95 protein-coding genes and 1 riboswitch (2 of these 96 only partly in view) are annotated in these 115,343 nt (G+C 71.0%); of the genes, 56 read left to right on the forward strand and 39 right to left on the reverse strand.

The annotated features are described in order from the left end of the window. The 3 genes from ACPXB1_RS13685 to pdxY all read left to right on the forward strand — a co-directional run. Positions 1-1,136, forward strand: partial view of an ABC transporter ATP-binding protein gene (locus tag ACPXB1_RS13685; protein ID WP_355630092.1) — the 3' portion only. The gene continues 571 nt to the left of window position 1, outside the view; 1,136 of the gene's 1,707 nt are visible here — the last part of the coding sequence; its start codon lies beyond the left edge, outside the window; the stop codon is at positions 1,134-1,136. Further along, positions 1,133-2,962 carry an ABC transporter ATP-binding protein gene (locus ACPXB1_RS13690; protein ID WP_355630095.1) on the forward strand — a complete coding sequence of 610 codons (1,830 nt, stop codon included), beginning with the start codon at positions 1,133-1,135 and terminating at the stop codon, positions 2,960-2,962. The genes ACPXB1_RS13685 and ACPXB1_RS13690 overlap by 4 nt, the downstream gene beginning before the upstream one ends. A gap of 130 nt (positions 2,963-3,092) precedes the next feature. Next, positions 3,093-3,944, forward strand: a complete 852-nt coding sequence (gene pdxY, locus ACPXB1_RS13695) for a pyridoxal kinase PdxY (RefSeq protein ID WP_355591630.1) — start codon at positions 3,093-3,095, stop codon at positions 3,942-3,944. A 103-nt stretch (positions 3,945-4,047) separates the two neighbouring features. On the opposite strand, the gene ACPXB1_RS13700 is transcribed toward pdxY, so the two are convergent. Then, on the reverse strand, positions 4,048-4,974 hold the full coding sequence (locus ACPXB1_RS13700) for an acetamidase/formamidase family protein (RefSeq protein WP_355591627.1): 927 nt from the start codon (positions 4,972-4,974) through the stop codon (positions 4,048-4,050). 346 nt (positions 4,975-5,320) lie between these two features. Here ACPXB1_RS13700 and ACPXB1_RS13705 point away from each other — a divergent pair, with 346 nt between their 5' ends. Beyond that, positions 5,321-6,073, forward strand: a complete 753-nt coding sequence (locus tag ACPXB1_RS13705) for a cellulose binding domain-containing protein (RefSeq protein ID WP_355591624.1) — start codon at positions 5,321-5,323, stop codon at positions 6,071-6,073. A gap of 61 nt (positions 6,074-6,134) precedes the next feature. On the opposite strand, the gene ACPXB1_RS13710 is transcribed toward ACPXB1_RS13705, so the two are convergent. The 8 genes from ACPXB1_RS13710 to ACPXB1_RS13745 form a co-directional block, all read right to left on the reverse strand. Then, complete coding sequence (locus tag ACPXB1_RS13710; RefSeq protein WP_425735362.1) at positions 6,135-6,932, reverse strand: SAM-dependent methyltransferase; 798 nt, start codon at positions 6,930-6,932, stop codon at positions 6,135-6,137. Between the two features lie 148 nt (positions 6,933-7,080). After that, positions 7,081-7,461, reverse strand: a complete 381-nt coding sequence (locus tag ACPXB1_RS13715; RefSeq protein WP_355591618.1) for a YccF domain-containing protein — start codon at positions 7,459-7,461, stop codon at positions 7,081-7,083. 119 nt (positions 7,462-7,580) lie between these two features. Beyond that, complete coding sequence (locus tag ACPXB1_RS13720; RefSeq protein ID WP_425735363.1) at positions 7,581-8,312, reverse strand: cellulose binding domain-containing protein; 732 nt, start codon at positions 8,310-8,312, stop codon at positions 7,581-7,583. Between the two features lie 68 nt (positions 8,313-8,380). Continuing rightward, positions 8,381-8,761, reverse strand: coding sequence for a DUF742 domain-containing protein (locus ACPXB1_RS13725; protein WP_355591612.1), 381 nt, complete (start codon positions 8,759-8,761; stop codon positions 8,381-8,383). Continuing rightward, on the reverse strand, positions 8,739-9,188 hold the full coding sequence (locus ACPXB1_RS13730; protein WP_355591609.1) for a roadblock/LC7 domain-containing protein: 450 nt from the start codon (positions 9,186-9,188) through the stop codon (positions 8,739-8,741). Before ACPXB1_RS13730 ends, ACPXB1_RS13725 begins: the two co-directional genes overlap by 23 nt. Next, the gene (locus ACPXB1_RS13735) at positions 9,185-11,251 is read right to left on the reverse strand and encodes a sensor histidine kinase (RefSeq protein WP_355591606.1); all 2,067 of its coding nucleotides are present in this window, start codon (positions 11,249-11,251) and stop codon (positions 9,185-9,187) included. Before ACPXB1_RS13735 ends, ACPXB1_RS13730 begins: the two co-directional genes overlap by 4 nt. Positions 11,252-11,295: 44 nt before the next feature. Next, on the reverse strand, positions 11,296-13,866 hold the full coding sequence (locus ACPXB1_RS13740; RefSeq protein WP_355591603.1) for a helix-turn-helix transcriptional regulator: 2,571 nt from the start codon (positions 13,864-13,866) through the stop codon (positions 11,296-11,298). 5 nt (positions 13,867-13,871) lie between these two features. After that, entirely contained in the window at positions 13,872-15,137 is a 1,266-nt protein-coding gene (locus ACPXB1_RS13745) for an Hsp70 family protein (protein ID WP_355591600.1), read from the reverse strand. Positions 15,138-15,436: 299 nt separating this feature from the next. Here ACPXB1_RS13745 and ACPXB1_RS13750 point away from each other — a divergent pair, with 299 nt between their 5' ends. From ACPXB1_RS13750 to ACPXB1_RS13770, 5 genes are all read left to right on the forward strand, one after another. Next, positions 15,437-16,321 carry an IniB N-terminal domain-containing protein gene (locus ACPXB1_RS13750; RefSeq protein WP_355591597.1) on the forward strand — a complete coding sequence of 295 codons (885 nt, stop codon included), beginning with the start codon at positions 15,437-15,439 and terminating at the stop codon, positions 16,319-16,321. Between the two features lie 115 nt (positions 16,322-16,436). Then, positions 16,437-18,290, forward strand: coding sequence for a dynamin family protein (locus tag ACPXB1_RS13755; RefSeq protein ID WP_355591594.1), 1,854 nt, complete (start codon positions 16,437-16,439; stop codon positions 18,288-18,290). Further along, positions 18,287-19,747: a hypothetical protein gene (locus tag ACPXB1_RS13760; RefSeq protein WP_425735364.1), complete on the forward strand. Its 1,461-nt coding sequence runs from the start codon at positions 18,287-18,289 to the stop codon at positions 19,745-19,747. Before ACPXB1_RS13755 ends, ACPXB1_RS13760 begins: the two co-directional genes overlap by 4 nt. 230 nt (positions 19,748-19,977) lie before the next feature. Continuing rightward, positions 19,978-25,602, forward strand: a complete 5,625-nt coding sequence (locus ACPXB1_RS13765) for a GH92 family glycosyl hydrolase (RefSeq protein WP_425735365.1) — start codon at positions 19,978-19,980, stop codon at positions 25,600-25,602. A 95-nt stretch (positions 25,603-25,697) separates the two neighbouring features. Beyond that, on the forward strand, positions 25,698-26,357 hold the full coding sequence (locus tag ACPXB1_RS13770) for a phosphotransferase (RefSeq protein WP_355591585.1): 660 nt from the start codon (positions 25,698-25,700) through the stop codon (positions 26,355-26,357). 29 nt (positions 26,358-26,386) lie between these two features. Here ACPXB1_RS13770 and ACPXB1_RS13775 read toward each other — a convergent pair whose 3' ends face one another. Then, positions 26,387-27,481 (reverse strand): ROK family transcriptional regulator, encoded by a 1,095-nt coding sequence (locus tag ACPXB1_RS13775; RefSeq protein WP_355630106.1) that lies wholly within the window; start codon positions 27,479-27,481, stop codon positions 26,387-26,389. Between the two features lie 41 nt (positions 27,482-27,522). On the opposite strand from ACPXB1_RS13775, the gene ACPXB1_RS13780 reads away from it, so the two are divergent. The 3 genes from ACPXB1_RS13780 (at position 27,523) to ACPXB1_RS13790 (ending at position 32,601) form a co-directional block, all read left to right on the forward strand. Then, positions 27,523-28,749, forward strand: a complete 1,227-nt coding sequence (locus ACPXB1_RS13780) for an MFS transporter (protein ID WP_355630109.1) — start codon at positions 27,523-27,525, stop codon at positions 28,747-28,749. Between the two features lie 86 nt (positions 28,750-28,835). Next, positions 28,836-29,044: riboswitch (cobalamin riboswitch) on the forward strand. Between the two features lie 195 nt (positions 29,045-29,239). Continuing rightward, positions 29,240-31,558: a ribonucleoside-diphosphate reductase subunit alpha gene (locus ACPXB1_RS13785; RefSeq protein WP_355630123.1), complete on the forward strand. Its 2,319-nt coding sequence runs from the start codon at positions 29,240-29,242 to the stop codon at positions 31,556-31,558. A gap of 47 nt (positions 31,559-31,605) precedes the next feature. Further along, positions 31,606-32,601, forward strand: coding sequence for a ribonucleotide-diphosphate reductase subunit beta (locus ACPXB1_RS13790; RefSeq protein WP_355630112.1), 996 nt, complete (start codon positions 31,606-31,608; stop codon positions 32,599-32,601). Positions 32,602-32,684: 83 nt separating this feature from the next. Here ACPXB1_RS13790 and ACPXB1_RS13795 read toward each other — a convergent pair whose 3' ends face one another. The 3 genes from ACPXB1_RS13795 to ACPXB1_RS13805 form a co-directional block, all read right to left on the reverse strand. Further along, entirely contained in the window at positions 32,685-35,504 is a 2,820-nt protein-coding gene (locus ACPXB1_RS13795; protein WP_355632142.1) for a glycosyl hydrolase family 95 catalytic domain-containing protein, read from the reverse strand. Positions 35,505-35,715: 211 nt separating this feature from the next. Then, entirely contained in the window at positions 35,716-37,530 is a 1,815-nt protein-coding gene (locus ACPXB1_RS13800) for a family 43 glycosylhydrolase (protein WP_355632140.1), read from the reverse strand. 425 nt (positions 37,531-37,955) lie between these two features. Continuing rightward, entirely contained in the window at positions 37,956-38,726 is a 771-nt protein-coding gene (locus tag ACPXB1_RS13805; protein WP_355632137.1) for a FadR/GntR family transcriptional regulator, read from the reverse strand. Between the two features lie 148 nt (positions 38,727-38,874). Between ACPXB1_RS13805 and ACPXB1_RS13810 the strand changes: the two genes are divergently transcribed. The 8 genes from ACPXB1_RS13810 (at position 38,875) to ACPXB1_RS13845 (ending at position 47,105) form a co-directional block, all read left to right on the forward strand. Then, on the forward strand, positions 38,875-40,143 hold the full coding sequence (locus ACPXB1_RS13810; protein WP_355591564.1) for an ABC transporter substrate-binding protein: 1,269 nt from the start codon (positions 38,875-38,877) through the stop codon (positions 40,141-40,143). Positions 40,144-40,147: 4 nt separating this feature from the next. Continuing rightward, complete coding sequence (locus ACPXB1_RS13815) at positions 40,148-41,131, forward strand: carbohydrate ABC transporter permease (protein ID WP_355591561.1); 984 nt, start codon at positions 40,148-40,150, stop codon at positions 41,129-41,131. Further along, positions 41,131-41,958 carry a carbohydrate ABC transporter permease gene (locus ACPXB1_RS13820; RefSeq protein ID WP_355591558.1) on the forward strand — a complete coding sequence of 276 codons (828 nt, stop codon included), beginning with the start codon at positions 41,131-41,133 and terminating at the stop codon, positions 41,956-41,958. The genes ACPXB1_RS13815 and ACPXB1_RS13820 overlap by 1 nt, the downstream gene beginning before the upstream one ends. Position 41,959: 1 nt before the next feature. After that, positions 41,960-43,195 (forward strand): mandelate racemase/muconate lactonizing enzyme family protein, encoded by a 1,236-nt coding sequence (locus ACPXB1_RS13825; protein WP_355591555.1) that lies wholly within the window; start codon positions 41,960-41,962, stop codon positions 43,193-43,195. 277 nt (positions 43,196-43,472) lie between these two features. Beyond that, complete coding sequence (locus tag ACPXB1_RS13830) at positions 43,473-44,501, forward strand: zinc-dependent alcohol dehydrogenase (RefSeq protein ID WP_355591552.1); 1,029 nt, start codon at positions 43,473-43,475, stop codon at positions 44,499-44,501. Then, positions 44,498-45,259, forward strand: coding sequence for an SDR family oxidoreductase (locus tag ACPXB1_RS13835; protein ID WP_355591549.1), 762 nt, complete (start codon positions 44,498-44,500; stop codon positions 45,257-45,259). Before ACPXB1_RS13830 ends, ACPXB1_RS13835 begins: the two co-directional genes overlap by 4 nt. Next, positions 45,256-46,134 (forward strand): amidohydrolase family protein, encoded by an 879-nt coding sequence (locus ACPXB1_RS13840; protein WP_355591546.1) that lies wholly within the window; start codon positions 45,256-45,258, stop codon positions 46,132-46,134. The genes ACPXB1_RS13835 and ACPXB1_RS13840 overlap by 4 nt, the downstream gene beginning before the upstream one ends. Then, positions 46,131-47,105, forward strand: coding sequence for an aldo/keto reductase (locus ACPXB1_RS13845; protein WP_355591543.1), 975 nt, complete (start codon positions 46,131-46,133; stop codon positions 47,103-47,105). The genes ACPXB1_RS13840 and ACPXB1_RS13845 overlap by 4 nt, the downstream gene beginning before the upstream one ends. A gap of 60 nt (positions 47,106-47,165) precedes the next feature. Here ACPXB1_RS13845 and ACPXB1_RS13850 read toward each other — a convergent pair whose 3' ends face one another. Next, positions 47,166-50,720: a ThuA domain-containing protein gene (locus ACPXB1_RS13850; RefSeq protein ID WP_355591540.1), complete on the reverse strand. Its 3,555-nt coding sequence runs from the start codon at positions 50,718-50,720 to the stop codon at positions 47,166-47,168. Between the two features lie 509 nt (positions 50,721-51,229). Here ACPXB1_RS13850 and ACPXB1_RS13855 point away from each other — a divergent pair. The 8 genes from ACPXB1_RS13855 to ACPXB1_RS13890 all read left to right on the forward strand — a co-directional run bounded on the left by ACPXB1_RS13855 (position 51,230) and on the right by ACPXB1_RS13890 (position 62,645). Continuing rightward, positions 51,230-52,741 carry a sugar ABC transporter ATP-binding protein gene (locus ACPXB1_RS13855; protein WP_425735366.1) on the forward strand — a complete coding sequence of 504 codons (1,512 nt, stop codon included), beginning with the start codon at positions 51,230-51,232 and terminating at the stop codon, positions 52,739-52,741. A 55-nt stretch (positions 52,742-52,796) separates the two neighbouring features. Beyond that, positions 52,797-53,771, forward strand: a complete 975-nt coding sequence (locus tag ACPXB1_RS13860; protein ID WP_053656771.1) for an ABC transporter permease — start codon at positions 52,797-52,799, stop codon at positions 53,769-53,771. A gap of 2 nt (positions 53,772-53,773) precedes the next feature. After that, positions 53,774-54,748, forward strand: coding sequence for an ABC transporter permease (locus tag ACPXB1_RS13865; RefSeq protein WP_355591531.1), 975 nt, complete (start codon positions 53,774-53,776; stop codon positions 54,746-54,748). A gap of 11 nt (positions 54,749-54,759) precedes the next feature. Continuing rightward, positions 54,760-55,944 (forward strand): substrate-binding domain-containing protein, encoded by a 1,185-nt coding sequence (locus ACPXB1_RS13870; RefSeq protein WP_355591528.1) that lies wholly within the window; start codon positions 54,760-54,762, stop codon positions 55,942-55,944. Between the two features lie 6 nt (positions 55,945-55,950). Continuing rightward, positions 55,951-56,832, forward strand: a complete 882-nt coding sequence (locus ACPXB1_RS13875) for a sugar phosphate isomerase/epimerase family protein (protein WP_355591525.1) — start codon at positions 55,951-55,953, stop codon at positions 56,830-56,832. A gap of 44 nt (positions 56,833-56,876) precedes the next feature. Beyond that, positions 56,877-59,270 (forward strand): RICIN domain-containing protein, encoded by a 2,394-nt coding sequence (locus ACPXB1_RS13880; protein WP_355591522.1) that lies wholly within the window; start codon positions 56,877-56,879, stop codon positions 59,268-59,270. A gap of 132 nt (positions 59,271-59,402) precedes the next feature. Beyond that, on the forward strand, positions 59,403-60,863 hold the full coding sequence (locus ACPXB1_RS13885) for an RICIN domain-containing protein (RefSeq protein WP_425735367.1): 1,461 nt from the start codon (positions 59,403-59,405) through the stop codon (positions 60,861-60,863). A 120-nt stretch (positions 60,864-60,983) separates the two neighbouring features. Beyond that, positions 60,984-62,645 carry a glycoside hydrolase family 27 protein gene (locus ACPXB1_RS13890; RefSeq protein WP_355591516.1) on the forward strand — a complete coding sequence of 554 codons (1,662 nt, stop codon included), beginning with the start codon at positions 60,984-60,986 and terminating at the stop codon, positions 62,643-62,645. Between the two features lie 254 nt (positions 62,646-62,899). Here the strand turns inward: ACPXB1_RS13890 and ACPXB1_RS13895 are convergent, their stop codons facing one another. After that, positions 62,900-63,892, reverse strand: a complete 993-nt coding sequence (locus ACPXB1_RS13895) for a family 43 glycosylhydrolase (protein WP_355592092.1) — start codon at positions 63,890-63,892, stop codon at positions 62,900-62,902. A gap of 33 nt (positions 63,893-63,925) precedes the next feature. Continuing rightward, entirely contained in the window at positions 63,926-64,951 is a 1,026-nt protein-coding gene (locus ACPXB1_RS13900) for a LacI family DNA-binding transcriptional regulator (protein WP_355591513.1), read from the reverse strand. Positions 64,952-65,309: 358 nt separating this feature from the next. Here ACPXB1_RS13900 and ACPXB1_RS13905 point away from each other — a divergent pair, with 358 nt between their 5' ends. From ACPXB1_RS13905 to ACPXB1_RS13920, 4 genes are read left to right on the forward strand one after another with little or no spacing between them, the layout of a single operon-like run. Then, positions 65,310-66,665 carry an ABC transporter substrate-binding protein gene (locus ACPXB1_RS13905; RefSeq protein ID WP_355591511.1) on the forward strand — a complete coding sequence of 452 codons (1,356 nt, stop codon included), beginning with the start codon at positions 65,310-65,312 and terminating at the stop codon, positions 66,663-66,665. Continuing rightward, complete coding sequence (locus ACPXB1_RS13910; protein WP_053656783.1) at positions 66,662-67,633, forward strand: carbohydrate ABC transporter permease; 972 nt, start codon at positions 66,662-66,664, stop codon at positions 67,631-67,633. Before ACPXB1_RS13905 ends, ACPXB1_RS13910 begins: the two co-directional genes overlap by 4 nt. Beyond that, positions 67,630-68,454: a carbohydrate ABC transporter permease gene (locus tag ACPXB1_RS13915; RefSeq protein WP_053656785.1), complete on the forward strand. Its 825-nt coding sequence runs from the start codon at positions 67,630-67,632 to the stop codon at positions 68,452-68,454. Before ACPXB1_RS13910 ends, ACPXB1_RS13915 begins: the two co-directional genes overlap by 4 nt. Positions 68,455-68,457: 3 nt before the next feature. After that, entirely contained in the window at positions 68,458-69,612 is a 1,155-nt protein-coding gene (locus ACPXB1_RS13920; RefSeq protein WP_355591508.1) for a serine hydrolase domain-containing protein, read from the forward strand. Positions 69,613-69,687: 75 nt separating this feature from the next. Here the strand turns inward: ACPXB1_RS13920 and ACPXB1_RS13925 are convergent, their stop codons facing one another. Continuing rightward, positions 69,688-70,572, reverse strand: a complete 885-nt coding sequence (locus ACPXB1_RS13925; protein ID WP_355591506.1) for an SGNH/GDSL hydrolase family protein — start codon at positions 70,570-70,572, stop codon at positions 69,688-69,690. A gap of 291 nt (positions 70,573-70,863) precedes the next feature. On the opposite strand from ACPXB1_RS13925, the gene ACPXB1_RS13930 reads away from it, so the two are divergent. After that, positions 70,864-72,450: a glycoside hydrolase family 43 protein gene (locus ACPXB1_RS13930; protein ID WP_355591504.1), complete on the forward strand. Its 1,587-nt coding sequence runs from the start codon at positions 70,864-70,866 to the stop codon at positions 72,448-72,450. Between the two features lie 72 nt (positions 72,451-72,522). Here the strand turns inward: ACPXB1_RS13930 and ACPXB1_RS13935 are convergent, their stop codons facing one another. Continuing rightward, positions 72,523-73,863 (reverse strand): hypothetical protein, encoded by a 1,341-nt coding sequence (locus ACPXB1_RS13935; protein WP_425735368.1) that lies wholly within the window; start codon positions 73,861-73,863, stop codon positions 72,523-72,525. Between the two features lie 647 nt (positions 73,864-74,510). Here ACPXB1_RS13935 and ACPXB1_RS13940 point away from each other — a divergent pair. The 3 genes from ACPXB1_RS13940 to ACPXB1_RS13950 are packed head-to-tail and all read left to right on the forward strand — an operon-like array spanning position 74,511 to position 77,429. Continuing rightward, on the forward strand, positions 74,511-75,518 hold the full coding sequence (locus tag ACPXB1_RS13940; protein WP_355591500.1) for an ABC transporter permease: 1,008 nt from the start codon (positions 74,511-74,513) through the stop codon (positions 75,516-75,518). Positions 75,519-75,558: 40 nt separating this feature from the next. Then, positions 75,559-76,611 carry an ABC transporter substrate-binding protein gene (locus ACPXB1_RS13945; RefSeq protein ID WP_355591498.1) on the forward strand — a complete coding sequence of 351 codons (1,053 nt, stop codon included), beginning with the start codon at positions 75,559-75,561 and terminating at the stop codon, positions 76,609-76,611. Further along, positions 76,611-77,429, forward strand: a complete 819-nt coding sequence (locus tag ACPXB1_RS13950; RefSeq protein ID WP_355591496.1) for an ATP-binding cassette domain-containing protein — start codon at positions 76,611-76,613, stop codon at positions 77,427-77,429. Before ACPXB1_RS13945 ends, ACPXB1_RS13950 begins: the two co-directional genes overlap by 1 nt. Positions 77,430-77,477: 48 nt before the next feature. Here the strand turns inward: ACPXB1_RS13950 and ACPXB1_RS13955 are convergent, their stop codons facing one another. The 3 genes from ACPXB1_RS13955 to ACPXB1_RS13965 form a co-directional block, all read right to left on the reverse strand. Next, on the reverse strand, positions 77,478-78,170 hold the full coding sequence (locus ACPXB1_RS13955; RefSeq protein ID WP_355591493.1) for a FadR/GntR family transcriptional regulator: 693 nt from the start codon (positions 78,168-78,170) through the stop codon (positions 77,478-77,480). A gap of 8 nt (positions 78,171-78,178) precedes the next feature. After that, on the reverse strand, positions 78,179-79,573 hold the full coding sequence (locus tag ACPXB1_RS13960; RefSeq protein ID WP_355591490.1) for an enolase C-terminal domain-like protein: 1,395 nt from the start codon (positions 79,571-79,573) through the stop codon (positions 78,179-78,181). A gap of 300 nt (positions 79,574-79,873) precedes the next feature. After that, on the reverse strand, positions 79,874-80,248 hold the full coding sequence (locus ACPXB1_RS13965) for an ArsR/SmtB family transcription factor (RefSeq protein ID WP_355591487.1): 375 nt from the start codon (positions 80,246-80,248) through the stop codon (positions 79,874-79,876). Positions 80,249-80,348: 100 nt separating this feature from the next. Here ACPXB1_RS13965 and ACPXB1_RS13970 point away from each other — a divergent pair, with 100 nt between their 5' ends. Together ACPXB1_RS13970 and ACPXB1_RS13975 are read left to right on the forward strand one after the other, a co-directional pair. Next, the gene (locus tag ACPXB1_RS13970) at positions 80,349-80,846 is read left to right on the forward strand and encodes a GNAT family N-acetyltransferase (protein ID WP_355591484.1); all 498 of its coding nucleotides are present in this window, start codon (positions 80,349-80,351) and stop codon (positions 80,844-80,846) included. A 40-nt stretch (positions 80,847-80,886) separates the two neighbouring features. Continuing rightward, complete coding sequence (locus ACPXB1_RS13975; protein WP_355591482.1) at positions 80,887-82,305, forward strand: NAD(P)-binding domain-containing protein; 1,419 nt, start codon at positions 80,887-80,889, stop codon at positions 82,303-82,305. 56 nt (positions 82,306-82,361) lie between these two features. On the opposite strand, the gene ACPXB1_RS13980 is transcribed toward ACPXB1_RS13975, so the two are convergent. Continuing rightward, positions 82,362-82,715, reverse strand: a complete 354-nt coding sequence (locus ACPXB1_RS13980) for a TraR/DksA family transcriptional regulator (RefSeq protein ID WP_053656814.1) — start codon at positions 82,713-82,715, stop codon at positions 82,362-82,364. Between the two features lie 66 nt (positions 82,716-82,781). Next, positions 82,782-83,729, reverse strand: a complete 948-nt coding sequence (locus tag ACPXB1_RS13985) for an ion transporter (protein ID WP_355591478.1) — start codon at positions 83,727-83,729, stop codon at positions 82,782-82,784. Positions 83,730-84,051: 322 nt separating this feature from the next. Here ACPXB1_RS13985 and ACPXB1_RS13990 point away from each other — a divergent pair, with 322 nt between their 5' ends. Beyond that, positions 84,052-85,245: an epoxide hydrolase family protein gene (locus tag ACPXB1_RS13990; RefSeq protein WP_355591476.1), complete on the forward strand. Its 1,194-nt coding sequence runs from the start codon at positions 84,052-84,054 to the stop codon at positions 85,243-85,245. Here ACPXB1_RS13990 and ACPXB1_RS13995 read toward each other — a convergent pair. After that, positions 85,216-85,605: a VOC family protein gene (locus ACPXB1_RS13995; protein ID WP_355591473.1), complete on the reverse strand. Its 390-nt coding sequence runs from the start codon at positions 85,603-85,605 to the stop codon at positions 85,216-85,218. The genes ACPXB1_RS13990 and ACPXB1_RS13995 overlap by 30 nt on opposite strands. 34 nt (positions 85,606-85,639) lie before the next feature. After that, positions 85,640-86,590: a helix-turn-helix transcriptional regulator gene (locus ACPXB1_RS14000; RefSeq protein ID WP_425735369.1), complete on the reverse strand. Its 951-nt coding sequence runs from the start codon at positions 86,588-86,590 to the stop codon at positions 85,640-85,642. A 437-nt stretch (positions 86,591-87,027) separates the two neighbouring features. On the opposite strand from ACPXB1_RS14000, the gene ACPXB1_RS14005 reads away from it, so the two are divergent. Then, positions 87,028-87,690 carry a hypothetical protein gene (locus ACPXB1_RS14005; RefSeq protein ID WP_425735370.1) on the forward strand — a complete coding sequence of 221 codons (663 nt, stop codon included), beginning with the start codon at positions 87,028-87,030 and terminating at the stop codon, positions 87,688-87,690. A gap of 82 nt (positions 87,691-87,772) precedes the next feature. Here the strand turns inward: ACPXB1_RS14005 and ACPXB1_RS14010 are convergent, their stop codons facing one another. After that, the gene (locus ACPXB1_RS14010; RefSeq protein WP_355591464.1) at positions 87,773-88,366 is read right to left on the reverse strand and encodes a MarR family winged helix-turn-helix transcriptional regulator; all 594 of its coding nucleotides are present in this window, start codon (positions 88,364-88,366) and stop codon (positions 87,773-87,775) included. 117 nt (positions 88,367-88,483) lie between these two features. Here ACPXB1_RS14010 and ACPXB1_RS14015 point away from each other — a divergent pair, with 117 nt between their 5' ends. The 3 genes from ACPXB1_RS14015 to ACPXB1_RS14025 are packed head-to-tail and all read left to right on the forward strand — an operon-like array spanning position 88,484 to position 92,013. Continuing rightward, positions 88,484-90,052 carry an LLM class flavin-dependent oxidoreductase gene (locus tag ACPXB1_RS14015; protein ID WP_425735371.1) on the forward strand — a complete coding sequence of 523 codons (1,569 nt, stop codon included), beginning with the start codon at positions 88,484-88,486 and terminating at the stop codon, positions 90,050-90,052. Between the two features lie 54 nt (positions 90,053-90,106). Beyond that, a complete protein-coding gene (locus ACPXB1_RS14020; RefSeq protein WP_053656827.1) occupies positions 90,107-90,760 on the forward strand; it encodes an ArsR/SmtB family transcription factor in 654 nt (217 codons plus the stop codon). Further along, positions 90,757-92,013: an MFS transporter gene (locus ACPXB1_RS14025; protein ID WP_053656829.1), complete on the forward strand. Its 1,257-nt coding sequence runs from the start codon at positions 90,757-90,759 to the stop codon at positions 92,011-92,013. Before ACPXB1_RS14020 ends, ACPXB1_RS14025 begins: the two co-directional genes overlap by 4 nt. Before the next feature lie 37 nt (positions 92,014-92,050). Here the strand turns inward: ACPXB1_RS14025 and ACPXB1_RS14030 are convergent, their stop codons facing one another. From ACPXB1_RS14030 to ACPXB1_RS14040, 3 genes are all read right to left on the reverse strand, one after another. Next, on the reverse strand, positions 92,051-92,746 hold the full coding sequence (locus ACPXB1_RS14030; RefSeq protein ID WP_053656831.1) for an alpha/beta fold hydrolase: 696 nt from the start codon (positions 92,744-92,746) through the stop codon (positions 92,051-92,053). Positions 92,747-92,883: 137 nt separating this feature from the next. After that, entirely contained in the window at positions 92,884-93,264 is a 381-nt protein-coding gene (locus ACPXB1_RS14035) for a VOC family protein (protein WP_053656833.1), read from the reverse strand. A gap of 100 nt (positions 93,265-93,364) precedes the next feature. Then, a complete protein-coding gene (locus tag ACPXB1_RS14040; protein WP_053656836.1) occupies positions 93,365-93,787 on the reverse strand; it encodes an MmcQ/YjbR family DNA-binding protein in 423 nt (140 codons plus the stop codon). 153 nt (positions 93,788-93,940) lie between these two features. Between ACPXB1_RS14040 and ACPXB1_RS14045 the strand changes: the two genes are divergently transcribed. Beyond that, positions 93,941-95,743 (forward strand): acyl-CoA dehydrogenase, encoded by a 1,803-nt coding sequence (locus ACPXB1_RS14045; RefSeq protein ID WP_425735372.1) that lies wholly within the window; start codon positions 93,941-93,943, stop codon positions 95,741-95,743. 12 nt (positions 95,744-95,755) lie between these two features. Here ACPXB1_RS14045 and ACPXB1_RS14050 read toward each other — a convergent pair whose 3' ends face one another. Together ACPXB1_RS14050 and ACPXB1_RS14055 are read right to left on the reverse strand one after the other, a co-directional pair. Continuing rightward, entirely contained in the window at positions 95,756-95,932 is a 177-nt protein-coding gene (locus ACPXB1_RS14050) for a hypothetical protein (RefSeq protein WP_197281562.1), read from the reverse strand. 94 nt (positions 95,933-96,026) lie between these two features. Then, a complete protein-coding gene (locus ACPXB1_RS14055; RefSeq protein ID WP_053656840.1) occupies positions 96,027-96,743 on the reverse strand; it encodes a spermidine synthase in 717 nt (238 codons plus the stop codon). 127 nt (positions 96,744-96,870) lie between these two features. Between ACPXB1_RS14055 and eccB the strand changes: the two genes are divergently transcribed. Then, positions 96,871-98,247: a type VII secretion protein EccB gene (gene eccB, locus ACPXB1_RS14060; protein ID WP_053656842.1), complete on the forward strand. Its 1,377-nt coding sequence runs from the start codon at positions 96,871-96,873 to the stop codon at positions 98,245-98,247. 18 nt (positions 98,248-98,265) lie between these two features. Here eccB and ACPXB1_RS14065 read toward each other — a convergent pair whose 3' ends face one another. From ACPXB1_RS14065 to ACPXB1_RS14080, 4 genes are all read right to left on the reverse strand, one after another. Further along, entirely contained in the window at positions 98,266-98,871 is a 606-nt protein-coding gene (locus ACPXB1_RS14065; RefSeq protein WP_053656972.1) for a class I SAM-dependent methyltransferase, read from the reverse strand. A gap of 73 nt (positions 98,872-98,944) precedes the next feature. Beyond that, the gene (locus ACPXB1_RS14070; protein WP_053656844.1) at positions 98,945-99,811 is read right to left on the reverse strand and encodes a carbohydrate ABC transporter permease; all 867 of its coding nucleotides are present in this window, start codon (positions 99,809-99,811) and stop codon (positions 98,945-98,947) included. Next, complete coding sequence (locus tag ACPXB1_RS14075; protein ID WP_053656846.1) at positions 99,811-100,767, reverse strand: carbohydrate ABC transporter permease; 957 nt, start codon at positions 100,765-100,767, stop codon at positions 99,811-99,813. Before ACPXB1_RS14075 ends, ACPXB1_RS14070 begins: the two co-directional genes overlap by 1 nt. Further along, complete coding sequence (locus ACPXB1_RS14080) at positions 100,764-102,158, reverse strand: ABC transporter substrate-binding protein (RefSeq protein ID WP_425735373.1); 1,395 nt, start codon at positions 102,156-102,158, stop codon at positions 100,764-100,766. The genes ACPXB1_RS14075 and ACPXB1_RS14080 overlap by 4 nt, the downstream gene beginning before the upstream one ends. A 115-nt stretch (positions 102,159-102,273) precedes the next feature. Here ACPXB1_RS14080 and ACPXB1_RS14085 point away from each other — a divergent pair, with 115 nt between their 5' ends. From ACPXB1_RS14085 to ACPXB1_RS14100, 4 genes are all read left to right on the forward strand, one after another. Next, on the forward strand, positions 102,274-103,311 hold the full coding sequence (locus ACPXB1_RS14085; protein WP_425735374.1) for a zinc-dependent alcohol dehydrogenase: 1,038 nt from the start codon (positions 102,274-102,276) through the stop codon (positions 103,309-103,311). Next, on the forward strand, positions 103,312-104,133 hold the full coding sequence (locus ACPXB1_RS14090; protein WP_053656851.1) for a sugar phosphate isomerase/epimerase family protein: 822 nt from the start codon (positions 103,312-103,314) through the stop codon (positions 104,131-104,133). It abuts the gene before it with no gap. Then, entirely contained in the window at positions 104,130-105,467 is a 1,338-nt protein-coding gene (locus ACPXB1_RS14095; RefSeq protein WP_425735375.1) for an MGH1-like glycoside hydrolase domain-containing protein, read from the forward strand. The genes ACPXB1_RS14090 and ACPXB1_RS14095 overlap by 4 nt, the downstream gene beginning before the upstream one ends. Before the next feature lie 142 nt (positions 105,468-105,609). Then, on the forward strand, positions 105,610-106,230 hold the full coding sequence (locus tag ACPXB1_RS14100; protein WP_053656855.1) for a DUF2267 domain-containing protein: 621 nt from the start codon (positions 105,610-105,612) through the stop codon (positions 106,228-106,230). A 113-nt stretch (positions 106,231-106,343) separates the two neighbouring features. On the opposite strand, the gene ACPXB1_RS14105 is transcribed toward ACPXB1_RS14100, so the two are convergent. After that, a complete protein-coding gene (locus tag ACPXB1_RS14105) occupies positions 106,344-107,660 on the reverse strand; it encodes a hypothetical protein (RefSeq protein WP_355628662.1) in 1,317 nt (438 codons plus the stop codon). Positions 107,661-107,712: 52 nt separating this feature from the next. Beyond that, complete coding sequence (locus ACPXB1_RS14110) at positions 107,713-108,228, reverse strand: NUDIX hydrolase (protein WP_425735376.1); 516 nt, start codon at positions 108,226-108,228, stop codon at positions 107,713-107,715. A 62-nt stretch (positions 108,229-108,290) separates the two neighbouring features. On the opposite strand from ACPXB1_RS14110, the gene ACPXB1_RS14115 reads away from it, so the two are divergent. Beyond that, on the forward strand, positions 108,291-108,782 hold the full coding sequence (locus ACPXB1_RS14115; protein ID WP_053656860.1) for a type II toxin-antitoxin system PemK/MazF family toxin: 492 nt from the start codon (positions 108,291-108,293) through the stop codon (positions 108,780-108,782). Between the two features lie 96 nt (positions 108,783-108,878). Here the strand turns inward: ACPXB1_RS14115 and ACPXB1_RS14120 are convergent, their stop codons facing one another. Next, a complete protein-coding gene (locus ACPXB1_RS14120) occupies positions 108,879-109,532 on the reverse strand; it encodes a GGDEF domain-containing protein (RefSeq protein ID WP_053656974.1) in 654 nt (217 codons plus the stop codon). Between the two features lie 264 nt (positions 109,533-109,796). On the opposite strand from ACPXB1_RS14120, the gene ACPXB1_RS14125 reads away from it, so the two are divergent. Both ACPXB1_RS14125 and ACPXB1_RS14130 read left to right on the forward strand, forming a co-directional pair. Beyond that, positions 109,797-110,036, forward strand: a complete 240-nt coding sequence (locus ACPXB1_RS14125; RefSeq protein ID WP_053656862.1) for a DUF397 domain-containing protein — start codon at positions 109,797-109,799, stop codon at positions 110,034-110,036. Between the two features lie 139 nt (positions 110,037-110,175). Continuing rightward, the gene (locus ACPXB1_RS14130; RefSeq protein ID WP_157552628.1) at positions 110,176-111,063 is read left to right on the forward strand and encodes a helix-turn-helix domain-containing protein; all 888 of its coding nucleotides are present in this window, start codon (positions 110,176-110,178) and stop codon (positions 111,061-111,063) included. Here the strand turns inward: ACPXB1_RS14130 and ACPXB1_RS14135 are convergent. Continuing rightward, the gene (locus ACPXB1_RS14135) at positions 111,051-111,464 is read right to left on the reverse strand and encodes a winged helix-turn-helix transcriptional regulator (protein ID WP_425735377.1); all 414 of its coding nucleotides are present in this window, start codon (positions 111,462-111,464) and stop codon (positions 111,051-111,053) included. The genes ACPXB1_RS14130 and ACPXB1_RS14135 overlap by 13 nt on opposite strands. 76 nt (positions 111,465-111,540) lie before the next feature. Here ACPXB1_RS14135 and ACPXB1_RS14140 point away from each other — a divergent pair, with 76 nt between their 5' ends. The 4 genes from ACPXB1_RS14140 to ACPXB1_RS14155 all read left to right on the forward strand — a co-directional run. Beyond that, positions 111,541-112,473 carry an NADP-dependent oxidoreductase gene (locus ACPXB1_RS14140; RefSeq protein ID WP_053656868.1) on the forward strand — a complete coding sequence of 311 codons (933 nt, stop codon included), beginning with the start codon at positions 111,541-111,543 and terminating at the stop codon, positions 112,471-112,473. Positions 112,474-112,554: 81 nt separating this feature from the next. Next, complete coding sequence (locus ACPXB1_RS14145; protein ID WP_425735378.1) at positions 112,555-113,619, forward strand: LacI family DNA-binding transcriptional regulator; 1,065 nt, start codon at positions 112,555-112,557, stop codon at positions 113,617-113,619. Between the two features lie 2 nt (positions 113,620-113,621). Beyond that, the gene (locus ACPXB1_RS14150) at positions 113,622-113,825 is read left to right on the forward strand and encodes a hypothetical protein (RefSeq protein ID WP_355597260.1); all 204 of its coding nucleotides are present in this window, start codon (positions 113,622-113,624) and stop codon (positions 113,823-113,825) included. A 122-nt stretch (positions 113,826-113,947) separates the two neighbouring features. Next, positions 113,948-115,343: the 5' portion of a protein kinase domain-containing protein gene (locus tag ACPXB1_RS14155; protein ID WP_425735379.1), read on the forward strand. It continues 179 nt past the right edge of the window; the window shows 1,396 of its 1,575 coding nt (coding positions 1-1,396); it begins with the start codon at positions 113,948-113,950; its stop codon lies beyond the right edge, outside the window.

Raw genomic sequence — 115,343 nt, forward strand, 5'->3', positions numbered from 1 at the left:
AGGAGGCGCTTGCCGCCACCACCGCCCTCGCCGTCGACCTCGTCACCGGCCTACGGGTGCTGCGCGGCATCGGCGCACAGCACCACGCCGCGCGCCAGTACGCGGCGGCAAGCGGCCACGCCCTCGACGTCACACTGCGGGCCGCCACCACCAAGGGCCTGCACCTCGGCCTCACCACAACTGTCAACGGCCTCTTCCTCGCGGCGGTCGCCGGCGTCGCCGGCTGGCTCGCGCTCCAGGGCCGGCTCACCATCGGTGAGCTGGTCGCCGTCGTCGGGCTCGCCCAGTTCGTCGCCGAACCGGTGCAGACACTCGGGTACTCCGTGCAGCTGTTCGCGATGGCACGCGCGTCGGCGGGACGGGTCGCCCGGATCCTCGGCGCCGCCCCGCTGATCCGGCCGGGCACCGGCGGGCAGCCCGCACCCAGCCCGGCGCGGCTCGCCCTCGACAATGTCGGGTACGCCGGGCTCGACGACGTCTGCGTGCGGGTCGACGCCGGTGAGGTGGTAGGCGTGCTCGCGTACGACCCGGGCGAGGCCGAGGCGCTCGTCGCGCTGCTGGCCGGGCAGGTGCCCCGCGAGGACTACCGCGGCACCGTGTACGTCGACGGCGTACCCGCCGAGGACCTGGACATCGACGCCGTACGCGGCACGGTCCTCGTCGAGCAGCACGACGTGGCGTTGTTCGAGGGGACGCTGCGCGCCAACCTCGCCGCCGGCGGCAGCGTCGACGAGAGTGTCCTGCACGCCGCCGTACGGGCCGCCGCCGCGCAGGACGTGCTGGAGGCGCACCCGCACGGCATCGACCGCGTGCTCACCGAGCGGGGGGCGAACCTGTCCGGCGGGCAGCGACAGCGCATCGGGCTCGCCCGGGCACTCGCCGCCGACCCGCCCGTCCTGGTGCTGCACAACCCGACCACTGCCGTCGACGCGGTCACCGAGGCGCTGATCGCCGAAGGGCTCGCCGGTGCCCGTGCGGCGGCCGGTCGGGGCACGGTGCTCGTCACGAACAGCCCGGCCCTGCTGCGGGTCACCCACCGGGTGGCGGTGCTCGACCATGGACGGGTCATCGCCGAGGGCCCGCACGAGGAGCTGCTCGCCAGCGACGCCCGCTACCGGGAGGAGGTCCTGCGATGACCGACGAGCCGACCACTACCGATGCCGAGCCCCGGCGGCTGCTGCCGACGGCCACCGCCGCACAGACCTGGGCCGCCCTGCGCGCCGAGTTCGCCCGCCTGCCCGGCCTCAGCGCCGCCGCCGTCACGCTGCTTGTCGCCGCGTCCGCGACCGGGCTCGTCGCCCCCTGGGTGCTCGGCCTGCTCGTCGACGACGTCATCGCCGGCTCCGGCACGGAACGGATCCTCACCTGGGCAGGCGTGATCGCCGGCGCTGCCGTGCTCGCCGGCCTGCTCACCGCCGCCGGGGCGGCGATCGCCGCACGCCTCGGCGAGACTGTGCTCGCGCGCCTGCGGGAGCGGGTCCTCGACCGCGCCCTGCACCTACCGTCGGCCACCCTGGAAAGGGCCGGGACCGGGGACCTGATCGCCCGGGCCGGCGACGACGTGGCGGTCGTGACGAACGTGATCACCACGAGTGGCCCCGCCTTCATCGGCGCGCTGCTGTCCACGGTCCTGACCGCGGCGGGGCTCTTCGCCCTGGACTGGCGGCTGGGCCTTGCCGGGCTGACCGCCGCCCCGATGTACGCGCTGGCGCTGCGGTGGTACCTCAAGTGGTCGGTTCCGTACTACGCCCGCGAGCGGGTGGCGACCGGCGAACGGTCACAGGCGATGGCCGGGGCGCTTCGCGGCGCCGCGACGGTGCGCGCGTACCGGATGGAGGACGCCCACGTCGCCCGCATCGCCGACCGCTCCGCCACCGCCCGCGACCTGTCGCTGGACATCTTCGGTCTGCACACCCGGTTCGGGCTGCGGATCAACCGGTCGGAGTTCGTGGGACTCGCCGCCGTGCTGCTCGCCGGGTTCCTGCTGGTCCGCAACGGCATGTCCACAGTGGGTGCCGCCACCAGCGCGGCGCTCTACTTCCACCGGCTGTTCAACCCGATCGGCCTGCTGCTGCTCCAGTCCGACGCCGTGCTCCAGGCCGGTGCGAGCCTCGCCCGGCTCGTCGGCGTCACGTCACTGCCCGCAGCAGACGGGCCGGCACCCGTACCGTCGCAGCCGTCGGTCACGAGGCGCGAGGCGGAGCCACCGGCGCTTGAGGTGGTCGTCGCCCAGCACCGCTACGACGACGGGCCCGTCGTCCTGCGGGACGTGCGGCTGCGACTCGCACCCGGCGAGCGGGTCGCCCTCGTCGGGGCCAGCGGAGCCGGCAAGAGCACCCTCGCCAGCATCGCCGCCGGCATCATCGCGCCCGCCGACGGGTCGGTACGCCTGCGCGGCGTACCCCTGTCGCACCTTGGGGAGCAGCGGGTCCGCCGGGAGATCGCCCTGATCAGCCAGGAGGTGCACGTCTTCGCCGGGCCGCTGCGCGACGACCTGCGCCTCGCCGACCCGGACGCCACCGACGCCGAGATGACCGCCGCGCTGGACCTCGTCGGCGCCACCTCCTGGCTGCGGACGTTGCCGGACGGCCTCGACACCGGCGTGGGGGAGGGCGGGCGGCAGCTCACCGCCGGCCAGGCCCAACAGCTCGCCCTCGCCCGCCTCGTCCTCGCCGACCCCGCCGTGGCGATCCTCGACGAGGCCACGGCGGAGGCGGGCAGCGCTGGCGCGCGGGACCTCGACCGGGCCGCAGTGGCGGCCACCGAGGGCCGTACCACGCTTGTCGTCGCCCATCGACTCACCCAGGCCGCCACCGCCGACCGGGTCGTCGTGCTGGAGCACGGCCGCGTCACCGAAGAGGGCACCCACGACGAGTTGCTGGAGGCCGGCGGAGGGTACAGCCAGCTGTGGCGGTCCTGGAGCAGCGCCGATCTCGTGGCGCCGTCGAAACCGCTCGCCTGACCGGGACCCACTCTGGCTGGTCCGGCGCGGGCGCGCTCCTCTTCAGGCGCGGCCAGCACCGGGAGTGGGTCAGCCGACAGAAACGGCGGGCCGGACGCGCCGCGCCGGCCGCAGCAGCAATGATGGGGCGGTGCAGATCCTCTCCATCCAGTCGTCGGTCGCCTACGGCCACGTCGGCAACTCCGCGGCCGTCTTCCCCCTCCAGCGGCTCGGGCACGAGGTCTGGCCGGTCCTGACGGTCCACTTCTCCAACCACACCGGGTACGGCGCGTGGCGTGGGCCGACCCTCGCGGCGGCGGACGTCGCCGAGGTGATCGACGGTATCGCCGACCGGGGTGTCCTCGGCACCGCCGACGCCGTGCTGTCGGGCTACCAGGGCGACCCGGCGGTAGGTGGGGTGATCCTGGCGACGGTGGACCGGGTCAAGGCGGCGAACCCGGCCGCTGTCTACTGCTGCGACCCGGTGATGGGCGACGCCGGGCGCGGGATGTTCGTCCGGCCGGGCATCCCCGAGTACCTGCGCGACACAGTCGTGCCGCGCGCGGACATCATCACGCCGAACCACTTCGAGCTGGACTTCCTCGCCGGCCGGACGACGAACTCGCTGGCGGAGGTGCTGGCGGCGGTCGACGACGTCCGCGCGACCGGGCCACGGCACGTGCTTGTCACAAGTGTCCTGCACGGCGAACTGCCGGAGGGTTGTCTGGAGGTGGTGGCCGTCTCGGACGAGGGCGCGTGGGCGGTGACCACCCCGCTGCTGCCGATCAACCCGAACGGCGGGGGCGACGTCACAGCGGCGCTCTACCTCGCGCACCTGTGGACCACCGGCTCACCCGCGACGGCGCTGGAGCGCACGATCGCCTCCGTCTTCACGGTCCTCGAAGCGACCCTCGCGGCGGGCACCCGGGAGATCCAGTTGATCGCCTCGCAGGATGCCATCGCCGTCCCGCCGGCCCGGTTCGCCGCCCGCCAACTCCGCTGACCGCCGCGGGTTCCTGGCGCTGATCCCGGCGTGCGGCCCCGCCGCGCTGATTCAGCGCCAAGCGTCGTCGCGCTGATTCAGCGCCAAGCGTCGTCGCGCTGGTTCAGCGCCAGGCGTCGTCGCGCAGCACAGCGTGCGCGCCGACGGTCTCGTTGACGATCTGCGTCACCCGTACGTCGACCAGGACACTTGCCAGCGCCACCGCGTCCGGACGGCTCAGCCCGTGCAGCCGTTGCATGAGGGTCAGCATCGACTCCAGGGCCATGAACGTGGCGTCGTCCAGGGACGCGCCGACACCCAGGGCCAGCCAGGCGTCCGCGACGCGGGCCACCGGGCCGGTCACCGGGAAGTCGTCGCGGACGTCGAGAGTCACTGTCACCTCGTCCATCGGGCACTCGATCGCGGTGCCGCCGACCTCCCCGTCGCCCTGCGCGGCGTGCCCGTCCCCGACCGAGAACAACGCCCCGTCGACCGGGATGGGCAGCAGCAGCGTGCTGCCGGCGGTCAGATCCTTGCAGTCCAGGTTTCCGCCGCAGGCCCGGGGCGGGATGGTCGAGTGGAGTCCCGGCTCGGCGGGCGGCATGCCGAGCACCCCCATGAACGGGCGCAGCGTCACAGTGTGGCCGTGCTGGTTACGCCCGGTCATCGTCGCCGGGTCCAGCTCCCAGGCGTGCACCACTCCCTCGTCGGCGACGCCGTAGCGCTCGTTGAACCTGCTCGGCCAGCCGCCGGCCACAGTCGTTCCCCAGACGCCGGGGACGATGGCGTCGAGGCGTACCGCGAGGGTCTGACCGGCGCGAGCGCCGCGGACCGCGACCGGACCGATCAGCGCGTGCCCGTGGTCGGGCCGGTGCTGCGGGACGCGGGGCCGGTCCCGGTTGCGCCCGCCGGGGTACGGGCCGGCGGACCACCAGCAGTCCAGGGTGCGGTAGGTGACGGTGTCGCCGGGGTCGACGGTGAGCACCGGCGGGGCGTCCGCGCGGAAGTGACCGTGCAGAGTTTCGTCGCGGGGGGTGAGGGTGTGCCGCATTCCAGCAGGCTATGTGCCGTGGCTCCGAAGGGACAGCGCCCGGCGGGGCCTCGTGGTGCGCGATGGACAGTCACCGCGCTACTGCTCCGCGTCGGGCGCGACCAAGCGGTTGTTGTATTGATGCACGTCGAATGGGATGCTGTGGTCCGGTCGCGCTCGGGAGCCAGCGCGCCCCTCTTTCGACGGACCAGAGGACGCACGGGGTGGTCACGCCATCCCGCGCCGGGCACGTCCTCGCCAGCGGCCGCATGCTGATCGCCGTCGGGTGGCCGTCGCGCGCGTCCGGACCCGTACGGCCGGGTCACCTGATCCGCCGCGACGGCGACGTGTCTTTCCGGAGGTACCGATGCTGCGCAAGCTCCTGACGGTGACGACAGTCGTCCTGGCCGGCTGGGCCGCGACCGCCGGCGTCGCCGCGGCGACGCCCACACCGTCGCCGCCCACCGCCGTGGTCACGGCGACACCCGCGCCGACGCTCACGCCGGCGTGCCCACCGGCGCTGCCGATCAGCGGCCGGGTGACAGGCGCGACAGCCACCAGCCTGACCATCACCTACGCGATAGTGCTCGGCCCGCCCTGCGGCTTCGACCCGCCGGTAACCGTCACCCTCTTCGCCAACCGTGACGACGCAGTGAGGTGGCAGAACCCGGTGGCGGAGGCCACCTCCGGGCCGGAGCGCAACGGCACCGTCACCATCGAACGGCTGACACCCGACACCGAATACTGGTTCCGGTTCAGCGACGACAACGACGTACCCGACCCGTACGTGATCGGTGGGGCGGCCCGGACCCTGCCGCTGGCGGTGTGCGGGGCCACGGCGACCGTCGACTCCCGCTGGGGCAGCGGCTATGTCGCCACCATCACCATCCGCAACACAGGGGTGGAGCCGCTGGACGGGTGGCACGTCTCGTGGCGGTGGGCTGGTGACGAGCGCATCCAGGCGATCTGGGGCGGGCTGGCCGACACGGCAGGCGCCGACGTCACGGTCGGAAACGCCTCCTACAACGGGACGCTCGCGCCGGACGGTGTCGCGACGTTCGGCATGCTCGTGGCGACGACCACCGCACCGACGGAGTTGACGCTGACCTGCGGTCGGTGAGCACCCGGCCCGGGGGCCGGCGCCGGTCCCCGGGCCTGCTGGCGCAAATCGCCGCAGATGGTCAGGGCTTGCGGCCCACCGCGCCGTAGGCGTCGATGCCCTCGGCGTCGGCGTCGTCCGGCCGCCACAGCGGGATCGGCACCAGGCCGGGCTCCACAAGCGTCAGCCCCGCGAAGCAGCTGGCGAGCTCCTCCGGACTGCGCAGGATGTACGGCACACCGCCGTTGTCGGCAAGCCGCTGCGCGCCGTCGACCACCGCCGGGCTGGTGTTCGTGCCGTCCCAGAAGACCAGGTGGCTGCCGGACGCGGTCGCGTCCATCGTCCGCCCGATGATCGAGCGCACCACGTCCAGGTCCGGTTCGTAGCCGAGCACGCCCATGTACATCACGGCGATCGGCTTGTCGAAGTCCAGCGTCTGCGCGGCCTCGGCGAGGATCTTCTCAGGATCGTGGTAGTCGGCGGGAACGTACGTGGTGACGCCCTGCGTCGTCGTGCTGGACAGCAGCGCCCGGGCGTGCACGAGAACCATCGGATCGTTGTCGACGTAGACGATCCGCGAATCGGGCGCGATGCCCTGGGCGACCGCGTGGGTGTTCTGCATGGTGGGCAGGCCGGTGCCGATGTCCAGGAACTGCCGGATGCCCGCCTCGGCGGCCAGGTAGCGCACCGTGCGCACCAGGAACCCACGGGACTGCTGAGCCATCAGGACGATCTCCGGATAGACCTCGGCCACGGCGTCGCCGGCCGCCCGGTCGGACTGGAAGTTGTCCTTGCCGCCCATCCAGTAGTTCCAGATCCGCGCCGCGTGCGGCACGTCGGGCTGAAGCTTCGCGGTGAGTTCGGCATCCGGGCCGGCCATGCCAGGCTCCTATCGAGGGGTCGTCGGTGGCGGTCACCACCACGGCGGTGGATCGCCTGTCGCTTCCGGCGATTGTCCACTATGAACGGGGCGGGGGAGGGCCGGGTCGCCCCGGACATCGGGTGCCCGCCGAGGGGCTACCGCCCGGTTACGGCGCGTCGACGACCTCCCGACCCAGCGGCCAGAACGCGGCCGGAACCAGCTTGAAGTTGGCGATGCCGAACGGGATTCCGATGATCGTGACGCAGAGGGCGATGCCGGCGGCGATGTGGGTCAGGGCGAGCCACCAGCCCGCCAGCACCACCCACAGGACGTTCGCCAGCCCGGAGCCGACACCTGCGCCCGGCTTGGGCACCAGGGTGCGGCCGAACGGCCACAGCGAGTAGACGGCCAGACGCAGCGACGCGACGCCGAACGGGATGGTGACGACAAGGACGAAGCAGATCAGCGCGGCGAGGCCGTAACCGAACGCCAGCACGATGCCGCCACCGAAGATGAGCCACAGTACGTTGAGCACGAAGCGAATCACCCCCCAATCATGAGCGATGCTCGCAACCGGCAGTGGGAGGTTCCCGCCGTCCGGGCGCTTCCGAACCACTGATCAATCGAGTGTGGCTGCCGTCGGAACGTCCGGTGTACCGCTACGGATCAGCCCAGCCCGCCACACGCGACGCCGTCGATCGTGCACGCCGTGGGGGTGGCGCCGACAGTCGAGCCGTTGACACGGAACGTCACGCGGACCGACGCGCTGCCGGGCACCTGGCCCGTGCCGGCGTCCGGGACGAACGTCCACACCGCGCCGTCGTGGCTGACCTGCGCACCCTGCACCGAACTCACCCGCAGCGACTCCCGTGGCAGCGTGACGGTAAGTGTCCACCGCGCCGACGGCACCGAACCGGGATTGCTTATCGTCACTGCGGCGCCGTAGCTGAGCAGCGCGTTGTCCTCGACGGCGAACTCGGCGGCGAGGGCCGCAGGCGTCGGCGGGGCCGTCGACGCGTTCGGCGGGGGAGCGGTGGACGGCGACCCGGCCGACGGTGGAGCCGCCGTGACAGTGGACGGGGCGGACGCCGCCGGGCTGGTCTGGGCCGGCTGCGCCTGTCCCCGGGGCGTACCGGCCGCGGGTGTGCCCACCTGGCCGACCGACGGGGGCGGGTCGAGGGTCACCGGCGCCAACTCCTCAGGCGTCCGCAGCACGCCGACGACGGAGACCGCCGTCGCGACCAGCACCCCCACCGCCGCGATCACGGCGACCCAGGTCGCCCGCGAGACGTCGCCACCACCGGTGAACACCCGCCGTACGGCAGCGGCGGCGGCCACGATCCGGTCCAGCAGGATGATCGCCACAGTTCGCCGTGGCCGAGGCGGTGGTGCCGGCACTGCCTGCCTCCCCTTCACTTCGTCACCGGGCGTTCGCCCACGACCGCTCGCGGGTGGCACCCGACCGGTCACAGGGCGCGCAGCCCGACGAGTATCGACTCCAGCAACTCCTGCGACGGCAGCTCCGACAGCGTCGGCGGCTCGTGCGTCTCGACAAGCCCCGCCGTGAGCAGGTCACCGAGGAGGACCCGGACCGTCCCGAGGGGCAGATCCAACTCGGCCGCGACCTCGGCCACCGACACTGGATGGTGACACAGCTCGACGATCCGCGCCTGCTCGGGAAAGAGCGGCGCACGCGGTGTGCCTACCCGCCGGGCGACGACAAGCGAGATCAGGTCGAACCGGCCGCGCTCCGGTGCCGTACGCCCGCCGGTCATCGTGTACGGGCGCGCCACCGGGCCTGCGTCGTCGTCGTACCACGCCTCGTCAGCCGAGCCGGCGGTGTGCACCCGTGTCCCCGCTCATCGCCGAGGAGGCCGGTGCGAGCCTGACCGGCAGGTGCCGTTCGGCCTGCCCCACGAAGAGCGCCACCTCGTACGCCATGTCGCCCACCTCAACCTCGTCGCCGGCGATCCGGACGGTGAGGATCGTCCCGTTTCCGATGGTCGCGACGAACAGGAACGCCCGCGACATCTGCACCACGATCTGGCGCAACCCACCCGCGTCGCACGTCCGGGTGGCGGCCGATCCCAACGCCAGCAGACCGGCGACCACTCCCGAGATCTGTTCGGCCAGCTTCGCCCCCACGAGGGTGGAGCCGCCGAGCGGAAGCCCGTCTGGTGAGAGCACCACGGCGAACTCCGCGCCGCGTACCCGGTCGACAAGCCGATCCAGGGCGCCGGTCAGGCTGTCTCCGGTCACCACTGCATGCGTCATCGATGTCTCCTCGTTGCTCTGGCGACCGGCAGCTCGACGGTGTCGGGGCCGGCGCTGCCGGGTTCGGGCCCGGTCGGCCCAGGTTGGCGGATCCGCGTCGGCAACCCACAGTTGTCGCCCGCCTCGGACGCCGCGGCCCTGTCCACCTCGGTGCTGTCCATCTCGGACTGTCCGGATTCGCGCCAGGTGGGGGAGGCGGCGATGGTGGTCCGCGTGCCCGGCCGTCCGTCGCCGGTCACCGTGACCAGGTCCGGCGGTAGGAGCACGATCGCCGCCGTCCCGCCGCGCTGGCTGGGGCGCAGCGCGACCCGGGCGCCGCAGCGGGCGGCCAGCACTGCGACCGTGTACAGCCCGGCCGCTCCGGGCGGCGGTACGTCCGGCGGCGGATCGCCGAGCAGGCGGTTCGCCTCGGCAAGCGCCGCCGCGTCAAGGCCCGACCCATCGTCGACGACCACCACCGCGCACCCCTGCGGTCGGTGTTCACCGGCGATCCGGACGGTGGTGTCCGCCGCCGAGAAGGCCAGGGCGTTCTCGACCAGTTCGGCAAGCAGGTGTACGACGTCGGTGACGGCCGTGCCGGCCAGTGACCACGGCCAGTGCGGCGCCACCAGGACCCGGTGGTAGTCAGGCACCTCGGCGACCGCGCCGCGCGCGACGTCGAGCAGGGGCACCGGTCGCCGCCAGCGGCGAGCCGGAGCCGCACCGGCCAGCGTGATCACCTTCTCCACGTTGCGGCGGATCCGGGTGGCGAGGTGGTCGAGTTGGAACAGCTCGTCGGTCTCCTCGGCGGCCCGCTCCCGCCGCTGCATGCCGTCCAGCAGGTCGAGCTGATCGCGCAGCAGGACCTGGCTGCGTCGGGTGACCCGCAGGAGCAGTTCGCGGTCGGAGCGGTAGTGGACGGGCTCCCCGGCCGCCGGGGCGGCGGCCGGGGGAGCCGCCACGGCGTCGGCCGGCACCTGCGGCCGAACCTCCCCACCCGGGGAAACCGGCCGATCAGCACCCGGGCCGGCTGGCCAGTCAGCACCCGGGCCGTCCGGCCGGTCGGCACCGACGGGCTGGCCGGCCAGCCGGCGTACGGCGCCGACCCAGCCGAGCAGCACCACGAGGACGGCGATAAGCCCGAGCCCCACCACGGTGCCGGTACGCGCGACGAGCACCGCCGCCCCCGGCGTGGCCCGCTCGACGCTGGCGCGGGCGGTCGAGGTGACCACTGCGTGCAACGCGTCGAGGGCGGCGTCTGCGGCCGCCCGCCAGTCCGCCCCGCTCACGTCGCCGGCAGTGTCGGACCGGCCCGCCCCGAGCAGCGCGTCCTCCATGGTCCGCAGCCCCGCCAGCTCGGGGCCGGCCAGCAGGTCCCGCCGCGCGGCCCGGCCGTCGACCGGTAACGCGGCAAGCGCCTCGGCCCGCGCGTACCGCCCGATGGTGACCTGTTCGGTGAGCTGTCGCCGCTGCTCGGCGGTGACCCGTTCGCCGGCCAGCGCGGCGGTGACGAGCGTGTCCTCCCGGGCGAGCAGTTCGCGGGCGCGGGCCAGCGCGATCACCGCGCGGCTGTCGGTGGCGAGCCTGCTCTCGTACGCGCCCCACTCCGGGCCGTACACGTCGAAGGCGGCGTCGACGAGCTGGTCGTACCCGTCGACGGTTCCGGCGGTGTCGAGCCGCCCGGCGTCCACCCGGGACCGGACGGCGCCGAGACTGTTCAGTCGCCGAACCAGTTCCTCGGCCCGGTCGCGGACCGCTCCCGCGGTGAGCAGGCGCAGGTCGCCGCCGGAGGTGAACGCACGGATCTCGGAGGCCGCCCGGTCGGTCACCTCGCGTGCCGCGCCCAGCGGGGCACCCGTCGGCACCTCCCCGGCGATCGCGTCGACGGTCAGCCGGCGTTCGGTCTGCAGGCTGAGGATCAGCCGGTCGATGGGCTGACCGAGGGTGTCGGCCAGAGCCCGCACCCGCAGCAGGTCGGCCGCGTCCTGGCAGGTCAGGTAGGCCGCGTACGCCCAGAGGGTGACAAGTACGGCCGCCAGTGCGACGAGCTTCGCGCGGAGGTGCCGCGCATCGGACCGGGTCACGGCCTGCTCCGCGCGCTCAGCCGCCCTCGGCTGCGGTGGCCGGCTCACCGGGCCTGCCGCTGCGGCCACGGCTGCCCGGCCGCGTTGCTGGCCCGGTCGGCGACCACTGTCCGTAGCAGGGCGAGCAGCTCCGTGCGGTTGGCGCAGTTGAGCCGACTGCGCATGCGGGCCACGTGATGCTCGACGGTCTTCGCCGAGATGAAGAGCCGGTCACCGATCTCCCGGTAGGTCAGCCCGGCCAGCACCAGCTCGGCCACCTCGTACTCGCGGTCGCTGAGCCCCTGCTGGGCGGGCCGGGCGATGGCGTCGGCGACCTGCGCGGTCGGCTCGCCGGCTGTCGTCCGCTGCCCGCTGACGGCGCCACCCGGCCGGCCCTGGAGGACCCGTGCGCATTCCAGCAGTGTGGTCATCGCCCGGCGGTCGGCGGTGCGGATCGCTGCCTGCCCGGCGAGGCGGGCGCCGTCCCAGCACAGCCCGGTGTCGTGCAGTCCCCGGGCGGCGGCCTCCACCCGGACGGGGTCGACGACGCCCCGCAGCACCTCCACCCAACTCTCGGCGGCGGCCGCGACGACGGCGGCGTAGCGGCTGTGGCCGGCGGCGGCCAGCAGGGCGGCCACGTGCTCGTCGGCGACCGCCGGCTCGTCGGTCAGGATCGCGGCGTGCAGCCCACTCCAGTGCAGCGGGACGCTCCACAGTGCCGGGGCGCCGAGCCGGTCGAGCAGTGACCACCCCTCCCGCAGGTACGGCGTCAACCGGGCCAGGTCACCGAGGCGTGCGCCGGCGATGGCAAGCTCGCCCAGCGGCAGCAGCGTGAACAGGTCCACGGGATGCCGGACCACCGCCTCCAACGCCTGCCCCCACCCCGACTTGAGCGCGCCGAGGTCGCTGTTGCGCCGGCCGATGCCCATGCGCAGCGCGGCGGCGAAGAGCAGATCCCGCGATTCCAGCGGTCGCCCGTCGCCGGTGACAGTGGCGAGACGTTCGGCGGCCGCGAGGGTCTGGCCACGAACCATCAGGATCCACGCCTGCGCCAACCGGTGCCGGCGTGCCATCAGCGGGCCACCGACACCTGCCGCCTGTGCCCGGTGCAGCACCCGTTCGGCGATGTCCAACTCGCCGCAGTGCACAGCGGTCAGGGCGGCCAACGCCGCCGGGCTGTCCGGTAACAGTGCGGCCCGCCCGTCCGGCTCCAGCAGGGCTGCGGCCTGCACGAGCGCGGAGAGCGCGGCGGCCGGTGTGCCGGTGACGCTGGCGCGTACGCCCTTTGCCATCAGTCGGGCGGCGCTTGCGTGCAGGGTCGGTGGTTCGCCGCCCGGGTCGTCCTCCGGGGGCGCGGCGGCGGTCAGGTCGCCGGTGGCGAGGCCGCCGACGGTGGCGAACGCCGCCGCGGAGGCGGTGCCCGACCACGTGAACAGCTCCACGCTGCGGCCGACGTGGCCGCGGTGCGCCAGGGCTGTCGCCGCCACCATGGCGGCCCCGGTGCGGTCGACCGGATCGGTGGTGGCCAGCAGCCGGTCCGCGAGGCGCAGCGCGTCGTCGAGGTTGCCGGCGAGCGCTGTGGCGAGGGCCTGCCGGGCGCTCGCCGGGTGCCCGGCCGCGGTGGCGGCGGCGAACAGGTCGGCGGCGAGGGCCGGGTCGTCGGCGAGCGCCTCCTGTGCGGCGGCGGCGAGTGTCGATGGTGGACAGTCGCCGATCACGCCGAGCCGGCGCAGCGAACGGACCAGTGGCAGCACCGCGCCACCCCGGGCGAGCTGCAACTCGCCGATGTGGCGCCAGACCGCGCTGCGGTCAGTGGTCGGGCTGAGGGCGGTGACGGCCCCGCGGACGATCGGCGCGAGCCGGCCGTCGGCGCCGACCAGCCCGGCCGCCCGGGTCGCGGCGATCAGCTCGTCGACGCCCTCCGGCTCCCGGCCCAGCAGCGCGCCGAGCATGCCCACCGGCAGCGGTACGCCCACCGCGGCAGCGAGCAGCAGGCGTCGGATGTCGGCGGGCTGGGCCTCCAGGTCCGGCGCGAATTCGAGGAGCACGGATCGGGGTGCCTCAGACGGCGCGTCGGCGGAGGTCGGGGTCGCCAGCAGGCCGCGAGTCAACCGCTCGACGTCGCGGGGCACGCCACCGGTCTGCGTGTGCACGAAGTCGACAAGGTCTCGCCGGCCCAGTTCGGGCGTCGCGGCGAGGTAGTCGGCGGTCTGCTCCCAGGTGAACGGGCTGAGCAGCACCGCCTGACCGTCGCGCCGCAGCGTGTCGGCGAGGTCCGTGAGAGCCGCCGACCGGGGCCACGGGCGGTGGGCGACCACCAGCCGGTGCCGGCGGGTCGCGGCCAACCGCAGCAGCACCGCGAGCCGCTCGTCGTCGAGCAGGTGCGCGTCGTCCACGAGCAGAAGCGCGTCCTCGTCGACCGGCTCGCCCGGCTCCGGAACTGTTGTCCGTACGGCCACCCCAGCCTGCTTGTGGATCCGCGCCAGTTCCGTGAGCAGCATTGTCTTGCCGTGGCCGGCGGGGCCGCTCAGGCCGACGGTGAGCGGGCCGGTCGGATCCTCGGTGGCCCGGTCCAGCAGGGCCTGCGGCCCCCGGCCCAGCACCAACGTGGATTCGGCGACGTCATTCATGATCATTGTGGTCATCCTTCGCGTCCCCGGCTGAGCATCGGTGCCAGGCGGGACGCCTTCGGCAGGTCCAGGGGGAGGATCCGGACCGGTGGGCGGGGTGGCGGGTCGCCCGGGACGGCGGTGTCGTGTCGGGGGCGGCGCGGTGCTGGGAGGGTGGCGCGGCCGGTGCCGGCGACCGGTGCCGGATTGCGGACCGCCGCCGGTGGGCGGGGTCGCGGTGAGACCACCTGGCAGGCGGCCAGCGCCGCCCCGGTGGCGTCGGTGAGCTGGGCGTCGGGTTCGACCTCGACGGGCACCGGCAGCGCAGCGGTGATCAGCTCGGTGACCAGTGGGATGCGGGCCGAGCCGGCGGTCAGCAGGACGCCGTCGAGCCGCGTCGGCGTCAGGCCGGCCGCGTGTACGGCGCGCAGCAGCAGGTCGACGGTGGCCTGCACCGTAGGCCTGATCATGGCCTCGAATTCGGCCCGGGTGACGGGGACGCGCGCCGGGCCGGTCGGCAGAGTCAGCACCACGTCGGCGGCGAGGTCGACGGTAAGCGTCCGCTTGACCCGTTCACACTCGGCGAGCAGCCCGCGTGGAACGGCCTGCTGGTCGCGGCGCGCGGCGGCGGGCAGGTCGCGGGACAGCACGGTCCGCACGTGGCCGGCCAGCAGATCGTCGAAGTCCGCTCCGCCGACCGGGTCGAGGCCCTGCGGCCTGCCGAAGCTCTCGTAGGTGCCGCGCGGGGTGCGCCGCACCAGGGCCGCCTCGAAGCTGGCGCCGCCGAGGGCGTAGACGGCGGCGGTGGTGCCGGCGAACCCGCGCGCCGCGTGGCTCTCGGCGACAGTGACGGTACGCGGCAGCAGTGTCACGGGGGGAAGGCCGAGATCGACGAGCGCCCGGCGCAGCAACTCCCGTCGGTACGGGCGCCAGCCCGCCGGATGGCTGAGCACTATCGCCTCGGCGGGACCACCTTCCAGGGCGTGCGCCTGTTCCACCACCCAGGCGGCCAGCTCCGCCGTGAGCGTCTGTGGCGCGCACGCCTCGCCGCCGAGCAGCAGGGGCACGTCATCGCCGATGCGGCGGACGAAGTCCCTGCTGGTGCGGCTGCCGTCGTCGGTGGCCGGCCCGCCGATGTGCAGCGTGCCGTCCGGGGCCAGGTGCAGCACCGACGGTACGAGGGCGGCGCCGGCGTTCAGCGGGACGGGCTCCGGGCGTGCCCATCCGGTGCCGTCGCGGCGTACGACGACGGCTGCCGTGGTGGTGTTTCCGATGTCTAACCCCAGGACGTACGGCATCGGTTTCGTCTCTCCCCGTGAAGTTGGCCGGCCGGTGGCGATGGCGTCGGCGCTGCCCGGCGCCCCACCCCCGGCGAACCCCGCGGGCTCCTACGTTCGTACCAGAGATCGCTCCCTGGTCGGGACCCTAATCTGGCCGGGACGGTTTCCCCCATTCCCCCTAACGGACGATGCGGCGAAGACCCTAACGCGGCGGGATCCGATGCGGGGTGCAGCCCCGATGTCCGGCGGCTGTCGCCGTCCTAGCGTTTCTGTCGACGAACGACGGTCGCCGATGCCAACCCGAGGAGAACCGGCACATGGACTCGCACCAGACCCTCCACGACTTCGTGCTCGACCTGCTGACGAACCCGGACGCGCGGTCGGCCTTCGACCTCGACCCGGAGGGGGCACTGCACGCCGCGGGGCTCACCGACATCACCGCCGCCGACGTGCAGGACGTGGTTCCGCTCGTTGTCGACTACGCCCCGGGGCCGGGCCTCGCGCCGCTGGCGTCGCCCGTCGGGCAGCTCGGCTTCGACCCGCTGGTGACCGACACCGCCGACGTGGTGGGTCAGTTGCAGAGCGTGGCGCAGCAGATCAGCCTGACCAGTTCACCGTCGGGGGTGGACGTGAAGGCCGGCGTGCTGGGCGCGCTCGCCGTCGACCCGAACACCGTGGCCGCCGGCGTGACAGTGCTGCCGGGGATCGGTCTGGGTGTCGGCCCGAACGGCCTGGACACCGATCTGACCGGTGCGGCCGACGTGGCTCACACGCTGGACGCCGATGTGGTGCAGCCGGTGGACGGCATCGTGGATCCGCTCGTCGGTGACGTCACGGGCGCGGCGGGCGACCCGACCGGTCTGCTCGGTGGCACCGACCCGGGGCTGCTCGGTGGCGGCCTGACCGGTGGTGCCCTCTCCGGTGCGCACGGTCAGGTCGATGGCATCGTCGGCTCCCTCGGTGTCGACGACACCCTGGGCGGGTTGGGCCTGGGGCACGGCAGCGGAGTGGTCCCACCGCTGGACGTGCCGTCGGTGGTCGGCGGTGTCACGCACCAGGTGGACGGTGTCCTTCCTGGTGTCACCGGCACGGTCGGCGACGTGACAGGCGGGCTCACCCGCGGTGTGACCGGCGACGTGCACGACGAGGGTCCCGCCTCGTCGGACCACGGGCTGCTGGGCATCACCGGAGGTCTGCTCTGACGGGGATGCCCGGTGGGAGCGGAAGGCCGGATCGCCTCAGGCGGTCCGGCCGCCTCCGGTTGCCCACCCGGTACCTCTTGATAATTGACCCGAAATCAGCACACTTGGTGCGGTGATGGCGGGGATCTGGCTCGACGTGCTTGACGAGATCGCCCGGACGTGCAGCGCCCACGGTCGCGGTGACCTGCTCCAGACGGTGCGGCAGAGGCGGACGCAACTGCTGGATCCGACGCTGCGTGTCCTCGTCCTCGGCGAGCCCAACCAGGGCAAGAGCCAGCTCGTCAACGCGATCATCAACGCGCCCGCCTGCCCGGTCGGCGACGGTCGCACCACAGTCCTGCCCACAGTGGTGCGGCACGCCGAGGCGGCGACCGCCGCTGTCGTCCAGGCGCCACCGCCGTCGGGCCGGTCCGCAGGCGCCGCGGCGACGTCCCTTGTGGAGCGCACCCCCTTGGCGCTCGACCAGGTCGCGGCCGGCGTGTCCGGCACTGTCGGCCGTCGCCCGGGAGGCGGGCCGGCGTACGTCGAGGTCGGTGTGCCCCGCGCCCTGCTCGGTGCCGGGCTGGTGCTCGTGGACACGCCCGGCGCCGACGAGGTGGCGACTGTCGGCGGCGGCGTGGAGGTGGCAGCCGCGGCCCGCGCGGACACCGTGCTGCTGGTGTCCGACTCGACCCGGGAACTCTCGGTCGCGGAGCTGAACATGCTGCTGCACGTCATGCGGTCGCAACCGAACGTGGTCGTGGTGCAGAGCAAGACCGATCTCGTGGCGGACTGGCGTGCGGTGGCCGAGCGCAATCGGCGGCACCTCGCCGACGCGGGCGTTCCGGCGCCGCTGATCCCGGTCTCGGCTTCACTGCGGCTGCGCGCGGCCACTGCCGACGACCGGGGCCTCAACGACGAGTCCGGCTTTCCGGCGCTGATCGCCAGGCTTCGGCGGGATCTGACCGGCAAGGCAGACCATCTGGCGCGGGCGTCGGTGCAGGCGGTGGCCCGGACGGTGGTGGAGCAGCTGGCCGCGCCGCTGCGCGCTGAGCTGGCGACGCAGGAGGCCGAGGAGCAGTCCGGGCCGATCTCGCGGCTGCACGCGGCTCAGCGTGAGGTCGACGAGCTGCGCCGCTGCTCGACCCGCTGGCAGAACTCCCTGACCGACGAGATGGCCGACCTGCTCTCGGACATCGAGTACGACCTGCGCGACCGTACCCGGCAGATACTGCGCGCTGTCGACGAGGCGTTCGACACCGCCGATCCGCTGGTGGCCTGGGAGACGTTCCAGGACTGGCTGGAGCGCAGCCTCACCGACGCGGCGGAGGCGAACCACGAGTGGCTGATCCAGCGTTGCGACTGGGTCGCCCGCCGGGTGGCCGCCAACTTCGCCAGGTACGGCTACGACGTCCTGCCGCCCTGGTCGATGACGATGCCCGACGACCTCGGCGAGCGGCTGCCGGAGCTGGAACGTCCGAGGATCGACAGGTTCACCACAGGGCAGAAGCTGTTGACAGGCATGAAGGGCTCGTACGGCGGCATGTTGATGTTCGGGCTGGCCACGACGCTTGCCGGGATGCCGATGATCAACCCGGTGTCGGTCGGTATCGGCGCGCTGTTCGGCGGCAAGAGTATCCGCGACGAGAGCAGGCAGTTGCTCCGTCGTCGCCAGGCGACAGTCAAGACGGCCATCCAGCGGCATGTCGACGACTTCTTCGTCCGGATGGTCCGCGACTGCCGGGACGCCGCCCGGCAGGTGCAGCGGATGCTGCGGGACCACTTCACGGGGCTGACCGAGGAGTTGCAGGAGGCCATCGTCCAGTCGTTCCGCAGCGCGAAGCAGGAGGCCGACACGGACGCGGCGGTACGGGAGCAGCGACAGCGGGAGATCCGGCTGAAGATGACCCGGCTGGCCGCGCTGCACGAGCAGGCGCAACAGTTGACCGGCGCCCGGTCCACACCGGTGCTGCTGGAGCCCGGCGCGTGACGGTCGGGCAGCGGCTGGACGAGGCGGCGTGGGGTCTGCTGCACCAGGCCATCGACCTGTATCAGCACAATGGTCGCGTGGTCGGGCACCTGCGGCAGCAGGTGGCGCGGTTGGAGCAGCCGCTGCGGATCGCGGTGGCCGGGCCGTGGCGTGCCGGCAAGTCGACGGTGCTGAACGCGTTGATGGGGGAGGAGGTCGCGCCGGTCGAGGGTGCCGACGGCATCGTCACCTGGTACGAGGACGGTGCTTCCCCGCGCGCCACCGCGTACCCGGCGGGTCAGCCTCCGCAGGAGTTGACGGTGGTCAAGTCGGCGACCGGCATGCGGGTGGACCTCGGCTGGCGGGCCGGGGAGGTGCGCGACATCGTGGTGCGGTGGCCGACGCGGGCGTTGCGGCAGGTCACGTTCATCGACACGCCGGCACTCAGCGGTACGGGGGAGCACTGCCGCGTACCGGTGATGGACCGGGTTCTGCGGGATTCCGACGCCGTGTTGTTCCTGACCCGCGACGGCCGCGACAGCGATCTGCGGCTGTTGGAGTCCGGTCGGGACGGTGCTGTCGGGCAGGCCGCGCCGGTGAACGTGATCATGGTGTTGTCCCGGGCGGACGAGGTCGGCGGCGGGCGGATCGACGGGCTGCTCACCGCCCGGCAACTGGCTCGACGGCACCAGCGTGATCCGCGGGTGGGTGCGGTGGCCGTCAATGTGGTGGCGTGCAGCGGATCGGTAGGCCTGGCGGGCCGGCTGCTCAGCGAGTCGGATTTCGCGGTGCTCGCGACGCTTGCCGGGGTGCCCCGCGCGGAGTTGGATGCCCACCTGCTCTCCGCCGATCGTTTCGTGCGCGGCGAGCTTCCGGTACGCCTGGACGCCGAGGTGCGTGCCGCGCTGCTGGCCCGGTTCGGCCTCTTCGGGATCCGGCTGGCGGCGACGCTGGTCCGCAGCGGGTTCGACAGTCGGGTGAAGCTGTCCGCCGAGCTGATCCGGCGCAGTGGGCTCACCGAGCTGCGGGAGTCGGTGAACCGCTGCTTCGTCGACCGTCGCGAGACGCTCAAGGCGCGTTCGGCCCTGGCTGCCGTGGAGGCCCTGGTGCGGGCGGAACCGGTCCGGGGCGCCGACGACCTGGTAGGCGCTATCGAGCAGATCCTGGCGGGTGCGCACGAGTTCCGGGAGCTGCGCCTGCTGGCGGCGCTGCGCAACAGCAGGCTGGGGTTCGACGCCGAGCTTGCCTCCGAGGCGCGGCGGCTGATCGGTGGCGACGGGGTCGGCCTGGCCGCCCGGCTCGGTGTCGAGCACGAGGCGGACGTGCGACGGCTCTGGAAGGTCGCCGCGGACGCGCAGTGGCGGTGGCGGGACCGCGCCCAGGACCCGGTGCTCCCGCTGGCGCAGCGGCGCGGCGCGGAGGTGGTCGTCCGCAGTTGTGAGGGGATGCTCGCGGAGTTGGCCGCAGGCGGCCGGTAGGGCGTCGAAAAGTTTTCGGGACGGTTTCTTTCCAGTCAACCCATTGACACCGCAAAGGTCTGCGGGAAATATCTGCCACCATCCACCGGATACGCCGGCACTTGTCTTCGAACCCGATGACAACGATGTCAGGCCGACCGGCCACATACGACCGACCACTCACGACAGCCATCACCGCAGCCCAGACGTTCGACGTACTCGACCGGTTCGAGTCGAAAGGCCCCGCCCCTATGCCGTATCTCCCCCGTACGCGCACCCTGTCCCTCCGGCTGGTCGCAGCGACCACCGCCGCCCTGCTGCCGGTGGGGCTGGTCGTCGCCGCGCCGCTGGCCAGCGCCGCCCCCAACGCCGCGCCGCCCGGCACCTTCAGCAGCTCGTTCGAGTCGGCCGATCCGCAGCCCGCCGCCAGTGCCGTCGAGGTCGACGCGAAGGGCAGGCCGGTCCAGGCGAACCTCACCGGATCGGCACGCCGTGTGCTGCCCGGCAGCCTGCTCGGCCAGGTCGCCACTGTGACCGCCAGCGCCGAGAACCCACCGAACGAGACCGCCGCGAAACTCGCCGACGGCGACCCCTCGACCAAGTGGCTGGCGTTCGACAGGACCGGCTCGGTGACGTACCAGCTGACCAAGCCGGCGGTCGTCGCGCGGTACGCGCTGACCTCGGCCGACGACGAGCCGACCCGTGACCCGAAGGACTTCACCCTCCAGGGGTCCACCGACGGCAGCACCTGGACCGACATCGACCGGCAGACCGGCCAACGCTTCGCCAAGCGGTTCGCCAGGAACACCTACACGGTCACCAACACCACCGCGTACGGGTTCTACCGGCTGGCCATCTCCGCGAACTCCGGCGCCGCGCTCGTGCAGCTCGCCGACTTCGACATCAGCGACGGCTCGGACGTCCGGCCACCGGCCCCGCCCATGGTCAGCGTGGTCGGTGCCGGACCACTCGGCGGGTACACCACGAAGCCGGGCGTCGGCTTCACAGGGCTCGCCGCCCTGCGCTACGCGGGCGGTGCCGAGAGCGACGGCCGGTCGTACGCGACGAACAAGTTGTTCGACGTCGCCATCCCGGTCGGCCCGCACACCCGGCTGTCCTACAAGATCTTCCCCGAGTTCACCGGCTCTGACACCCAGTACCCGTCCACCTTCGCGGCCCTCGACCTGCACTTCACCGACGGCAGCTACCTCAGTGGACGGGCGGTCGTGGACCAGCACGGCAACCCGCTGACCGCCGCCGGGCAGGGCACCTCGAAGGCGCTCTTCGCCGACCAGTGGAACGCGGTGCAGGCCGACATCGGCGCGGTCGCCCGGGGCAAGACCATCGACCGCATCCTGCTCGCCTACGACAACCCGCGTGCCACCGGGGACACCCGGTTCAGCGGCTGGCTGGACGACATCGAGGTGACGGGCACTCCGGCGTCGATCGACGGCTCCCGGCTCACCAACTACGTCGACACCCGGCGGGGCACCAACTCGACAAGCGGATTCTCGCGCGGCAACAACCTGCCGATCACGGCGCTGCCCAACGGCTTCAACTTCTTCACGCCGGTGACCGACGCGACGTCCGATTCCTGGGAGTACCACTACCACCGGACGAACAACGCGGCCAACCTGCCCACGCTCCAGGGCCTCGCGATCTCCCACGAGCCCAGCCCGTGGATGGGTGACCGCAACCAGATGTCGGTGATGCCGGTGGCCGGCGACGGTCCGCTGACCGGGACGCCGGCCAGCCGGGCGCTCGCCTTCCGGCACGCCGACGAGACGGCACAGCCCGACCTCTATCGGGTCACGCTTCAGAACGGCCTGGTCGCCGAGATGTCGCCCACCGACCACGCCGGCATCATGCGGTTCACCTTCCCGTCCGGGTCGCCGACCGGAAGCGTCGTCTTCTACAACGGCACATTCACCATCGGTACGGACGGCACGTTCACCGGCTGGGTCGACAACGGAAGTGGCCTGTCGGCCGGACGTAGCCGCATGTTCGTGTCCGGCGCCTTCGACCGCGCGCCCACCGCGTCGTCGGCGACGTCGGCGACCTTCGACGTCTCGGCGAACCGCCAGGTGACGATGCGGCTCGCGACGTCGTTCCTCTCGGTCGACCAGGCCCGCCGCAACCTCGACCTGGAGGCGACCGGGCGCAGCTTCGACCAGATCCGCGCCGCCGCCACCGCGGCGTGGAAGGACCGGCTCGGCCGCGTCGAGCTGCGCGGCGCCACCGAGGCGCAGCTCGTGACCATGTACTCCAACCTGTACCGGCTGAACCTGTACCCGAACTCGCAGTCGGAGAACACCGGCACCGCCGCCAAGCCGCACTGGCAGTACGCGAGCCCGGTGTCGGCACCGACCGGCACGTCGACAGCCACCCGCACCGGCGCGAAGATCGTCGACGGGCAGATCTACGTCAACAACGGCTTCTGGGACACCTACCGCACCGTGTGGCCCGCGTACGCGCTGCTGTACCCGGACGTCGCCGCGAAGATCTCCGACGGCTTCGTCCAGCACTACCGCGACGGCGGCTGGATCGCCCGCTGGTCGTCACCCGGCTACGCCGACCTGATGACCGGCACCAGCGCGAACGTGGCGCTTGCCCAGGCGTACCTCAGCGGGGTCAAGCTGCCCGACCCGCTGGCGGCGTACGACGCGGCGGTCAAGGACGCGACCGTCGCGTCCGGACGCAGCGAGGTCGGCCGCAAGGGCATCGAGACCTCGCTGTTCCTCGGCTACACTCCGACCTCCACCCATGAGTCGGTGTCGTGGGCGCTGGAGGGCTTCATCAACGACTACGGCATCGGCAACATGGCCGCGGCCCTCGCCAAAGACCCGGCCACCCCGAAGTCGCAGCGTGAACGCCTCAAGGAGGAGTCCCGGTACTTCCTTGAGCGCGCCCGCAACTACGTGCACCTCTTCGACCCGAAGACGAAGCTCTTCCAGGGCCGCGACGCCTCCGGCGCGTTCCTCGCCGGTGACCCGCTGGACTGGGGTGGCGTCTACACCGAGACCAACGGGTGGAACTTCGCGTTCACCGCGCAGCAGGACGGCCAGGGCCTGGCCAACCTGTACGGCGGGCGCAAGGCGCTGCGGGACAAGCTCGACGAGTTCTTCGCGACCCCGGAGAACGCCGACCGCCCCGGCGGGTACAGCGGGATCATCCACGAGATGCTCGAGGCGCGGGCGGTACGGATGGGCCAGCTCGGCATGAGCAACCAGCCGTCGCACCACATCCCGTACATGTACGACGTCGCCGGCGCGCCGGCCAAGACCCAGGCGGCCGTCCGCGAGATCATGCGGCGTCTCTACGTCGGCAGCGAGATCGGCCAGGGCTACCTGGGCGACGAGGACAACGGCGAGATGTCGGCCTGGTACGTCCTCAGCTCGCTGGGCATCTACCCGTTGCAGGCCGGGTCGACCCACTGGGCCATCGGCTCGCCGCAGTTCACCAGGATGACCGTCCGCCGCACCAGCGGAGACATCGTGGTCAACGCGCCGAACAACAGCACCCGCAACGTGTACGTGCAGGACGTGAAGGTCAACGGCAAGAAGCAGCGCGGGGTGTCGATCGACGTGGCCGCGCTCGTCAAGGGCGGCACCATCGACTTCCAGATGGGCCCCAACCCGTCGTCCTGGGGGACCGGCAAGAACGACGTACCGCCGTCGTTGACCAAGGGTGACAAGGCGCCGAAGCCGTTGCAGGACGTCACAGGCCCCGGCTTGGGCACCGCCACGGCGACCGGCGGTCAGGACGCCTCGAAGCTGTTCGACGACTCGTCGACCACCCAGCTGACCTTCGCCTCGGCGACGCCGCAGATCACCTGGGCGTTCCGTGGCGGCAAGCAGAAGCCGACGTTCTACACCGTCACGTCCGGTGCGGGTGCGGGCGACCCGGCGGACTGGCGGTTGCAGGGCTCCAACGACGGCATCACCTGGAGCACCCTCGACTCCCGCACGGGCGAGGTGTTCCGCTGGCGCAACCAGACCCGTCCATTCCAGATCGACAAGCCGGGGCGTTACACCCAGTTCCGTCTCGTCGTCACCAGGACCGTCGGCGCCGCGCAACCGACCCTCGCCGAGATCGAACTGCTCGCCGGAGGCGACATCGACCTGGGCGGCGGCGACATCACGGTGACCGCCACCGACGGCGTGCACGCCAGGTCCGGCGCACCGGTGTCGGTGCCACTGGCCACTGTCACCGGAGGCGCCGCCGACGGCTACCGGGCCACCATCGACTGGGGTGACGGCTCACCTGTCACCGACGGCACCCTGACGCTGAGTTCCCGGGCCGTCTACCGGGTCAGCGGCGAGCACACCTACACCACGCCCGGCTACCACCAGGCGAACGTCACAGTCACCGACGGCACCAGCCAGGCGTCGGCGACGGTCGGCGTCGACGTCGCGTACGTGCCGGAAGGCGGCCTCACCGCGGCGTTCGACACCGTCTGCATCGGTGACGAGGGCACCCTCGCGGCGGACTGCGACGCCAAGTCGTGGGCGTACTCGCGGGCCGCCCTGGCAGCGGCCGGTGTCACCGCCGGTCAGCGGCACGAGGTGCCCGCAACGGCGTTGGCCTTCACCCTCCCGGTGATCCCGGCGGGGCAGCCGGACAACGCCACGGGCAACGGCGCGACGATCGACCTGCACCTGCCGGCCGACGCCCGGAGCATCTCGTTCATCGGTGCCGGCACGCAGGGCAACCAGAGCACCACGGGCACCGCGACGTTCAGCGACGGCAGCACCGCCAGCATCCCGATCCAGATGAGTGACTGGACGCTCGGTGGCAACGCCAACGGCACCCCGTCCTACGGCAACATCGTTGTCGCGAAGTCCGCGTACCGGTTGAGTGGCACCAGCCGGGACGGCGCCCAGCCGTTCCTGTTCGCCACCGCGCCGTACCAGATCCCGGCGGGTAAGACGCTTGTGTCGGTGACCCTGCCGACGCAGACCGGCGACCCCCGCTCGGCGGGCCGGATCCACGTGTTCGCCGTGGCCGACGACGGCACGCCGGCTCCCGCGCTGGCGATGACAGCCGCGGCCGACCAGAAGGCCACCGCCGGGCAGGCCCTCGCGGCGAACCTCGGTTCGGTGAGCGGCGGCGTGCCCGGTACGACGGGCTACCGCGCCCGCGTCCAGTGGGGTGACGGCACGGTTCCGCAGGACGTCACGATCGGGTCGTCCGGCGCGCTGAGCGGGCAGCACACCTACGCGCGGGAGGGCACCTACACGGTGCACGTCACGGCGTGGGACACGCTGGCGAGCAGCACCACCGCCTTCACAGTGACCGTCGCACGCGGTGGATCGCAGCCGGCGATCGCACTGCCGGGGGCCGGCGCCGTCACGACCGGCGACGCGATCACCGTCGACGGCAGCGGGTTCGCCGTCGGCGAGCAGGTGACAGTCACCGTCGGCACCGACCCGTCCCGGACCACGACTGTCGCGGCCTCCGCGAGGGGAACGGTACGGGCTTCGGTCCCGACCTCCGGTGACGCGCAGCCCGGCCGGTACGCCGTCACCGCGACGGGCGCGTCCACCCGTACGCCGGCCACGGCCACCGTGCAGGTGACCGGGCGGGTGCAGGCACCGAGCTACAAGCCTCGGGCGGCGCTGACGAACACGGCGGGGCCACGCGGTACGTCGATCACTGTCGACGGTTCCGGGTTCGTACCGAACGAGGAGGTCACTATCGCCTTCGGCGACCGCCTGGCGGTCACGTCCGTGCGGGCCAACGGCGACGGTGTGATCTCCGGCGCGACTGTCGTCGTCCCGGGTGCGGCGAAGGTGGGCGCGACAAGCGTCACGCTTACCGGCGCCCGGTCGGCGACGACTGTGTCCCGGCCGTTCACCGTCACCGGCGCGAAGTGAGTAGGCGGTAGCGCAGCCGCTGGGGGCGGGCCGTGACCGCGGCCCGCCCCCAGCGGGGCGACAGAGCACAGCGGCGCGGGCTAGCGTCCACTGTCATGGTCGATCATCCACTGCTCGCGTCCGGGCGCGACGCCGATGTCTTCGCGCTCGACGAGCTGAGGGTGCTGCGTCGCTACCGCCAGGGCGGAGACACGGCGTCGGAGGCCGCGTTGATGCGCCACCTCCGCAAATCCGGCTACCCGGTCCCGGCCGTCCACGCTTCGGACGGCCCCGACCTGGTGCTGGAACGACTCGACGGCGAGACGCTCCTGGCCTCGATGCTCGCCGAGCGCACCGACGTCGACACGGCCGCCGACCTGCTCGTGGACCTGCACAACCGTCTGCATGCCCTGCCGCCCCGGTTCAGCGCCGACCCGGCCGCCCGCGTCCTGCACCTCGACCTGCACCCACAGAACGTCATGGTGACCTCGCGTGGGCCGGTCGTGATCGATTGGCGCAACGCTGCCGAAGGGCCGGCCGACCTGGACGTGGCAATGACCGCTCTGATCCTCGCCGAGGTGGCGGTCGGCCCGGACCCGCAGCTCGCCGGCTTTGCCCGCGCCGGGCTCGACGCCTTTCAGCGACGGGCGGAGCCACCCCGGGCCGGCCAGCTGCGGCGGGCGCTGGGCCTGCGCCGGTTCGACCCCGCGCTCTCCGCCACCGAGAAGGCGGCCCTGGGCCTCGCCGCCGCCCTGGTCCACACCCGAGAGGGCTGACAGGTCGCCGGCCTCGTCCGCCGGTGCCGCTAGAGCGGGGCGAGATCGGGAACGCCGTACTGCTTGTCGAGGACCTGCATGGCCGCACCGGCGGCGATCACGTCCGCGCCGAGGCTGGACAGCGTCACGTCAGTGGTGAGCCAGTCCGCGCGGGGCACCTCGGTGTGCACTGCCTCCTCGACCGCAGCGAGGTAGGTGTCCGCGTGCCGCAGGAGGTCGGCGCCGGCCAGCACCACGCGGGAGAGGTCGAGGGTCTGGAGCAGGTTGACCACGCCGACGGCCAGGACCCGGGCCGCCCGCCCGATGTCGCCGGCCTCGGCGGCGCGGTGGTGCACGATCTCCAGACATCCGTGCCGCCCGCAGACGCACGACGGCCCGTCCAGGGCGACGACCGTGTGGCCGAACTCCCCGGCGTTGGTGTGCGCGCCCCGGTGTGCCGTGCCGCCCAGCCAGAAGCCTCCGCCGATGCCGGACTCGACCATGATGAGGACGGCGTCGCCGAAGGTCCCGCCGTGGCGCCACGCCTCGGCCGTGATCCCCGCGGTGACGTCCTTGTCGAGGTGCACGGGCAGGCCCAGGTGGGCCTCGGCGAGGTCGCGCAGCGGGACGTCGTGCCAGTGCCGCAGACCGTGGGCGTCCCGGACCAGGCCCCGTGCGTGGTCCAGCGGGCCGATCATGCCGATGCCCACGCCGGTCAGCCGGCCCCGCAGGTCGGCGCCGCCGGGTATCGCGTCGATGCCGGAACTGAGCGCGTCGAGGAGCTGCGCCGGGGTGAAGTCGCCGGGCAGTGGGCTGACCGCGCAGTGCTGCACCGTGCCGGCCAGGTCGACGAGGACCAGCCGCAGCGTACGGCGGGCGACGTGGGCGCCGATGGCGTACCGGCTGTCGGGCACGATCTCGTAGACGACTGCGGGCTTGCCGATGCCGGGCCGGCGGACGCCTGCGGTGCGGATCAGGCCGTCGGCGCTCAGCCGGGCGAGGACCTTGGAGACGGCTTGCGGCGTCAGGCCTGTGGCGTCGACGACTGTCGACCGCTCGAACGTCCGCACGGTACGTCCCAGCGCCATGACCAGTGCCTGGTTGTAGCCGCGCAGGAAGGTGACGTCGGCTGTGGTGCGCGTCATCTCACCACCCTATTACGCAACGCTGTTGCTAAATTCGCTCGGTGCATGCACTGAGCAGAAATCGACGCCTGGGGGCGGTTCTCGCGTTGGCGCTGGGCGGTGTGGCGGTCGGCCTCACCGAGTTCGCGGCGATGGGCCTGCTGCCCGACATCGCACGCGGCCTGCTCCCACAGCAGTACGCGGAGTCGTCGTCGGACGCGGTGGCCCGCGCGGGTTGGACGATCACCGCCTACGCGCTCGGCGTGGTGGTGGGCGCGCCGCTGATCGCCGCGCTGACCGCCCGACTGCCGCGTAAGAAACTGGTTCTCGGCCTGCTCGTCCTCTTCGTCATCGGCACCGTCGCCTCGGCGATCGCGCCCACGTTCGACCTGGTGCTGGTGGCCCGGTTCGTCGCGGCGCTGCCGCACGGCGCGTACTTCGGCGCGGCGGGTCTGCTCGCGGCGGCCCTGCTCGGCCCCGGCAACGAGGCCCGGGGTTTTGCCGCCGTGCTCGGTGGTCTCACCGTGAGCAACCTGGTGGGCGTGCCGGCGGTCACGCGGCTCGGGCAGGCGGTCGGCTGGCGGGCCGCGTACCTGGTCATCGCCGGTGTGTTCGTGCTCACGCTGCTGGCGGTCCTGGCCGTCGTTCCGGAGGTCGTCGCGGCTGTCGACGCCTCGCCGGCCGCCGAGTTGCGGTCCCTGCGGACCTCGCAGGTGTGGCTCGTGGCGGCCACCGGGGCGGTGGGCCTCGCCGGTCTCTTCGCGGTCAACACCTACCTCGCGCCGGTCACCACCGACGTCGCAGGACTCTCGGCCACGACCGTGCCGTGGGCGCTCGTCGCGGTGGGCCTGGGCATGACGGTCGGCAATGCCCTGGGCGGTTGGCTCGCGGACCGGGACCTGCACCGGAGCATGTTCGGCGGCTTCGTCGCCATGATCGTCAGCATCGCCGTCTTCGGCCTCGTCGCGTCGAACCCGGTCGGCCTGTTCGTGGGCGCGTTCCTGGTGGGCGCGACAAGCCTCTACCTGGGGCCGGTCGTACAGGCGCGCCTGATCACCGTCGCGCCGGGAGCGCAGTTGATGGGCGCGGCGATGAGCCAGTCCGCCATGAACGTCGCCAACAGCCTCGGCGCCGCGCTGGGTAGCGTCGTCATCGCCGCGGGGTTCGGCTATCTCGCGCCGGCCTGGGTGGGCGTGGTCCTCGCGATTCTCGGCCTGGGCCTGGCGGTGCTCAGCTACGCGACCGAGCGACGGACGCGTGCCACGCAGCCGGTCGCCCTCGCGGGCTGACCCGTCGATCGATGGCGGTGGGCGCCGGCGCCGGCGACACGCCGACGCCGACATGTGGGGTGTGACAAACGCTGCCGCCCCTATATATGGTGTCGAGCGCAGCTGGTTCGGCCGCTCCGGCGGTCGAGGCAACAGGGAACCCGGTGAAAATCCGGGACTGTCCCGCAGCGGTGAGTGGGAACGACAGCCGTCATAGGCACTGGGCCACAAGGCCTGGGAAGCGACGGCCAGTAGGAGACCGGCGAGCCCGGTCGTGCCCGCGAGTCCGAAGACCTGCCAGCGCGCCGTACACCCGCACCCGGGTGGACGGCGGTCCGAGGCCGCGTGGGACGGCTGACGCCACCTGACCCACGCCCTGCGGGCGTGGCGTCCGCCGGTGTCTGCTCCCGCGCGTCCGAGGGCCATCTGGTCTCGAACTCGCGAGGAGTGAGTGGTGACAGTCACCGAGGTAGCCCCGGTCAGCGGCGAGACGGCAGTGCGGCGGACGCCGATGCAGGTCCGCAAGCGCGACGGCCGCATGGAGCCCGTGGACGTGAACCGGATCGTCCGGGCGGTCGAGCGGTGGGCCGACGACCTGACCGACGTCGACCCGCTGCGGGTTGCCACCCGCACGATCAGCGGCCTGTACGACGGAGCGACGACGGCCGAACTGGACCGGCTGTCCATCCAGACCGCCGCCGAGATGATCGGCGAGGAACCGCAGTACTCGCGCCTGGCCGCCCGACTGCTGTCCGGCTACGTCGACAAGGAGGTGCGCCGGCAGGGCGTCACCTCGTTCAGCGCGTCGATCCGGATCAGCCACGCCGAGGGCCTGATCGGTGACGGCACCGCCGCGTTCGTCGCCGCGCACGCCGCGCTGCTCGACGACGCGATCGACAGGGACGGCGACCGGAGGTTCGAGTACTTCGGCCTGCGTACCGTCTACGACAGGTACCTGCTGCGCCACCCCACCAGTCGGCTGGTTCTGGAGACGCCGCAGTTCTGGCTGCTGCGGGTGGCCTGCGGCCTGTCCCGTACGCCGGACGAGGCTGTCGGTTTCTACAGGCTGATGTCCAGCCTGGCCTACCTGCCCAGTTCCCCGACGTTGTTCAACTCCGGCACCCGGCACACGCAGATGTCCTCCTGTTACCTGGTCGACTCGCCGCGCGACGAGCTGGACTCGATCTACCAGCGGTACGCGCAGGTCGCCAACCTGTCCAAGTTCGCCGGCGGCATCGGCATCGCCTACTCCCGGGTCCGGTCCCGGGGCGCGTTGATCCGCGGCACGAACGGGCAGTCCAACGGGATCGTGCCGTGGCTGCGCACCCTTGACGCGAGCGTCGCCGCCGTCAACCAGGGCGGCCGGCGCAAGGGCGCTGCCTGCGTGTACCTGGAGCCGTGGCACCCGGACATCGAGGAGTTCCTGCAACTGCGGGACAACACCGGCGAGGACGCCCGGCGTACCCACAACCTGAACCTGGCCAACTGGATCCCCGACGAGTTCATGCGCCGGGTCGAGGCCGACGAGATGTGGTCGCTGTTCGACCCGAACGAGGTGCCCGAGCTGCCCGACCTGTGGGGGGAGCGGTTCGACGCCGCGTACCGCAGGGCCGAGGCGCAGGGCCGCTACGTGCGGCAGGTCCCGGCGCGGGAGCTGTACGGGAAGATGATGCGCACCCTCGCCCAGACCGGCAACGGGTGGATGACCTTCAAGGACGCCGCCAACCGGTTGTGCAACCAGACCGCCGAGCCGGGCAACGTCGTGCACCTGTCCAACCTCTGCACCGAGATCATCGAGGTGTCCAGCGACGCCGAGACGGCGGTGTGCAACCTGGGTTCGGTGAACGTCGCCGCGCACCTCGCCGGCGACGGCATCGACTGGCCGAAGCTGCGCGAAACGGTCCGGACGGCTGTGACGTTCCTCGACCGGGTCATCGACATCAACTACTACCCGACAGCGCAGGCGGCGGCGAGCAACCCCCACTGGCGGCCGGTCGGGCTCGGGCTGATGGGTCTCCAGGACGTGTTCTTCGCGCTGCGGCTGCCGTTCGACTCGCCTGCCGCGCGGGAGCTGTCCACCCGGATCAGCGAGGAGCTGTACCTGACCGCGCTGGAGACCTCCGCCGACCTGGCCCGCCACGCCGGCGCACACCCGGCGTTCGGGCAGACCCGGGCCGCGCGGGGCGACCTGCAACCGGACCTGTGGGGTGTCGAGGGTACGCAGACCGCGCGCTGGGCGGCGTTACGCGAGCGGGTTGCGGCGTACGGGCTGCGCAACTCGCTGCTCGTGGCTGTCGCGCCGACGGCGACCATCGCCTCGATCGCCGGCTGCTACGAGTGCGTCGAGCCGCAGGTGTCCAACCTGTTCAAGCGCGAGACCCTGTCCGGTGAGTTCCTCCAGGTCAACACCGCTCTGGTACGCGAGCTGAAGGCCCGTGGCCTGTGGACCGACGAGATCCGGTCGGCGATCCGCCGTGCCGAGGGGTCGGTGCAGGGCATCGCGGCGCTGCCGGCCGACGTGCGGGAGCTGTTCCGCACCGCGTGGGAGCTGCCGCAGCGGGCGCTCATTGACCTGGCCGCCGCCCGCGGCCCGTTCATCGACCAGTCCCAGTCGCTGAACCTGTTCCTGGCCTCGCCCACCATCGGCAAGCTCTCCTCGATGTACCTGTACGCCTGGAAGGCCGGGCTGAAGACCACCTACTACCTGCGCTCGCGCCCCGCCACCCGCATCCAGCAGGCAACAGTGGCTCTCGTCGCGCCGTCCACTACCGACGCCGAGGCGCTGGCCTGCTCGCTGGAGAACCCCGAGTCGTGCGAGGCCTGCCAGTGACCGCCGCCGACACCACTACCGACACTGCCAACACGAGGACCACGCACATGCTGCTCGACCCCGGGATGGATCTCACCCTGCGCCCGATGCGCTACCCGCACTTCTTCGACAGGTTCCGCGACGCCATCCGCAACACCTGGACGGTCGAGGAGGTCGACCTGCACGCCGACCTCACCGACCTGGACAAGCTGTCGCCCGCCGAGCGGCACCTGGTCAGCCGCCTCGTGGCGTTCTTCGCCACCGGCGACACGATCGTCGCCAACAACCTCGTGCTCAACCTCTACCAACACGTCAACAGCCCGGAGGGTCGGCTCTACCTGTCCCGGCAGCTGTTCGAGGAGGCTGTGCACGTCCAGTTCTATCTCAACCTGCTCGACACGTACGTGCCCGACGAGGCCGAGCGGTTCGCTGCCTTCGCCGCCATCGAGAACATCCCCTCGATCCGTCGCAAGGCCGAGTTCTGCTTCCGGTGGATCGACTCGCTGAACGACCTGCGGCAGCTGCGGACCCGCGAGGATCGGCGGACGTTCCTGCTCAACCTGATCTGCTTCGCCGCCTGCATCGAGGGGCTGTTCTTCTACGGCGCGTTCGCCTACGTCTACTTCCTGCGCTCCCGGGGTTTGCTGCACGGCCTTGCCTCCGGCACCAACTGGGTGTTCCGCGACGAGTCGATGCACATGGCGTTCGCGTTCGACGTCGTCGACACCGTCCGTGCCGAGGAGCCGGACCTGTTCGACGACGACCTCGCCGACCAGGTCCGCCAGATGATCACCGAGGCCGTCGAGTGCGAGGTGCAGTTCGCCGAGGACCTGCTGGGCCACGGTGTGCCGGGCCTGACCCTTGCCGACATGCGGGAGTACCTCCAGCACGTCGCCGATCGCCGCCTCGCCCAGCTCGGCATCGCGCCGCACTACGGGTCGAGCAACCCGTTCGCCTTCATGGAGCTGCAGGACGTGCAGGAGTTGTCAAACTTCTTCGAGCGGCGGGTGTCGGCGTACCAGGTAGGTGTGACGGGTTCGGTCGCCTTCGACGACGACTTCTAGCCGGTGTTCGTGCGGGGGGCTCGGCCACCCGCCGCCCGGTAGGCGGGTGGCCGAGCCCAACTCCCGCGCGGGAGCCTGACGACTCAGCTCGTGGTACAGGTGAGACTGGCCGGTGGGTTGTTTGTGCCGTTCCAGGAGCCGGTGAACCCGAAGGTGGTCGAGGCGCCGGCGGCGAGCGCGCCGTTGTAGGCGACGTTTGTCACCCGTACCGCCGATCCGCTCTGGGTGTGGGTGCCGCTCCAGAGCTGGCCGATGGTCTGCCCGTTGGGGAAGGTCCAGGACACGGTCCACCCGTTTATCGGCGTGGAGCCGGCGGTGACGGTGACTGTGGCCTGGAAGCCGCCCGCCCACGAGTTGTCGATGGCGTAGGAGGCAGTCGCCGCCCCAGACGGCGGGGGAGTGGAGGTCGGCGTGGGGGTCGCAGTCGGGGTGGGCGTCGGGATCGGTGTCGGCGTCGGAATCGCCGTCGCCGTCGGACTCGGCGCGACCCCGGGGTACGCCCGGTAGGACTGTCCCGCCTGCACCGTGAGTTCGATGACGTCGGACTCGATCCTCGTGGTGCGGGCCGGGGCGCCGGTGACCGCGTCGACGACCGAGTGGGTCGCGGTGAACAGCCGCGAGCGCAGTCGGACCGTACCGCCCCGGTCGGCGCCGACCAGGATCTCCTGGGGCTGGCCGGCACTCCACGCGATGCCCACTGTGTAGCCACCTCGCGCACGGAGGCCGGTCACCCGGCCCTGCGGCCAGGCGCTGGGCAGCGCCGGAAGGATGTGCAGTTCGCCGTTGTGGCTGTGCAGCAGCATCTCGGCGATGCCCGCTGTCGCGCCGAAGTTGCCGTCGATCTGGAACGGCGGGTGCAGGTCGAACATGTTCGGCGCCAGCCTGGCGGTGGTGACCAGGCCGCGCAGGATCCGGTGCGCCCGCGCGCCGTCCTCCAGTCGCGCCCAGAAGTTGATTTTCCAGGCCAACGACCAGCCCGTCCCGTCGTCGCCGCGCAACTCAAGGGTCCGCCGCGCGGCCTCGTACAGCTGGGGTGTGCCCCGGCGGGTGATCTGGTTGCTGGGGTGCAGTCCGTAGAGGTGGGAGACGTGCCGGTGGTTGGGCTCGGTCTCCACCCAGTCGTACAGCCACTCCATGACGTTGCCGCGCGAGCCGATCCGGGTCGGAGGGAGCCGGTCGCGGGTAGCGCGGACCTGCGCCCGGAACGTGGGGTCCACGTCGAGGATCTCGCTGGCCCGGGCGCACCCGTCGAACAGGTCGCGCAGGATCTGGTTGTCCATCGTGGGCCCGGCGCAGACGCTGGCGTTGGCGTGGTGGGACAGCTCCGGCGAGTTCGACGGGTTGGTGACGAGCCAGCCCAGGGTCGGCTCCGTCTGGAGGGTGTCCAGGAAGAACTGCGCGGCCCCCTTCATTGCCGGGTAGTGCGCCCGCAGGAACTCGACGTCGCCGGTGAACAGGTAGTGGTCCCAGATGAGGGTGCTCAGCCAGGCGCCGCCGGTCTGCCACATTCCCCAGAACGCGCCGTCGACGACAGCTGTGGCCCGCCACGCGTCGGTGTTGTGGTGGGTGACCCAGCCGCCGGCGCCGTACTGCACCTGGGCGGTTCGCGCGCCGGCCACCGCCAGATCCTTGATCATCTCGAAGACAGGTCGGTGACACTCGGGCAGGTTCGTCGAGTTGGCCGGCCAGTAGTTCATCGGCAGGTTGACGTTGATCGTGTACTTCGAATCCCACGAGGGGGTCATCTGGTCGTTCCAGATGCCCTGGAGGTTCGCCGGCTGGCTGCCGGGGCGCGAGGACGAGATCAACAGGTACCGGCCGTACTGGAACAGCAGCGCCGAGAACTGCGGGTCGGTGGACGAGCTGTGCTGCGCGATCCGCTCGTCGGTCGTCCGGTCGGCGGCGGCGGTGCGACCCAGATCGAGGCTCACCCGCCCGAACAGCGCCTGGTAGTCGGCGATGTGCCGGCTGCGGAGCTCGTCGACGCTACGAGCCCGGGCGGCGGTCAGGTTCCGGCGGGCGATGCCCTGGTAGTCGCCACCGACGTTGCGGTAGGTGACATAGCTGGAGCCGATCGAGATCAGCAGTGTGGCGCTTGTGGCGCCGGAGACCCGCAGCGTGCCGCCGGAGCTGGTGACTGTGCCACCGGTGACTGTGGCGTGGGTCAGCGCGTGGAAGCGGACCGCGCCGGTGACGCCCTCCTGGCTGCCGGACGTGCCGTCCAGGGCGATCGTGGCACCGTCCGGGCTGGACACCGTGGTGCGTTGCGGGCTGTCGAACGTCGCAGTGAACGTGAGCGAGGCCGCCCTGTCGACGCTCAGGCGTACCACTATGACCTGGTCCGGTGCGCTGGCGAAGACCTCCCGCTCGTGGCGTACACCGTTGAGCACGTACGCCACCGAGGTGGTCGCCGTGGTGAGGTCGAGCCGCCGGGTGTACTGCGACGCGCTCGTCGAGGTCCCGAAGGTCAGTCGCAGGTTCCCCACCGGCTGGTACGCCAGCTGCCCGACCGGGTTGCCGAGCATCGTCTGGTTGATCAGATCCTGCGCCTGCGTCCACTGGTTGGCGAAGACCCGTCGACGGATCTCCGCTATCGATCCGGCGCCTCTCGTGTTGCTGGGATCGTGTGGACCGCCTGCCCAGACGGTGTCCTCGTTGAGCTGGAGGGTTTCCCGGTCGACGTTGCCGAAGACCATGGCGCCGAGGCGACCGTTGCCGATCGGCAGTGCCCGCAACCAGTCAGTGCCGGCCGATTCGTCATACCACAGCACAAGGTCGTTAGCGGCCTGCGCCTCGGCCGATGCGGGCGCCGGGCTGTCGCCGAGCTGGGAGAGCGGCAACAGCGCGCCGGTGGCGCCCGCTGCTCCGATTTTGAGCGCCTGCCTGCGCGTTACATCTGACATCTCGGGCCTCCTCGGGGCGGCGCTCGTCGCGGCTCGGTATCTCCGCATCGGATGTCTGCGCTGGTGTAGACCGGTCATGCATCCGACACAATGACGAAACCATAGAGCAATCTGAATGGAAAAGATATGATGCTTGCGGGCCGGATGGCCGACGGGGGCGGGCCCGTCTCGTCGTTGCCCCGACGAGACGGGCCGGCGCCCTCCGAAGTCGTCAGGCCGATGCGCAGCTCAGGTTTCCCGGCGGCTCGTTGCTCCCGGTGCTCGCGCTGAGGTAGCCCACAGTGGTCGACGTTCCCGCCGCGAGTTGGCCGTTGTAGCCGGCGTTTGCCAGGGTCACCTGGTTGCCCTGCTGGCTGAACGTGCCGTTCCAGCTCTGCGCCACCGTCTGCCCGCTGGCGAGGGTGAAGGTGACCCGCCAGCCGTTGATCGTGCTGGCCCCCGCGTTGGTGACAGTCACCCGCCCCTCGAACCCGCCCTGCCAGCTGTTGACCACCGTGTGGGTGGCCGCGCAGGACTGCCCACCCGGACTGGTCGGCGTCGGCGTCGGCGTGGGGGTCGGGGTCGGGATCGGCGTGGGGGTCGGGATCGGCGTGGGCGTGGGGATCGCTGTGGGGGACGGCGTGGGCGTCGGGTTGCCGCCGCTCTGGAACTGCCACCAGTTGACGTTGAACAGGTTGCCGCTGCCCCCGGTGAACCGCAGGTACAGGTCCTGGTTGCCGGTTGCGCCGCTGACCGCGCAGGAGACGGTCTGCCAGCTCTGCCACCCGCCGGTGCCCGGCACGGAGCAGCTACCTACCCGGGTGCCGGTGGGGCTGCCGAGACGCAGCTCGATGCTGCCGCCGGAGGTCGCCGAGGCCACCCGGGCGCTGAACGATGTCGCGCCCGCGCCGAAGCCCACTCCCTTTACCTTGATGTAGTCGCCGTTCTCGATGAAGCCGACGTTCATCCCGCCCTCGCTGGCCGGCTCCGTCTCGATGCCGGAGCCCCAGGTGATGGTCTCGGCCTCCTGCCGTACGTACGGATTCAGCGTCCCGATCTGTGGCGCGCCGGTCGTGGTCATGTTGATCGTCGGGATGGTGCCGTTGGTGTTGTAGGTGAACTTCTCCACTGCCACCGAGCGGGTGTAGCCGCTGCCGCCGGGCAGCGCGCCGTTGTGGTAGAAGAAGTACGAGCCGCCGTTGAAGTCGATGACCCCGGCGTGATTGGTGAAGCTGGCGCCCTGCCGAGGCATGATCGTCCCCCGGTACGTCCAGGGGCCGGTCGGGCCGGTCGCTGTCGAGTAGCCGATGAACTCCGAGCAGCACTCCGCCGCGAACACGTTGTAGTAGACGCCGTTGCGCTTGTAGACCCACGGGCCTTCCTCGTACAGCGTGGGCCTGCTCGTGTTGCCGGACCGGGCGCCGAAGCCGGCGGTGGTGAGCGGGATCTTGGTGGCGCTACCGCTGTACGAGATCATGTCCGCGTTCAGCTTCACGTACCAGAGGTTGGGGTTTCCCCAGTACAGGTACGCCTGGCCGTCGTCGTCGACGAACACTGTGGGGTCGATCTCGCCGTTGCCCACCAGTGGCCGCCCGATGGCGTCCCGGAACGGCCCGGTGGGACTGTCGGACACCGCGACGCCGATGGCCATCGAGTTGGTCGCACGGGCGGTCACCGGGACGTACCAGTAGAACTTTCCGTTGCGGGCGATGACCTGGCCGGCCCACGCGTTGGCGCTGGCCCAACTGAAGGTGCTGACGCTCAGCGGGGAGCCGTGGTCGGTCCAGTTGACCATGTCGGCGGAGGACCACACCCGCCAGTCCTTCATCGTGAAGTACGTGGAGCCGTCCTCGTCGTGGCCGGTGTAGAGGTAGACGCGTCCGTCGTGCACCAGCGGGGCGGGGTCGGCGGTGTAGATGTGCTGGACGATGGGGTTGTCCGCGCGCGCCGCGGTGGCCGGCAGCAGCGTCGAGACGAGCAGCAGGCTCACCAGCCAGGCGCCCGCGCGCCTGAGCCGGGTCCTCGGCGGTGTGGGTGTGGATGTCATCGGTACCTCCCAGGGATGGGACGCTCACCTGACGGATCGAAAGAGCGGAGACGGGGCTGTAGGGCAGGGGGTATCGGCACCGCACGGAGGCCTGTGGTCGGGGACGGCGCTCGACTCGGCGCGTGGCGGTGTCGTGGATCGGCACACGGAGGTTGTGTTGGATGCCCGCAGGCTCCCGCAGGGGCGGGCCGGGGTGCTCAACGTCCTGTGGAGAGGCCCGGACACCCGCCAGCGGGGCGTTGCTCGTGCGCGGCTCCACCGGCCCGGCGGGGTCCTGTGGAGGGGTGAAGCGTGCCCTGCGCCTCTGGGGCCCGAGCGTAGTCTGTTATCGCTAACATTCACAAGCCATGGACGGCCCTGAATCTCGACCAACCCGGCCGCGCACCGCTCAGGTCACGGCCGTGGCGACCCGTGCCGCCCGATTGTCAGCGCTGCAACCGCGTCGGACTGTCCGGTCCGCTACGACGGACGAGCCAGGCCTCGGTGATGTGGGTGAACATCGCCTGGGCGGCGCCGTCCGGGTCGTGTGCGGCGATGCGCTCGTAGATGCGCCGGTGCCCCTGGTTGGAGGCCACGCACATGGCGCGCTCAGGGCGGCCCATGTACCGCGCGGTGTTGACGACCTGGCTCTCCAGCGACCGGACGACGCCCCGCGCGATCCGGTTTCCGGATGCCTGCATGACGGTGTCGTGGAAGGCGCGGTCGTGCTCCTGGTAGGCGAGGTGGTCGTCGACGAGTTCGTCCATCCGGTCGACCAGAGCGCGCAGCCGGTCGATGGTGTCCTGGTCGGCGAGTCGGGCGGCCACATTGGCCATGTCGGACTCCAGCACCCGCCGGGTGACCACCAGGTCGTCGAGGATCGCCAGGCTGTCGTCCTCGGCGATGGTCGCGGCGAGAACGAGTTCGTCGAGCATGTCCCACGCCGACGGAGGGGTGACCAGTGTGCCGCTGCCCTGGCGGACCTGCACGAGGCCCTTTTCCTGGAGGATCTTCACCGCCTCGCGGATGACGGTCCGGCTCACCGAGAAGGTCTCGCAGAGCACCGGTTCGGGGGGCAGCGGGGTGCCCGGCGGGTGAACGCCCTGGACGATCCGGTTCACCAATTCTGCGGTGATCGCTCGTGCCAGGTTGGCCGGACGGCGAGCCCAGGTGGGTGCCGCTGAACCATTCACTGTCGTCTCGTTCGATGCCGTCATGTCCACCTCCGCGTGGCTGCCCCGAGCCACGATTTCGCCCCAGTGTACGGGTAAACGTTGACGTGATACGTCATACGAGTTACGTTCTCGGTCATTCTTGCATCGACGGCCGGTTCTGCGGCCACTCCCCATACGAAGGTGAGCAACGATGAAGCAACGAGCAGTGTGGGCCGCAGTCCTCGTTGCGGGGCTGGCCCTGACGGGCTGTGGAAGCGCCACCGGATCTGGTTCGTCGTCCTCGGGCTCGGCCGACAAGCTGATCGTCTGGGACTGGAAGTCCGGCGAGGCGAGCTCCGCCGCGTACGTGGAGAAGGCCAAGGCCGACTTCGCCAAGAAGCACAAGGACGTCACAGTCGAGTTCGTCGCCCAGCCGTTCGACCAGTACTACACGCTGCTGGGCGCGGCGATACAGTCCGGTAAGGGGCCGGACGTCATCCTCTTCAACGGCGGCGGCCAGATCCGTGACCGGGTCGGCTCCCTCCTGCCGTTGGACGAGCAGGTGGCCGAGGACCGGCAGCGGCTGGCCGGCTGGGACGCGTTCGCCAAGGACGGCAAGACCTACGCCGCACCGGTGACCCTCCAGGGGCACCCGATCTACTACAACAAGGCGCTCTACGAGAAGGCCGGCCTCGACCCGGCGAAGCCGGCCACGACCTGGCCGGAGTTCCTCGCCAACTGCGGCACCATCACCAAGGCGACAGGCGCCAAGTGCTTCGCCGTCGGCAACAAGGAGGGCATCGGCATCCAGTTCTTCCTGTCCGCCATGGCGTCGGGCATCCTCACCGGCCAGGAGTACGACGACTGGATCGCCGGCAAGCGGGACTGGAACTCGCCCAACGTCAAGCGGATCTTCCAGCTGTGGAAGGAGACCGGCACCGCGGGGTTGAACAACGACGGGGCGAACTCCACGGCGATGTTCAACGACGCGTTCGCCGTCTTCCAGTCCGCCAAGGCCGCGCACATCATCGGCCTGATGTCCGACATCGGGCACTGGAAGGACTTCAACGAGTTCGTCACGCCCGAGAAGCTCGGCGTCATGACGGCGCCGGTGGTGACCGCCGGTACGACCCCGAGCCTGCCGTACGACGGCGGCATCGGTTACGCGGTCGCCAAGTGGACGAAGGCCCCGAAGGTGGCCGCCGATCTGGTGCGTTCGCTGACCTCCACCGACGCGCTGAAGGCGTTCTACGCCAACGCCGGCGCGATCACCGCCGACACGACGATCGACGTGTCGCAGGGCGGCCCTGCCGTGACCACGATCGTCTCCGAGATCAAGACCGGCAAGCCCGCGCCGCACGTGGCGCTCTCGTCGAAGTCGATCGACCTGATGGGCAGGCTGTCCCAGCAGTTGCTCAGCGGTTCGGTCACCGTCGACGAGGTCGTGAAGCAGATGGCAGCTTCCGACGCGGCGGGCTGATCTCGTGCCGATCGGAAAGTCGCTCCCGTCGGTCCGTCCGGTCTCGACCGGGCGGGCCGGCGGGGTGCAGCCCACACCGCCGCCGGAGCACCGCGTTCGCGGCGCCGCCCGGCGTGCCACCGGTGGCCGCCGCGCCGAACTCCTCGCGCCGTTCGTGCTCGTCGCTCCCGCCATCCTGATCCTCGTGCTGCTGCGGCTGTGGCCGCTGCTGCTCGGCGTCAACTTCTCCTTCACCGGCGACGGCGAGCGCGACGGCGCGGCTGTCGGCTTCGACAACTACGTCGACCTGTTCCACGACCCACTGTTCAGGGGCGCGCTGCGTAACGTCGGGTTGCTGGTGCTGCTCCTGCCGGTGGCGGTGGCGATCCCGGGCATCATCGCCACATTCATCTACCTGCGCGTGCCGGGGCATCGGTTCTACCGCAGCGTCTACTTCTTCCCGGCCGTGCTGTCCCCGGTCATCGTCGGCGCGATCTTCAACCTTCTGCTGTCCTTCGACGGCCCTGTCAACTCCGTGCTCGGCGCGGTCGGCATCGGCCCCGTGGACTGGCTCGGCGACCCGGACGTCGCCATGTTCGCAGTCGTCGGCGTCCACGTCTGGGCGACCTTCGGGATGGCGCTCGTGGTGTTCCTGGCCGGCTTCGCGACCCTGGACGGCACGCTGCTGGACGCCGCCCGGGTCGACGGCGCGTCACTGGGCCAGGTCATCCGGCACGTGATCATCCCCAGCCTCACCCGCACCATCCAGTTCGTCTTCGTGACCACGATGATCGGGATGCTGACCTCGATGTTCGGCCTGCTCTACGTCATGACCACCGGCGGCCCGGAGGGTTCGACGTACCTGCCGGAGTACTACATCTGGATCCAGCAGGGCCAGATGAACCGTCCGGCGCTCGCGTCGGCCGCGTCGACGGTCCTCTTCGTCATCATGCTCGTCGTCGGGCTGCTGCAACTCAAACTGCTCCGACGATCGGGGAAGGTGGACTGATGTCCCGCGTCCGACTGGGCCGCTGGCTGCTCGTTCTCCCGATGGGGTTGCTCGCCCTCGCGACGATCTACCCGCTGCTGTTCACCGCCAACGTCGCGATGAAGACCCGGCGGGAGTACATCCTCGACCGTTTCTCGCTTGCCGACTCCCTGCGCCTGGAGAACATCACCACGGCGTGGAGCAGCGTCGGGATGGCCCGGTACGCCGCCAACTCGTTGCTCGTGGTGGCCTGCTCGGTGTTCCTGCTGCTGCTCTTCGGGTCGATGGCCGGCTTCGCGCTGAGCCAACTGCGGTTCCGTGGCTCGTCGGCGTTGTTCATCGGCTGCCTCGCGGCGCTCTTCGTGCCCTTCCAGGTGATCATGGTGCCGCTGGCTCGGATCATGGCGGACACCGGCCTCGTCGACACGTACCCGGGGCTGATCCTCGCCTACGTCGCGCAGTTCCTGCCGTTCACGATCTTCCTGATGGCCAGCTACTACAAGACCATCCCGGCGGAGATCGTCGACGCGGCCCGGATCGACGGCAACAGCGTGTACGGCGTCTACGGCCGGATCATGCTGCCGCTCGGCGCTCCGGCGCTGCTGTCGGTAGGCATCCTCAACACCCTGTTCTGCTGGAACGACGTGCTCATCGCGCTGCTGATGATGCCGTCGGCCGACCATCGCACCCTGATGGTCGGGGTGACCTCGCTGCGCGGGCAGTACTCCGAGGACATCCCCACGTTCGCCTCAGGGGTGCTCATCGCCGCGATTCCCGTCCTGGCGGTCTACCTGTTCCTTCAGCGCCAGATCGCAGACGGCGTCGCCGCTGGTTCCACGAAAGGCTGATATGCGCATCACCGGGTATCGAACCCTGACGACCGTCCAACAGTGGGGTCGGCCCGTCGGCGACGCCAACGGCGTGCTTCCCCACGGCGTCACCACGGTGCCGATCGTCATCGTCGAGACCGACGAGGGGATCAGCGGCGTCGGCCTGGGGCCGGACGTGGAGATCGAGGCGATCTTCGCAGCCATCGACGGGGAGGATCCCCGCGCGGTGACCACCCTGTACGACCGGATGCTGCGGCAGACGTTCAAGGCCGGCCACGGGGGCCTCGTGTTCGGGACCGTCGGCGCGCTCGACACCGCCCTGTGGGACATCAAGGCGCAGGCTGCCGGCGAGCCGCTCTGGCGGCTGCTCGGTGGCCGGGACCGACAGGTTCCCGCGTACGCCTCGGGTCTGGACATCGGCCTGAGCGACGACGAACTCGTCGCGGAGTACGAGGTCTACGCCGGGTACGGCCTGCGTGCCGCCAAGCTCAAGGGTGGCCTCGACATCGAGCGGGACCGGCAACGGCTCGCCCTGGTGCGCGACGTGCTCACCGAGGCGGGCCACGGCCGTCGACCCGGCCTGATGCTCGACGTCAACGAGGCGTGGTCACGCAAGCAGGCCGTCCGGCACGTCTGCGAGCTGGAGCGCACCATCGATCTGGTGTGGATCGAGGAGCCGGTGCGGCGGTGGGACGCCGAAGGTCTGGCCGCCGTCGGTCGTGGTGTCCGCGCGGCGGTCGCCAGTGGCGAGAACCTCACCGGACTGGAGCAGTACCGGCCGTTGATCGGTGCGGGCGCCCTCGACATCGTCCAGTCGGCCGCCGTCTGGGGGGTCACCCACTTTCTGCGGGTGGCCGCCCTGGCGCACGCCCACGATCTGCCGGTGAGCCCCATCGGCAACAGCCCGATCGGTCTGCTGCACGCAGCGACCTCGGTCCCCAACCACCTGGTGAGCGAGTTGCAGGACCTGCGGCCGCCGGTGGGCCTCGACGTCGACCTGCACATCGAGGGCGGCGCCTTCGTCCTCGGCGACGCGCCGGGGCTCGGCATCCGGGTCGACGAGGCGACGATCGTGGCCGCCGGTCACCGGCCGGGCAGCCCGAGCGCGGACAGCCCGAACGTCCGCCCGGAACGGGCCGGCCTGCGGCTGCTCGCGGAGGCCGACGACGCCTCTGCCGCGCCGGCGCTGCGGGTCGAGTCCCTGCTCGCCGACGCCGTCGCGGCCCACCAGGACGCCGCACCCGTCCGGCGTTGATCCCGCCGGGCCCACTCCGGCCCGGAAACCCGCCATCACCGAAAGGACCCCGAGTGTCATCCTCGCTCGTAGCCTCCAGGCGGACATCGGCGGCGCTCGCCGGCACGCCGACGGCTGGCGCCCGGACCGGGCCGCTCACCACGCCGGCCGGGACCACCCGGCCGAACCGGCCCAGCCCGACCCGGGCCCGCATCCTCGGGTCGCGGACGCGCGGCAACAGGGCAGTCGTCCGACCGTACGCAGCGGCGGAATCCCACCACGTCGAGACGGAGCAGCGGTGAAGGCAGTTGTCTACCGGGGGGCACGGGACCTCGCAGTCGAGGATCGAGCCCCGCAGGCGCCCGGTCCCGGGCAGGTACGCATCGAGGTGGCGTACACCGGGATCTGCGGCACGGACCTGCACATCTTCCACGGCGACATGGACGCGCGGGTGGGCGCGTCGGCGGTTCTCGGGCATGAGATGTCCGGCCGGATCGCCGCGATCGGTGAGGGTGTGACCGGCTGGTCGGTCGGGCAGGCCGTCACGGTGATGCCGACGCGCGCCTGCGGGCGTTGCCCGGCGTGCCGCCGGGGCGACTCGCACATCTGCCATTCGATGGATTTCCTTGGCATCGATTCGCCAGGTGCCATGCAGTCGTCGTGGACGGTCCCGGCGGATCTGGTGCTCGCGCTTCCCGACGATCTTCCACTTGACCACGCGGCGCTCGTCGAGCCGGTGGCGGTGGCGGTGCACGACGTCGGCCGTGGGCGGGTCGTGCCGGGCGAGCAGGTGGTGGTGGTGGGTGGCGGGCCGGTCGGTGTGCTCATCGCCGCGGTGGCCCGCGACCGTGGCGCGCAGGTGGTGCTCGTCGAGCCGGACGGCTTCCGCCGGTCGGTGGCTTCCGGGATCGGGATCGAGGCTGTCGATCCGGGGTCGACCGACGTGGTGGCGCTTGTGAACGAGCGGACCGGCGGCGCGGGGGCGGATGTGGCGTTCGAGGTGTCCGGCTCGGCCGGCGGGGTCGGCACTGCCGTCGACGTGCTGACGACCCGTGGCCGGTTGGTGCTGGTGGCGATCCACCCGCAGCCACGTCCGGTGAACCTGCACCGGTTCTTCTGGCGTGAGTTGGAGTTGGTGGGTGCGCGGTTGTACTCGCGGGCGGATGTGGCCGAGGCGATCCGGCTCGTCGCGGCGGGGGTCGTGCCGGCCCGGGAGCTGATTTCCCGGGTGCTGCCGGTCGAGGAGGTCACCGACGCGTTCGTGGCCCTGGAGGGTGGCGGGGGCGTCCTCAAGGTGCTGCTGGACTGGCGGGAGGAGGGCCGATGAGCGCGTTGTTCGACCTTTCCGGACGCACCGCGCTGGTGACCGGCGCCCGGCGGGGCATCGGCCTGGCAATGGCGGAGGCCCTGGCGCTGGCCGGTGCGGACGTCATCGGGGTGTCGGCGCAGTTGGAGTCCGAGGGCAGTGCGGTGCAGCAGCGGGTCCGGGCCGCTGGTCGCCGGTTCACCGGCTTCCGGACGGACCTGGGTGACCGCGCGGCGGTCTACCGACTGGTCGAGGACGTCGCCGCGCTCGGCCCGGTGGACATCCTTGTCAACAACGGTGGCACGATCGGTCGCGCACCGGCGGCGGATCACCCCGACGAGATGTGGGATCGGGTGGTGCAGGTGAACCTGTCCAGTCAGTTCGTGTTGAGCCGGGAGATCGGTCGACAGATGGTCGACAGGGGCCACGGCAAGATCATCTTTACCGCCTCGCTGCTCAGCTTCCAGGGCGGTATCAACGTGGCGAGCTACACCGCGGCGAAGTCCGGCCTGGCCGGGCTGACCAGGGCACTTGCCAACGAGTGGGCGGGTCGTGGGGTGAACGTCAACGCCATCGCACCCGGCTACATCGCCACCGACAACACCCAGGCGCTCCGCGACGACCCCGACCGCAACGAGGCCATAGTGGGCCGGATCCCGGCCGGCCGGTGGGGGCGTGCCGACGAGCTGGCCGGCGCCGTCGTCTTCCTGGCCTCCCCGGCCTCGGACTACGTGCACGGCACCGTCCTGCCCGTCGACGGCGGCTGGCTCGGCCGATGATCGCCACGCAGCTGGCCGGACGACCCGGCATCGTCGACGCACACCACCACCTCTGGATCCGCGCCCGGCACCCGCAACCGTGGATCGACCCGCACACGATGGCCGCTATCGACAACGACTTCACCGCTGCGGACCTCGCCCCGGTGGCACGCGCCGCAGGCGTCACCGAAACCGTCGTCGTGCAGTCCATCGCCTCGGTGGCCGAGACCGAACACCTGCTGGGCGTCGCTGCCGACGACCCCCTGATCGGCGGTGTCGTCGGCTGGGTGGACCTCAGCGCCGACGACATCGACGAGCGCATCGACCGGCTCCGTGCCGCACGCGGCGGGCAGCGGCTGGTCGGCATCCGCGATCTGGTCCAGTCCGAGCCCGACCCCGCCTACCTCGACAGGCGTGACGTCCGGCGGGGCATCGCGGCGGTCGGCGCCGCCGACCTCACCTTCGACCTACTGGTCCGGGACCGCCAACTGCCCGCCGCCATCCGGCTCGTCCGGGACCTGCCCGAGGTGTCGTTCGTCCTCGACCATCTGGGCAAACCCGCGCTCGGGCAGCGGAGCCTCGGCGACTGGCCCGGCGACCTGCGGGCGCTCGCCGCCCAGCCGAACGTCACGGCGAAGCTCTCCGGGCTCGTGACCGAGGTGGACGGGCCGTCCTGGTCGGCCGCGGACCTGCGGCCCGCCGTCGACCAGGCCCTCGACGCGTTCGGCCCGCACCGCCTCATGTTCGGCTCCGACTGGCCGGTGTGCCTGCTCGCCAGTTCGTACACCAGGTGGGTGGAGGTGCTCGCCGAGCTACTGGAACCGCTCGGCGACGCCGAGCGGGCGGCGATCTGGCGCGACACCGCACGCCGCGCCTACCGGCTGGGGGAGTCGTGACGCCCCGGGCGCTGCCGCGTCGGCCCGGGGTCCGACTCACCGCCCTGGGCTTCGGCGCCGCTCAGGGCGGAAACCTCTACCGGGCGACCTCCGACGACGAGTTCGCCGCCGCCGTGGACGCCGCGTGGGCGGCGGGCATCCGATACTTCGACACCGCGCCGCACTACGGGCTCGGGCTGTCCGAGCGGCGCCTCGGCGCTGCCCTGCGCTCCCGCCCCCGCAACGAGTACGTGGTGTCGACGAAGGTGGGGCGGCTGCTCGTACCGTCGCCGGAGACCGCACAACAGCGCGACGCCGAGGGCTTCGACGTGCCGGCCGACCACAGGCGGGTCTGGGACTTCAGCGGCGACGGTGTACGCCGGTCGTTGGAGGCCAGCCTGGAGCGCACGGGCCTGGACCGCATCGATGTGGTCTACCTGCACGACCCCGACGAGCACTGGGAGCAGGCGGCCACCGAGGCCGTTCCGGCGCTGGTCCGGCTGCGCGACGAGGGCGTCATCGGCGCGATCGGCGCGGGCATGAACCAGTCGGCGATGCTGGCCCGGTTCGTCGAGGAGGCCGATGTCGACGTCATGATGTGCGCCGGTCGGTACACGCTGCTGGAGCAGGGCGCGCTTGCCGACCTCCTGCCCGCCGCGCAGGCCCGTGGGGTCGGCGTGGTGATCGCCGGGGTCTACAACTCGGGGCTGCTGGCCCGGGACCGGCCGCCGGCCGACGCGGTCTACAACTATGAGCAGGCCCCACCGGAGGTGATCGAGCGCGCCCGGCGGATCGCCGACGTGTGCGAGGCCCACGGCGTGACCCTGCCGCAAGCGGCACTGGCGTACGTCCGCCAGCATCCGGCCGTCGTCTCGACCGTCGTCGGCCTGCGTGACGCGGCCCAGGTGGCCGAGACGCTGCGCCGGTCCGAGGCCGACGTCCCGAACGAGCTCTGGCCGGCGTTGCGCGCGGCCGGGCTGCTCGGGACGTAGACGCTCGCCTGGCGACGGGATGCGCCGGCCACCCGAGGATCGGGTGGCCGGCGCCGTCCGTCATACCGCTGTGAACCGCCACTGCTGGTTGGCGGCGGTGTGGCAACCCCACTGGAGCAGCCGCGCCCCGTCAGCAGTGGAAGCGCCGTTCACATCGATGCAGAGCCCGCTCGGCACGCTCTTGACCGTGTAGACACCAGTGGTGGCAGTGGCCGTGACGAGGAACTTCTGCTGGTTGGCGTTGTTGCACGTGCTCTGTTGCAGGAAAGCACCCTGTGCGGTGGACCCGCCGACGACGTCGAGGCACTTACCGCTGTGCACCGCCTTCAGATAGACGGCCCCGCTGCCGGCGTCGACGGCCTGCCACTTCTGGTTGTTGCCACCGGTGGCCGCCCACTGGGTGATCTGGGCGCCGTCGGCGGTGGAGACGCCGCTGACGTCCATCAGCTTGCCGCTGTGCTGCGCGGTGAGCGTCCAGGTCTTTCCCGCCACGCCGGTGCCGGTCCCGCTGCCGGGAACGCCGACACCGGAACCCCCGAAGGTGTACGCGTCGAGATCGAACCAGTTGTTGCCGCTGCCCTTGAACACCATGTAGAGCGTCTGTGTGCCGCCGAGGGCGGCGACGTTCACCGGTGCGGTGGACTGGTAGTTGTCCCAGCCACCGGTGCTGGGCACCGTCGTCGTGGCCAGCAGCGTGCCCGTCGGCGAGCCGGCGCGTAGCTCGATGGTGCCGCCACCGGACGGCGACGACAGCCGGTAGCTGACGTTCGTGATACCCGACAGGCTCATCGGGTTGAACGCGATCCAGTCGTTGTTGGAGATGTCGCCTACGCGCTTGCCGCTCTCCGCGGCGGACTGTTCGACGACCCGCACACCGGACTGGCTGCTGTAGTACTCGGCCTGCTTGTGCTTGGGTTGCAGGATCACCTGCGCGGTGCCGGTGAGCGGTGCCGCGCCTCCCGCGCCGCCGCTGTCGGTGTACCTGGCGTTCAGCACGTAGAACAGGTTGGCGCCGTCGGGGTGCCCACCGAGCAGGTCGGTGGAGATGGTGCCCGAGCAGCCCGGATACTCGGTTGTCTCGTGGGCGTGGTCGTCGTGACCGAGCGCCGGGTTGAGGACCACCTTCGAGCAGTCGACAGTTCCGCCGTCCGGGTCGGTGACGGTGATCTGGTACGACACCTTGTCGCCGAAGGTGAGCATGCCTCCGGTGGGCGGGGTGGTGATGGTGACCACCGGAGCGCTGTTGCCGACGGTGATCTGGACGTTGGCGAAGCCCGTCTTGCCGGTGTTGTCGGTGACCTTCAACTGCGCCGTGTAGTTGCCGTTGGTGGTGTACACCTTCGACGGGTTCGCCGCCGTGGAGGTGGTGCCGTCGCCGAACGTCCACTGGTAGCTGAGCGTGTTGCCCGGGTCCGGGTCGGCAGTGCCGGCGCTGCTGAACTGGACGGTCAGCGGCGCGCTACCACTCGTGGGCGTACCGGTGGCCTTGGCGATCGGCGACCGGCCGCCCTGGATGTAGTCGATCCGGTAGAGCCCGGAGTCGCTGTTGCCGCCGCCGAAGTTGGTGCCCCACTCCAGCAGGTAGAGCGAGCCGTCCTTGCCGAACTCCATGTCCATCGGCTTGTTGAACCGGGCCGTGGGCAGGAACGGGTTGGTGCGGGTCACCGCCGTGGCGGAGTCGAAGTGCACCTCCTTGATGTAGCTGCGCGACCACTCGTAGAAGAAGTGCACCCCGTCGTAGTAGGGCGGGAACTTCGTGGCCGACGGGTTCGCCGCGTCGTAGCGGTAGACCGGCCCGCCCATCGGCGCGGAGCCGCCGGAGCCCAGCTCCGGGAAGGTCGGCGAGGTGCCGTAGCCGTACCACATGTTGGGTGCCACGACCGGCCGCAGGCTGGTCAGGCCCGTGTTGTTCGGTGAGTTGTTCACTGGTGCCGAGCAGTTGAACTTCGCGCCGACCACGCCGGTGTCCGGGTTGAACGGCGCGTACGGCTGGTTGTCGCCGTGGCAGAACGGCCAGCCGTAGTTGCCGGGCGCCTTGATCACGTTGAGCTCGACCAGGCCCTCGGGGCCGCGGTTGGTGGTGGGCGGGTTGCGGTCCGGTCCGTAGTCGGCCAGGTAGACCCAGCCGGTGGCCGCGTCGATCGAGAAGCGGAACGGGTTGCGGAAGCCCATCGCGTAGATTTCCGGCTTGGTCTGCGCGGTGCCCTGGGCGTAGAGGTTGCCCGTGGGGATCGTGTAACCGCCGCTGGCCTGCGGGCGGATACGCAGCAGCTTTCCGCGCAGGTCGTTGGTGTTGCCGGCGGTGCGGGCCGCGTCGAGGTTGGATTTGCCGGAGCGCCAGTCCAGCGGAGCGTAGCCCTGCCAGTTGGGGTCGAGGTTCGGTGGCGTGTCGTCGCCGGTGCCGATGTAGAGGTTGCCGTCCGGGCCGAACTCGATGTAGCCACCCGTGTGGCCGGGCTCGGGGAAGGTGCGGTCCCGGTACGCGGGGATGTCGATGATCCGCGCCTCACTGGACAGGTTCAATGTGTCGCCGCTGAGCGTGTAGCGGGATACCCGGTTGACGTCGGTGCTGCTGCTCGCCGGTGAGTGGTACAGGTACACGTACCCGTTGCTGGCGAAGTTGGGGTCCAGCGCCATGCCGGTGAGCCCGTCCTCGCCTCCGGTGTAGACGCTCAGCGTTCCCGCGGTGACGGTGCTGTTATTGGACGGCTTGAAGATCTTCACCTGGCCACCGCGCTGGACGTAGATGACCCGTCCGTCCGGTGCCACGGCCATCGCCATGGGGTCGACGGTGTTGTCGTCGAGGGTGCGCTTCTCGAAGTTGCCCCAGACGGTGCCGCCGCAGTCGCCGGGCAGGTTGCCGGCGGCCCACTTCACGCCACCGAGGACGTGGTTGCGGAAGTTCGTCTCGCTGTAGGACTCGGCGGCGTGGCCCATCGCGGTGGCCCACACCCGTCCGCCACCGGCGTTGCGGCACCAGGAGATCGGGTGGTCCGGGCCCATCGCGCGGGAGCCCGGGTTGTACGTGCGCTCGTCGGCGGTCACCAGGACGTGCACGTTGCCGCGCGGGTTGGTGTCGAAGTTGTACCACTCCTCGCTGCGCTGCCAGCGATCCGGCAGGCCGACCGTCGAGGGGTGCTGCTTGTCGGCGACGATGGCGGTGCCGGGCAGCACGCCGGGGGAGTGCTCAGGCATGTGGGCGCCGCCGTTGATGGTCTGGTCCCACCACGGATATTCGGCCTCGATGCCCATGTCTGTGGCGTTGTGGACTCCGACGATGCCCTTGCCACTGGCGAGGTAGCCCTCGATGGCCTGGCGTTGGGCGGCCGAGGTCCAGACCATCCCCGAGGTCTGGAACATGATGACGACGTCGAACGTGGCCAGGTTGGCGGGCGTGAAGACGCTCGCGTCCTCGGTCTGCACCAGCTCGAAGTTGTTGGCGGCAGCCTGCTGCTGGAACATGCTGATCCCGGCGGGGATCGAGTCGTGCCGGTAACCGGCTGTCTTGGTGAACAACAGGGCGCGGAAGGCCGGGGCCGCCGATGCTGGCGGGGCCAGGCCGAGCACCAGCATGAGGCTGGCGATCATGCCCATGATCAATGTCTTGCGACGCATGCCGTCTCCTAGGTCGGGCGGGCAACGGGGGGTGCGACCACGTGCCGGACAGCGCGTCAGGTTGTGTCTGGACACGTGTGGGCACGAGTGCTGGTCGGTCTTCGTGCCGTCCGCCGAAACGGCAGTCAGGCCCGCGGAACGTCACACAGCGTGAGATGGGCGGTGTTGCCGTCCTGCGGGTGTCGACGTCAGGATGAGCTAGGCATCGACATATGTCAATAAATCGGGAACATCCGATCTTGTCGGACGGTGAGGTGGGTGCGCCCGACGCCCGCGCGTCGACGTCACTGGCGATGCAGGGCGTGAGCGGTGGCTGCGGCTGTGGATCGAGGATTGCGCCGTCGCATCCAAACATCTATCTTCATACGTGTGATGTTTCGTCGATGTCAAGGAAATGTTTGCACCATAAAAACGTAAGGGGCCGTGGCGGGCTGCGAAAGTGCGTCGCGTCCGTACGCCGAACGGCCTCCGATCTCGCCGATGACTACTATCTGTAAAGGGCTCCCGGGATGTCAGATCCACGGCCGGCGCCGCTGCTCGCCCTGCGGGGCATCGGCAAATCCTTTCTCGGGGTCCGTGTCCTCGACGGTGTCGACATCGATGTCGCGCCCGGCGAGGTGCACGCCGTCGTCGGCGAGAACGGCGCTGGCAAGTCGACCCTCATGAAGATCGTCTCCGGCGCGTACGCCCCGGACGAGGGCGCTGTCGAGTTCGACGGCCACGTACGCGCGTTCCGTGGCCCGCGCGACGCGCAGCGGGCCGGCGTCGGCATCATCCACCAGGAGTTCAACCTGCTGCCGGAGCGGACGGTCGCCGAGAACGTCTACCTCGGCCACGAGCCGACCCGCCGCGGGCTTGTCGACCGCCGCGAGATGCTCGACAGCACCAGGCGACTGCTCGCCTCCATCGGAGAGACCACGTTGCCGGCCGACGCCCCGGTGGGGCGGCTCGGTGTCGCCCAACAGCAGGTCGTCGAGATCGCCAAGGCCCTCGCCCTGGACGCGCGGCTGCTCATCATGGACGAGCCGACGGCGGCCCTGGCCGACCACGAGGTCGAGTTGCTCTACGGGCTGGTACGCCGGCTCCAGGAGCGGGGCATCGGCCTGCTGTACGTCTCGCACCGGCTCACCGAGGTCTTCGACCTGTCCAGCCGGATCACGGTCCTCAAGGACGGCCGCCGGGTGACCACCGTGGACACGTCAGCCACCACCGCCGACGAGTTGGTGCGGCACATGGTCGGCCGGGAGCTGTCCAGCTACTACCCGGCCCGGGCCGATCCCGACGACGTCGGCCAGGTCCGGCTGACGGTCCGCGACGCGGGAAACCGGAAGCTGCGGGGCGTGACCCTCGACCTGCGTGCCGGCGAGGTCCTCGGTGTCGGTGGATTGCAGGGCTCGGGTCGGTCTGCGCTGGCCCGCGCGCTGTTCGGGGTGGCCCCGTTCACCAGCGGCGAGGTCACGCTCGACGGCAGGCCGGTTCGGCTGCGTTCGGCGCGTGCCGCGATGCGGTCGGGCATCGCCTATGTCACCGAGGACCGCAAAGGGGAGGGGATCGTCGCCCGACAGTCGGTGCTGGACAACGCGTTGCTGGCCAGCCGGGCCGTCTTCGCGACCCGGTCCGGTCGTGCCGCACGGACGATCCGGGTCCGTGAGTTGCTCGCCGCCGTCCAGGTCCGCTCGGCCGGCGACGACCAGGAGATCAGGTTCCTCTCCGGCGGCAACCAGCAGAAGGTCGTCCTCGCCCGCTGGCTCGCGATCAACCCGAGGATCCTGCTGTTCGACGAACCGACCCGGGGCATCGACGTCGGCGCGAAGTCGGCAATCCACGACCTCGTACGCAGTCTCGCCCGCGACGGCGCCGCCGTCTTGATGATCTCGTCGGAGTTGCCCGAGCTGCTCGGGATGAGCGACCGGATCATCGTCCTGCGGGACGGTCGCGTCGCGGGTGAGTTGCCCGCCGGTGCGACAGAGGAGGACGTCGTGGCCCTCGCGGTGGGCACCGTCGCCGAGGTGGTCCAGTGAGCGCGAGGAGTGAGCCGGGGTTGCGAGCCCCGCAGTCGCGAGCCGAGGTGGTCCAGTGAGTGCCCTCTCGCTCCTGCCGGCGCGGCGTCCCGTTCCGGGTGTGTTCGTGGCGCTCGCCCTCACCCTGGTGATCGGCTGGCTGGTCGTCCTTGCCGACGGCGGTCAGCTCTTCAATCCGTCGACAACTGTGAGCCTGTTGCACGTCGCCGCAGGCCTGGGGCTCGTCGCCGTCGGCCAGACGCTTGTCATCCTCGGTGGGTCGCTCGACCTCTCGGTGGCGTACGTGATCAGCCTGAGCACCCTTGTGGGTGCGGAGGCGATGAGCGGCAGCGACGGCGCGGTGCTTCCGGCGATCGGGCTGGCGCTCGCGGTCAGCGCCGCCGTCGGTCTGCTCAACGGGCTGCTTGTCACGAAGCTGCGGATCAACGCGTTCATCGCGACCCTCGGTGTCGGGCTGTTGCTCAAGGGCTATCTCGACAACGGCTACGACGGTCCGGCGGGCGAGACCGCGCCCGCGCTCGTGCGAACACTTGGGTACCAGCGCGTCGGTCCGGTGCCGGTGTCGTTCCTGCTCCTGCTCGTCGTCACCGGGGCGGTGTGGTTCGCGCTCACGCGTACCCGCTTCGGTCATCACCTGGTCGCCGTGGGCGGCGACCCGGAGGTGGCCCGGCTGTCCGGGGTCCGCAACGACCGTGTCCTCGTCACCGCCCACGTGCTGTGTTCGTTGTGCGCCGGCCTGGCCGGGGTCTACCTCGCCAGCCGGCTCGGCTCGGGCGCACCGAGGGTCGGCACCGAGGGCCTCTACGACCTGGAGTCGATCGCGGCCGTGGTGCTCGGCGGCACGGCCCTGGCCGGCGGGCGTGGCGGTGTCCTCGGCACTGTCGGCGGTGTGCTGCTGCTCGCGAGCATCGACGCCATCTTCAACCAACTCGAGGTCGACGCCTTCTTCAAGCAGGTGATCCGGGGCGTCATCATCATCGCGGCGGTCGCCGTCTACGCCCGACGTGCTCTCCGAAAGGCGGGGTCCTAGCCGTGCGGATCGCCGAGCGCCGTGCACTGCCACTGCGGATCCGCACCGACGGGGTCGTGCCGATCGCCGCGATCCTCGCGGTGCTGCTGATCCTCGTCGCCGCGGTGCAGCCCGACTTCCTCGCGCCGCCGTCACTGATGTCGTTCCTCGGTCGTTCGGCGCCGATCATCCTGCTGGCCGCCGGTCAGTACTTCGTGATCGTCTGCGGGGAGTTCGACCTGTCCGTCGGGTCCCTGGTCACGGCGCAGGTCGTCGTCGCCGCCCGGCTCATCGACAGCGAGCCGTCGCGCACCTGGCCGGTGGTCGTGCTGCTGCTCGTCGGCGGTGCGCTCGTCGGGCTGGTGAACGGCCTGGTCACCACTGTGCTGCGGGTGCCGTCGTTCATCACCACCCTCGGCATGTTCCTGATCCTCGTCGGTGCGGTGTACCTGTGGTCCGACGGCGCACCCAAGGGTGGCCTCTCCGAGGAGTTCCGCCGCTTCGGCCGGCGGGCCATCGAGGACGTGCCGCTGCTGGGCCGGATCCCGTACGCCCTGCTCGTCCTGGTGGCCGTGGCGGTGCTCGCCGTGCTCCTGATGCGCTCCGACTTCGGCCGCACGCTTGTCGCCGTCGGCGACAACCCGCGCACCGCCGAGCTGAGCGGTGTACGGGTCGGGCGCACCAAGACGATCGCGTTCATGCTCAGCGGCCTCGTGGCGGCGGTCGCGGCGATCCTCCTCGGCGGCTACAGCGGCGTGTCGTTCCAGGCCGGCGTCGGCCTGGAGTTCGGGGCGATCACGGCCGTCGTTCTCGGCGGGGTCGTGCTCGGCGGCGGTCGCGGCTCGGTCGTCGGCGCCATGCTCGGCGCGCTGACCCTCGAGACGCTCTTCGCGCTTATGAACTTCACAGGCGTCTCCGGCGCCCTCAGATCAACCGTCCAGGGCGCGATCATCCTGCTTGCCGTGGCGGTCTCGGCCCTGCGTTCTTCCTCCAGATAAAAGGAGACTCGATGAGACGTACCATTACCGCCCTGGCCGCGGCGAGCCTGCTGGTGCTTGCCGGCTGCGCCACCGACGAGCCGGCCGCGTCCCCGTCGGCTACCGCCTCCGCCGCCGAGGGGGCGGGCACGGGGGAGCAGTCGAAGTTCTTCGTGCAGGCTGACTACGACAACGAGTTGGCGCTGCTCGACGTCGCACCGACGGGGCCGGCCGACAAGCCGTGGGAGCAGGTGCTCAACCCGAAGATGGTGGACACCGCGAAGTTCAAGAAGAACGGCCCGCACAAGATCTGCTTCTCGAACGCGGCGCTGAACAACCCCTGGCGACAGGTCGGTTTCAAGACGATGCTGGCCGAGGTCGACGCGCAGCGCAGCCGGATCAGCGAGTTCGTGCACGTCGACGCCGAAGGCAAGGACCAGAAGCAGATCGCGGACATCAACGACCTGCTCGGCAAGAAGTGCGACGCCCTGATCGTCTCGCCGAACACCACCGCCACGCTCACCCCGGCCGTCGAGGCCGCCTGCAAGGCCGGCCTGCCGGTGATCGTCTTCGACCGTGGGGTCAACACCACCTGCCCGGTGACCTTCATCAACCCGGTGGGCGGCTACGGCTTCGGTCACGTCGGCGCCGAGTTCGTCAGCCAGAAGATGAAGCCCGGCGGAAAGCTGCTGGCCCTGCGCATCCTGCCGGGCGTCGACGTGCTGGAGACCCGCTGGTCCGCCGCGAAGATCGCATTGGACAAGGCGAAGGTCGACGTCGTGGGCGTCGAGTTCACCGACGGCGACCCCGCCAAGACCAAGAAGATCGTCAACGACTACATCCAGCGGTACGGCACGATCGACGGCGTCTGGATGGACGCCGGTGCGGTCGCCGTCGCTGCCGTCGAGGCGTTCCAGGACGCGGGCAAGCCCGTACCGCCGATGAACGGTGAGGACCAGCTCGACTTCCTGAAGCTGTGGAAGGACAAGAACCTCACGGCCATCGCCCCGACCTACCCGACGTACCAGTGGCGTACGCCGATCATCGCCGCGCTGACCATCCTCGACGGCAAGCAGGTGTCGAGCCCGTGGAAGCTGCCGCAGCCGACGATCACGCAGGACAACCTGGACCGGTACCTCGACACGAGCATGCCGCCGCTGCACTACGCCATGTGCGGCTGCACCGACCTGCCCGGCTATCCGCAGCGCTGGAAGTAGCAGTCGATGTACGCCGTCGGCGTCAATCCCTGGGTGTGGGCCTCGCCGGTCGACGACGAGGCCCTTGCCGAGCTGATCCCGCGGATCGCCTCGTTCGGGTTCGACGCGGTGGAGCTGCCGATCGAGCAGCCCGGCGACTGGGATCCGGTCCGTACACGGGATCTGCTCGCCGCGCACGGCCTGGCGGCGGCCGGTGTCTGCGCGGTCACTCCGCCCGGCCGGGACCTGGTGGACGCCGCGCCGGCCGTCGTGGAGTCGACTGTGGCGTACCTGCTGGGGTGTGTGGCGAGCGCGGCGGCCGTCGGCGCTCCGTGCGTGGGCGGTCCGGTGTACGCATCGGTCGGCCGCACCTGGCGGATGTCGCCGGCGGCGCGCACGGAGTGCTACGCCCAGTTCCGGCGTGCCCTGGCGCCGGTGGCCGACCGGGCCGGCGAGTCGGGGGTGAGCATCGGGGTGGAGGCGTTGAACCGCTACGAGACGAGTGTCGTCAACACCGTCGAGCAGACCATCGAGCTGATCGACGGCCTCCCCCCGAGCGTCGGCATCATGATCGATACCTACCACATGAACATCGAGGAGGCGGACCCCTACGCCGCCCTCGCCGCCGCCGGCCCGTACGTCAAACACGTCCAGGTCAGCGGCACCGATCGCGGCGCGCCCGGCGCGGACCACTTCGACTGGCCCCGCTTCTTCACCACCCTGCGGGCCACCGGCTACCGGGGCGCGGTCTGCATCGAGTCGTTCACGGCGCAGAACGCGACAATCGCCACCGCCGCGTCGATCTGGCGTCCGTTGGCGCCGTCCCAGGACCGTCTCGCCACTGATGGCCTGCGCCATCTCCGGAAGATCCTCGGCGACCCCCACCGCATCTCGACCCCGCCCGGTTGAGGCGATCCGCCACCCCCACACCCCTCATGTCAGGAGACCGTCCCGTGCTCCTCTCGTCCAGTCCGCCGCTGCGCCGAATCCTGGCTGGCGCCGCCGCGACAGCACTGGCAGCAGTGGCCGCAGTAACCGCCTCGGCGTCCCCGGCCCTCGCCGCCACCACCACCCTCTACGCGTCCCCCACCGGCACCGGCACCACCTGCTCCGCCACCCAACCGTGCTCGGTGACCGCCGCACAGACCGCGGTACGCAGCCGCGTCAGCGCGATGTCCGGTGACATCGTCGTGGAACTGGCCGACGGGATCTACCGGCTCTCGTCGCCGTTGCGACTGACCGCCGCCGACTCCGGAACCAACGGCTACCAGGTGATCTGGCGTGCCGCGCCCTCGGCCCGCCCGACGATCAGCGGAGCCCGGGCGGTCACCGGCTGGTCGCTCGTCGACGCCGGTCGCAACATCTGGCGGGCCAGCGTCCCCGCCGGGCTCGACAGCCGTCAGCTCTACGTCAACGGCGCCGTCGCCACGCGGGCGCGTACCGCAGTCAACCGGGCCGACTTCACCTTCACCACCAGCGGCATGCGGTTCAGCAACAGCGCGTTGAGCTACCTCAACAACCTCGGCAACCAGAACCGGGTCGAGGTGGAGAGCGTCGGCTCGTTCACCGACCGCTACTCGCCGGTGCAGAGCATCAGCGGCAACGTCCTGACGATGCAGCAGCCCGCCTGGAACAACAACACGTTCGGCTTCGACACACTGTCCAGCCCGCACCGGGCCGGTCCCTTCTACCTGACCAACGCGTACGAGTTCCTCGACTCCCCGGGCGAGTGGTATCTGAACCCGGGCAGCGGCCAGCTCAACTACATCCCGCTCGCGGGGCAGAACATGTCGAGCGTCGCCGTGGAGCTGCCGCAGTTGCAGTCCCTGGTGAACGTCGGCGGCACCTACGACGCGCCCGCGCACCACATCTCGTTCAGCGGCATCACCTTCACCGGCACCAGTTGGCTCGGCCCGAGCAGCAGCAACGGCTTCGCCGACCAGCAGACCGGCGCGCACATCACCGGCACCTGGGCCCGGCCGTCCGACGCGTTGACCTCCTGCCAGGCCGGTTGCCCGCAGTTCGAGGCCACCCGGCCGAACTGGAACCAGATGCCCGCCGCCGTACAGGTCTCGGCGGCCAACACCATCACCTTCAGCGACTCCCAGTTCGTCAACCTGGGGCAGACGGCCATCGGCATCGGCAACGACGCCAACGCCCACGCCAGCGGCGTCGGTCTGGGTGCCAGCAACATCACCGTCACCCGCTCCGAGATCGCCCGCAACTCCGCGGGCGGCATCGTGGTCGGTGGCGTACGCGCCGACGCCCACCACCCGGGTGACCAGCGGATGGTCAACCGCAACATCACCATCAGCAACAACCGGGTGCACGACCTCGGTCTGGAGTACCGGGGCGTGGTCTCGATCCTGACCACCTACGTGAACACCGCGCTGATCTCGCACAACGAGGTCTACAACATGCCGTACACCGGGCTGTCTGTCGGTTACGGCTGGGGCGCCAACGACGCGGGCGGCAGCCAGCACTACGCCAACCGAGGCCTGTACAACTACCAGCCGCGGTACACGACTGCCACCACCGCCGCCAACAACCAGGTCGTCGGTAACTACGTGCACGACGTCATGCAGCAGATGACCGACGGCGGGTGCATCTACACGCTCTCGGCGAACCCGGGCGGCACCATCAACGAGAACCACTGCCTGCGTACCAACGGCTGGTTCGGCCTCTACTTCGACGAGGGCTCGCGCTACTACACCGCCCGCAACAACGTGTTCTCCTCCACCGGCACCTGGGCCACCGCCAACTACTGGTACGCGGAGAACATGGGCAACTTCACCGTCACCAACAACTGGTCGACGAACAACAGCACCAACGTGACGAACGGTGATCGGGGCAACGTCGTCTCTGGCAACGTCACGGTCTCCGGCGGCAACTGGCCGTCGGGTGCGCAGACGGTGATCAACAATGCCGGCGTCCAGAGTGGCGGCAGCACGAACCCGCAGAACGTGCAGATAGTGGGTGTGCAGTCGGGGCGCTGCGCCGAGATCGGCGGGTCCAGCACGACGAACGGCACGCAGGCCCAGCTGTGGGACTGCGTCGGGGCCACCAACCAGCGGTGGACGGCAACCGCCAGCCGGCAACTGATGGTGTACGGCAGCAAGTGCCTCGACGCCACCGGGCAGGGCACCACCAACGGGACCGCAGTGGTGATCTGGGACTGCAACGGGCAGGCCAACCAGCAGTGGACCATCAACGCCAACGGCACGATCACCGGCGTGCAGTCGGGTCTCTGCCTGGATGCCAACGGCGCCGCGACGGCGAACGGCACCAAGCTCATCCTCTGGTCGTGCAACGGCGGCACGAACCAGCAGTGGCAGCTGCGGAGCTGATCCCGGCTAGCCCTCGGCCGGCCGTCGCCGACGGTCGGCCGGGGCGCACGGCTCCCGCAAGGCCCACTCACGCAATTGATGACTGTCATTTGCGGATAGCTGTGTTAGCGCTAACCTTCAAGGGAGTGAATCATGGGAACAATCGGTGCGGCTCGCCGCTGGCGATCGGGTCTGGCCGCCGCGGCTACGGCCCTGCTCGCCGCCAGCGCTCTCGTCGCGGCCAACCCGGCGCCGGCCTCGGCGGCGACGGTGGACACCAACGCCTGGTACGTCCTTGTCAACCGCAACAGCGGCAAGGCGCTCGACGTCTACGGGCAGGCCACGAACGACGGCGCGCGGACTACCCAGTGGACGCGTAACAACGGCGCCAACCAGCAGTGGCAGTTCGTGGACTCCGGTTCGGGCTTCTACCGGCTGAAGTCCCGGCACTCGGGCAAGGTGCTCGACGTCAGCAACCGGTCGACCGCCGACGGTGCCGCCGTCGTGCAGTGGACCGACAACAACGCGACCAACCAGCAGTTCCGGCTGGCCGACTCCGACGCCGGCAGCGTACGGCTGGTCAGCCGGCTCAGCGGCAAGGTCGTGGAGGTGCAGGGCGCCTCGACCGGCGACGGTGCCAACATCGTGCAGTACACGGATTTCAACGGAGCCAACCAGCAGTGGCAGATGGTCAAGGTGTCCGGCGACACCGGGACGGGCGGGGGATGCGGTAAGAGCCCCACGTTGTACAACGGCACGCACACGATCCAGAGCAACGGCAAGAGCCGCAGCTTCATCCTGCGGATCCCCGCCAACTACAACAACAGCAACCGCTACCGGTTGATCTTCGCATTCCACTGGCGGGGCGGCACCGCGGCCGAGGTCAACTCCGGCGGCACCAGCGGGACCCCGTGGTCCTACTACGGGCAGCAGGAGCAGTCGAACAACAGCGCGATCCTTGTCGCGCCACAGGGACTCGGCAACGGCTGGGCCAACTCCGGAGGCGAGGACGTCACATTCGTCGACGACATGATCCGGCTGATCGAGGGTGACCTCTGCGTCAACACGACGCAGCGTTTCGCGCTCGGGTTCAGCTACGGCGGTGGCATGAGCTACGCGCTGGCCTGCGCACGGGCGAACGTGTTCCGGGCGGTGGCGGTCTTCAGCGGCGCCCAACTCAGCGGATGCAGCGGTGGGACGCAGCCCATCGCGTACTTCGGGCTGCACGGCCTCAGCGACTCGGTGCTCGGCATCTCGGCGGGCCGGTCGCTGCGGGACACGTTCGTCCGCAACAACGGCTGCACCGCGCAGAACCCGCCCGAGCCGGCGGCGGGCAGCCGGACCCATGTCACCACCGCCTACTCGGGATGCCGGGCGGGCTACCCGGTGCAGTGGGCGGCGTTCGACAACGGTCACATGCCCGGCCCGGTGGACGGCACGTACGCCGAGAGTGGCATCACGACCTGGACCAAGGGCGAGGTCTGGCGGTTCTTCGCGCAGTTCGCCCGAGCACCGGCCGACGTCAGCCGGCGCTGGTCGGGGCGCCGGGTGGATGGTCGACGGCCCCGCCGTCGGCCATCCACCGGGGCGAGGTTCCCCAACATATGGAAGTAGTTGAATTCCTCGAAACGTCTCCGTAACATGACCTGCGCTTCTGTTAACGCTAACAGCTCCCGTTCACCTCGCCCGGCATCCGTCCGTGGTGGACGACATCACCGAAAGGATGGCCTGCGTATGAAGCGAATCATCCGACCTCGCCGATGGGGGCGGGCAGCGGCGGCCGTGCTGCTGCTCGCCGCCGTCCTGGTCGGCATCCGCGTCCCGATGGCCCAGGCGTTGGACAACGGCGTGGCCCGGACCCCTCCGATGGGCTGGAACAGCTGGAACTCGTTCGGCTGCAACATCAACGAGGCGCTGATCCGGCAGACTGCCGATGCCATCGTCAGCAGCGGGATGCGCGACCTCGGCTACGAGTACGTCGTGGTGGACGACTGCTGGTTCAACCCCAACCGCGACAGCTCCGGCAACATCCAGGGCGACCCGACGCGCTTTCCCAGCGGGATGAAGGCGCTCGGTGACTACCTGCATGCCCGTGGCCTGAAGTTCGGCCTCTACCAGGTGCCTGTCGACAAGACCTGCGCACAGTACTTCGGCTCCTACCCCGGAGCGACGGGCAGCCGGGGCCACGAGGTCCAGGACGCCCGTCAGTTCGCCGCCTGGGGCGTCGACTTCCTCAAGTACGACTGGTGCTCGCCGAACGGCAGCATCGACGAGCAGGTGGCCACGTTCGCGAAGATGCGCGACGCGCTGGCCGCGACCGGCCGGCCGATCGTCTACAGCATCAACCCCAACAGCATCCACGCCAAGACCGGTCCGCTGCGCGACTGGAGCGACGTGTCGAACATGTGGCGGACCACCGAGGACATCACCAACGCGTGGGACACCGGCCAGACCAACGGCTACCCGATGGGGATCCAGAACATCATCAACGTGAACGTTCCCCTGGCGCGGTACGCCCGCCCCGGCGGGTTCACCGACCCGGACATGATGGAGGTCGGCCGGGGTGGCATGAACGACACCGAGATGCGCAGCCACTTCGCGATGTGGGCGGTCATGGCGTCGCCGCTGATCGCCGGCAACGACGTCCGCTCCATGTCTTCGGCGACCCTGACCATCCTGACCAACCGCAACCTGATCGCCATCAACCAGGACTCGCTCGGTCGGCAGGCCGCACAGGTCTCGTTCGACGGCACCCGTCGGGTGCTCGCCAAGCCGCTGGCGAACGGTGACGTGGCGGTCGCCCTGTTCAACCAGGGCGGCTCGACGACGACGATCTCCACGACGGCCGCCGCCATCGGCAAGTCCGGCAGCTCCTTCACGCTCGTGGATGCCTGGAGCAACTCGACAAGCAGCAGCACCGGCACCATCTCCGCGAGCGTTCCGGCGCACGGCACCGTTGTGTACCGGGTCAGTGGCGGTGGCACCACGACTCCGCCGCCCACGACTCCGCCACCGACGACGTCGAGCGCGTACGCCAGCGCCGCCTCGGGTCGCTGCCTGGACGTCCCGAACAGCAACACCGCAAACGGCACCCAGCCGGTGATCTGGGACTGCAACGGTGCGGCCAACCAGCGCTGGACGGCGAACGGTCAGACCCTGCAGTCGCTCGGCAAGTGCCTGGACGCGCCGCTGAACGCCACTGCGGGCGCGAAGGTCCAGATCTGGGACTGCAACGGTGGCACCAACCAGCGCTGGACCGTCAACGCCAACGGCACGATCAGCAACGCCCAGTCGGGCCTGTGCCTCGACGTGAACAACAACGCGACCGCCAACGGCACCCCGGTGATCCTGTGGTCGTGCACGGGGGCGGCAAACCAGCGCTGGACCCAGCGCTAGACGAGCGGCCCCGACCCCGCGGGTGAGGTAGCCGCGACCGCAACTGCCCGGGTCGCGGGTGAGCCGGCCGAACGGCGGGGTCGGGGCAGGGTGTGCCTTCGGCGCGTCGCGGACGCGGTGAGGGACGGCCACCGTCCCAGGTGTGATGTCTCTCCGGCATCAATATGTCGGAGAGACATCACGCACCTGAGGGTGGGTGCCCGCTCCCGTACGCGTGCGTCAGCTGGTCAGACTGGCACGCCGGGGCGCGGGCGTCATCGTGGCGCGGCGGTCCCCACCGGGTTCGCGGTCAGCCCGACCGATGCGTCGTAGCGCACCGGAACAGGGTCGGTGATCTCACCGACGAACGTCCCGTCGACGTGGTCGAGGAACCCGATGAGCGACCAGGCGTCGGCGGGTCCGGGCACCAGGCGCGGCGCGTACAGGTGCGGGTGGGCGAACGGCTGGGCGGACGCGACGTCCCACGGGCCGCTGACGCTCGCGCCGGGAACCACCCAGATCCGGTGGTCGTCGGTGCGGGCGCTGGAGGTGGCGTCGGTGGAGAAGAGCAGCAGGGGCTGCCCGTCCACGACCGCGACCTGGGGGACCTCCAGGTGGCCGAACCCGGCCGGCGTCGACAGTGGTGGTTGCACGGTCCAGGTGACCAGGTCAGCGGAGGTGGCGTGACCGACGACGCCCCGTGCGTCTGCCGCCCCGGTGTTGGCGCGTGCCGTGATGAGCATGTGCCAACCCTCGCCGTCGGGGTCGGGAAACACCCACGGGTCGCGCCATGCCTGCTCGTACCAGAGGTCCCGGTCGAGCAGTTCGTACCAGGTCGGATCGGCCTGCACGATCGGGTCGATGCCGTGTCGGTGCCAGGTGGTCAGGTCGTCGGAGACGGCAAGGCCGATGCGCTGGACGAGGCCGTTGTCGGCACGACTCACGCCGGTGTAGTACAGGTACCACCGCCCGTCCGGGCCGCGGACCGTGCACCCGGTCCACGTCGCCAGGTCGTCCCATGCGGGGGCGTCGGCGGGCACCACGGCGTCGGCGACCAGGCGCCAGGAGTGCAGGTCCGTCGAAACGGCGTGGCCGATCGTGGCGCGGTGGTGGCGGCGGTGCGGGTCGTGCAGGGCGCGGGACGCGCGCAGGAAGAACATGTGCCAGAGGCCGGTGTCGTCCTGCGCGTACCAGCTGTCCCACACCCAGTGGTCGGCTAGACGAAGCATGGCCGGAAACCTAGCACTAAACCGTTTTAGCTGGAACAGCCCGTAACCCGACGTGGCAGCCGTGGCGAACCTCTACCCGGCGGGAGGCGCGAGGGACTTGCGGCGACGCAGGGGCATCGGGACCAGCGTCGGCTCGGCGGCCCCGCCGTCGAGTAGCAGCTCGACCGCGCGCCGCCCCATCTGCTCGTGCGGCAGCGCGGTGGTGGCCAGGCTTGGACGTAGCCAGGCGGCGATCGGGTCGTCGTCGAACGAGATCACCGAGATGTCGTCGGGAACGGAAAGTCCTGCCTCGCCGAGTGCCTGGTACGCGCCGAAGGCCAGTCGGTCGTTCATGCAGATGACAGCGCTGGGCCGCTGCTGCCTGTTGAGGAGCCCGCGCATGGCGGCATAGCCGTGCTCGGGCAGCCAGTCGGTGCAGAAGCACTCTGCCAGCAGTGTGACGCCCGCGTCGCCGAGCGCCTGGTGGATGCCCCGCAGACGCGCCCGGGCCGCGAGGGACACCTCGGGATCGCCCTCCTTGAGCCGGTTGCGGCCGATGAGTGCGATGGCGTCGCGGTGGCCGTGCTCCAGCAGGGCGGTGGCCACCGAGCGGCCGGCCCGGTCGTCGTCGGGAAGGACGCAGGGCAGGGTGTCCGAGCTGGTGGCGTTGAGCAGCACCACCGGGCCGCCGAGGATGGCCTGCGGCACTGTGAGTCGTCGGGTGGCCATCGCCGCGTAGATTACCCCGTCGACCTGCCGGTCGAGCATCGCCTCGATGGCGTACTGCTCGAAGGTGGCGTCGCCCTGCGTCTCGGTGATGAGCAGTACGTGGTCCCGCTCCCGCGCGGCGTCCAGGGCGCCACGGATGAGGCCGCCTGCGAAGCGGGTGGTGGCGACGATGTCGGAGACGAAGGCGATGGTGGCCGTCTTGCGGGTGCGCAGGCTGCGTGCGGCGAGGTTGGGCCGGTAGCCGAGTTCCTCGGCGGCGGCGAACACGCGCTGATGCGCCTCGGCCGACAACCGGGTGCCCTCCCGCCCGTTGAGCACCATCGACGCGGCAGTCTTGGACAGCCCAGCGCGCCGCGCGACGTCGGCCAGGGTTGCTCTGTTGCGGCCCATCAGTCCTCCGAATCAGGCGCGGCGCCACGGGCACCGCTCCCGCCCATCATGATGCGTCGCCGTCCGATGGCCAGCCCCGGTTCCGCCCGCAGCGGTGTGAACTCGATGTTTCCAGACCGTTGCAGGGTGGTCCTTGACAGCTACCCGTGTCACGCGCATGCTCTGCTAAATCAGTTTAGCGACCACTTTTGCGTGCTCTGGTCGCCGGGCTGAGGGTCATTGGTGACGGTACGCGTGCTGCTGCGGTGCGACCGGTCGCGACGTGCGCGTCGTGTCGGTGCTCCGGCTGCGGCGGTCCCGGTGGAGCCGTCCCGCAGCCATGGTCGCGGGGCGCGCGGAGGAATCAAGGAGTCATAAAATGGCAGTATTGCTGAAAAATTTGTCGCGACGTCGAGCGCTGCTCCTCGCGCCGCTGCTGGCCGTCGGGCTGGCCGCGACGGCCTGTAGCGCGCCGGGCACCGACCGGTCGTCGAACGCCGAGCCCGACGCCGCCGTCAAGACGGAACTCGGCACCGACCCGATCACCCTGGAGATGTACGCGGAGACCGGCTTCCCGCTGGCCAAGGCCCTCGCCGACGAGTTCTCCAAGCAGCACTCGAACGTCACGTTCAACATCCGCGAGGACCAGTTCACGGTGATCGTGGAGAACGCACCGCGGGTGATGGCCTCGGACAACTCGCCCGACATCATCCGGCTGCCCACGATGGTCGACCTGGTGAAGGACAACCTGCTCAAGAACCTGGACCCCTACTTCACGGCGTACGGCTGGGACAAGTTCCCGGCATCGCAGCTGATGCAGTTGCGCGTCGGGGAGAACATCCGGGGCAACGGGTCGCTGTACGGGATGGGGCTGGGCTACAGCGTCACCGGCGTGTTCTACAACAAGAAGCTGGCCCAGCAGGTCGGCATGACCCAACCGCCGGCCACGGTCGCCGAGTTCGAGGAGCTGCTGGCCAAGGCGAAGGCCGGCGGCGTGCAGCCGATCATGCAGTTCAACAAGAACACCGCGGGCATCAACTTCCCGCACCAGGCGCTGCAGAACCAGTTCGGCGACCCGGCGCAGGTCGCTGACTGGATCTTCCAGAAGCCAGGGGCCACCTTCGACACCCCGGCCGCGCTGAAGGCCACCCAGACCATCCAGAAGTGGGCCCAGGCCGGCTACTTCCCGAAGGACGCCAACGCCGTGGACTACGCCGCGATGGTGGGGGAGTTCCAGAAGGGCAACGGCCTGTTCATGTTCAACGGTGACTGGGAGTCGGCCAACCTGGACAAGGCGATGCCGGGCAACGTCGGCTTCTTCCTTTTCCCGTCCGAATCCGCAGGTGGCAAGCACGTGGCGATGTCCGCCCCGAACACCTTCGGCGTCTCCGCGAAGGCCAAGAACGCCGACGCCGCCGCGTACTTCCTGAACTGGGCCCACACCAACGCCAAGGCCCGCGAGATCGCGGTCACGGTCGGCGGTTCCAGCCCTGGCGGCCCGAGCGACCTGCCGGTGCCGGCCGCCGCCCCGAACACCGTCCTGGCCGAGACGCTCAAGGCGTCCCAGCAGCTCGGTGCCGAGAACGGCGCTGTCGATTTCACCGCGAACGCGACAGGCGGCATCTTCGCCGCCGCGATCACCCCCGAGATGCAGAAACTGATCGCCGGCCAGCAGACGCCCGAGGGGTACGTGAAGGCGGTCCAGGCCGAGTACGAGAAGGAACTGTCCCGATGACGTCTGCCCTCGGCAGCGCACCAACCGGGCGGGACGACACGGTGTCGTCGCCGGATCGTCCCGCCCACCCCTCGTCCACGCGGGCCCACCGACGTCGGTGGGCCCGCGCGGCCGGGACCGGCTGGTTGTACGTCCTGCCCGCCCTGGTGATGTACGCGATCTTCGTCCTCCGTCCCCTGGCCCTGACCGTCCAGTACTCGCTGTACGAGTGGAACGGGATCGGCGTGGCCCGCTGGGCGGGTCTGGACAACTACCTCACGGTGTTCACCGACAGCGACCTGCTGAAGATCATCGGTAACGCGATCATCCTGATCGTCTTCTTCAGCTTCATTCCGGTGGCGCTCGGGCTGCTGGTGGCGAGCGTGGTTCGCCGGATCACCACCGGAGCCTTCGGGACCGTGGTCCGGACGATCCTCTTCCTGCCACAGGTCATCCCACTCGTGGCGGCGGGCATCGCGTGGAGCTGGCTGCTGTCCTCGAACGGCCTGATCAACCAGGTGCTGCGCGCGGTCGGTCTGGGCGGCCTCGCCCGCGCCTGGCTCGGCGACTTCGACACGGCGCTGCCGGCCGTGGGCGTGATCGGCGCCTGGGTCCTGCTCGGTCTCTGCACGATCCTGCTTGTCACCGGCATGAGCAAGATCGATCCTGCGCTCTACGAGGCAGCCCGCCTCGACGGCGCCGGGCCGGTCCGGGAGTTCCTCGCGGTCACCCTGCCCAGCCTGCGGCAGGAGATCGGCGTCTGCCTCACCGTGACGATCATCGCCGCGCTCGCCAGCTTCGACATCGTCTACATCTCCACAAGCGGTGGCCCCGGCCTGCAAACCACGGTCCCCGGCCTGGAGATCTACCGCCTCGCCTTCTCGCAGCGTCAGGTCGGGTTGGCCTCGGCGCTGGCGGTCGTGCTGATGGTGCTGGTGCTGGCCTTCGTGCTGCCGATCCAGCGACTGACCCGGGGGGAGAAGCCGTGAACCTGAGCCGACGTGAACAACTGACAGGCCGGCTGTTCCTGATCGCACTCGTCCTGGTCACCCTGCTGCCGTTCGTGAGCATGCTGTCGGCGGCGTTGCAGCCGCGCGGCACCGTGCCCAGCGGCCTGGCATGGCCGTCGGATCCGCAGTGGGGCAACTTCGCCGACGCCTTCACCGCCGCCAACATGGGCGCTCTGCTGCGCTCCAGCCTGCTCATCGTGGCCGGTGTCGTGCCGGTGTCGGTGCTCATCGCCACCATGGCCGGGTTCGGGCTCGGCCAGCTGCGGGTGCCTGGCGGCCGGTTCGTCTTCGGGCTGTTCCTGCTCGGTCTGACACTGCCCTTCGAGGCCGTGGTCACCCCGCTCTACTACCAGATGCAGGACCTCGGTCTGCTCAACACCCGGTGGGCGATCATCCTGCCGCTGATCGGCCTGTACATGCCGTTCGCCGTGTTCTGGATGCGCGCGCACTTCACGAACGTGCCTGTCGAGTTGTCCGAGGCGGCGAAGGTGGACGGCGCCAGCACGTGGCAGCTGTTCTGGCGGGTTCAGGTGCCGCTCGCCCGGCCGGCAATCGCCTCGCTGACGATCCTGATGTTCCTCTGGACGTGGAACCAGTTCCTGCTCGCCATCGTCCTCGTCGACGACGCCACCAAACGCACGATGGCCGGGGCTCTGGGCGCGTTCCAGGGCCAGTGGGGCACCGACCTGGTGCTGCTGTGCGCTGGCTCGCTGCTCATCCTCACCCCTACTCTCATCGTGTTCCTGATCTTCCAGCGACAGTTCATCAAGGCCCTGATCCAAGGATCAGTGAAGGGATAGGCAGTGGCTACGCAGCCGCAGATCCACGGCGACGCCGACGACGGCTACGGGCGCGTCGCCGACGTCTTCCGCGACAACTTCGCCTCCCGGGGCGAGGTGGGCGCCGCGGTCACGCTCTACGTACGGGGACGCAAGGTCGTCGACCTGTACGGCGGGCTGGCCGACACCCGCACCGGACGACAGTGGGAGGCGGACACGCCTGTCGTCGTGTTCTCCTGCACCAAGGGGATCCTGGCGATCTGCGCCTACCTCCTGGCACAGCAGGGGCGGCTCGACCTCGACGCGCCCGTGACGCGCTACTGGCCGGAGTTCGGCCAGCACGGCAAGGACCACGTCCCGGTGCGCTGGCTGCTCACCCACCAGGTCGGGCTGCCGGCCCTGGACCGTGCGCTGACCCTCGACGAGATCCTCGCGTGGGATCCGGTCATCAAGGCGATCGAGGCGCAGGCCCCGCTGTGGCAGCCCGGCACGGCACACAGCTACCACGCCATGACGTACGGCTGGCTCGTCGGGGAGGTGATCCACCGCGTCACGGGGCAACTGCCCGGCGCGTTCTTCCGCGACGCCCTCGCCGAGCCGCTGGCGCTGCGTACCTGGCTGGGGCTTCCCGCATCCGAACGCGACACCGTCGCCTGGAACCTGGCCCCACCGCCGGAGGCCGATCCGTTCGCCGACCCCGTGGCCGAGCGCGGCATCACAATGGGTGGCGCCTTCGCCTTTCCCGCCGACGCCGACGGCCTGGTCAGCTTCAACGACCCCGCCATCCAGGCCGCCGGAATTCCGGGGGCGGGCGCGGTGAGCACCGCCGAGGGCCTCGCTCGCCTCTACGCGGCCTGTGTGTCCGACGTCCGGGGCGGGCCGCTGTTGAGCGCCGAATCCGTGGACGACGCGGTCGTCGTCCGCTCGCGCGGTCAGCAGCGGCACGGTCCACCGGACACCGGCCAACGCTGGGGGACCGGCTTCCTGCTGCACTCGCCGCAGGCCCGGCCGCTGCTCGGCGCAGGCAGCTTCGGTCACGACGGCGCCGGTGGGAACCTCGCCTTCGGCGACGCGCGGCACGCTGTGGGGTTCGGCTACGTGGTCAATCAGATGTACGGGGCGGGCGACGAGCGCGCCAACCGGCTGACCGCCGCCGTCCGCTCCTGCCTTCCGGCCTGACCCGATCCGCGCGTCGACACGACGTCACCGGCCCCGCCCTGTGGTGGGCGGGGCCGGCGGCGGATGTGCGTGCGGTCAGCTGTTCAGCGTGGCCAGTAGCGCGGTGGCCATGCCCTGCTCGCCGCGGGCGTTCGGGTGGAACGGTGCGGCCGCGTTCTGCGGTACGAGACCCTCGACCCAGCGGGTGCCGCTGCCCTTGCACGCGTCCCGGCCGATCGACGGGGTGTAGACGTCGGAGTAGGTGGCGCCGTTAGCGGCGGCGGTGCGGGCCAGCATCGAGTTGAGTGACTTCTCGATGGTCCGCAGGTACGGCACGTCCTGGTAGGCGATCGGTACGACGGGCCAGCAGCCGTAGCCGCTGTCTGGCACGATCGCGGGGTAGCCGAGCACCACGACCCGCGCGCCGGGAGCGGCCCGGCGGGCCGCCTGGAGGACTGCCGTCACCTTCGGCGCCGTGGCGGCGATCCTGGCCTGAAGCTGGTCGGTGCCTCCGGCCGTGTAGCGGTCCCGGCACGGCGACCCGAGTGGACTGCTGAGGCTCGCCTCCGCGCAGTCCCCGATGATGCCCGCGAAGCCGATGTCGTTGCCGCCGATCTGCACGGTCACCAGGGCGGTGTTCGAGGTGACCGCGTTGATCTGCGGTGGGGTCGCGATGCCCAGTTGGCCGCTGCCGCCGTAGAGGATGTCGTCGGTCGTGGCCCCGGAACAGCTCACGTCGACGAACGACGACGAGCCCGCGGAGGCGGCGACAAGCGACGGATAGTTGCGGCTGGACCGTAGGCAGTTCAGGTCGACCTGGGTGGGGACCAGCGGCCCGGAGGTGTACGAGTCGCCGAGTGCGACGTAGCGGCCGGTGGGTACGGCGGCGGCGGCGGGTGCGGCGGCGGCGAGCAGCACGCCGGCGGTCGCTGCGGCTAGTGCGGTCAGCCGGAGGGCTGCCCGCAGGAGGGGACGGTTCATGGCGCCTCCCAGAGGCATCGCGGTGGTGGTGCCAAGATCCTCACCCGATGACGCCGTCACCAATATAGACATTCGTCCATAAAGATTGGCAGCTATGGCTCTGGCGCGATGGCGCGCGGGTGTTGCGGGGATACTTCGGGCATGTGTCATCAGTAGCCTTGACAGCCGATGTGAGCGATAACACGATGGCCTTCACGTTCGCGATCCCAGCTGGGCAGAACGCGTCCACGGCGCGGCTGTTCGGCGAGACCTCGTTGACGAGCATCCCTCGACCGACCCGGAGCCGCCCCTATGGACTTCACACTGGATGACGTGGCGGTAGCCGGTGCCGCGCTTCCACCACCCCGATCGAAGACGATCGAGGTCGTCGGCAAACTGCCGGGCGAGCACAACCCGTTGATCGGGCACAAGTTCGGCGCCGACGGCTTCGGCTTCGTGCACGACGGCCGGGTGTACCTGTACCTGACCAACGACACCCAGGGCTACGCCCCGGACCCTGTCACCGGCGTCTCACCGGGGATCAACTACGGCGACATCAACCAGATCACGGTGATCTCCTCGACGGACCTCGTGAACTGGACCGACCACGGCGAGATCCAGGTCGCGGGCCCGGACGGGGTGGCACGCTTCACCGCGAACTCGTGGGCGCCCGGCATCGCCAGGAAGGTGGTCGACGGCGAGGAGAAGTTCTTCCTCTACTACGCCAACAGTGGCGACTCCACCAACGTGATCACGGGTAGCACCCCGCTCGGCCCGTGGACCAGCGAGCGCACGAGTACGTTGATCAACGACAGCACCCCCGGTGCCGAGGACGTCGCGTGGAAGTTCGACCCGACGCCCTTCGTGGACGATGACGGCCGGCCCTACCTCTACTTCGGCGGCGGCCCCGCGTCGACTGGCATGCCGCCGGCCGAACGATTCAACAACCCGAAGAACCTCCGGGTCATCGCACTCGGCGACGACATGGTCTCCACCGAAGGGGCGGCAGTGGTGGTCGACGCCCCCGTCGCCTTCGAGGCGGGCCATGTGTTCACACGCGAGGGCAGGTACTACTTCTCGTACTCGTCGCACTTCGGCGGGAGCGACTTCGGCGGCAGCCAGCAGCCGATTCCCGGCTACCCCGGTCCCGGCGAGATCGGCTACCTGATCTCCGACGACCCGATGTCGTGGCCGAAGGAGACCTACGCCGGCGTCCTGTTCCCCAACCAGTCCCAGTTCTTCGGCGCCGGCACCGGCGGCAACAATCACCAGTCGGTGTTCGAGTTCGAGGGGCGGTACTACTTCACCTACCACGCCCCGACGCTCAACAAGCGCATCAACGGCGACACCACCCAGGGCTACCGCAGCCCGCACATCCAGGAGTTGACCTTCCGCCCGGACGGCACCATCGAGCAGGTCGTCGGCACGTACGGCGGGGTGGAGCAGGTTCGCCACTTCGACCCGTACCGCGTCTTCGAGGCCGAGACCTTCGGTTGGAGCAAGGGTGTCGCGACCTCGAAGACCGACCGCCCCTCCGCGCAGTTCGACGCCGCGGCACCGAACCTGGTGGTCCGTGACATCCACGACGGCGACTGGACGGGGCTGTCGTCGGTGGACTTCGGCGGCGACGGTGCACGCGGCGTCACGGCCACGGTGCGGGCCCTCGCCACGGGCGCCCGGATCCAGGTCCGGCTGGATGGTGTCGACGGTCCGGTGGTCGGCACGATCGCGGTCGACAGCCCGGCCGGTCAGTGGACCGAGGTACGCGCGGAGTTGACGGGGGTCAGCGGCGTGCACGACGTCTACTTCACCTTCAGCGGTCCGGCCGGCGTCGAACTCTTCGAGATCGACTCCTGGGCTTTCGAGGCGGCCACCGCGCCCAGCCCGAGTTGCCGGTGACGGTCAGCGCGTAGGTGCCGGGGCTCCCCGGGCGATGTCGCCCGGGGAGCCGCACATCGCCTGTCGGGGGTGTCAGCCGCCAACCCCGGCGGGCTTGGTCTGGCCGAGCAGCCAGCGCAGGATGCTGCTGTCCTCGTAGGTCGGCCCGAACGCCGCGTGGTAGTCCGGCAACGAGAACGCCGAGTCGGCGTACTCGGTGTAGCGGACAAGGTCCGCGGCCTGCTCCGGGCTCTTGCCCCGAGCCTGGTACGCCTGCCGCAGCAGCGTGGAGGAGTTCCGGGCGCCCGTGACGTTGAGCAGGTGGTCGTGCTCACCGTGGGTGATCCAGACCGGCACCTCGCCAGCCGCGATCGCGGTGGCCTGCGTGGCGTTGACGGGGAACCCGCCGGTCACCAACCCGCCGGCGAACAGGCCCGGACGCTTGGCGAACGCCTCCCACAGCAGCTGGGAGCCGTACGAGACGGTGGTCGCGTACACCCGGCGGGTGTCCACGGGGAACTGACGGACGAACTGGTCGAGCAGCTTCACCAGCAGGTCGGCCTCGGCGGCCCCGCCGACCCGCTGATGCTGCGGCGCCAGGACGATCACGTCCTCGGAGCTGCCGGTCCAGCTTGACTGCAACCACGCCGTCGCCGGGATGTCGGCGGCGAGCTGCACGCCGAGGTTGTCGCCGTCCCAGCCCATGCCGTGCCCGGGCAGGACGACCATCAGGGGGTACGTGCGACCGGGCTGGTAGTTCTTCGGCAGGTGGTAGTGGTACGGCAGCACCATTCCACCACTGAGGAACGAGCCGTAGGTGAACTCGTCGACAAGCTTGTTCACCGGCTTCTCGGTGACCGGACGGGACTCGCGCGGCGTCGCCCGCGCGAGCACCGGCCCCTTGCCGGCGCCCTTACCGGGCTGCGCGTGCACGTCCTTGCGCTGCACGACGCGGGTGGGCAGCTCAGGATTGACCTTCACCGTGCACAGGAATGTGGGGCACTTGGAGACGATGACCGTCCAGCCGCCGGTGTCGGCGGGGTTCAGCTCCACGATGACGTACCGGCCGGGTGCCGACCGCTTGTCGGTCCGGGTGTTCGGCGCGTCGTTGGTGTAGGTGTGGGTGATGGTCCGGTCGGCGAGCTTCGGCAGGTCCTCGATCGGGTTGAAGCGGAAGTTGTAGATGGTGTCGGCGACAGTGAATGTGGTGTTGTCGAGGGTGCGGGGGTTGACTGTCGCGCCGTACTCGATGGCCACGGCGGAGACCTTCTGGCCGTACGTGTAGACCGTGGTGATGGGGGTGATGCTGCGGATCCCGTCTCCGCTGCCGTGGGCCGGGCCGGTGCCACCGCTCGTGGCGGCGTAGGCGGTGCCGGAGGCGACGGTCAGGACGAGGGCGGCGAGAAGCGGGACGAGTCCTCTTCGCAGTCTCATGCGAGTCCTTTCTCGAGCGGGCACCCGTCTCTGGCGTTGGACGTCGAGAGGGGGCGGGCGAGCGCCCGCTAAACTGATTTAGCAGAGCATGGTTGCCGCCCCGGGTGAGAGTCAATACCGAGCCGCAAATCGGCGTTGCCAGCCTCGACTACCGCCATCTCCGGGGAGTGCGACGGCTGAGAGGCGCCGGAATGGCTCACAGCATGCCGTGGCGGAACATCGCCTGTTATCGATAACATGCGCACTGGGAGTCGCCGGGCCCGCCGCCCTGCGACGGTTTCGGGCATGAGGAGTTACCGCTAACAGGGCTTCCGGAAGTCGCTGAACGGCGATGCCGGTGCGTCCGGCGTGGGCTGTCCGGCGCGTCCGGCGGCCCCGTGCTGCCCGCAAACACTGCTGAGTGAGTTTGATCAGACGTATGTGCTCCGAAACGTGAGCGGCGGCGGCAAAACATCGCTGTAGCACCTTGGCAACGTCGATGAATCCGTGGCAAGGTAACGCCTGATCAACAGAAACATCTGATCTTTCGCGTAGGTGTGGGGCCGTGCGTGACTTCCTGAGGAGGTCCGGTTGCTGAGAAGTGCTCGGTTCACCAGGGACGCCGTGCCCGGCGTCGGCGAGTCGGTCGGGAAAGGTCGGTCCCCGCGATGAGCGCCGTCGAGGCGACCCCGTCGGCGCGAGGCGGCGTGTTCACCGACAGGCTCCGTGAGTGGGTCTCGCACGCCGTCGCCGAGTTCACCGCCGCCACCGCGCTGGTAGTCCTGTTCATCGCGCTTAGCGTCGCGAGCCCGTACTTCCTGACGGCGGACAACCTGTTCAACATCGGCGCGCAGACGGCGGTGATCGCCATCATCGCCGCCGCCCAGACCATGGTCATCATCACCGGCGGCATCGACCTGTCGGTGGGGTCGGTCGCCGCGCTCGCCGGTGTGACAGGGGCGATTGTCGTCCGTGACCTGGGTTCTCCGCTCCTCGCGGCGACAGCCGTCGCGATCGGCGTCGGCGCGTTGGCCGGGCTTGTCAACGGGCTGCTGGTGACAGTGGCCCGGATTCCCCCGTTCATCGCGACGCTGGGAACGATGTCCGCGGTTCGCGGCCTGGTCTTCATCATCACCGGAGCCGTCGGGGTGTACGGACTGCCCCGGTCCTTCCAACTGCTCGGCAACGGTGAGATCGCCGGCATCCCGTTCGCCGTGGTGATCACCGCCGTGGTCGCCGTCGGGGTCGCGTTCCTGCTGTCCCAGACCCGCTTCGGCCAGTACACGTACGCGATGGGCTCCAACCTGGAGGCCGCCCGCCGCTCGGGCATCCGCGTGGGCCGCCACCTGACCGGCGTCTACGTCCTGGCGGGCGTCCTGGTCGGGCTGGGCGGCATGATCGCCGCCTCCCGTGTCAACTCCGGCCAGCCGAACTACGGCATCTCGCTGGAACTCGACGTCATCGCCGCCGCGGTCATCGGCGGCGCCAGCCTCTTCGGGGGCCAGGGCCGGATCGTCGGGACCATCATCGGCGCGTTCCTCATCGCGCTGGTCCGCAACGGCGCCGTCCTGCTCGACATCAGCATCCACTACCAGCAGGTGATCGTCGGCGTGATCATCTGGGCCGCCGTCTACTTCGACCAGTACCGCCGCCGGCGGCTGGAGTCCCGGGGCTGACCTGCCGTTCCCGCAGTCCGACAGAGGAAGGACGCACACCATGGCACACACCACCACCAGCCGGCGGACCCGAGGACGGCGCCTACGCGCGCCGGGTCTGCTCGCCGCCGCCGCTGTCGTCGCCCTGCTCGGCGCCTGCGGCGGGGTAGAGGTCCGCGACGGCGGCGACGGCGGATCGACCGACGCCAGCGGGCCGCTCAAGCTCGCCGTCGTGCCCAAGGCGGTCGGCGCCGACTACTGGAACACGGTGAAGGCCGGCGCCGAGTGCGCCGCCCAGCGCGCCGGTGACGTCACAGTGCAGTGGGACGGCGTGACGACCGAGACGGACGTCGAGGGCCAGGTCAACCTGATCCAGAACTTCGTCACCAGGAAGGTCGACGGCATCGTCTACGCGGCCACCGACTCCCAGGCGCTGGCGCCGGCCACCGACCAGGCGCTCGGCGCGAACATCCCGGTCGCGATGATCGACTCCGGCACCAGTCCGCAACCGCCGTCAGTGCCGCTGTTCGCCACCGACAACCGTGCCGCGGCCGGCGAGGCGGCGAAGTTGCTCGCGACCGAGCTGGGCCCCGGCAACCACGAGGTGGCGCTCGTCGAGTTCCAGCCGGGCTCGCAGACCAACACCGAGCGCGTCGAGGGCTTCAAGAGCGGCCTCGCCGCATATCCCAACCTGAAGCTCGTCGGGCAGCAGCCCAGCCGCAGCGACGTCAACGAGGCACGTCGGGTGACCGAGAACATCCTGACCGCCAACCCGAACCTCGCCGGGGTCTTCGCGGCCAACGAGCAGAGCGTGCTCGGCGCCGCCCAGGCCATCCAGGCGGCGAACAAGTCCGGCAAGGTCGTCATCATCGGCTGGGACGCCGCGCCCGACGAGATCGCCGGGCTGCGCAGCGGCCAGATCTCGGCGCTCGTCGTGCAGAACCCGTTCAAGATGGGCTACTTCGGCGTCGACAAGATGGTCAAGCACCTGCGCGACAAGGCGCCACTGGCCTCGGCGGACACCGGCGTCACGTTCGTCACCAAGGCCAACATCGACTCCGCGGAGGTCAAGGCAGTGCTCGAACCCAGCTGCGCCAACCCGCCGGTGCAGTGATGGCGACCAGTCCCTCAGCGGTCAGCGACCGCGACCAGCGCTCTGTCCCCGACGAGCCGCCGGTGCTCGAAGCCCGTGGCATCGTCAAGCGGTTCGGTCACGTCGAGGCATTGCGCGGCGCTGACTTCACCGTCGGCAGGGGCGAGGTCGTCGCGCTCATCGGCGACAACGGCGCCGGCAAGAGCACGCTGATCAAGACGCTGTCCGGAGTGCACACGCCCGACGAGGGCGAGATCCGGGTGGGTGGCGCTCCGGTCCGGTTCGCCACCCCCGTCGACGCCCGTCGCGCCGGCGTGGAGACCGTCTACCAGGATCTGGCGGTGGCCGACGACCTCAGCGTCGCCGCCAACCTCTACCTGGGCAGGGAGATCCTGCGCTCCGGGCCGCTGGGCCGGCTCGGGCTGCTCGACAAACGCGCCATGCGGCAGGGCGCCGCTGCGGCACTCGACCAACTCGGCGTACGGATCCCGCGGGTCACCACACCCATCGCGATGTTGTCCGGTGGGCAGCGGCAGTGTGTCGCCGTCGCTCGGGCGATCATCTGGGCGACGAACGTCGTCATCCTCGACGAGCCCACCGCGGCGCTCGGCGTCGTCCAGACCGCCCGGGTGCTCGATGTCGTCCGGCGTGCCCGCGACGCCGGCATGTCGGTGGTGCTTGTCAGCCACAACATGCCGCAGGTGCTGGAGATCGCCGACCGGGTGGAGGTGCTGCGTCTGGGCCGGCGGGCGGCCCGGCTACGCGCCGACGAGGTCACCACCGACGACCTGGTCGCGGCGATGACCGGGAGCACGACCGTGGAACGGGACGAGCGGTGACACAGGCAGCGGGGAGTAGGGCGGCGGGCACGCGGCCCGACGCCCGCCCTACTCCTCGGGCAGCCAGTGCAGCGACTCCTCCACCCCGATGAGATGGTTGGCCATCCGGATGCGGGCCCGCTCCGCGTCCCGTGCCACGAGGGCCTTCAGGATCGCCACGTGTTCGTCGTGGGTCCGGCGGTCGGCGCCCTCCACGTGCAGGCTCCGCCAGAGCCGCCCCCGCACGGTACGCCCGGCGAACGCCTCGATCAGGCCGGTGAGCACCGGATTGTCGGCGTGCACGGCGATGATCCGGTGGAACGCGATGTCGATCTCGATGATCCGCTCGTGGTCCTGCGGCGACTGACCGACGATCCGTGCCGCCTCGTCGAGCAACTCCTCGGCCTGGGCCAGAGCCTCGTCGGTGATCCTGGTCGCAGCCAGGCGCGCTGCCTCGCACTCCAGCAGACGGCGGACGGTGTGGATGTGCCGAGGGTCGCCCTGGCCCTGGAAGTCGACGACGAAACCCATCGGGGCCAGCAGTTGCGGCGCGTCGAGGTTCGTGACGTACGTGCCGTCGCCCTGGCGGATGTTGACGATGCCGAGGATCGACAGCGCCGACATGCCCTCGCGCAGTGATCCGCGCGAGACTCCGAGCGACTCGGCGAGGTCCTTCTCGATGGGCAGCCGGTCCCCAGGCTTGAACGACCCTTCGAGGATCATCCGCTTGATGCCGTTCACGACCTCGTCGGTGCGAGACATGACACCTCCTAGCGGGCGGCCGGGGTGGCCGTCCCACCCGCGACGACGTACGGCTCCGGAGATGACACGGTAGCGGGCTGCGCCGCCGCCCAGTAGTGCCCGTCGGGGAACCGGTAGAGGGCTGTCGATTCCGGGCGCATCCGCGTGGAGTAGCCGGGCATGCTGGGCAGGACGTAGCCGCTGCCCGAGCCGGTGTCCCGCACGACACACGGGTCGGTGAAGTGCTCGTGCAGGTGGTCGACGAACTCGGTGACCCGCCCGGTGAGATCACCGGAGATCGCGACGTAGTCGAGGACCGAGATGTGCTGGACCATCTCGCACAGGCCGACACCGCCGGCGTGCGGACACACGGGGACGCCGAACTTCGCAGCGAGCAGCAGCACGGCGACGATCTCGTTGATGCTGGCCAGCCGGCCGGTGTCCAACTGGCAGAAGTCGATCGCCCCGGCCTGGAACAGCTGCTTGAACATCACCCTGTTGTGGCAGTGCTCCCCGGTGGCGACGCCGATGGGTGCCACGGCACGGCGGACTGCCGCGTGCCCCAGGATGTCGTCAGGGCTTGTCGGCTCCTCGATCCACAGTGGCTCGAAGCGGGCGAGTGCCGTTACCCACTCGATTGCCTGCCCGACGTCCCACACCTGGTTGGCGTCGATCATCAGGTGGCGGTGCGGGCCGAGGATGTCCCGGGCGATGCCGCAGCGGCGGATGTCGTCGTCGAGGTCGGCGCCCACCTTGAGCTTGACGTAGCCGTAGCCCGAGTCGACAGCCTCCTGGCAGAGGCGGCGCAGCTTGTCGTCGCCGTAGCCGAGCCAACCCGCCGACGTCGTGTACGCCGGGTATCCGGTGCGGGCGAGCTCGGCCAGCCGATCGGCCTTCGTGCTCTCCTTGGCGCGCAGGATGGACAGCGCCTCGTCCCGGGTCAGCGCGTCGGAGAGATAGCGCAGGTCGGCGATGTCGACGAGCTGCTCGGGGGACATGTCGACGAGCAGTCTCCACAGGGGCTTGTCGGCGACCCGGGCGACAAGGTCCCACGCCGCGTTCAACACGGCCGCCAGCGAGAGGTGGATGACGCCCTTTTCCGGGCCGAGCCAGCGCAACTGGGAGTCGGAGGTGAGGTGACGGTAGACCGCCCCCATGTCGGCGGCCATCTCGGCCACGTCCATGCCCACCAGTCGGTCGGCCTGGTGCGCCGCCGACGCGGCGACGATGTCGTTGCCCCGGCCGATGGTGAAGGTCAGGCCGTGACCCGCCAGCGGCACGCTTGCGCTGTCGACGCCGTCGGTGTGCAGTGTGACGTAGGCCGCCGAGTAGTCGCCGTCCTTGTTCATGGCGTCGGACCCGTCGGCTGTCAGCGAGGTGGGGAAGCGGACGTCCTCGACGGTGACGGCGGTGATCTGCGGCATGCGCTCCTCGCCCGAATCGGCAAAAGATCGGATGATCAACAGGAGTATACGGACGCGCCGATCCGAACGTCAACGGCGCTGAATGCCTGTTGACCCCGTAAGAATTGCGGAGTATGAGAGCCATTCGTTACGATCATTGACTCTATACATCAAATCTTTGTAGATTCCTCGGCGTTCCAGGCGGGTGCTGACCCCGAGCGCTCAGGTCGGCGATCGGCCGCTGCGCCCCGGGCGCGGACTTCGTCGCGGATTGGGCGCACACGGCGTCGACGCCGTCGTCGGGTGGGTGGCGGTCGTCGGTCACGACTGCGTCGGTTCGGTGGCGAGCAGGGCGGCGAGCTGGCGCAGGGCGGCCGGCCGGGCCCGGTAGTAGACCCAGGTGCCACGGCGCTCGGCGTCGACGAGCCCCGCCTGGCGCAGCGTTCTGAGGTGGTGCGAGATGGTCGGGCCGGTCAGGTCGAACGCGGGAGTGAGGTCGCAGACGCAGATCTCCCCGCCCTCGGCGGAGGCGATCATCGACAGGAGTTGCAGCCGTACCGGATCGCCCAGGGCCTTGAAGGCGGGGGCGAGTGCCGTCGCGGTCTCGGCCGGCACGCGGTGCTGAGTCAGGGAGGGGCAGCATGGCGCGTCAATGGTCGGGTCGACGGGCGCAGGGGGAGCTGCCTGTTGTGACATCGCTCTAGGTTGACAGGCATCTAATCAGCGTGCAAGTGTCTGATTCGACAGACGTCAAGACAGGCGTTTCGATCCCCGTCGACCCGAACGGAGGCCGCCGATGGCCGATATCAGCGTGCGACCCATGACCGGTGCCGACGCGGGCCCCGTCCTGGCGATCTACCAGGCCGGGCTCGACGCGGGCAACGCCAGCTTCGAGGTCACCGCGCCGACCTGGGCGGCGTTCGACACCACCCGACTGGCCGCGCACCGCTTCGTGGCTGTCGACAGCGCCGGCACGGTGCTCGGCTGGATCGCCGTCTCGCCGACCTCGACGCGCGCCGTCTACGCCGGCGTGGTTGAGCACTCGGTCTACGTCGACCCGACCGCCCAGGGGCAGGGGATCGCCCGGCTGCTGCTCGACACGCTCATCGCCTCGACCGAGGCCGCCGGCATCTGGACGATCCAGTCCGGCATCTTCCCGGAGAACGTCGCCAGCCTGCGCCTGCACGAGCGGGCCGGGTTCCGCGTCGTCGGCGTCCGCGAACGAGTCGGCCGCCACCACGACCGCTGGCGCGACGTCGTCCTGCTCGAACGCCGCAGCCCGACCGTCACCTGACGCGCCAGCATCCGAAGCTTTCCGCGAAGGAGTTCCTGACATGAGCGCCCTGGACAACCTGCCCGTCGCCGTCATCGGCGCCGGCCCTGTCGGCCTGGCCGCCGCCGCGCGCCTGCACGAGCGCGACCTGCCGTTCGTCGTCCTGGAAGCCGGGCACGCCGCCGGTGCGGCAGTACGTCAGTGGGGGCACGTACGGCTGTTCTCCCCGTGGCGCTACAACATCGACCCGGCCGCCCGCCTGATCCTGGACGAGGCCGGATGGATCGCCCCCGACCCGCAGGCCCTGCCCACCGGCGCCGAACTTGTCGACGACTACCTCCAGCCGCTCGCGCAGTCGCCGCAGCTCAAGCCGCACCTGCGCTTCGATGCCCGGGTCGAGGCCATCAGCCGTCTCGGCCTGGACCGGCTACGCAGCGCCGGGCGCGACACCACCCCGTTCCTTCTCCGTCTCGCCAGCGGCGACGAACTGCTCGCCCGCGCTGTCATCGACGCCTCCGGCACCTGGCGTACCCCCAACGTGCTGGGCGCGTCCGGCCTGCCGGCACGGGGCGAGGCCGACGTGGCCGCGTACCTGGAGCACGCGTTGCCGGACGTGCTCGGCGCCGACCGGGAACGGTTCGCCGGACGGCACACACTTGTGGTGGGTGCCGGCCACTCGGCGGCCAACACCCTGCTGGTCCTGGCGGACCTGGCCACCCAGCAGCCGGGCACGCAGGTGAGCTGGGCGATCCGTGCCGACACGCCGACGCGGACGTACGGCGGGGGGAGCGCCGACGCCCTCCCGGCGCGCGGCGCCCTCGGATCGCGCCTGCGTGAGCACGTCGACGCCGGCCGGATCCGGCTGCTCACCGGCGTCAGCGTGCACACGCTCACCCCGGCCGACGGGTGTGTCGCAGTGTTCGTCAGGCGTGCCGACGGCACCGAGGAGACGCTCCTGGCCGATCGCGTCGTCGCGGCCACCGGCTTCCGTCCCGACCACTCGACAACCGCGGAGCTGCGCCTCGACCTCGACCCGATCATGGGTGCCACCCGGGCGTTGGCCTCACTGATCGACCCGAACGAGCACTCCTGCGGCACCGTCCCGCCGCACGGCGTCGACGAGCTGACCCACCCGGAACCCGGCTACCACGCGGTCGGCGCGAAGTCCTACGGCCGGGCGCCGACGTTCCTCATGGCCACCGGCTACGAGCAGGTCCGCAGCGTCGTGGCCGCCCTCGCCGGTGACTGGGCAGCCGCCCGGGACGTCCAGCTTGACCTGCCCGAGACCGGCGTCTGCAACAGCAATCCAGTGGACCCTGCCGTCGGCGACGGGTGCTGCGGGTCGACGCCGTCGGTCGAGCCGCCCGCTCGCGGGCTGGCCACCGGGATCTCCGGCGGACTGCTGGGCACCCCGCTCAGCCCGGTCTCTCTCGACGCCGTACCCACCGACGCCCAGGCCGGCGGCTGCTGCGCGAGTTGACGCCCCCGGTGTCCGCCGACCTGGCGGGCACCGAGGGTCTCGCCGGCCGCGCGCCGTCACCGCCGGCTGGCGCAGGCCACGCAGGTACGCGCCGAAGGGCGGGCGGCGAGGCGCTCGTCAGGAATCGGGCGGGAACACCGCTCGCAGACGCCATAGGTGCCGGCGTCGAGGCGTTGCACAGCGACGTCCAACTCGGTCAGCCGTCGGCGGGCCGCTGTCAGGACCGCCGTGAGTTGCGCCCGCTCGAAGGCGATGGTGCTGCCCTCAGGGTCGTGCTCGTCGTCGGCGTTCGACGAACGGGATGCCTCGAAGAGGGCGCGTAGGTCGTCGTCGAGCGCACGCACCTGAGCCTCGGTCGCGTCGCGCGAGGCCAGCAGCTCCGCGCGGACCGCCGAGAAATCCCTGTCCATGCCGACCCACGCTACTGCCAACCGCCCACCGAGAACCCTGCCGACGGGCCGTCGCCGAGCGCGCGTTCACCGCCTGGTGTGGGTGTCGTCGCGGTGCGGGCGGGCGTGCCCGTCGTCCCTGTCGATGCGCAGCTCCCGCTCCAGCTCGGCGATGACCGCCCGCAGGTCATCGAGCCGCTGGGTGAGCGCGATGCGGTCGACCTCGTCGGGTACGCCGTCGCCGTCCTCGTCGTAGTCGGGGGCCAGCCGCTCGGTCATCTCCAGCCGGCGCGCCTCCTCCATGGAGTTGACGATGACGGCGATGAGGATGTTGAGCAGCAGGTTGACGGTGATGAGCACGTAGCTGACGTAGTAGACGAGCGTCCACGGCGAGAGGGCCATGCCCTGCGCGATCAGGTCCGGCAGGGTCTCCAGCGACAGCAGCACGAACAGCGTGAGCAGCGACCGCCCGATGTCGCCGTACTCCTCGGGGTAGGTGGTGCCGAAGATCAGCCAGCCGGCCATGCCGTACACGTAGAGCGTCACGACGGCCAGGGCGAGGAACCCGGCGACGCCGGGGATGCTGCGCCACAGGGCGGAGACGATGGTACGAAGGCCCGGCGAGAACCGCACCAGCCGCAGCATCCGGGCGACCCGCACCACGCGCAGCAGTGCCGAGTCGCCGTGCAGGCCCGGAATGAAGATCGCCGCGATCACCACGAAGTCGAAGACGTTCCAGCCGTGCCGGAAGAAGTCCTGCGGTCGGCGGCCGTAGGCGGCCAGCCGAATGCCGATCTCGACGACGAAGAACGCGCGGAAGGCCAGCTCCAGCGACCGCAGCAGGGTGCCCGCCGAGGTCAGTTCTTCGTAGGTCTCCAGTCCGAGGACGATCCCGTTGGCGAGGATGACGATGACGATGACGATCTCGAAGGGGCGCGACCGCGCGAGTCGGTCGCAGCGGTCAGCCCATCGGGGTCGGCGGTGCGGGGACGAGGCCGGCGTGCCCCGCTGCGCGGGCGCGGATGCTCCACTCACCAGCCCGCCGACCCGGTGGCGTCTTCGGAGGCCGTCGGGCGGGCACACCCGTGGCCGTCATGGCGGCGGTGCGAGAGGCGTCCGGGCATGTCCACAAGCCTAGGCCAAGATCAATAATCGTGGCCGGCCCACTCCGCGCGAGGGCGCCACATCCAGAGGGGACGGCGGGGCCGCGCGCCAACGCCCTCGTAGTGAGCGCTTCTCAGGCTGTGTCGTGGCCGGTAGTATGCGAGTCGCTTCCCTTGCAGCCATCGGGCGAGCCGATCTGGCGAGCTGACCTGGGGAATGTGGATCTCATCCGTCCCAGGTCACGGAGGCCCTCATGTCGTCCCATCCACAAGCGGCGCCATTCACCATCGACGTCCCCGACGACCTGCTCGCCGATCTGGACGAGCGGTTGGCGCGCACTCGTTTCCCCCGTCCCACAGCTAGCGAGTGGCGTGCCGGCACGGATCCGGACTACCTTCGCGAGTTGGTGACCTACTGGCGCAGCGGCTTCGACTGGCGTGCCCGGGAACGCGACCTCAACGCGGTGCCGCACTACATCGCCACCCTGGACGGCCGGAAGGTGCACTTCGTGCACCTGCGCGCTGCGGACTCCGGCGGCACCCGCTCCCCACTGCCGCTGGTGCTCACCCACGGCTGGCCCAGCAGCTTCGTGGAGATGTTGCCGCTCGCGGCCCGGCTGGCCGATCCCGCCGCCTACGGCGGCGAGCAGGACGACGCCTTCGACGTCGTCGTTCCGTCCCTACCGGGCTTCGTGTTCTCGGACCTGCCGAGTGCCGGCCTGGTGACCCCTCCGGTGATTGCTGACCTGTGGGCACGGCTGATGACGGATGTCCTGGGCTACTCGACGTTCGGCGCGTACGGCGGTGACATCGGCTCTCATGTCACAGGCTTTCTCGGGGCCCGGCACCGGCAACAGGTTGTCGGGATCCACACCCACCATCCGACCCTGCATCCTGTTCTCGACGACGACCAGCCATTGTCCGCGGCCGAGCACGCCTACCTGAGAGCGCGATCGAACGAGCACGACGACGGCGACGACGGCTACGCCGCCATCCAGAGCACCCGCCCGGACACCCTCGCGGCGGCCCTGCTCGACTCTCCCGCAGGCCTGGCCGCCTGGATCGTGGAGAAGTATCGGGCCTGGGGCGACTGCCACGGAGATCTCGAATCCCGTTTCAGCAAAGACCTTCTGCTCACCGTCACCACTCTTTACTGGGCGACCGGGACGATCGGCTCGTCCTTCAGGCCCTACTACGACGACTCCCGGACCCCGCCGCTCGGAGCTGTCGACGTGCCAGCAGGAGTCCGGCTCACCCCGGAGGACCGGGACTACCCCCGCGAGTACGCCGAGCGCGTCTACCGTGACCTGCGCCAATGGCGCGGCCCGATCCGGGGAGGCCACTTCCTGCCCCTGGAGGAACCCGACCTCCTCGCCGACGACCTGCGAGACTTCTTCCGACCGCTGCGTCGACGGACGTCACCGGTAGCTGATCAGCTCCAGCAGTGAGCCGTCCGGATCGCGGAAGTACACGCTCCGGCCGCGCCCGGCCCCGCCGTGACGGTCCACCGGGCCGGCCTCCACCTCCACGCCGTGCCGCCGTAGGTGATCGAGTATCTCCTCGACCGTGCCGGGCCAGGCGAGACAGAGGTCGCTGCCGCCGGGTTCGACAGGTCGGCGGGCGACCAGCGGCCCGACGTCCAGGCCGGGGCCGTGCACGTTGAGCTGCTGGCCGCCGAACCGGTACGCCACACGGCCATCGGGATGGTCGACGACCTCGGCGCCCAACACGTCGCGGTAGAACGCCGTGGACCTGTCCCAGTCGCGTACCGCGATGACACAGTGATCAAGTCGGACACCCTCGGGCATGGCATCGACCCTAACCTCCGGCGGCGCGGCAGGTTCAGGCGTTCAGCGTCTCGCGCGGCGGTACGCCGTAGCTGGCGTGGTACCGGGCCGTGAACCTGCTGTGGCTGGCGAATCCCCACCGGCTGGCGATCGCCGACACGGTGTCCCGGCTCGGGTCGGCCCGCAGCAGGTCGCGGTGGGCCCGGTCGAGGCGGATCCGGCGCAGGTACGCCATGGGGGTGGTGCCGAGGTGGCGGCGGAAGGCCAGTTGCACAGCCCGGACGGAGACGGCAGCGGCGTCGGCGATGTTCAGCACGCTGATGTCCCGGTCGGCGTTCTCCTCCATGAAGGTGATGGCGCGGCGCATCGTGGCCGTGCTGGCGTCGCGGCGGTCCTCGATGGTCTCGTCGGTGAACGCGGTGTTGGGAAAGATGGCGAGCGCAGCCGCGGCGAGCATCCGCGCGGCGTTACCGATCACCATCGACTGCGTGCTGGCGTCCGGATTGGTCAGCACGACGTCACTGACGTAGCTGATGATCTTTCGCCATTGCCGGGCGCGGAGGGCGCTGACGGCGCCGAGGTCGGTGAATCGGATCTGGCCCGGCCGCCGTGCCGGTGCGGCAGCGGCCACCTGTGCCAGAACCGCGCGGTCCAGGACGCAGATTTCCACGGCGCCGGGTTGCCAGCGCAGGTTGAACGGTCGGTCGGGTCGGGCGGTGACGAAGACGTCGCCGGGGCCGAACCGGCGGGTGACCCCATCGGAGGTGCGGTCGACGAGGGCGCTGTGAGCGCGGCAGATGATCAGGGCGGCCAGGTCGTCCACCTCGATGTCCAGACGCGACGTCTGTCTGAGGGCGGAGACGGCGAACGCACCGGCGTCGAACCGCTGATGGGCGAAGTGGTACGGATCGCTCCGGGCCTTGATGCGCAGGTCGGTGTCGTACGTGGTGGCCAGGAAGCGGTGGATGGCCGCCGGGTCGCTGCTCTCGAATCGTTGAAACCGCATGCTTGAGGTCATTCGCTGGCTCCGTCCGGGTGGTGCCGCCGGATGCAGCAGAGCCGGCGGCGTGGTCGGGACGTGTCTGGGCGCAAGGGGGCCGGTGTTCGCGGCGCGTTTGTAGACCGGCCGTACGGCGGTGGCACCAGTCCCGCCGGTAACCCGGCGGGGAAGCGGCCAGGGGAGTGACCGTGGAGTGTCGGGTAATCCCACCAATGTGGACTGCCATTGATGGGATTTCCACCATACGGCAGCCTGTCGGCGTCCGGACGGATTTCCGCGATTCAGTGAGCCGACTTCGCTTTCCGGCTACCGCGCCGCATGATGCTGCGCCCGCGGTGCTAGCCGTCCCGGAGGTGGCGGCGAAATCCTGTTTCTGATCTCCCCGGGTGCCGGTGGGCGTCCGGGTGCCTGCCGGGGGTCCGGCCATCAGGCGGAGGTGAACGTTGGGCAGTACCGATCCTGACCGCGTCGTTCGACTGGCGGTCGCCGAGGCGTTGGCGCGGGTGGCCGACCAGGACACCCTCGGGCTGGGCGAGGGCGACGCGCTGGAGAGCCTCGGGGGTGCGCTGCGCGAGGTGCTGCGCCGTGCGCTCGACGACCGCGTACCACTGGCCACCCCCGAGTTCGTCGACATGTGCCGCGAACTGCGCCTGAACCGTGACTCCCTCGACCTGCTGGGGCACCACCTGCTGACGGCGTTGCTGGCGCACCACGTCGGGCCGGACGCCCTGGTCCGCGTCGGGACGCTCCTCGGCACGGTCCGGCGCTACCTGCCCGAACCCCGTCAGCCCGCGCGCCGCAACACCGGCCCGGAAACCCGGCGGCGGGACGTACGCGCTGACAACAGTGTGGTGGGCCGCTACCGGCGGCCGAAACTGCCCGAGCACCTGCCCAGCCCGCCGAGTTGGACCTGCACCGGATGTGGCAGGGAGTGGCCCTGCGCCACCAAGCAGAGCCAACTGCTCGCCGAGTTCGGCGGGGCGCGCGCCGCACTCGCCGTCTACCTCGGCTCCTGCCTGGTCGCCGCCGCCCAGGACCTGCCGACCCTGCCCCTGCCCCGTGCCAGGCTGCGGTTCCTGGGCTGGCTGCCCCGCGCCCGGATGTGACGACACGCGGTACCGGAAGCCCCTTGGCCGCGCCCTTCACCCCGTACCGCGCCGCCGGCCGTCAGGTCGCGGCGGCGGCCGGTCAGCCGTCGGCGCGGCGGCGGGAACGGGCGGGGCGGATCCGGACGTCCCGCTCGGGCGCCGGCCCGGACCGGTCGCCCGCCGAGGTCGGCTCGGGCCGTACCTGCGCCACCACCTCGCACAGGTCCCGCAGCGGGTCGGCGGCCTGGGTCGAGCAGGCGACCCGCTGCAGCAGCGCCCGCAGGGTCGCCGACTCCTCGGACGTGATGGCCCCCAACAGGTGTGATTCGACGCGGCGCAGCGCACCCCGCCGTTGCTCCCAGGCCGCGCGGCCGGCGTCGGTGACGTCCACCAAGCGGCTACGCCGGTCCGCCGGGTCCGCCCGGCGGGCAACGTAGCCGGGCTGTTCCAGGTCGTCGATCAGGTACGTGAGCACGGTGCGGTCGATGCCGAGTTCCTCGGCTATCGCACCCTGGTTGCGGGCGGGCCTGTTGATCGCGGCGGTGAGCACCTGATAGCCGCGCGGGCCGCCGGGAAAGTCGGCGAGGGCGTGCTCCGCCGCCCGCACGTAGCCGCGGAAGGCGACGCCAAGCATCCAGCCCAGGTCGTCGTCGAGCGGATCGGGCCGGTCGCGTACGTCGCTGGCTCCCGTCATGCCCCGAACAATAGCGCGGCTCACGCTATCTTGGTGGCAGTAGATGTTCTATCCGGCATAAGGTCTACGTAACGACGCATCGACCCCCGAGACGTCGCGGAAACGGGAGGCTCACCGATGACCGACTACGGTCACGACCTCATCTTCGGAACGTTCACCACGCCCGGCAGCGACGACCCGGAGCGCACTGTCGGCCTCGCCGTCCTGGCCGAGCAGGTAGGGCTGGACCTTGTCACCTTCCAGGACCACCCCTACCAGCCGAAATTCCTGGATACCTGGACCCTGCTGAGCTACGTCGCCGCGCGGACCAGCCGGGTGCACCTGTCGGCGAACGTCACGAACCTGCCGTTGCGCCCGCCCGCGGTGCTCGCCCGCAGCGTGGCGAGCCTCGACCTGCTCAGCGGCGGCCGGGTCGACCTCGGCCTCGGTGCGGGCGCGTTCTGGGAGGCCATCGAGGCGATGGGCGGTCGACGGCTGACCCCCGGGCAGGGCGTACGCGCGCTGGAGGAGGCCATCGACGTCATCCGCCAGGTCTGGGACGCCGACGCGCGTGGGGGAGTGCGCGTCGACGGCGAGTTCCATCGCGTGCTCGGCGCCAAGCGCGGGCCGGCTCCCGCCCACGCCGTGCCCATCTGGCTCGGCGCGTACAAGCCGAGGATGCTTGAGCTGACCGGCCGCCGGGCCGACGGCTGGCTGCCCTCGCTCGCCTATCTCCAGCCCGGTGACCTGGCCAAGGGCAACGAGCTGATCGACGCCGCCGCACAGCAGGCAGGTCGCTCGCCCCAGGCCGTCCGCCGACTGCTCAACATCTCCGGCCAGTTCGCGACCGCCGAACGCGGGCCGCTGCACGGGCCGGTCGAGCAGTGGGTACGCGAGCTGACCGGGTACGCGCTGAACGACGGCGTCAGCGCGTTCATCCTCGCCAGTGACGACCCGGACGACCTGCGCCGCTTCGCCGGTGAGGTGGCGCCAGCCGTACGGGAACGGGTCGCGGCTGAGCGGGACGCCGCGTTGGCGCGTACCCCGGTCACGAAGCCTGTGGCGGTCACGCCGTCGGCGCGGCCGGCCCGTGCGCGGGTGACCGGCGGCGCGTTCGCTGTGGTGCCGACGCCCGACGACGGCAAGCGGCTCAGCGACCGGCAGGTCTGGGACGAGTCGGCCCGCCCGACCGGCCCGACGCCGGATCCGACGCGCACCTACACCCCGCACGAGCAGGCCAACGGCCAGCACCTCGTGCAGGTCCACGACGGCCTGCGAGCGGAGCTGGCCCAGATCCACGACCTCATCGAGCAGGTCGCGGCCGGCGAGATCGACGCCGGCGCCGCCCGCTCGCAGATCAACACGATGACGATGCGGCAGAACCGGTGGACGCTCGGCGCCTACTGCGAGTCCTACTGCCGGATCGTCACCACCCACCACACCATCGAGGACCAGGCTCTCTTTCCGCGGCTGCGGCACGCCGACCCCCGGCTGGCGCCTGTGGTCGACCGGCTGGAGCAGGAGCACCACGTCATCCACGAGGTGCTGGAGGGCGTCGACAAGGCGCTCGTCGCGTACGTCGGCTCGCCGGACGGGTTGGCCGATCTGCGCGCCGCGGTGAACCTGCTGACCGACGCCCTGCTGTCGCACCTCAGCTACGAGGAGCGGGAGCTTGTCGAGCCGCTGGCCCGGCTGGGGGTGAGCTGACCGGCGTCAGGTGGGGGCTTGCCCCGGCCTGATCTGAGAGACTACTCTCGAAATATGTCTCTCAAGAACCCGTACGGGGATTTCGAGATCACCGAGCCGCAGGCGCTGCGGGCGTTGGCGCATCCCGTCCGGCTCGCCATCCTCGACCGGCTCCAGCGGCACGGCCCGGCAACCGCCACCGGGCTGTCGCCGCACGTCGGCGCGACTCCGTCGGTGGTCAGCTGGCATCTGCGGCACCTCGCGACGTTCGGCCTCGTCACCGACGCGCAGGCGGTTCCGGGGGCCGCCAGCAAGCGGGAACGCTGGTGGCAGGCCGCCGCCCGGGGCTTCCGGTTCGCCCTGCCCGACGACGCCGAAGGCCAGGCCGCCGGCCGGCAACTGCGCGGCGAGATGTTCGCCCGCGCCGCCGAGGCGCCACAACAGTGGCTGCTGCACGACGAGCCCCGCCTGGACGACGCGTGGCGCGGGGTGGCAGGCCTCGCCGACACCCAGTTCGTCGCCACAGTCGAGGAGCTGCGGCACCTGGAAGAGGCGATCGAGGAGCTGCTCGCGCCGTACGTGCGTCGCAAGGACGACGACACACAACCCGCAGGCGCGCAGCTCGTCCGGATGCTGCGCTACCTGCTGCCCGAGCCCGGCGACCCGGGAGCGGCGCAGGACGATTCCGAGGTGGCGCAGGGCGAGCCCGGCGAGCCTGCGGCGTCATGACCGCCGTCGATGCCGTACCCGCACCGGTCCTGCACCGCGACCGGCGGTTCCGCACCTTCTGGATCGGCGAGACGGTCTCCCAGTTCGGCGACCGGATCAGCGAGCTGGCACTGCCGCTGATCGCCGTCTCCTTCCTCGCGGTCACGCCCGCGCAGGTCAGCGTCCTCACGGCACTGATCTGGCTGCCCAACCTGCTGGGCCTGTTCCTCGGCGCGTGGGTCGACCAGCGCACCCACAAGCGGCGAATCCTGATCATCGCCGACCTGATCCGCGCGGCGGTGCTGCTCAGCCTGCCGGTGGCGTACCTGTTCGACGCCGTGACCCTCACCCAGCTCTACCTGGTCGCGCTGCTCACCGGCGCCGGGGCGGTGTTGTTCGCGATGGCGCACCAGGCGTTCTTCGTGGCGCTGGTACCGCGGTCCTCCTATGTGGACGCGACAAGCAAGCTGAGCATGAGCCGCTCGCTGTCGTTTATCGCCGGACCGGCCGTCGGCGGGGGACTGGTCCAGGCGATCACCGCGCCGATCGCGATCGTCGTCGACGCGCTGTCCTTCCTCGGCTCCGCCCTGCTGCTCGGCCGAATCCCGGTCACCGAGACGCCCCCGCCGCCGCGCCGGACGTCCACTCTTGCCCTCGTCCGCGAAGGGCTCGTACTTGTCTTTCGCCACCCGGTGCTGCGCGCCGCGCTCGGCTGCACCAGCACCGTCAACTTCTTCACGTTCATCGCCGCCGCGCTGCTCGTGCTGTATGCCAGCCGTGACCTCGGCCTGTCAGCTGGCGCCATCGGCATCGCGTTCGGCGGCGGCGCGCTCGGTGGACTGGCCGGAGCGGCGCTGGCCCCCCGGGTGTCGCGCGCCATCGGTCTCGGCCGCACCGCGATGATCGGCGTGGTGCTGTTTCCCGCGCCGCTGGCACTGACCGCGCTGATCAGCGGCCCGACCTGGGCGAAGGTGGCCATGCTGGCGGCCATCGAGCTGGTCTCCAGCGTCGGGGTGATGCTGATGGACGTCAACCTCAACGCCCTGCTCACCGCTGTCACGCCCGACGACGCGCGGGGCCGCCGGGCCGGTGCGTACAGCGCCGTCAACTACGGGATCCGACCGCTCGGCGCGCTTGTCGGTGGCGCGCTGGGCACGACCATCGGGCTGCGGCCGACACTTGTCGTCGCCGGCCTGGGCGGCATACTCGCGGTCCTGTGGCTGCTCGCGTCGCCGATCCGTCACATCATGACCATCGACGAACAGGTGGCCTGACCGGCCGAGGTCCGGCTGGTGGCGGTGGGGGCCGGGGTCAGCTGGTCTGCTCCAGCAGCAGCCGGGCCAGCTCGGCGGGTTGCGAGAACATCGGCCAGTGGCCCGTGTCCATCGTGACCAGTCGCCAGTGGCCGCTTGCCACCAGCTCGGTGACGGTGGCATTGGGCTCAGGGCCGTCGAGCAGGCACTTGACGTACGTCGCCGGCAGCTCGCTCAGCGGCCGGTTCAGCACGGCCGGCTCGGCCAGCGTCGCGCCCGGGTGCGGGGTGGAGCCCTCGACCAGGCGGGCGATCTGCCCGTCGGTCAGCCCCTGACCGTCGAAGTCAGCCACGCCCAGCGGTGGCCAGTAGCCGTCGTTGTCGGCGAGCTGCGACGCCAACGCCTCAGGCCCCTGCCACCAGCCCGATACGAACGACTCACCGTCGACAGGCACCTCCGAGTCGACGAAGACCACCCGGGTCAACCGGTCGCCGATCCGCTCGGCGGCCTGACCCACCGGGATCCCCGAGTAGCTGTGTCCGACCAGCACCACGTCACGCAGGTCGCGTCGCTCGACCTCGCCGACGATGTCCTGGACGTGGGTCTGCTGCCCGGCGGGCAGACCCCGCTTCTCGGCGAGGCCGGAGAGGGTCAGCGCATGCGCCTCGTGGCCGGCCGCTCGCAACGGCGCCACCACCTCGTCCCACGCCCACGACCCCAGCCACGCACCCGCCACCAAGACGAAATCAGCCATGGCCGAGACCCTAACGCCGACCTGCGACAGTCGATGGCCCGTGGCCGTAGCCCTTGCGCGCCCCGCCCGCCCGGCGCGTGCAGCTGTCGTCGCATCGCCACCCCCGCAGCCTGGGCCTGCGGCCTCGCCTCAGCCCGTCACGGCCAGGTACGGGCCTCGGCCGCGAAGACCTCCGCAGGACTCTCCACCGGCAGTACGCAGAGCAGGTGCCCGCCGGGCGCCCGCAGGATGCGGCACTCCTGCCACTGGGTCACCTCATTGGCCCCCAGGCCGATGAGGCGGGCGGTCTCGGCCGGTACGTCGTCGGTTTCGATGTCGATATGGAAGCGCGGCGTGTCGTCCACCGACTGGACGGCGGTGACCAGCCCTGGCACGGCTCCGTGTAGGCCGACGAACTGCGGCTCGGCGGGATGCGTGCGGGTGGGCGCGCCCAGCGCGGCCGACCAGAACTGCGCGGCCTGTTCGGCCTCCGCCCGTGGTGTGTCGATCAACAGCGCGTACAGGCGACTTCGGTGCATTGAGGCAACCTATCGCCGTCGCCGCCGCGCTGCTCGCCCTCGACAGCCGGCCCGCCGTGCCGGCATGGCCCGACGGGGCTGTCGTGTTTGTAGTCGGGGATCAACCGGGCGGCGGACCGGGACGGTCGACCTGTGCCGCGAGCCGCTTCGGCGCGAGGAGGCAGTAGCTCTCGGTGAGCAACTCGGCCACCTCGTCCCAGGCCGTGTCGTCGTCCACGACCATGCCCAGCACGGTCGGGCCCCAATCGGGCTTGTAGAACGGATGCCCACTCGCCACGAGCCCGGCGATCTCGTCAGGTGGCGAGCGGAAGATCAGCAGGCAGGCCGGCGAATCCGCGTCGGCGGCGCGCGCGTGGGCCGGCTGGCGGGCCGGATCGACGGTCAGCACATGGGCGAAGGTCCGTTTGCGGATCCGCCAACGGGTGCCCACCCAGGCCGGCTCCTCATAGCTCTCCGGCAGCCCGAGGCAGATCGGCCGGAGCCGGTCGAGGACGTCGGGACTGACATCTCCGGGTTTGGTCACGGTCGGTGACGCTAACCGCCAGGTGTGACAATTCCCGCTCGTCGATGTGCGCCGACCGGCTCCGGCGGTGTGGTGCGCGCCCGCCGGATCCGCCAGGATGGGGCCGGAGCCGCCCACCCACCGGCCTGCCGTCCGCGCCCACCGAGGAGTGCCGTGCCGTCCACCCTGCTCTCACGCCGCGACCTGGACTTCCTGCTGCACGACTGGTTGCGGGTGTCCCACCTCGTCGAGCGTCCCCGCTACGCCGAGCACTCCCGGGAGACGTTCGACGACGCGCTGGACCTCGCCGAGCGGGTCGCCACCGAGCAGTTCGCCACGCACAACCGGGCCGCCGACCTCGCCGAGCCGACGTTCGACGGGCAGCGGGTACGGCTCATCCCGCAGGTCCGCGCCGCGTTGGACAGCTTCGCCGAGACCGGTCTGCTCAGCGCCGGGCTGGACGCCTCGGTCGGTGGCCTCCAACTGCCGCACGCCGTTGCCGCCGCCTGCTTCGCCTGGTTCCAGGCTGCCAATGTGGCCACCTCGGCGTACCCGATGCTCACCCTCGGCAACGCGAACCTGTTGCTGGCCCACGGCAGCGCGGAGCAGGTCGACACCTACGTGCGGCCCATGCTGGAGGGCCGGTTCTACGGCACCATGTGCCTGTCCGAGCCGCACGCGGGCAGCTCGCTCGCCGACATCACCACCCGCGCCGAGCCACAGCCGGACGGCACGTACCGGCTGTTCGGCACCAAGATGTGGATCTCCGGCGGTGATCACGAGCTGGCCGAGAACATCGTCCACCTGGTGCTGGCGCGAATCCCCGGCGGACCACCCGGGGTGAAGGGCATCTCGCTGTTCGTCGTACCCAAGGTGCTCGTCGGGCAGGACGGGACGCTCGGCGACCGCAACGACGTGGTGCTCGCGGGCCTCAACCACAAGATGGGGTTCCGGGGAACCACGAACACCCTGCTCAGCTTCGGCGACGGCGGGCACACCCCGGGCGGTAGCCCCGGCGCGGTCGGCCACCTGGTCGGCACGCCACACCAGGGGCTCGCCCAGATGTTCCACATGATGAACGAGGCCCGGATCGGCGTCGGCGCCGGCGCCACAGCCCTGGGCTACACCGGCTACCTCAAGAGCCTCCAGTACGCCCGGGAGCGGCCGCAGGGCCGGCCCGTCGGCGCGAAGGACCCGACCACGCCACAGGTGCCGATCATCGATCACCCGGACGTACGGCGGATGCTGCTGGCGCAGAAGAGCTACGTGGAGGGCGCGATGGCCCTGGTGCTCTACTGCGCCCGGCTGCTCGACGAGCAGCAGACCGCCCAGGAGCAGGCCGACCGCGAGCGCGCACACCTGCTCCTGGACGTGCTCACCCCGATCACCAAGAGCTGGCCGTCGCAGTGGTGCCTGGCCGCCAACGACCTGGCGATCCAGGTGCTCGGCGGTGCCGGCTACACCCGCGATCACGACGTGGAGCAGCACTACCGGGACAACCGGCTCAACCCGATCCACGAGGGCACCCACGGCATCCAGGCGCTGGACCTGCTGGGACGCAAGATGACCATGCACGGCGGCGCGGGTCTGCTCCTGCTGACCGAGACGATGGGGGACACCGTCACCCGGGGCCGCAAGGCCGGAGGGGAAACCGCCGAACTGGCCGACCGGTTGGCCGGCGCGGTGGACCGGATCGTTGCGGTCACCCGTCGACTGTGGGCCGACGGTGACCCCGTGCTCGCCCTGGCCAACGCCAGCGCCTACCTGGAGGCGGTCGGGCACGTGGTGATCGCGTGGATGTGGCTGGAGCAGTGGCTGGCGCTGCCGCCGGACGGGGGCGGGGACGCGTTCCACGCCGGCAAGCGGCAGGCGGCCCGCTACTTCTTCACCGTCGAGCTGCCCCGCACCGGCCCCCAGTTCGACCTGCTGGAGAGCCGGGACCGGACCACGCTCGACATGCGCACGGACTGGTTCTGAACGGCAGCCGCCTCACCGTCGACGGCTCTGGTGGTGCATGGCCTGCCGTCCCTTGACCACGCCCCACACGATCACCGCGACGAGCGCGATAAGCCCGATGATGACCAGCCAGCGGACGGCTTCGAGGAGCAGCCCGAGCAGGATGAGCACGCCGGCCACCACGGCGACAACCCAGAGCATGGCACGCATCTCGACCTCCCGTGACCGGCCCGCCTACGGCGGCGACTCCTGATCTTCTTCCCAGGCCGGGCGGCAGTATGCGCAACGGGGCGCAGAAGTCGGCTCAGGCCGCCATGCGGGCGACGTAGACGGTGTTTGCGGACTGGCCCCCGGTCAGCGGGTTGGCGAACGGCACCACGTGCGCCCGCGCGGTCGCGAACACCTCGGTGAGCGCGGCCGTGAACTCGGCGTCCGGCGGATCGTCCGACCAGAGGGCGAAGACGCCCTCCGGGCGCAGCAGCGCGGCGAGCCTCCGCAGCCCGTCCGGCGTGTAGAACGGGGCATGGCTGGGGTGCAGCACGTTGCGGGGTGAGTGGTCGACGTCGAGCAGCACGGCGTCGAACCGCTGATCCGGCGCGGTGCGAAATCCGGTGTCGTCGGCCACCGAGGCGAAGAAGTCGGCGCGTACGAAACGGGTCCGTGGGTCCTCGGCGAGTCCCGCCGCGAACGGCAGCAGCCCGCGACGATGCCAGTCGATCACGTCCTCGATGGCCTCCACCACCAGTAGTGACCGCACCCTCGGGTCGTCCAGCGCGGCGCACGCCGTGTAGCCCAGACCGAGGCCGCCGACCACCACGTCGAGCGTGTCACCTGTCAGCTCGGCCAGGCCCAGCCGTGCCAGCTCGATCTCCGCGACCGGGAACAGGCTGGACATCAGGTACTCGTCGTCGAGCTTGACCTCGTACACCTCGACCTGCAATGCCGGGTCCCGGCGGCGACGCAGGCTTATCGCTCCGATCGGGGTCTCCCGCCAGGCCAGCTCCTCGAAACGCGCGCCCATTGGTGCCTTCCCGCCGCCGGATTCGTCCCCGGATGCTACCGCTCGGGCGATCCTCGGCCACGCAGGGTCCGCGGGACATCGACGCAACGCATATTCTGTGGCCGGCCGATCCAGCGGAGGGACCTTCATGCCGTCGCGGCAGGACCAGCTGCACTCCTACCAGTTCAGCGTCCAGCGGGCGGTCGCCGCCCTTGTCATGCGGGAGACCGACCCGGCGCAGTCACCGTTTCGACGGCTCGCGGGGGCGGCTCTGGCAAGCGTTCTGGTCGCGGCGATCGGGCTTGGCGGCTTCGCGCTGTACGGCCTGTTCGCCGGCGGTGGCAAGGGCTGGCGCGATCCGGGCGCGGTGATCGTGGAGAAGGAGTCCGGCGCCCGCTTCGTCTACCGCGACCAGCGGCTGCACCCGGTGCTCAACTACGCCTCGGCGCTGCTGATCGTCGGCGCGGACCAGTCCAGGACCGTGCTGGTGTCCCGCCGCTCGATCGACGGCGTGCCGCGCGGGCTGCCGTTGGGCATCGCCGACGCACCGGATTCGTTGCCGGCGCCGGGACGGCTCGCGACCTCGCCCTGGACGGTCTGCTCGTCGATCATCGGCGGCGACGAGCCCCGCTCCGCGCTGCTGATCGGCACCGAACCCGTTGGCGGCCGACCGCTGGGCGACGACGCGTTGCTGCTGCGCCACCCGGACGGCGGCCTGCACCTGGTGTGGCGCCAGCGCCGCTACCTGGTCCGCGATCCCAGCCGGGTGCTGGCGGCGCTGGCCACCACGAGCGCCCGGGCGGTGCCGGTGGCGCCGGCCCTGCTCAACTCGCTGCCCGCCGGCGTCGACCTGGCCCCGCTCGCGCTTCCCGGCGTAGGCCGTCCGGCAACGGGGGTGCCGGGCGCGACGATCGGCCACGTCTTCCTGGTGCGCAACTCCGGCGGCGGCAGGCAGTACGCGGTAGCCCTCGACGGCGGGCTTGCCGGCATCACCGAGTTGCAGGCCGGGCTGCTGCTGGCCCGCACCGGTCAGGGCGAGCCGGAGCCGATGACGCTCGGTCGGTTCGCCGCGCTGCCCACGATGCCGGACCTCGCGCCCAGCGGCCCGACCGCCCCACCGCCGGCGCCACCCCGACTCGCCGCCGCCGACGGCCCGGCGGTCTGCACCCGCGTCGGCGACGACGGCGGTGCCGGCGAGGTGCGCTGGGGCGTACGCCTGCCGGACCTGGCCGCCGTGCCGCGTACCGCGCCGGCCGGCGGTGCCGTGCTGGCCGACCACGTGGTGGTGGAGCCGGGTCGCGGCGCGGTCGTCGAGGCCGCCGCGGCGCCGGGAGCGTCCGGCGGCGCGGTGTCCGTGGTCACCGACCTGGGCCGGCGGTACGTCCTCGCCGACCGGGAGGTGTTGGCGATGCTCGGCTACCGGGACGTGCCTCCGGTGCGGCTGCCCGCCGGCCTTGTCAGCCTAGTGCCGGCCGGCGCGACCCTGGACCCGGCCGCCGCGCGGGCGGTGGCGGCCCCGGCGTGATCCAGACCAACCCGGGTGTCAGCTGGCCGGGCGGCGTAGCACGCTGACGGCGAAGTCTGCCTCGTCGCGCCACGGGCGCAGGTCCCAGGTGGCGAAGCGGTGCTCCAGGCGCAGCCCGGCGGCGACCGCGTCGGCGTCGAACGCTGTCAACGGGTAGCCGCGCTCGGTGCCGAAACCCACCGCCAGCACGCCGTCCGGGCGCAGGTGCCCGGCGATCCGACGCAGCACCTCCGGCTCGGTGCCGACGGCGACGAACGCGAGGACGTTGCCGGCGAGCACTGCGGCGTCGAACGGCTCGACCTCGCCGAGCGCCGGAAGGTCCAGTTCGGCAAGGTCGGCGACGAGCCAGCGCGGACCGGGGTAGTCGGCCTGGGCGGCCTGCACCAGCGCCGGGTCTGCGTCCACGCCGACCACGGTGTGGCCCCGCGCGGCCAGCGCGGCACCGACGCGGCCGGTGCCGCTGCCGGCGTCGAGGATCCGCGACCCGGGCGCGACGAGGGTGTCGACCAGACGGGCCTCGCCGGCCAGATCGGCCCCCTCTGCGGCGAGTTTGCGGAACCGGTCGATGTACCACTGCGAGTGCTCCGGACCGGTGTCGGTCGCCCAGCGGGTCGGGTTGGCCATACCGGTCACGGTAGCCGGGCCGGCCGGGTCGCCACCGGCGACCCGGAGCAGCCGGCCCGGCAACCGTTGCCGCTCAGCCCTTCTCCGCGCCGCTGGTAAGCCCCTCGGTGAGCAGCCGTTCGCTGGCGAAGAACAGGATCACGATGGGCAGGGTGAGCACCACCGACCCGGCCATCAGCACCGTCTTGGGCACCTCCACGCCGTCGGCGAGCAGGGACAGCCCGAGCGACACCGTCCACCTGTCGGGCTTGTCGACGAGGAACAGCAGGGCGAAGAGGAACTCGTTCCAGGCGATCATGAAGTCGTAGAGCGCGACCGCCATGATCGACGGCGCGGCGAGCGGCAGGCTGACCCGGCGGATGATGCCGAGCCGACCGGCGCCGTCGATGGCGGCGGACTCCTCCAGACTGACCGGGATCGTCTCGAAGTAGTTCTTCAACATGTAGACCGAGACCGGCAGCGTCTGCGAGATGTAGACGAGCACCAGCCCGAACAGCGAACCGCGCAGCCCGGCCCTGGTGAAGACCACGAACAGCGGGATCGCGATGACGATCGACGGAAACAGGTAGACCGCGAGGAACAGGAAGTCGACCTGCCGCCTACCGAAGAACCGCAGCCGGGCCACCGCGTACGCGCCGGGGATCGCGACCAGCAGCGTGAGCACTGTCGCCGCGACGGCGACCAGGCCGCTGTTGCGCATGAAGGTGAGGAAACCCTGGCCGCCGTCGTCGGTGGCCTTGAGCACCTCGGCGTACGTGGCGACGGTCAGCTCACCGAAGCCGACCACCAGCGCGCCGGGGTCGAGCAGCAGACGCTCGATGGGGCGTACCGACAGCACCAGCATGTAGTAGAAGGGGAAGACGGTGACCACCAGGAACGCGGCGATCACCAGGCGGCGCAGCCAGCGCAGGCTCACCGTCTCGACGACGTCCCTGTCCATCAGCCGACCCTCCGTCCGAAGAACCGCAGGTAGATCAGCACGAACACGATGAGCACCACGGCCAGCACGACCGCCTGCGCGGCGGCGGCGCCGATGTCGGTACGCGCGGTGAGGAACTCGTACACCCGCACGCTGACGACCTCGGTGCCGGCGGCCCCGCCGGTCAGCAGATAGACGTCGTCGAACTTGTTGAACGTCATGATGAAGCGCAGCACCCCCAGCAGGGCGATGACCGGCAGCAACTGCGGCAGCAGGATGTGCCGGAACCGTTGGGTGGGTGTGGCGCCGTCGACCCGGGCGGCCTCCTCCAGCTCGCCGGGCACCGCCTGGAGGCGGGCAAGCAGGAACAGGAAGGCGAACGGGAAGTACCGCCACGCCTCGAACACGATGACGGTGGCGAGTGCTGTCGATTCCTGGGACAGGAACGGCACGGGCGCGTCCCAGCCCAGCAGGCGCTGCCCCCAGTCGTTGACGATGCCGAGCTGCGGGTCGAGCATCACCTGCCAGACGAATGTCACGGCGACCACCGGCGCCACGTACGGCAGCAGCATGGACGCCCGGACCAGCGTCCGGCCCCGGAAGGGCCGGCGGACCACCAGGGCCGCGACCAGGCCGAGCACTATCGACCCGACGGTGCCGCCGATGCTGTAGAGAAGCGTCACCCACAGCGTCTCGGCGAAGCCGGGGGTGTGCAGCACCCTGTCGATGTTGTCCATCGTGAACTCGCCGAACAGCCCGGTCTTGCGCAGGGTGGCGAGCCGGACCCGCTGGAAGGCGAGCACCACGGTCCAGACGATGGGGATGCCGATGACAGCGATCGTGACGAGCAGCGTCGGCGCGACGAGCGCCAGCCCGGCCCGGGATTCACGGCGGCGCAGTGTAAGCGGCCGGCGCTTCGGCGGTGCCGGCCGCTCCCCGGTGGGGGAGCGGCCGGTGTCGGGCGCGGTGGTGGTCAATTGACGCCCGCCTTGATCGCCTCGACGTCCTTCCTGGCCCGGCCGGCGGCTGCCGCCGCGTCGGACTTGCCGCCGATGAGGTCGCCCAGCACCTCGGGCACCGGCAGCTCGCCGAGCATCGCGCCGACCAGCTTGCCCTGCCCCTGGCTGAGCCCCCACCGACCGAAGGTGTCCGGGCTGCGGCGCAGGGTGGCGAGCACCTCGTCGCCGTACACATCGGCGAGGGGTTTCTTGGTGTCCACGCCGGCCTGGCTGATGTTCCACGCGGTCAGGTACGCCTCCGGCTGGGCCGGGGTGCCCTTGCGGACCGGGAAGCGGCCTTCGGGGGACATGCCGAACCAGCGGGGGTAGCCGTCGCCGAGCATGTACTCCACGAAGGACTTCGCCGGATCGGCAGCCGCGCCGTCCAGCACCGCCCACGAGCTGATCTCCCCATACTGGGCCGGTTCGGTGCCGTTCGGGCCCTTGATCGCGGTGACGAACCCGCTGTTCTTCGCGAGGAACGCCGGATCGGCCTGGCACTGCGGGCAGGTCGGCTTGGCGTCGCTGCGCAGCCCGGCCAACTCGTCGAGGATGAACGGCGACCAGATCACCATTGCCGCCTTACCCGCGAAGTAGGTGGCCCGCGTGGTGTCGACGTCCTGCGCGCCCTTCACCGAGCTGGTGCGGATCAGGTCGCCGTAGAAGCGGAACGCCTCGACGCACTGCGGCGAATCGAGGGTGATACCGCCGGAGTCGTCGGTGAGCTGGCAGCCGTTTGCCAGCGCCAGGTGCTCGAACGTCTGCTGGGTGAACACGTCGCTGGGCGCCGTCGCCGCGGTGATCCCGGCGACGCCGCCGGTGTTCAGCTTCGCCGCGGCGTCGGTGATCCGCTCGTACGTGTCGGGGGCGGGCAGGCCGGCGGCGGCGAACAGGTCCTTGCGGTAGACGAGCAGCTGCCCCCAGCCGTCGCTGGGCACGGAGAGCTGTTTGCCGTCGTCGGCGGTCAACTCCAGCGCCCGGGGGGAGAACGTCTGCCTGCCCAGCTTGTCGACGACCTCCGCGTTCGCCGAGGCGTGCAGCAGCTCGTTGCCCGCGAGCGTACGGATGCCGGCCAGGGACACCGAACCGACCACGTCGGGTAGGTCGCCGGCGGCGGCGTTGGCGGCGATCAGGGACGGGAACTGGTCCTCGTTGACGGTGACCAGGTCGACCTGGATCCCGGTCTTGGCGGTGAAGTCCGCGATGATCGCCTTGGTGGCGGTGACCCGGTCGGCGACGTCTTCCAGACTCCAAACAGTGATCTTTTTGCTGTTGCTGTCGGATCCGTCGTCCCCGCAGGCCAGCAGTGTGGACGCGGTCAGTGCCAGGATCAGGGTGGTGGCGAGTATCCGCCTCGGAGGTGCTGACATCGGTGGCACTCCTCTCGAAGGGTACATGCCGGATTCAACCCCTTCGATTGATCAATGACAAGACATATAGCGATTTTTTGCTATCCTGGAGCCCAGTGCTACCGGGATGTGACACATGGGCAACTGGGTCGTCTCCCTCGCCGGGCCTCGGCAGATCAGCCTCGAGCCCTGCCCGCCGGATCCGCTCGGCCCCGGCCAGGTCCGGGTCCGTACCTGCTACTCGGGCATCTCGGCCGGCACCGAGCTGACCCTCTACCGCGGCAGCAACCCCCGGCTCAGCAAAGACTGGGACGACGCCGCCCGGATGTTCGTCCCTCGGCAGACCCCGGTGCCCTACCCGCTGATCGGGTTCGGCTACGAGGAGGTCGGCGAGGTCGTCGAAGTCGCGCCGGAGGTCACCGACCGGCACCCGGGGCAACTGGTGTGGGGCATCTGGGGGCATCGCGCCGAGGCCGTGCTCGCCGCCGACGCCGTCCGTCCACTGCCCGCCGGCCTGGACCCGCTGGCCGCGGTCTTCGCCCGACCCGGCGCCATCGCGCTGACCTCGGTGCTCGCCGCCGACCTGCACCTCGGCGACTGGGTGGGCGTCTTCGGCCAAGGCGTCATCGGCCTGCTCGCCACCCGCCTCGGCGTACTCTCCGGCGCCCGGGTGGTGGCCGTCGACCGGGTGCCCACCCGCCTGGAGTACGCCGCCCGCTACGGCGCACGGACCACTGTGGACGCCAGCGTCGCGTCCGCCGCCACAGTGCTGCGTCAGGCCACCGGTGGCCGGGGCGCGGACGTCTGCCTGGAGCTGTCCGGGGCGTACCCGGCGCTGCACGAGGCCATCCGGTCCACCGCACACGCCGGCCGGGTCGTGGCCGCCGGCTTCTACCAGGGCCAGGCCGACGGGCTCGGCCTCGGCGAAGAGTTCCACCACAACCGCATCCAGTTGGTGGCCGCCCAGGTCTCCGGCCCCACCCCCGCGCCGAGCATGGCCGGCCGGTGGACAGGCGATCGGGTGGCCCAGACCTTCATGGAGCTGGTGGCTGAGCATCGGGTCGACCCGTTGCCGCTGGTCAGCCACATCGTCGACGCCAGCGCCGTCGCCGACGCCCTCGCGCTGCTCGACAGCGGCGCCGGTGACGTCCTCCAAGTGGTGTTGAGGTTCTAGATGACCACCATCGCGCTCGCCTGCCAGGAACAACTCCTGCCGGGCACCGACCTGATCCAGAAGTACGCTCTCGCCACCGCCCTCGGCTACCAGGGCATCGAGCTGCGCGGGCGCGGCGACGGCGCGTTCGCCCGCCGGCTGCCCGAGCTGCGCCGCGCCCGCGCCGCAGGGGTGGTGATGCCCACCGTATGCGTCGAGATGGACCACTTCATCGGCGACTTCGACCCCGCCCGGTCCGCCGACGCCGTCGCCAACCTGCGCTCCCAGCTGTCGGTGATCGCCGAGCTGGGCGGCGTCGGGGTGATGACCCCGGCGTCGTGGGGGATGTTCTCCCGCCGGCTGCCACCGTTCGAGCCGCCGCGCCCGCCGGCCGGCGACCGGCTGGTGCTCCTCGACGCCCTCGGCGAGTTGGGCGAGCACGCCCGGGCCGAGGGGGTCACCCTCTTTCTCGAACCTCTCAACAGGTACGAGGACCACATGGTCAACCGCCTCGACGAAGCGGCAGCCCTCTGCGCGGCGGTCGGCGTGCCATCGGTCCGGGTGGTCGCCGACACCTTCCACATGAACATTGAGGAGGACGACGTGCACAGGGCACTGCGTGCCGCCGCGCCGTACCTCGGGCACGTGCAGGTCAGCGACTCCAACCGCTACCAGCCGGGTGCCGGGCACCTGGACTGGCCGGCGCTCGTGCGAACCCTCCTGGAGCTTGACTACCGGGGGTGGCTGGCGTTGGAGTGCCGCCTGCGCGGTGACCCGGTCCGGGCCCTGCAACAGGCCGCCACGGTGCTGCGACACGCGCTGCCCCGGCGGGCCGCGGCATGACCGCCGCCCCGACCCGCACCGGCGGGCCGACCGACCTCGGCGCGCTGCGTCAGCTCGCCGTCACCACCCTCGACGCCAACTGGGAACACGACCACACAGTGCCGTCGCGCACCCTCTACCCACACCAGTGGAGTTGGGACTCGGCGTTCATCGCGGTCGGCCTGGCCCACGTCCGCCCCGAGCGGGCCTGGCGGGAGCTGGCAAGCCTCTTTCGGGCGCAGTGGGCCGACGGGCGGGTGCCGCACATCGTGTTCAACCCCGCGCTGCGCGTCGGCGCGTACTTCCCCGGACCGGAACTGTGGCGCTCCACCGACGCCCAGGGGGCGCCCGCCGGGCACACCTCCGGCCTGGTCCAGCCGCCGGTGCACGCCCTCGCCGCGCTGCTGGCGTACCGGAGGGCACCCGAGCCGGTCGGCCTGGCCGCCCTGCATGAGCTCTACCCGGCGCTTGTCGCCCAACAGCGCTACCTCGCCGACCGGCGGGACGTGGCCGGCGACGGGCTTGTCTGCATCGTGCACCCGTGGGAGTCCGGGCTGGACAACAGCCCCGCCTGGGACGACCCGATGGCCGCCGTACCCGCCGAGGCGGCGGTGATGCGCGCGTACCGTCGGCACGACACCGCGCACGCCGACGCCGCGCACCGCCCCACGGACCTCGACTATGCGCGCTACCTGGCGATCGTCGCGGCCTACCGCGACCACGGTTACGCCGACCGCGCGCTGGCCGACCACCCCTTCCTGGTGGAGTGCCCGCTGTTCAACGCGGCGTTCGGGGCCGCCGAACACGCCCTCGCCGAGATCGCCGCGTTGATCGGCGCCGACCCTGGGCCGCACCGGGTCCGCGCGACCCGGATCACCGAAGCATTGGTACGTCGGCTGTACGACCCGGCGACCGGCACCTTCCAACCCCGCGACGTGCGTGCCGGACGGCTGCTCGGTGCGCGTACCGTGCTCGGGCTGACGCCGCTGATCCTGCCCGACCTGCCCACCGCACAGGCCGACGCGCTTGTCGTCGAGGCCCGCTCGGCGCGCTTCGGGGTGGCCGCGCGGATGGACCGCCCGCTGCCCAGCCACGACCGGACCGCACCCGACTTCGAGCCGCTGCGCTACTGGCGCGGGCCGAGCTGGCTGAACATCGGCTGGCTGGTGCGGCGCGGGCTGCTCGCGCACGGGCACCCCGAGCTGGCGGCTGGGCTGCGCCGGTCGATGATCGGGCTGGTCGCCGGGGCGGGCTGCCACGAGTACTTCCACCCGGACAGCGGCGCCGGCCTGGGCTCGGCGGCGTTCGGCTGGACCGCCGCGCTCGTGCTCGACCTGCTCGCCGACGAGGTGTAGCCCTCCGTGTCGGCCCTAGCGACGGCGGCCAGCGCCGTTTGCCGGCACCGGCGACGGTGGCCCGCGCTGGCAGCGTCCTTTGCCGGCACCGCCTGCGCTGGCAGCGCTGTTTGCCGGCACCGGCCGTGGGTAACCGCCGGGCGTGACCGACAGCGCGGGCGGCAGCGGGTTTCCGCACTTCATCGACGCGGTGTCCCGACGGTCCGGCCTGCCGACCGAGCAGGCCGCCGCCCTCGCCCGCGCCGTACTCCAGACGATGGCCGAACGCGTCACCGGCGGTGTGCCCGACGACCTGGTCGGGCACCTTCCGGACCAGGTGGACGGCTATCTGAACGACTTCGCGCCGCCCCCGCCGTCGGATGTGTCGCGCCCGCCCTCTGACGTGCCGGGCCCGTCCTCGGATCTGCCCGGCTTGCCTTCGGATCTGGCTGGCCTGCCCTCGGATGAGGTCGGGTTGGCCAACGGCCCGGCCGGTGGTGTCGACGGGGCGGGTGCCGGCGTCGACGGGTTCGACTCCGGCGTGGGTCTCGAAGTCGGTGGGCCTGCTGTGCCCCCGCCTCAGGTGGACGCCGGACCGGCGGAGTTCCTCCGCCGGGTGGGTCAGCGCGCCGGGGTGGACCCGGCTACCGCACGGGCCGGCACCGGGGCGGTCTTCGCGACCCTGCGCGAGACGGTGACCGTACGGGAGTTCCGCGACATGGTGGCACGACTGCCAGGCGATGGCGACGCCACGACCGGCCCGCCCACTCTGCCCGACATCTGACGCCCTGGGCTCGCGGGTAGATCCACTCGGGCTTCTTGGAAATCGCGGTATCCAAGGCCCTTGGATACCGCGATTTCCAAGAAGCCCGAGTGGATCGTGGACGGCGAACGCCGTCAGGCGCCGGATAGGTCCTCGGGCTCGGCGACCCAGGCGGAAAAGACCGGCACCCCGTGCCACGACGAGCCCCCGGCGCCGCCCGCTCGGGTGTCGGTGGCTACGGCCACCACGGCGTAGGGGTGGCCGAAGCGCAGCTCGGCGATGCGTGCCACGCCCTCCGGCGGAAGACTCACCGTCCCGAACATGCCGGTCACCGCCGCAGCCTCGAAGCCGTACCGGTCGTAGCGGGCCATCGCCACCTGCCGCGCCTCGAAGCCCCGCACTGGCTGGCCCAGCGCTCGTGCCAGCGCCGCCGTGGCGGCCGGGAAGCCCAGCGACTCGGGGGTCAGGTCATGGTCGCTGCGGGCCGACCAGCAGGGAAGCACCGCGCTGTGCCGCTCTTCGCGGCCGTCGCGGGCCCGGGTCCGTACCTGCTCCTCCCGAATCGTCCACAGGGGAGTATCGCCGAGCGGGAGGTCGAACAGGGACCGGCGTCCGTCCGGTTCGGCGCCGTCTACCAGGCCGGCGCTGAGGTGGTACGCGGCGGCCAGCACGTCCGCCGGTGGCACCTCCGGCGCGGCGGCGACTGAGAGCACCACGAGCCCCGCCCCGTCGGCTGTCTGCGCCGGCGCGGCATGCATGATCACGTCACCGGCCCGCGCGGTCGTCACGATGGCGCACCGGTGGCCGTGCCCCGGGCTGCGCAGGATTCGGCGCAGGTCACGCGCCCAGACGCTGCCGGGGCCGAGCGTACGGGCGTCGGCTACCTCGAACGGCTCGGCCCACGAGATCCGCGTGGCGAGAGCACTGGCGAGGGCGAAGACAACGTCCGGGCTGACCTTCAGCGGGAAGGTCTCGATCAGCCCGTCGGTGTGCTCGCGCGCCCACGCGTCCAGCCCAGCCTGATCGGGTAGCGCACCCACCTCGGTCGTCGCGGGCAACGCCGCCCGCCACCCGGCCGTACCGTCGAGGTTCTGACCCGGTCGGTGCCACAGCGCCGTTGCGGACGCGACCAGCGGATGCGGCGTGTCCAGCAGCGCGCGGGCGACCCCCGCCGCGGTGAGCAGGTCCGTGCCCAGAGCCGCCGCCAGCCGATCGGCTGCCGCCTCAGATCCGGCCGTCGAGTCGGAACTAACCGCCGGGTAAGAGCCACCTGCCGGGTCGGGGCTGCTCGTTCGGTCGGAGCTCACCGCCGGGTCGGGGTTGGCCGCTGCCGCGCTGAGGGCGAGCAGCAGCCAGGCGCCGAGCGGGGAGGCGACGTGGTGCCGGTCGCCGATCGTGGTGTGCAGCCGCTCGGCGTACGCGGACAGCGGCCCGTGCAGGTCGGTCGTCATGCCCCCACTCTGCCTGCCGCGCTCCGGTCCGGCATCCTCACCGGCGGTCGGGTCACGACCACAGCTCGAACGGCTCGTCGATGCTCTCGCCGGCCAGAAACGGCGTGATCAGCTCAGGGAGCCGGCCGGGGTAGAACCGCCTGGAGCTGGCAACGACCTCCGGCAGCGGCCACCATCGGAAGCCGAAGTAGTCCTCCCGCTCGTAGTCGAGCCGGTGTGCCTCGTCCACGTCCGGCCCCGGCCCGGCCAGCCGCACCGCGACGACCACCTCGTCCTGGACGTGACGCAGCTGTCGGTGCAGGAAACTCGCTCGCCGTCGCCAGGTCGGTGCACCCACCTGGTCGCCGGTGACCACGATGCCGGTCTCCTCGCGCAGTTCTCGGACGGCGGTGTCGCGGTACGTCTCGCCGGGGTCCATGCCGCCGCCGGGCAGCTCCCACCAGGTGCCCAACCGTGGATGGTCCGGGTCGCGGGTGTGAAACAACAACACCCGGTCGTCGGCGTCACAGACCACCACACGTACCGCGCGCCGCTCCCACACCGGCAGGTCGTCGGGCAGGTCGCTCATCGGGCCAGTCTGCCGCAGCACCGGCTCCGGGCGCTCGGACCGGGGCCGGTAGGCTGCCCGCCGTGGCTGGTCTGTTGAGGAACGTGGCGCAACGCATCTCCCGGGTCGGCGCGGCGATCCCGTCGCCCCGACGGTCCGGGCCGGCTCCCGCACGGGTGGCCCGTCCCCGGCAGGTCAGCGCGTTGCAGCGGCGGGAGCTGACGTACGCCCCCGAGCAGGACGGCCACGCCGACCCGGGGGAGATCGTCTGGACCTGGGTGCCGTACGAGGACGACCCTCGTCAGGGCAAGGACCGTCCGGTGCTGGTGGTGGGACGGCACAGCAGGACCCTGTTCGGGCTGATGTTGTCCAGCCAGAGCGACCGGGACGGGCAGCGGCACTGGTTCGCGCTCGGCCCGGGCGAGTGGGACCGGGACAACCGGCCCAGTTGGGTCCGGCTGGACCGGGTGCTCACCATGCGCGAGGACAGCATCCGCCGGGAGGGCGCCGTGCTGGACCGGCCCCGGTTCGACCGGGTCGGGCAGGCGCTGCGCGCCGGCTACGGCTGGCGCTGACCGTACGCCGGTAAAGGTCGACCCCGGTAAAGACCAACCGCAGTAAAGACCGACCCCGGTACAGCCGCCGGCTTGAGCGTCCAGGCGCGGGTACGGTCAGCGCTCCACGAGGCGGGTACGGTCGGTGAGTTGGTGGGCCGGGCGGGCGCCGGAGAGGCTCTTCGCCTGGTACATGGCCGCGTCGGCGCGGCTGAGCGCCTCGGTGAGCTGGGCGGGGCCGGTCACCGGGGCGAGCCCGACGGAGGCTGTGACCCGGACGCTGCTGCATCCGCTGAGCCGGATCGGTGCGGCGACGGTTTCGCTGAGCCGGCGGGTGGCGTGCTCGATCCAGCGCCGGTCGACGGTCGGGCTGGCGAGCAGGCCGGCGAACTCGTCACCGCCGAGGCGGGCGACGAGGTTGTCCCCGGCGAAGCCGGCCAGGCGGTCGGCGACGCTGATCAGCACCTGGTCGCCGGCGGCGTGCCCGTACCGGTCGTTGATCTGCTTGAAGTCGTCGAGGTCGAGCACGATGGCGATCAGCGGCTGGCCGGCGGCGTCGGTGAGGAGCGCGGCAGCGAGGCGGTAGAAGGCACGCCGGTTTGGCAGCCCGGTGAGTGGGTCGTGGCTGGCGGCGTGCCGTTCGGCGGCGAGCTCGGCCTGGAGGTGCTCGATCTCGGCCTCGGCGCGCAGCGCCCGGCGGCGCAGTTGCCAGGATGACAGCAGCGCTCCCGCCGCACAGATGCCGGAGGCGACGCTCATCGGATCCGGCACGAGACCTCCCATCGCCGCGACCGCCTCCAGCCTCGGTCGACGCGGCGCGGTGCCGCGTCGGGCCCATTTCTCCCCGTTGGTGCCCACAGTGGGGTCACTCAAAGTGAACGGATAAGCACCGTTCACGTGCGTTATCATGCTCGCCGTCCGGTGCAGATGCAATAGCAGATGCACGTGCATACGTCCGATGTCGATACCGCACCCTCGCCGTCAACCGCTCCTCCCACGGGCACCGGCGGGCTCGTGAGCAGAAAGACGCCTCCCATGCAGCAGCCACCCAATGGCGTTCCGATCCATCAGTTGCCCCCGCTGAGCTGGCTGAAGAGCCGTCGCAGCAACCCCAGCGGCAACTGCGTCGAAATCGCCGAACTGCCCGGGGGAGCAGGCATCGCCGTCCGCAACTCCCGGCACCCGGAGGGACCGGCGCTGATCTACACAGTGGACGAGATCGCCGCCTTCGTACTCGGCGCCCGCGACGGCGACTTCGATCATCTGATCAACTGAGCGCTCCGACAGGCCGGTCCCGGGAACGGGACTGATTCACCGCTCCGGAGGAGTTCATCTCACCGACGGTCCATGGCATGCTTACACGTCGGCCGGGCCGGATGCCCGACCAAGTGGTCGGTATACCGGAGGCCCGCACGTGACGATGGTTCCCGCCGAGGGCGGCCCGACAACGGGGCCGACAGTGCTGCGCATGTTGCTCGGTGCCCAACTGCGCCGGCTGCGGGAGGCCAGCGGGGTGACCCGCGAAGGCGCCGGCTGGGAGATCCGCTCGTCCGAGTCGAAGATCAGTCGGATGGAGCTGGGTCGCGTTGGTTTCAAGGAACGCGACGTGGCCGACCTGCTCACCCTGTACGGCGTCACCGACGGGCAGGAGCGTGAGTCGCTGCTCAAACTCGCCCGGGACGCCAACAGTCCAGGGTGGTGGCACCGCTACGGCGATGTCCTGCCCAGCTGGTTCCAGTCCTACCTGGGGCTGGAGGCTGCGGCGGCGCTGATCCGCAGCTACGAGGTGCAGTTCGTGCCCGGCCTGCTGCAAACTCCGGAGTACGCCCGCGCGGTCGTCCTGCTCGGGCACAGCGCGGCGGACGTGGCCGAAATCGATCGCCGGGTGGCGTTGCGGATGCAGCGCCAGCAACTGCTGCGCCGCGATCGTCCGCCGCAGCTCTGGGTAGTGGTGGACGAGGCGGCGCTACGCCGGCCGATCGGTGGCGTCGAGGTGATGCGTGGGCAGCTCGAGGCGCTCATCGAGGCGACCAGGTCGCCCCACATCCGACTCCAGGTCATCCCGTTCGCGGCCGGCGGCCACGCGGCGGCCGGCGGCGCCTTCACCATCCTGCGCTTCGGCGACCAGGAGCTGCCCGACATCGTCTACATCGAACAGCTCACCAGCGCCCTCTACCTGGACAAGCGCGACGACCTCGACTACTACGCCGTCGCCATGGAACGGCTCTGTGTGGAGGCCGAACCGCCGGAGCGCACTCCGGAAATCCTCGGCCGGCTGCTGAAGGAGGCCTACCCGCACTGACGCGTGCCCGCGTCGTCGTAGCGGGCTCGGGCCTCGTGCACCTCGGCGATGTGCGTTTCTGCCCACGCCTTGATGGCCCGTTGCACGGGCAGCAGGCTCTCGCCCAGCGGCGTCAGCTGGTAGTCGACCCGGGCCGGCACGCCAGCGGTCACCGTCCGGCTCACCAGGCCCTCGCGCTCCAGTTTGCGCAGAGTCTGGGTGAGCATCTTCTGACTGGCCCCGGCGACGGTACGGGCCAGCTCACTGTGCCGTAGCGGCCCGTCGGCAAGTGCGCTCACCACGAGGGTCAGCCACTTGTCGCTGAGCGTCGCCAGCACCTCGTGACCGGGGCATTCGGCCAGGAAGGCGTTGTAGCGACGCCGTTCCCGCTCGCGTCGTTCGTCGGCGGTCATGGTGGCCATGGCGTACCTCCCGGTGCCCAGGGCACCCGAAGGTGCCTCCTTCCCGCCGGAGACTAGCGCTCCTAGCGTCGCCGGTATGAGAGCTGTGATCGTCCGCCGGTTCGGCGGCCCCGAGGTCCTCCAGATCGCCGACGTGCCCCGACCGGAGCCGGGGGTCGGCCAACTGCGGGTACGCGTCGCCGCCGCCGCGGTGAACCGGATCGACCTGTCCACCCGCAGTGGAGCGTTGAGCGCGGCGGGCCTGCTGCCACCGCTGCCGGTCGTGGCGCTGGGCTGGGACGTCGCGGGGGAGGTGGACGCGATCGGTGCGGAGGTGCGGCGGTTCGCTGTGGGTGACGCGGTGATCGGGCTGCGGGACGTCCTCTCCGCGCCGGGTGCCCAGGCCGAGTGGGTGGTGCTGGACGAGGACGCGGTCGCGGCAGCCCCGCGTACCGTCGCCGCGGAGGTGGCGGCGACGCTGCCGCTCATCGGTCTCACAGCGGCGCGGTCACTCGCCCTCACGGGACTGGACGCCGGGCGGACGCTGCTGGTCACCGGGGCGGCCGGCGGGGTGGGTGGTCTGCTACTCGAACTGGCGGCGCTGCGCGGTGTGCGGACCGTAGCGGTGGCCGACCCACGGGACGAGGAGTTGGTACGCGGGCTGGGCGCCGACTGGTTCGTGCCGCGTACGGACCGGTTGGGCGCGGCGGTGCGCGCAGTGGTTCCAGGTGGGGTGGACGCGGTGGTCGACGCCGCGGTCGTCGGCGTCGCGGCGCACGAGGCGCTGCGGGGCGGGGGAACGTTCGTGGCGCTGGTGGCGCCGTTCGCCCCACCGCCGTTGCGGGCCACCCGGGTCGTCGTTCAGGAGGTCTGCGCCGACGGCGCCCGGTTGGCGGAGTTGTCAGCGCTTGTCGACAGCGGCCAGTTGAGCCTGCGACTGGCCGACCGGTTGCCGCTGGCCGAGGTGGCGGCGGCGCACGAGCGGCTGGCCGCCGGAGGTCTGCGGGGGCGTCTGGTGCTGGTGCCCTGAAGGGTCGCTATTGACCGACGCCGACGTGTCACGCTAATCTCTGGATCGATACAGTTCTGAATCGATCCAGAGGGGTGCCGGGTGAGGCCAACACTGCAAGCCGTCGCGGAGGCCGTGGGTGTCTCCCGCAGCACGGTGTCCAACGCCTACAGCCGCCCCGACCAGCTCTCCGCCGCCCTGCGCGAGCGGATCCTCGACGCCGCCCGGCAGCTCGGCTACCCCGGTCCCAACCCCACCGCCCGCTCCCTGCGTCGCGGCTTCGTCGGCTCGATCGGGGTGCTGTTCACCTCGCAACTGTCGTACGCCTTCACCGACCCCTTCGCGGTCCGCTTCCTCGCCGGGGTCGGCAGCGCCGCCGAACGGCACGGCACCAGCATGCTGCTGGTGCCGCTGCCGCCTGCCCAGACCGACGCCCGGCGGGCGGTGGAGAACGCCGCCGTCGACGGCTTCTGCGTCTACTGCGCCGCCGACGAGGAATGGGCGCTGGACGTGATCCGGGAGCGTGGCCTGCCGTTCGTCACCACCGCGGCCCGCGAGGACGCCGGCCCCGACGACCGGTTCGTCGGCATCGACGAGCGCGCGGCGGCCTACCGCATCGCCGCGCACGTGGCCGGCCTCGGCCACCGCCGGGTCGCCCTGCTCGCCGACGCCGTGCTGCCCGACGCGTCGACCGGCCCGGTCACCCTGGCCGGGGCGGACGAGGTGTGGCATCCGACCACCCGCGACCGGCTTGCCGGCTTCGCCGACGCGTTCGCCGAGGTCGGCGTCGGCTGGGGCGAGTTGACACTGGTCAGCGCTGCGGGCAACAGCCGGGCCGCAGGAGTCGCCGCCGTCGCCGGGCTGTTCGACGGGCCCGCGCCGCCGACAGCCGTGCTGGCCGGCTCGGACGTGCTCGCCCTGGGCGTGCTCGACGCGCTGGCCCAGCGGCCGGGTGGCACCGACCCGCCGGTCTCGGTGACCGGTTTCGACGACGTTCCCGAGGCCGCGACCGCCGGCCTCACCACCGTCCGGCAACCGGCCGAGGAGAAGGGCCGGATCGCCGCCGAACTGCTGCTCGACCCACCCACGGACCCCGCAGCCGGTCACGTGCTGCTGCCCACCGCACTCATCGTCCGGTCCTCCACCGGACCTGTCCCGAGGAGTTGATCATGGAATTCCCGACCGGATACGTCACCGCTCTCGACGCCATGAGCCGACACGTCAACTCGGCCCGACCGGACGCCCCCGTCCAGGCCGAGCGGACCCGCCGGGCGCTGCTCGCGCCGACCCGGCAGGCCGCTGCCGGTGCCCTGCACCGGCTCGCCGACCGGATCCAGCCGCGACCGGTGCCGTCCACCCCACGCTGCTCCTGACCTGCCCGCAAGGCCCGGTGCCACCCGCACAACACCCCATTTCGGTACGCCGGGAACGGGCGGGTCGGCACCGGGCGGCGCGGGTGGTCGAGTGGGGAAGGGCCAGGCAGACTGGTGAGGCCATGTCACAGTTCACGCCCGCACTCCGCCTCCACGACCGCTACGTGCTGCACGAGCGGATCGGCCTCGGCGGCATGTCCGAGGTGTGGCGGGCCGACGACGAGGTGCTCGGCCGGCCCGTCGCGGTCAAGGTGCTCGCCGGGCAGCTCGCCGCCGACCCGCACCTGATGGCCACGATCCGGCGCGAGGCCCGCGCGGCCGCCCGGCTCACCCACCCGCACGTGACCCAGGTGTACGACTACGCCGAGGCGACACTGGCCGGCGGAGTCGTCGTGCCGTACCTGGTCATGGAGTTGGTCGACGGGCACAACCTTGCCGATCGCCTGCGGTCCGGGCCGATGCCCTGGCCGGAGGCGGTCCGGGTGGCCGGGCAGATCGCCGCCGCGCTGGCCGCGGCGCACCGCATCGGCGTGGTGCACCGTGACGTCAAACCGGGCAACGTCATGCTCACCGACACCGGCGCCAAGGTGCTCGACTTCGGCATCGCCGCGCTCGGCGGCCTCGACAGCCGCTCCGGCGAACCGCTGATGGGCACCCCTGCCTACTTCGCCCCCGAGCGCCTCGCCGCCGGCCCGCCCGACCCGGCCAGCGACGTGTACGCCCTCGGCGCGCTGCTCTACCGCCTGCTCACCGGCCAGGCACCGCTGCCCGTGCAGAGCTGGGAGGACGCCCTCAAGGTGCACCGGCAGCGCACGCCGGTGCCGCCGCTGCGGGTGCCCGGCCTGCCCGCCGACATCGCCGAGCTCACCCTCACCTGCCTCGCCACCGACCCGGCCCACCGCCCGAGCGCCGCGCGTCTCGCTCGCCGGTTCGGCACCACCCAGCCGGTCGAGCCGGAGATGCTGGGCTTCCCGCACCCGGCGGCAGCGCATCCGCCCACCGAAATGGTGCGCCTCCCGTCGCCGGCTCCGGCCGCGGGCAACCGACCCACCGAGATGTCGCACGTCCCGTCGTCGACCCAGGCAGTCCACCCGCCCACGCTCATCGACCGCTCGGCGACCCCACCGTCCCTCGCACCGTCGGGCGCCGCACCCCGTCGGCGTCGCTCCCGCCGGCCGCTCGCCGTGCTGACCGCCGCCGGCCTCGCGGCAGTGGTCGGACTCGGCGCGCTGCTCACCCAGGGCCCCGACTCGCCCGAGTCACCCGATACCTCGCAGCTCGCCGCCCCGTCGGTGACCAACTCCCCGGCGTCCTCGCCCACCACACAGTCGCCGAGGCCGACGTCACCGGCCGCACCGCCGCCCACCAGCAGCCCGCCGACCCCGACCCCGACTCCGACCCGGACCTTCGGCCAGCAGGTGCCGGTCAGCCTGTGGCAGGTCACCGGCGAATTCGCGTCGGTGCTCGCCCAGGCGCAGGCGCGCGGCGACATCGACCGCAAGACCGCCGAGGACCTGC

Source organism: Micromonospora sp. DT68 (assembly GCF_049847245.1).
Classification (GTDB): Bacteria; Actinomycetota; Actinomycetes; order Mycobacteriales; family Micromonosporaceae; genus Micromonospora; species Micromonospora profundi.

What these genes read in the sequence shown, in the direction of transcription:
- ACPXB1_RS13820 (WP_355591558.1), top strand. Translation starts at nt 41,131, where the DNA reads ATGTCCCGCGTCCGACTGGGCCGCTGGCTGCTCGTTCTCCCGATGGGG.
- ACPXB1_RS13855 (WP_425735366.1), top strand. Translation starts at nt 51,230, where the DNA reads ATGTCAGATCCACGGCCGGCGCCGCTGCTCGCCCTGCGGGGCATCGGC.
- ACPXB1_RS13955 (WP_355591493.1), bottom strand. Translation starts at nt 78,170, where the DNA reads ATGTCTCGCACCGACGAGGTCGTGAACGGCATCAAGCGGATGATCCTC.
- ACPXB1_RS13770 (WP_355591585.1), top strand. Translation starts at nt 25,698, where the DNA reads ATGGTCGATCATCCACTGCTCGCGTCCGGGCGCGACGCCGATGTCTTC.
- ACPXB1_RS13975 (WP_355591482.1), top strand. Translation starts at nt 80,887, where the DNA reads ATGAGCGCCCTGGACAACCTGCCCGTCGCCGTCATCGGCGCCGGCCCT.
- ACPXB1_RS13750 (WP_355591597.1), top strand. Translation starts at nt 15,437, where the DNA reads ATGGACTCGCACCAGACCCTCCACGACTTCGTGCTCGACCTGCTGACG.
- ACPXB1_RS13850 (WP_355591540.1), bottom strand. Translation starts at nt 50,720, where the DNA reads ATGCGTCGCAAGACATTGATCATGGGCATGATCGCCAGCCTCATGCTG.
- ACPXB1_RS13935 (WP_425735368.1), bottom strand. Translation starts at nt 73,863, where the DNA reads ATGAGACTGCGAAGAGGACTCGTCCCGCTTCTCGCCGCCCTCGTCCTG.
- ACPXB1_RS13800 (WP_355632140.1), bottom strand. Translation starts at nt 37,530, where the DNA reads ATGACATCCACACCCACACCGCCGAGGACCCGGCTCAGGCGCGCGGGC.
- ACPXB1_RS13795 (WP_355632142.1), bottom strand. Translation starts at nt 35,504, where the DNA reads ATGTCAGATGTAACGCGCAGGCAGGCGCTCAAAATCGGAGCAGCGGGC.
- ACPXB1_RS13790 (WP_355630112.1), top strand. Translation starts at nt 31,606, where the DNA reads ATGCTGCTCGACCCCGGGATGGATCTCACCCTGCGCCCGATGCGCTAC.
- ACPXB1_RS14085 (WP_425735374.1), top strand. Translation starts at nt 102,274, where the DNA reads ATGGGCAACTGGGTCGTCTCCCTCGCCGGGCCTCGGCAGATCAGCCTC.
- ACPXB1_RS13995 (WP_355591473.1), bottom strand. Translation starts at nt 85,605, where the DNA reads ATGCCCGAGGGTGTCCGACTTGATCACTGTGTCATCGCGGTACGCGAC.
- ACPXB1_RS13740 (WP_355591603.1), bottom strand. Translation starts at nt 13,866, where the DNA reads ATGATCATGAATGACGTCGCCGAATCCACGTTGGTGCTGGGCCGGGGG.
- ACPXB1_RS14090 (WP_053656851.1), top strand. Translation starts at nt 103,312, where the DNA reads ATGACCACCATCGCGCTCGCCTGCCAGGAACAACTCCTGCCGGGCACC.
- ACPXB1_RS13885 (WP_425735367.1), top strand. Translation starts at nt 59,403, where the DNA reads ATGGGAACAATCGGTGCGGCTCGCCGCTGGCGATCGGGTCTGGCCGCC.
- ACPXB1_RS13905 (WP_355591511.1), top strand. Translation starts at nt 65,310, where the DNA reads ATGGCAGTATTGCTGAAAAATTTGTCGCGACGTCGAGCGCTGCTCCTC.
- ACPXB1_RS13765 (WP_425735365.1), top strand. Translation starts at nt 19,978, where the DNA reads ATGCCGTATCTCCCCCGTACGCGCACCCTGTCCCTCCGGCTGGTCGCA.
- ACPXB1_RS14095 (WP_425735375.1), top strand. Translation starts at nt 104,130, where the DNA reads ATGACCGCCGCCCCGACCCGCACCGGCGGGCCGACCGACCTCGGCGCG.
- ACPXB1_RS13730 (WP_355591609.1), bottom strand. Translation starts at nt 9,188, where the DNA reads ATGACGCATGCAGTGGTGACCGGAGACAGCCTGACCGGCGCCCTGGAT.
- ACPXB1_RS13805 (WP_355632137.1), bottom strand. Translation starts at nt 38,726, where the DNA reads ATGACGGCATCGAACGAGACGACAGTGAATGGTTCAGCGGCACCCACC.
- ACPXB1_RS13690 (WP_355630095.1), top strand. Translation starts at nt 1,133, where the DNA reads ATGACCGACGAGCCGACCACTACCGATGCCGAGCCCCGGCGGCTGCTG.
- ACPXB1_RS14080 (WP_425735373.1), bottom strand. Translation starts at nt 102,158, where the DNA reads ATGTCAGCACCTCCGAGGCGGATACTCGCCACCACCCTGATCCTGGCA.
- ACPXB1_RS13705 (WP_355591624.1), top strand. Translation starts at nt 5,321, where the DNA reads ATGCTGCGCAAGCTCCTGACGGTGACGACAGTCGTCCTGGCCGGCTGG.
- ACPXB1_RS14030 (WP_053656831.1), bottom strand. Translation starts at nt 92,746, where the DNA reads ATGGCTGATTTCGTCTTGGTGGCGGGTGCGTGGCTGGGGTCGTGGGCG.
- ACPXB1_RS13745 (WP_355591600.1), bottom strand. Translation starts at nt 15,137, where the DNA reads ATGCCGTACGTCCTGGGGTTAGACATCGGAAACACCACCACGGCAGCC.
- ACPXB1_RS14070 (WP_053656844.1), bottom strand. Translation starts at nt 99,811, where the DNA reads ATGGACAGGGACGTCGTCGAGACGGTGAGCCTGCGCTGGCTGCGCCGC.
- ACPXB1_RS13990 (WP_355591476.1), top strand. Translation starts at nt 84,052, where the DNA reads ATGTCGTCCCATCCACAAGCGGCGCCATTCACCATCGACGTCCCCGAC.
- ACPXB1_RS13785 (WP_355630123.1), top strand. Translation starts at nt 29,240, where the DNA reads ATGCAGGTCCGCAAGCGCGACGGCCGCATGGAGCCCGTGGACGTGAAC.
- ACPXB1_RS13900 (WP_355591513.1), bottom strand. Translation starts at nt 64,951, where the DNA reads ATGGGCCGCAACAGAGCAACCCTGGCCGACGTCGCGCGGCGCGCTGGG.
- ACPXB1_RS14020 (WP_053656827.1), top strand. Translation starts at nt 90,107, where the DNA reads ATGTCTCTCAAGAACCCGTACGGGGATTTCGAGATCACCGAGCCGCAG.
- ACPXB1_RS13870 (WP_355591528.1), top strand. Translation starts at nt 54,760, where the DNA reads ATGAGACGTACCATTACCGCCCTGGCCGCGGCGAGCCTGCTGGTGCTT.
- eccB (WP_053656842.1), top strand. Translation starts at nt 96,871, where the DNA reads ATGCCGTCGCGGCAGGACCAGCTGCACTCCTACCAGTTCAGCGTCCAG.
- ACPXB1_RS13925 (WP_355591506.1), bottom strand. Translation starts at nt 70,572, where the DNA reads ATGAACCGTCCCCTCCTGCGGGCAGCCCTCCGGCTGACCGCACTAGCC.
- ACPXB1_RS14110 (WP_425735376.1), bottom strand. Translation starts at nt 108,228, where the DNA reads ATGAGCGACCTGCCCGACGACCTGCCGGTGTGGGAGCGGCGCGCGGTA.
- ACPXB1_RS14050 (WP_197281562.1), bottom strand. Translation starts at nt 95,932, where the DNA reads ATGCGTGCCATGCTCTGGGTTGTCGCCGTGGTGGCCGGCGTGCTCATC.
- ACPXB1_RS13825 (WP_355591555.1), top strand. Translation starts at nt 41,960, where the DNA reads ATGCGCATCACCGGGTATCGAACCCTGACGACCGTCCAACAGTGGGGT.
- ACPXB1_RS13890 (WP_355591516.1), top strand. Translation starts at nt 60,984, where the DNA reads ATGAAGCGAATCATCCGACCTCGCCGATGGGGGCGGGCAGCGGCGGCC.
- ACPXB1_RS13930 (WP_355591504.1), top strand. Translation starts at nt 70,864, where the DNA reads ATGGACTTCACACTGGATGACGTGGCGGTAGCCGGTGCCGCGCTTCCA.
- ACPXB1_RS14125 (WP_053656862.1), top strand. Translation starts at nt 109,797, where the DNA reads ATGCAGCAGCCACCCAATGGCGTTCCGATCCATCAGTTGCCCCCGCTG.
- ACPXB1_RS14140 (WP_053656868.1), top strand. Translation starts at nt 111,541, where the DNA reads ATGAGAGCTGTGATCGTCCGCCGGTTCGGCGGCCCCGAGGTCCTCCAG.
- ACPXB1_RS14065 (WP_053656972.1), bottom strand. Translation starts at nt 98,871, where the DNA reads ATGGCCAACCCGACCCGCTGGGCGACCGACACCGGTCCGGAGCACTCG.
- ACPXB1_RS14010 (WP_355591464.1), bottom strand. Translation starts at nt 88,366, where the DNA reads ATGACGGGAGCCAGCGACGTACGCGACCGGCCCGATCCGCTCGACGAC.
- ACPXB1_RS13950 (WP_355591496.1), top strand. Translation starts at nt 76,611, where the DNA reads ATGGCGACCAGTCCCTCAGCGGTCAGCGACCGCGACCAGCGCTCTGTC.
- ACPXB1_RS13965 (WP_355591487.1), bottom strand. Translation starts at nt 80,248, where the DNA reads ATGTCACAACAGGCAGCTCCCCCTGCGCCCGTCGACCCGACCATTGAC.
- ACPXB1_RS13970 (WP_355591484.1), top strand. Translation starts at nt 80,349, where the DNA reads ATGGCCGATATCAGCGTGCGACCCATGACCGGTGCCGACGCGGGCCCC.
- ACPXB1_RS13940 (WP_355591500.1), top strand. Translation starts at nt 74,511, where the DNA reads ATGAGCGCCGTCGAGGCGACCCCGTCGGCGCGAGGCGGCGTGTTCACC.
- ACPXB1_RS14035 (WP_053656833.1), bottom strand. Translation starts at nt 93,264, where the DNA reads ATGCACCGAAGTCGCCTGTACGCGCTGTTGATCGACACACCACGGGCG.
- ACPXB1_RS14135 (WP_425735377.1), bottom strand. Translation starts at nt 111,464, where the DNA reads ATGGCCACCATGACCGCCGACGAACGACGCGAGCGGGAACGGCGTCGC.
- ACPXB1_RS13875 (WP_355591525.1), top strand. Translation starts at nt 55,951, where the DNA reads ATGTACGCCGTCGGCGTCAATCCCTGGGTGTGGGCCTCGCCGGTCGAC.
- ACPXB1_RS13775 (WP_355630106.1), bottom strand. Translation starts at nt 27,481, where the DNA reads ATGACGCGCACCACAGCCGACGTCACCTTCCTGCGCGGCTACAACCAG.
- ACPXB1_RS13980 (WP_053656814.1), bottom strand. Translation starts at nt 82,715, where the DNA reads ATGGACAGGGATTTCTCGGCGGTCCGCGCGGAGCTGCTGGCCTCGCGC.
- ACPXB1_RS13710 (WP_425735362.1), bottom strand. Translation starts at nt 6,932, where the DNA reads ATGGCCGGCCCGGATGCCGAACTCACCGCGAAGCTTCAGCCCGACGTG.
- ACPXB1_RS14105 (WP_355628662.1), bottom strand. Translation starts at nt 107,660, where the DNA reads ATGACGACCGACCTGCACGGGCCGCTGTCCGCGTACGCCGAGCGGCTG.
- ACPXB1_RS13835 (WP_355591549.1), top strand. Translation starts at nt 44,498, where the DNA reads ATGAGCGCGTTGTTCGACCTTTCCGGACGCACCGCGCTGGTGACCGGC.
- ACPXB1_RS14025 (WP_053656829.1), top strand. Translation starts at nt 90,757, where the DNA reads ATGACCGCCGTCGATGCCGTACCCGCACCGGTCCTGCACCGCGACCGG.
- ACPXB1_RS13945 (WP_355591498.1), top strand. Translation starts at nt 75,559, where the DNA reads ATGGCACACACCACCACCAGCCGGCGGACCCGAGGACGGCGCCTACGC.
- ACPXB1_RS14055 (WP_053656840.1), bottom strand. Translation starts at nt 96,743, where the DNA reads ATGGGCGCGCGTTTCGAGGAGCTGGCCTGGCGGGAGACCCCGATCGGA.
- ACPXB1_RS14015 (WP_425735371.1), top strand. Translation starts at nt 88,484, where the DNA reads ATGACCGACTACGGTCACGACCTCATCTTCGGAACGTTCACCACGCCC.
- ACPXB1_RS13960 (WP_355591490.1), bottom strand. Translation starts at nt 79,573, where the DNA reads ATGCCGCAGATCACCGCCGTCACCGTCGAGGACGTCCGCTTCCCCACC.
- ACPXB1_RS13810 (WP_355591564.1), top strand. Translation starts at nt 38,875, where the DNA reads ATGAAGCAACGAGCAGTGTGGGCCGCAGTCCTCGTTGCGGGGCTGGCC.
- ACPXB1_RS13910 (WP_053656783.1), top strand. Translation starts at nt 66,662, where the DNA reads ATGACGTCTGCCCTCGGCAGCGCACCAACCGGGCGGGACGACACGGTG.
- ACPXB1_RS13700 (WP_355591627.1), bottom strand. Translation starts at nt 4,974, where the DNA reads ATGCGGCACACCCTCACCCCCCGCGACGAAACTCTGCACGGTCACTTC.
- ACPXB1_RS14150 (WP_355597260.1), top strand. Translation starts at nt 113,622, where the DNA reads ATGGAATTCCCGACCGGATACGTCACCGCTCTCGACGCCATGAGCCGA.
- ACPXB1_RS14000 (WP_425735369.1), bottom strand. Translation starts at nt 86,590, where the DNA reads ATGCGGTTTCAACGATTCGAGAGCAGCGACCCGGCGGCCATCCACCGC.
- ACPXB1_RS13755 (WP_355591594.1), top strand. Translation starts at nt 16,437, where the DNA reads ATGGCGGGGATCTGGCTCGACGTGCTTGACGAGATCGCCCGGACGTGC.
- ACPXB1_RS13840 (WP_355591546.1), top strand. Translation starts at nt 45,256, where the DNA reads ATGATCGCCACGCAGCTGGCCGGACGACCCGGCATCGTCGACGCACAC.